This window comes from Serratia sp. PAMC26656 (genome assembly GCF_016469055.2).
GTDB classification, from domain to species: domain Bacteria; phylum Pseudomonadota; class Gammaproteobacteria; order Enterobacterales; family Enterobacteriaceae; genus Serratia; species Serratia plymuthica.
Window position 1 is genome coordinate 4,618,874 of sequence record NZ_CP150486.1, and the last position, 115,343, is coordinate 4,734,216.

Annotated in this window: 101 protein-coding genes and 1 other RNA gene (2 of these 102 running past the window's edge); 38 read left to right on the forward strand and 64 right to left on the reverse strand. The window is 57.6% G+C overall.

The window, feature by feature from the left end; genetic code table 11:
* The 3 genes in view from JEM67_RS22810 to JEM67_RS22820 are tightly spaced (at most 29 nt apart) and all read right to left on the reverse strand, a layout consistent with a single transcriptional unit that may run on beyond the window.
* On the reverse strand, positions 1 to 95 hold the start of the coding sequence (locus JEM67_RS22810; protein WP_013814389.1) for an SDR family oxidoreductase. Its footprint begins 652 nt before the window's first position; the window shows 95 of its 747 coding nt (coding positions 1-95); it begins with the start codon at positions 93 to 95; its stop codon lies beyond the left edge, outside the window.
* A gap of 25 nt (positions 96 to 120) precedes the next feature.
* Complete coding sequence (locus JEM67_RS22815) at positions 121 to 933, reverse strand: MipA/OmpV family protein (RefSeq protein WP_199637879.1); 813 nt, start codon at positions 931 to 933, stop codon at positions 121 to 123.
* Between the two features lie 29 nt (positions 934 to 962).
* Complete coding sequence (locus JEM67_RS22820) at positions 963 to 1,196, reverse strand: hypothetical protein (protein WP_199637881.1); 234 nt, start codon at positions 1,194 to 1,196, stop codon at positions 963 to 965.
* 189 nt (positions 1,197 to 1,385) lie between these two features.
* On the opposite strand from JEM67_RS22820, the gene JEM67_RS22825 reads away from it, so the two are divergent.
* Both JEM67_RS22825 and JEM67_RS22830 read left to right on the forward strand, forming a co-directional pair.
* Positions 1,386 to 2,054, forward strand: a complete 669-nt coding sequence (locus JEM67_RS22825; protein WP_199637883.1) for a response regulator — start codon at positions 1,386 to 1,388, stop codon at positions 2,052 to 2,054.
* Positions 2,051 to 3,460, forward strand: coding sequence for an ATP-binding protein (locus JEM67_RS22830; RefSeq protein WP_199637885.1), 1,410 nt, complete (start codon positions 2,051 to 2,053; stop codon positions 3,458 to 3,460). Before JEM67_RS22825 ends, JEM67_RS22830 begins: the two co-directional genes overlap by 4 nt.
* 112 nt (positions 3,461 to 3,572) lie before the next feature.
* On the opposite strand, the gene JEM67_RS22835 is transcribed toward JEM67_RS22830, so the two are convergent.
* The 8 genes from JEM67_RS22835 to JEM67_RS22870 form a co-directional block, all read right to left on the reverse strand.
* The gene (locus JEM67_RS22835; protein ID WP_199637887.1) at positions 3,573 to 4,538 is read right to left on the reverse strand and encodes a quinone oxidoreductase family protein; all 966 of its coding nucleotides are present in this window, start codon (positions 4,536 to 4,538) and stop codon (positions 3,573 to 3,575) included.
* Positions 4,539 to 4,660: 122 nt separating this feature from the next.
* Complete coding sequence (gene gcvP, locus JEM67_RS22840; protein ID WP_199637890.1) at positions 4,661 to 7,540, reverse strand: aminomethyl-transferring glycine dehydrogenase; 2,880 nt, start codon at positions 7,538 to 7,540, stop codon at positions 4,661 to 4,663.
* A gap of 212 nt (positions 7,541 to 7,752) precedes the next feature.
* Positions 7,753 to 8,139, reverse strand: coding sequence for a glycine cleavage system protein GcvH (gcvH, locus tag JEM67_RS22845; RefSeq protein ID WP_013814396.1), 387 nt, complete (start codon positions 8,137 to 8,139; stop codon positions 7,753 to 7,755).
* Positions 8,140 to 8,178: 39 nt separating this feature from the next.
* Positions 8,179 to 9,276 carry a glycine cleavage system aminomethyltransferase GcvT gene (gcvT, locus tag JEM67_RS22850; RefSeq protein WP_199637894.1) on the reverse strand — a complete coding sequence of 366 codons (1,098 nt, stop codon included), beginning with the start codon at positions 9,274 to 9,276 and terminating at the stop codon, positions 8,179 to 8,181.
* Between the two features lie 552 nt (positions 9,277 to 9,828).
* On the reverse strand, positions 9,829 to 11,031 hold the full coding sequence (ubiI, locus tag JEM67_RS22855) for an FAD-dependent 2-octaprenylphenol hydroxylase (protein ID WP_199637896.1): 1,203 nt from the start codon (positions 11,029 to 11,031) through the stop codon (positions 9,829 to 9,831).
* 87 nt (positions 11,032 to 11,118) lie between these two features.
* Positions 11,119 to 12,297: a 2-octaprenyl-6-methoxyphenyl hydroxylase gene (ubiH, locus tag JEM67_RS22860; RefSeq protein WP_013814399.1), complete on the reverse strand. Its 1,179-nt coding sequence runs from the start codon at positions 12,295 to 12,297 to the stop codon at positions 11,119 to 11,121.
* A gap of 4 nt (positions 12,298 to 12,301) precedes the next feature.
* Positions 12,302 to 13,615 carry a Xaa-Pro aminopeptidase gene (gene pepP / locus JEM67_RS22865; protein ID WP_013814400.1) on the reverse strand — a complete coding sequence of 438 codons (1,314 nt, stop codon included), beginning with the start codon at positions 13,613 to 13,615 and terminating at the stop codon, positions 12,302 to 12,304.
* 60 nt (positions 13,616 to 13,675) lie between these two features.
* Complete coding sequence (locus JEM67_RS22870) at positions 13,676 to 14,254, reverse strand: YecA family protein (RefSeq protein ID WP_041416347.1); 579 nt, start codon at positions 14,252 to 14,254, stop codon at positions 13,676 to 13,678.
* Positions 14,255 to 14,574: 320 nt separating this feature from the next.
* Between JEM67_RS22870 and zapA the strand changes: the two genes are divergently transcribed.
* The 3 genes from zapA to JEM67_RS22885 all read left to right on the forward strand — a co-directional run bounded on the left by zapA (position 14,575) and on the right by JEM67_RS22885 (position 15,765).
* On the forward strand, positions 14,575 to 14,904 hold the full coding sequence (gene zapA / locus JEM67_RS22875) for a cell division protein ZapA (protein WP_004931621.1): 330 nt from the start codon (positions 14,575 to 14,577) through the stop codon (positions 14,902 to 14,904).
* Positions 14,905 to 14,945: 41 nt separating this feature from the next.
* A non-coding RNA gene (ssrS, locus tag JEM67_RS22880) (6S RNA) lies at positions 14,946 to 15,128 on the forward strand.
* A 28-nt stretch (positions 15,129 to 15,156) separates the two neighbouring features.
* Complete coding sequence (locus tag JEM67_RS22885) at positions 15,157 to 15,765, forward strand: 5-formyltetrahydrofolate cyclo-ligase (RefSeq protein WP_199637899.1); 609 nt, start codon at positions 15,157 to 15,159, stop codon at positions 15,763 to 15,765.
* Between the two features lie 44 nt (positions 15,766 to 15,809).
* Here JEM67_RS22885 and serA read toward each other — a convergent pair whose 3' ends face one another.
* Positions 15,810 to 17,048, reverse strand: coding sequence for a phosphoglycerate dehydrogenase (serA, locus tag JEM67_RS22890; protein ID WP_199637902.1), 1,239 nt, complete (start codon positions 17,046 to 17,048; stop codon positions 15,810 to 15,812).
* A gap of 325 nt (positions 17,049 to 17,373) precedes the next feature.
* A complete protein-coding gene (gene rpiA / locus JEM67_RS22895; RefSeq protein ID WP_006327765.1) occupies positions 17,374 to 18,030 on the reverse strand; it encodes a ribose-5-phosphate isomerase RpiA in 657 nt (218 codons plus the stop codon).
* 204 nt (positions 18,031 to 18,234) lie between these two features.
* Here rpiA and JEM67_RS22900 point away from each other — a divergent pair, with 204 nt between their 5' ends.
* Positions 18,235 to 19,128, forward strand: a complete 894-nt coding sequence (locus JEM67_RS22900; RefSeq protein WP_006327766.1) for a LysR family transcriptional regulator ArgP — start codon at positions 18,235 to 18,237, stop codon at positions 19,126 to 19,128.
* Between the two features lie 50 nt (positions 19,129 to 19,178).
* Here the strand turns inward: JEM67_RS22900 and JEM67_RS22905 are convergent, their stop codons facing one another.
* From JEM67_RS22905 to JEM67_RS22915, 3 genes are all read right to left on the reverse strand, one after another.
* Positions 19,179 to 19,910, reverse strand: coding sequence for an oxidative stress defense protein (locus JEM67_RS22905; protein ID WP_006319489.1), 732 nt, complete (start codon positions 19,908 to 19,910; stop codon positions 19,179 to 19,181).
* Positions 19,911 to 20,020: 110 nt separating this feature from the next.
* Positions 20,021 to 20,638: an arginine exporter ArgO gene (gene argO / locus JEM67_RS22910; RefSeq protein ID WP_199637905.1), complete on the reverse strand. Its 618-nt coding sequence runs from the start codon at positions 20,636 to 20,638 to the stop codon at positions 20,021 to 20,023.
* A 123-nt stretch (positions 20,639 to 20,761) separates the two neighbouring features.
* Positions 20,762 to 21,580: an IclR family transcriptional regulator gene (locus JEM67_RS22915; RefSeq protein WP_013814405.1), complete on the reverse strand. Its 819-nt coding sequence runs from the start codon at positions 21,578 to 21,580 to the stop codon at positions 20,762 to 20,764.
* A 375-nt stretch (positions 21,581 to 21,955) separates the two neighbouring features.
* Between JEM67_RS22915 and JEM67_RS22920 the strand changes: the two genes are divergently transcribed.
* The 12 genes from JEM67_RS22920 (at position 21,956) to JEM67_RS22975 (ending at position 34,318) form a co-directional block, all read left to right on the forward strand.
* Complete coding sequence (locus JEM67_RS22920) at positions 21,956 to 23,509, forward strand: sugar ABC transporter ATP-binding protein (RefSeq protein ID WP_199637907.1); 1,554 nt, start codon at positions 21,956 to 21,958, stop codon at positions 23,507 to 23,509.
* Positions 23,502 to 24,584: an ABC transporter permease gene (locus JEM67_RS22925; RefSeq protein WP_199637910.1), complete on the forward strand. Its 1,083-nt coding sequence runs from the start codon at positions 23,502 to 23,504 to the stop codon at positions 24,582 to 24,584. The genes JEM67_RS22920 and JEM67_RS22925 overlap by 8 nt, the downstream gene beginning before the upstream one ends.
* A 15-nt stretch (positions 24,585 to 24,599) precedes the next feature.
* The gene (locus JEM67_RS22930) at positions 24,600 to 25,700 is read left to right on the forward strand and encodes an ABC transporter substrate-binding protein (protein ID WP_199637912.1); all 1,101 of its coding nucleotides are present in this window, start codon (positions 24,600 to 24,602) and stop codon (positions 25,698 to 25,700) included.
* Positions 25,701 to 25,712: 12 nt separating this feature from the next.
* On the forward strand, positions 25,713 to 26,573 hold the full coding sequence (locus JEM67_RS22935) for an SMP-30/gluconolactonase/LRE family protein (RefSeq protein ID WP_199637915.1): 861 nt from the start codon (positions 25,713 to 25,715) through the stop codon (positions 26,571 to 26,573).
* A gap of 256 nt (positions 26,574 to 26,829) precedes the next feature.
* Positions 26,830 to 27,828 (forward strand): 3-dehydro-L-gulonate 2-dehydrogenase, encoded by a 999-nt coding sequence (gene yiaK, locus JEM67_RS22940; protein WP_199637917.1) that lies wholly within the window; start codon positions 26,830 to 26,832, stop codon positions 27,826 to 27,828.
* A 13-nt stretch (positions 27,829 to 27,841) separates the two neighbouring features.
* Positions 27,842 to 28,315, forward strand: a complete 474-nt coding sequence (locus JEM67_RS22945; protein WP_199637919.1) for a YhcH/YjgK/YiaL family protein — start codon at positions 27,842 to 27,844, stop codon at positions 28,313 to 28,315.
* Positions 28,316 to 28,412: 97 nt separating this feature from the next.
* Positions 28,413 to 29,708: an MFS transporter gene (locus JEM67_RS22950; protein WP_199637921.1), complete on the forward strand. Its 1,296-nt coding sequence runs from the start codon at positions 28,413 to 28,415 to the stop codon at positions 29,706 to 29,708.
* Positions 29,708 to 31,198 carry an FGGY-family carbohydrate kinase gene (locus tag JEM67_RS22955; RefSeq protein WP_233527806.1) on the forward strand — a complete coding sequence of 497 codons (1,491 nt, stop codon included), beginning with the start codon at positions 29,708 to 29,710 and terminating at the stop codon, positions 31,196 to 31,198. The genes JEM67_RS22950 and JEM67_RS22955 overlap by 1 nt, the downstream gene beginning before the upstream one ends.
* Positions 31,195 to 31,851: a 3-keto-L-gulonate-6-phosphate decarboxylase UlaD gene (gene ulaD / locus JEM67_RS22960; protein ID WP_063203094.1), complete on the forward strand. Its 657-nt coding sequence runs from the start codon at positions 31,195 to 31,197 to the stop codon at positions 31,849 to 31,851. Before JEM67_RS22955 ends, ulaD begins: the two co-directional genes overlap by 4 nt.
* Before the next feature lies 1 nt (position 31,852).
* Positions 31,853 to 32,713 (forward strand): L-ribulose-5-phosphate 3-epimerase, encoded by an 861-nt coding sequence (locus tag JEM67_RS22965; protein ID WP_199637923.1) that lies wholly within the window; start codon positions 31,853 to 31,855, stop codon positions 32,711 to 32,713.
* Complete coding sequence (araD, locus tag JEM67_RS22970; protein ID WP_199637925.1) at positions 32,707 to 33,408, forward strand: L-ribulose-5-phosphate 4-epimerase; 702 nt, start codon at positions 32,707 to 32,709, stop codon at positions 33,406 to 33,408. The genes JEM67_RS22965 and araD overlap by 7 nt, the downstream gene beginning before the upstream one ends.
* A 211-nt stretch (positions 33,409 to 33,619) precedes the next feature.
* Entirely contained in the window at positions 33,620 to 34,318 is a 699-nt protein-coding gene (locus JEM67_RS22975; protein WP_199637927.1) for an RluA family pseudouridine synthase, read from the forward strand.
* A gap of 240 nt (positions 34,319 to 34,558) precedes the next feature.
* On the opposite strand, the gene JEM67_RS22980 is transcribed toward JEM67_RS22975, so the two are convergent.
* Positions 34,559 to 35,098 (reverse strand): DUF2058 domain-containing protein, encoded by a 540-nt coding sequence (locus tag JEM67_RS22980; protein WP_199637929.1) that lies wholly within the window; start codon positions 35,096 to 35,098, stop codon positions 34,559 to 34,561.
* Between the two features lie 270 nt (positions 35,099 to 35,368).
* Positions 35,369 to 36,235 (reverse strand): small-conductance mechanosensitive channel MscS, encoded by an 867-nt coding sequence (gene mscS / locus JEM67_RS22985; protein ID WP_013814418.1) that lies wholly within the window; start codon positions 36,233 to 36,235, stop codon positions 35,369 to 35,371.
* 216 nt (positions 36,236 to 36,451) lie between these two features.
* Here mscS and JEM67_RS22990 point away from each other — a divergent pair, with 216 nt between their 5' ends.
* Positions 36,452 to 37,120, forward strand: coding sequence for a DUF1345 domain-containing protein (locus tag JEM67_RS22990; RefSeq protein WP_013814419.1), 669 nt, complete (start codon positions 36,452 to 36,454; stop codon positions 37,118 to 37,120).
* Positions 37,121 to 37,172: 52 nt separating this feature from the next.
* Here the strand turns inward: JEM67_RS22990 and fbaA are convergent, their stop codons facing one another.
* From fbaA to tkt, 7 genes are all read right to left on the reverse strand, one after another.
* Positions 37,173 to 38,252, reverse strand: a complete 1,080-nt coding sequence (gene fbaA, locus JEM67_RS22995; protein WP_013814420.1) for a class II fructose-bisphosphate aldolase — start codon at positions 38,250 to 38,252, stop codon at positions 37,173 to 37,175.
* A gap of 116 nt (positions 38,253 to 38,368) precedes the next feature.
* Entirely contained in the window at positions 38,369 to 39,529 is a 1,161-nt protein-coding gene (gene pgk, locus JEM67_RS23000) for a phosphoglycerate kinase (RefSeq protein ID WP_013814421.1), read from the reverse strand.
* Between the two features lie 72 nt (positions 39,530 to 39,601).
* Complete coding sequence (gene epd, locus JEM67_RS23005) at positions 39,602 to 40,618, reverse strand: erythrose-4-phosphate dehydrogenase (RefSeq protein ID WP_199637938.1); 1,017 nt, start codon at positions 40,616 to 40,618, stop codon at positions 39,602 to 39,604.
* A 399-nt stretch (positions 40,619 to 41,017) separates the two neighbouring features.
* Positions 41,018 to 42,088, reverse strand: a complete 1,071-nt coding sequence (locus JEM67_RS23010; RefSeq protein ID WP_013814423.1) for an ABC transporter ATP-binding protein — start codon at positions 42,086 to 42,088, stop codon at positions 41,018 to 41,020.
* Entirely contained in the window at positions 42,081 to 43,850 is a 1,770-nt protein-coding gene (locus JEM67_RS23015) for an ABC transporter permease (RefSeq protein WP_199637940.1), read from the reverse strand. Before JEM67_RS23015 ends, JEM67_RS23010 begins: the two co-directional genes overlap by 8 nt.
* Positions 43,851 to 43,928: 78 nt before the next feature.
* Positions 43,929 to 45,017 (reverse strand): ABC transporter substrate-binding protein, encoded by a 1,089-nt coding sequence (locus tag JEM67_RS23020; RefSeq protein WP_013814425.1) that lies wholly within the window; start codon positions 45,015 to 45,017, stop codon positions 43,929 to 43,931.
* A 194-nt stretch (positions 45,018 to 45,211) separates the two neighbouring features.
* On the reverse strand, positions 45,212 to 47,206 hold the full coding sequence (tkt, locus tag JEM67_RS23025) for a transketolase (RefSeq protein WP_426406336.1): 1,995 nt from the start codon (positions 47,204 to 47,206) through the stop codon (positions 45,212 to 45,214).
* Between the two features lie 238 nt (positions 47,207 to 47,444).
* On the opposite strand from tkt, the gene JEM67_RS23030 reads away from it, so the two are divergent.
* Positions 47,445 to 48,197 carry a M48 family metallopeptidase gene (locus JEM67_RS23030; protein WP_004947785.1) on the forward strand — a complete coding sequence of 251 codons (753 nt, stop codon included), beginning with the start codon at positions 47,445 to 47,447 and terminating at the stop codon, positions 48,195 to 48,197.
* A gap of 38 nt (positions 48,198 to 48,235) precedes the next feature.
* Here JEM67_RS23030 and JEM67_RS23035 read toward each other — a convergent pair whose 3' ends face one another.
* The 18 genes from JEM67_RS23035 to JEM67_RS23120 all read right to left on the reverse strand — a co-directional run bounded on the left by JEM67_RS23035 (position 48,236) and on the right by JEM67_RS23120 (position 66,584).
* Positions 48,236 to 49,876, reverse strand: a complete 1,641-nt coding sequence (locus tag JEM67_RS23035) for a thiamine pyrophosphate-binding protein (protein ID WP_199638450.1) — start codon at positions 49,874 to 49,876, stop codon at positions 48,236 to 48,238.
* A gap of 51 nt (positions 49,877 to 49,927) precedes the next feature.
* Positions 49,928 to 51,397: an aldehyde dehydrogenase gene (locus JEM67_RS23040; protein ID WP_199638365.1), complete on the reverse strand. Its 1,470-nt coding sequence runs from the start codon at positions 51,395 to 51,397 to the stop codon at positions 49,928 to 49,930.
* A 16-nt stretch (positions 51,398 to 51,413) separates the two neighbouring features.
* The gene (locus tag JEM67_RS23045; RefSeq protein ID WP_199638366.1) at positions 51,414 to 52,208 is read right to left on the reverse strand and encodes an aspartate dehydrogenase; all 795 of its coding nucleotides are present in this window, start codon (positions 52,206 to 52,208) and stop codon (positions 51,414 to 51,416) included.
* Between the two features lie 17 nt (positions 52,209 to 52,225).
* On the reverse strand, positions 52,226 to 53,020 hold the full coding sequence (locus tag JEM67_RS23050) for an SDR family oxidoreductase (protein ID WP_063200546.1): 795 nt from the start codon (positions 53,018 to 53,020) through the stop codon (positions 52,226 to 52,228).
* Entirely contained in the window at positions 53,017 to 53,835 is an 819-nt protein-coding gene (locus JEM67_RS23055) for an alpha/beta fold hydrolase (protein ID WP_199638368.1), read from the reverse strand. The genes JEM67_RS23050 and JEM67_RS23055 overlap by 4 nt, the downstream gene beginning before the upstream one ends.
* A complete protein-coding gene (locus JEM67_RS23060; RefSeq protein WP_013814434.1) occupies positions 53,835 to 54,359 on the reverse strand; it encodes a cupin domain-containing protein in 525 nt (174 codons plus the stop codon). Before JEM67_RS23060 ends, JEM67_RS23055 begins: the two co-directional genes overlap by 1 nt.
* A gap of 29 nt (positions 54,360 to 54,388) precedes the next feature.
* On the reverse strand, positions 54,389 to 55,651 hold the full coding sequence (locus JEM67_RS23065; RefSeq protein ID WP_199638369.1) for an MFS transporter: 1,263 nt from the start codon (positions 55,649 to 55,651) through the stop codon (positions 54,389 to 54,391).
* A 23-nt stretch (positions 55,652 to 55,674) separates the two neighbouring features.
* The gene (locus JEM67_RS23070; RefSeq protein WP_199638371.1) at positions 55,675 to 56,886 is read right to left on the reverse strand and encodes an NAD(P)/FAD-dependent oxidoreductase; all 1,212 of its coding nucleotides are present in this window, start codon (positions 56,884 to 56,886) and stop codon (positions 55,675 to 55,677) included.
* Positions 56,883 to 57,824, reverse strand: coding sequence for a VOC family protein (locus tag JEM67_RS23075; protein WP_166729332.1), 942 nt, complete (start codon positions 57,822 to 57,824; stop codon positions 56,883 to 56,885). Before JEM67_RS23075 ends, JEM67_RS23070 begins: the two co-directional genes overlap by 4 nt.
* Before the next feature lie 110 nt (positions 57,825 to 57,934).
* Positions 57,935 to 58,729, reverse strand: coding sequence for an IclR family transcriptional regulator (locus JEM67_RS23080; protein WP_013814438.1), 795 nt, complete (start codon positions 58,727 to 58,729; stop codon positions 57,935 to 57,937).
* A gap of 25 nt (positions 58,730 to 58,754) precedes the next feature.
* A complete protein-coding gene (locus JEM67_RS23085) occupies positions 58,755 to 59,510 on the reverse strand; it encodes an SDR family oxidoreductase (protein WP_199638372.1) in 756 nt (251 codons plus the stop codon).
* Entirely contained in the window at positions 59,507 to 60,550 is a 1,044-nt protein-coding gene (locus JEM67_RS23090) for an aromatic ring-hydroxylating oxygenase subunit alpha (RefSeq protein ID WP_020439721.1), read from the reverse strand. Before JEM67_RS23090 ends, JEM67_RS23085 begins: the two co-directional genes overlap by 4 nt.
* An 18-nt stretch (positions 60,551 to 60,568) precedes the next feature.
* Entirely contained in the window at positions 60,569 to 60,877 is a 309-nt protein-coding gene (locus tag JEM67_RS23095) for a recombinase-like helix-turn-helix domain-containing protein (protein WP_013814441.1), read from the reverse strand.
* 2 nt (positions 60,878 to 60,879) lie between these two features.
* A complete protein-coding gene (locus JEM67_RS23100; protein ID WP_004947822.1) occupies positions 60,880 to 61,197 on the reverse strand; it encodes a non-heme iron oxygenase ferredoxin subunit in 318 nt (105 codons plus the stop codon).
* A 361-nt stretch (positions 61,198 to 61,558) separates the two neighbouring features.
* Positions 61,559 to 62,422, reverse strand: coding sequence for a 23S rRNA pseudouridine(2604) synthase RluF (gene rluF, locus JEM67_RS23105; RefSeq protein WP_020439722.1), 864 nt, complete (start codon positions 62,420 to 62,422; stop codon positions 61,559 to 61,561).
* A 171-nt stretch (positions 62,423 to 62,593) separates the two neighbouring features.
* Positions 62,594 to 63,514: an agmatinase gene (speB, locus tag JEM67_RS23110; RefSeq protein ID WP_020439723.1), complete on the reverse strand. Its 921-nt coding sequence runs from the start codon at positions 63,512 to 63,514 to the stop codon at positions 62,594 to 62,596.
* Between the two features lie 957 nt (positions 63,515 to 64,471).
* A complete protein-coding gene (gene speA / locus JEM67_RS23115) occupies positions 64,472 to 66,448 on the reverse strand; it encodes a biosynthetic arginine decarboxylase (protein WP_004947831.1) in 1,977 nt (658 codons plus the stop codon).
* Positions 66,441 to 66,584, reverse strand: a complete 144-nt coding sequence (locus tag JEM67_RS23120; protein ID WP_006327842.1) for a virulence promoting factor — start codon at positions 66,582 to 66,584, stop codon at positions 66,441 to 66,443. Before JEM67_RS23120 ends, speA begins: the two co-directional genes overlap by 8 nt.
* An 826-nt stretch (positions 66,585 to 67,410) precedes the next feature.
* Here JEM67_RS23120 and metK point away from each other — a divergent pair.
* Entirely contained in the window at positions 67,411 to 68,565 is a 1,155-nt protein-coding gene (metK, locus tag JEM67_RS23125) for a methionine adenosyltransferase (protein ID WP_004947833.1), read from the forward strand.
* Positions 68,566 to 68,690: 125 nt separating this feature from the next.
* Here metK and JEM67_RS23130 read toward each other — a convergent pair whose 3' ends face one another.
* From JEM67_RS23130 to hrpB, 7 genes are all read right to left on the reverse strand, one after another.
* Complete coding sequence (locus JEM67_RS23130) at positions 68,691 to 68,843, reverse strand: Hok/Gef family protein (RefSeq protein ID WP_013814445.1); 153 nt, start codon at positions 68,841 to 68,843, stop codon at positions 68,691 to 68,693.
* Between the two features lie 310 nt (positions 68,844 to 69,153).
* Complete coding sequence (fhuB, locus tag JEM67_RS23135) at positions 69,154 to 71,142, reverse strand: Fe(3+)-hydroxamate ABC transporter permease FhuB (RefSeq protein WP_199638374.1); 1,989 nt, start codon at positions 71,140 to 71,142, stop codon at positions 69,154 to 69,156.
* The gene (gene fhuD, locus JEM67_RS23140) at positions 71,139 to 72,047 is read right to left on the reverse strand and encodes a Fe(3+)-hydroxamate ABC transporter substrate-binding protein FhuD (RefSeq protein WP_199638375.1); all 909 of its coding nucleotides are present in this window, start codon (positions 72,045 to 72,047) and stop codon (positions 71,139 to 71,141) included. The genes fhuB and fhuD overlap by 4 nt, the downstream gene beginning before the upstream one ends.
* Positions 72,047 to 72,844, reverse strand: coding sequence for a Fe3+-hydroxamate ABC transporter ATP-binding protein FhuC (gene fhuC, locus JEM67_RS23145; RefSeq protein WP_004947844.1), 798 nt, complete (start codon positions 72,842 to 72,844; stop codon positions 72,047 to 72,049). Before fhuC ends, fhuD begins: the two co-directional genes overlap by 1 nt.
* A 47-nt stretch (positions 72,845 to 72,891) precedes the next feature.
* The gene (gene fhuA, locus JEM67_RS23150; RefSeq protein ID WP_199638377.1) at positions 72,892 to 75,087 is read right to left on the reverse strand and encodes a ferrichrome porin FhuA; all 2,196 of its coding nucleotides are present in this window, start codon (positions 75,085 to 75,087) and stop codon (positions 72,892 to 72,894) included.
* Positions 75,088 to 75,333: 246 nt separating this feature from the next.
* Complete coding sequence (mrcB, locus tag JEM67_RS23155; protein ID WP_199638379.1) at positions 75,334 to 77,835, reverse strand: bifunctional glycosyl transferase/transpeptidase; 2,502 nt, start codon at positions 77,833 to 77,835, stop codon at positions 75,334 to 75,336.
* A 221-nt stretch (positions 77,836 to 78,056) separates the two neighbouring features.
* The gene (gene hrpB, locus JEM67_RS23160; RefSeq protein ID WP_233527840.1) at positions 78,057 to 80,519 is read right to left on the reverse strand and encodes an ATP-dependent helicase HrpB; all 2,463 of its coding nucleotides are present in this window, start codon (positions 80,517 to 80,519) and stop codon (positions 78,057 to 78,059) included.
* 56 nt (positions 80,520 to 80,575) lie between these two features.
* Here hrpB and thpR point away from each other — a divergent pair, with 56 nt between their 5' ends.
* The 6 genes from thpR to folK all read left to right on the forward strand — a co-directional run bounded on the left by thpR (position 80,576) and on the right by folK (position 85,670).
* Positions 80,576 to 81,118, forward strand: a complete 543-nt coding sequence (gene thpR, locus JEM67_RS23165) for an RNA 2',3'-cyclic phosphodiesterase (RefSeq protein ID WP_199638383.1) — start codon at positions 80,576 to 80,578, stop codon at positions 81,116 to 81,118.
* Complete coding sequence (gene sfsA / locus JEM67_RS23170) at positions 81,115 to 81,822, forward strand: DNA/RNA nuclease SfsA (protein WP_199638452.1); 708 nt, start codon at positions 81,115 to 81,117, stop codon at positions 81,820 to 81,822. Before thpR ends, sfsA begins: the two co-directional genes overlap by 4 nt.
* Positions 81,823 to 82,004: 182 nt before the next feature.
* Entirely contained in the window at positions 82,005 to 82,460 is a 456-nt protein-coding gene (gene dksA, locus JEM67_RS23175) for an RNA polymerase-binding protein DksA (RefSeq protein WP_004947862.1), read from the forward strand.
* Positions 82,461 to 82,655: 195 nt separating this feature from the next.
* Entirely contained in the window at positions 82,656 to 83,555 is a 900-nt protein-coding gene (gene gluQRS / locus JEM67_RS23180) for a tRNA glutamyl-Q(34) synthetase GluQRS (RefSeq protein WP_199638385.1), read from the forward strand.
* Between the two features lie 61 nt (positions 83,556 to 83,616).
* On the forward strand, positions 83,617 to 85,170 hold the full coding sequence (gene pcnB / locus JEM67_RS23185; protein ID WP_071880467.1) for a polynucleotide adenylyltransferase PcnB: 1,554 nt from the start codon (positions 83,617 to 83,619) through the stop codon (positions 85,168 to 85,170).
* On the forward strand, positions 85,170 to 85,670 hold the full coding sequence (folK, locus tag JEM67_RS23190) for a 2-amino-4-hydroxy-6-hydroxymethyldihydropteridine diphosphokinase (RefSeq protein WP_004947882.1): 501 nt from the start codon (positions 85,170 to 85,172) through the stop codon (positions 85,668 to 85,670). The genes pcnB and folK overlap by 1 nt, the downstream gene beginning before the upstream one ends.
* Positions 85,671 to 85,694: 24 nt before the next feature.
* On the opposite strand, the gene qseC is transcribed toward folK, so the two are convergent.
* Complete coding sequence (qseC, locus tag JEM67_RS23195; RefSeq protein ID WP_199638387.1) at positions 85,695 to 87,053, reverse strand: quorum sensing histidine kinase QseC; 1,359 nt, start codon at positions 87,051 to 87,053, stop codon at positions 85,695 to 85,697.
* Positions 87,050 to 87,712, reverse strand: coding sequence for a quorum sensing response regulator transcription factor QseB (qseB, locus tag JEM67_RS23200; protein ID WP_013814456.1), 663 nt, complete (start codon positions 87,710 to 87,712; stop codon positions 87,050 to 87,052). Before qseB ends, qseC begins: the two co-directional genes overlap by 4 nt.
* Before the next feature lie 159 nt (positions 87,713 to 87,871).
* Here qseB and panB point away from each other — a divergent pair, with 159 nt between their 5' ends.
* The 3 genes from panB (at position 87,872) to panD (ending at position 90,184) form a co-directional block, all read left to right on the forward strand.
* Complete coding sequence (panB, locus tag JEM67_RS23205; protein WP_126485141.1) at positions 87,872 to 88,666, forward strand: 3-methyl-2-oxobutanoate hydroxymethyltransferase; 795 nt, start codon at positions 87,872 to 87,874, stop codon at positions 88,664 to 88,666.
* Positions 88,667 to 88,688: 22 nt separating this feature from the next.
* Complete coding sequence (gene panC, locus JEM67_RS23210) at positions 88,689 to 89,543, forward strand: pantoate--beta-alanine ligase (protein ID WP_013814457.1); 855 nt, start codon at positions 88,689 to 88,691, stop codon at positions 89,541 to 89,543.
* Positions 89,544 to 89,803: 260 nt separating this feature from the next.
* The gene (gene panD / locus JEM67_RS23215) at positions 89,804 to 90,184 is read left to right on the forward strand and encodes an aspartate 1-decarboxylase (protein ID WP_004947897.1); all 381 of its coding nucleotides are present in this window, start codon (positions 89,804 to 89,806) and stop codon (positions 90,182 to 90,184) included.
* A 36-nt stretch (positions 90,185 to 90,220) separates the two neighbouring features.
* On the opposite strand, the gene JEM67_RS23220 is transcribed toward panD, so the two are convergent.
* The 3 genes from JEM67_RS23220 to JEM67_RS23230 all read right to left on the reverse strand — a co-directional run bounded on the left by JEM67_RS23220 (position 90,221) and on the right by JEM67_RS23230 (position 93,367).
* Positions 90,221 to 91,501, reverse strand: coding sequence for a polysaccharide deacetylase family protein (locus tag JEM67_RS23220; protein ID WP_199638389.1), 1,281 nt, complete (start codon positions 91,499 to 91,501; stop codon positions 90,221 to 90,223).
* A 175-nt stretch (positions 91,502 to 91,676) separates the two neighbouring features.
* Positions 91,677 to 92,447: an ABC transporter permease gene (locus JEM67_RS23225; protein ID WP_006321086.1), complete on the reverse strand. Its 771-nt coding sequence runs from the start codon at positions 92,445 to 92,447 to the stop codon at positions 91,677 to 91,679.
* On the reverse strand, positions 92,444 to 93,367 hold the full coding sequence (locus JEM67_RS23230) for an ABC transporter ATP-binding protein (RefSeq protein WP_004947905.1): 924 nt from the start codon (positions 93,365 to 93,367) through the stop codon (positions 92,444 to 92,446). Before JEM67_RS23230 ends, JEM67_RS23225 begins: the two co-directional genes overlap by 4 nt.
* A gap of 189 nt (positions 93,368 to 93,556) precedes the next feature.
* Here JEM67_RS23230 and can point away from each other — a divergent pair, with 189 nt between their 5' ends.
* Positions 93,557 to 94,219 carry a carbonate dehydratase gene (can, locus tag JEM67_RS23235; protein WP_199638391.1) on the forward strand — a complete coding sequence of 221 codons (663 nt, stop codon included), beginning with the start codon at positions 93,557 to 93,559 and terminating at the stop codon, positions 94,217 to 94,219.
* Between the two features lie 50 nt (positions 94,220 to 94,269).
* On the opposite strand, the gene hpt is transcribed toward can, so the two are convergent.
* Positions 94,270 to 94,806 carry a hypoxanthine phosphoribosyltransferase gene (hpt, locus tag JEM67_RS23240; protein ID WP_004947911.1) on the reverse strand — a complete coding sequence of 179 codons (537 nt, stop codon included), beginning with the start codon at positions 94,804 to 94,806 and terminating at the stop codon, positions 94,270 to 94,272.
* A gap of 87 nt (positions 94,807 to 94,893) precedes the next feature.
* The gene (gene cueO, locus JEM67_RS23245; protein ID WP_199638393.1) at positions 94,894 to 96,510 is read right to left on the reverse strand and encodes a multicopper oxidase CueO; all 1,617 of its coding nucleotides are present in this window, start codon (positions 96,508 to 96,510) and stop codon (positions 94,894 to 94,896) included.
* 268 nt (positions 96,511 to 96,778) lie between these two features.
* On the opposite strand from cueO, the gene JEM67_RS23250 reads away from it, so the two are divergent.
* The 3 genes from JEM67_RS23250 (at position 96,779) to speD (ending at position 98,922) form a co-directional block, all read left to right on the forward strand.
* Complete coding sequence (locus tag JEM67_RS23250) at positions 96,779 to 97,126, forward strand: YacC family pilotin-like protein (RefSeq protein WP_006327880.1); 348 nt, start codon at positions 96,779 to 96,781, stop codon at positions 97,124 to 97,126.
* A gap of 111 nt (positions 97,127 to 97,237) precedes the next feature.
* Positions 97,238 to 98,101, forward strand: a complete 864-nt coding sequence (gene speE, locus JEM67_RS23255; protein ID WP_199638395.1) for a polyamine aminopropyltransferase — start codon at positions 97,238 to 97,240, stop codon at positions 98,099 to 98,101.
* A gap of 26 nt (positions 98,102 to 98,127) precedes the next feature.
* Positions 98,128 to 98,922, forward strand: coding sequence for an adenosylmethionine decarboxylase (speD, locus tag JEM67_RS23260; RefSeq protein WP_004947924.1), 795 nt, complete (start codon positions 98,128 to 98,130; stop codon positions 98,920 to 98,922).
* Between the two features lie 41 nt (positions 98,923 to 98,963).
* Here speD and yacL read toward each other — a convergent pair whose 3' ends face one another.
* Together yacL and acnB are read right to left on the reverse strand one after the other, a co-directional pair.
* On the reverse strand, positions 98,964 to 99,326 hold the full coding sequence (gene yacL, locus JEM67_RS23265; protein ID WP_013814463.1) for a protein YacL: 363 nt from the start codon (positions 99,324 to 99,326) through the stop codon (positions 98,964 to 98,966).
* 138 nt (positions 99,327 to 99,464) lie between these two features.
* Positions 99,465 to 102,062 carry a bifunctional aconitate hydratase 2/2-methylisocitrate dehydratase gene (acnB, locus tag JEM67_RS23270; protein ID WP_199638397.1) on the reverse strand — a complete coding sequence of 866 codons (2,598 nt, stop codon included), beginning with the start codon at positions 102,060 to 102,062 and terminating at the stop codon, positions 99,465 to 99,467.
* Positions 102,063 to 102,872: 810 nt separating this feature from the next.
* Between acnB and JEM67_RS23275 the strand changes: the two genes are divergently transcribed.
* Entirely contained in the window at positions 102,873 to 102,995 is a 123-nt protein-coding gene (locus tag JEM67_RS23275; protein WP_255520023.1) for a hypothetical protein, read from the forward strand.
* Positions 102,996 to 103,093: 98 nt separating this feature from the next.
* Here JEM67_RS23275 and lpdA read toward each other — a convergent pair whose 3' ends face one another.
* The 4 genes from lpdA to pdhR all read right to left on the reverse strand — a co-directional run bounded on the left by lpdA (position 103,094) and on the right by pdhR (position 110,240).
* Positions 103,094 to 104,518, reverse strand: a complete 1,425-nt coding sequence (gene lpdA / locus JEM67_RS23280; protein WP_004947933.1) for a dihydrolipoyl dehydrogenase — start codon at positions 104,516 to 104,518, stop codon at positions 103,094 to 103,096.
* Positions 104,519 to 104,752: 234 nt separating this feature from the next.
* Positions 104,753 to 106,633, reverse strand: a complete 1,881-nt coding sequence (gene aceF, locus JEM67_RS23285; protein ID WP_199638399.1) for a pyruvate dehydrogenase complex dihydrolipoyllysine-residue acetyltransferase — start codon at positions 106,631 to 106,633, stop codon at positions 104,753 to 104,755.
* 13 nt (positions 106,634 to 106,646) lie between these two features.
* A complete protein-coding gene (gene aceE, locus JEM67_RS23290; RefSeq protein ID WP_013814466.1) occupies positions 106,647 to 109,310 on the reverse strand; it encodes a pyruvate dehydrogenase (acetyl-transferring), homodimeric type in 2,664 nt (887 codons plus the stop codon).
* Between the two features lie 165 nt (positions 109,311 to 109,475).
* Positions 109,476 to 110,240, reverse strand: coding sequence for a pyruvate dehydrogenase complex transcriptional repressor PdhR (gene pdhR, locus JEM67_RS23295; protein WP_004947949.1), 765 nt, complete (start codon positions 110,238 to 110,240; stop codon positions 109,476 to 109,478).
* A 633-nt stretch (positions 110,241 to 110,873) separates the two neighbouring features.
* Here pdhR and JEM67_RS23300 point away from each other — a divergent pair.
* The 3 genes from JEM67_RS23300 to JEM67_RS23310 all read left to right on the forward strand — a co-directional run bounded on the left by JEM67_RS23300 (position 110,874) and on the right by JEM67_RS23310 (position 114,811).
* A complete protein-coding gene (locus tag JEM67_RS23300) occupies positions 110,874 to 112,250 on the forward strand; it encodes an amino acid permease (RefSeq protein WP_199638401.1) in 1,377 nt (458 codons plus the stop codon).
* 196 nt (positions 112,251 to 112,446) lie between these two features.
* Positions 112,447 to 113,847, forward strand: coding sequence for a glycoside-pentoside-hexuronide (GPH):cation symporter (locus tag JEM67_RS23305; RefSeq protein ID WP_199638403.1), 1,401 nt, complete (start codon positions 112,447 to 112,449; stop codon positions 113,845 to 113,847).
* Positions 113,848 to 113,857: 10 nt separating this feature from the next.
* Positions 113,858 to 114,811, forward strand: a complete 954-nt coding sequence (locus tag JEM67_RS23310; protein WP_199638405.1) for a glycoside hydrolase family 43 protein — start codon at positions 113,858 to 113,860, stop codon at positions 114,809 to 114,811.
* 36 nt (positions 114,812 to 114,847) lie between these two features.
* Here the strand turns inward: JEM67_RS23310 and JEM67_RS23315 are convergent, their stop codons facing one another.
* Positions 114,848 to 115,343 carry the end of a cytochrome c gene (locus tag JEM67_RS23315; protein WP_199638407.1) on the reverse strand. 746 nt of this gene lie beyond the right edge of the window, so the window shows 496 of its 1,242 coding nt (coding positions 747-1,242); its start codon lies off the right edge, out of view; it ends in the stop codon at positions 114,848 to 114,850.

Here is a 115,343-nt window from a genome sequence, read left to right on the forward strand (position 1 = left end):
TTAACACCCACCGCGTAACCCTGGCGGGCCAGCAGCAGCGCCGTGGCGCGCCCAATGCCCCGGCTGGCGCCGGTGACCAGTGCAACTTTCGACATGCTATTCCTTGTTATGGTTGGGAAATCAGAAACTGTAACTGGCGCCCAGGAAGGCAACCCCAGCCACTTTTTTCTCGACGATCGGGCTTTTAGCCGCGTCACCCAACAGAGTATAGATACCCGCACCGGCCTGGAAGGCGATTTCCGGCGTCCATTGGTAATTCAGCGCGCCATTGAGCGTCACCTGCTTAAAACCGCTCCCCGGCCGATAGGCGGCGAAAGAGGTTTGCTGCGCCTGCCGCTGCGTCACGCCAAAATAGCCGCGCTGATAACCGCTGTTGGCCCAGGTGGTGCTCAGATCACTCGACAGGGTCAGCGCCTCGCTCAGCGAATAAACTGCCGCCACACCCAGATCGACATAGGCGGTATGCCCCAGATCCTCATCGCCGTAACGACGTGCTTTGGTGGCCTGCATACCTTTTACAAAGGCATGGAAAGGGTCAAATTTATAGCTAAGCTCTATGCCCGCCTCAAGAGCACCGTCGAGGTCACCCATGCCTTTTAGCCGCTTGTTGCGGCCGCTCAGCGTTTTCACTTCCTCATCTCGTCCGGCGTCATAACCGGCCAATAAGGCGATGCCAAACGGCCCTGACAAGGGTAACTGCCAGCGTGCGCCGTCGATCAGGCCCAGACTGAAATCACCCCAGGCCGATTTATCGTAACCGGCCTGAATATCGTACAACGGCACGGCGCTATAGCTGGAAGCCCCCTGATAAACCGGCTCTACCGCCATACCGCCACTGAGTTTCAATGAAGCTTCTCCGCCATCCTGCGCAAAACCCTGCAAGGGAAATAGCATCAATAACGTCACCGCAGAATAACCCAGAGTATTTTTCACCGTATCTACCTTATTATTTAATGGGAGTGTTATAGCGCTATCAGGCGCCGTAATTGTTTTTTCATACGTGGTTTAAAACCGTCAAAAATATCCGATATCTCCGTATGCGGGCTGAGCTGTACGGCGGGAGTGTGGGGGACTGAGTTATTTTCTTCCCGGGCACCTACGTGAAAAATCAGCAGCTCCAGAGCGATAAATAAAATCACGCACGGACGGACAATCCCGCCAGAGAGGGCTAAATTTAAAGCGTTGCCAGCATGCATTTTTTTACCCTAAGGTGACTGTTGTGCTGGAGCAGCCTACCCGAAACCCTGAGTCGTTGCCTTAACGCGAAATTAACGCCAGATTAAGGTTTGCTTAAGAAGGCATAAGCGAAAAGCCGCACGGCGTTGTCTTCCGCTGAGGGTTGTAGTTATATAGCCGCCAGCGCCGTGACATAAACCGGATATCCAGTGAACATTTTGCTTGTGGAAGACGATCTGCAATTGGGCAAAGCCCTGTGCCGCGCATTGGAACTGGCAGGGTTCGATCTGTGCTGGGTGCGGCTGGTCCATGATGCACAACTTCAATTATCGCAGGGCAGCTTCGATTTAATGCTGCTGGATCTGACCCTGCCCGATGGCGACGGCTTGATGAAACTGGTCGAATGGCGCGCCGCCGGACAAAATATTCCGATCATTATTCTGACCGCTCGCGACCGCATCGAGAGTCTGGTCAATAGCCTGGACTCCGGTGCCGACGATTTTCTGGCAAAACCTTTCGCGCTGCCGGAACTGATTTCACGCGTGAAGGCAGTGAACCGACGCATGGCCGGGTTCGCCTCCCAAACCTGGAGCCTCGGTAATCTGTATCTGGACCCGATGAACCATCAGGTCACCTTGGAAGACGAACTGTTGCTGCTATCAAAAAAAGAGTACCGACTGCTGCATGAGTTGATGCGCTGCGCCGGAACCGTGGTGCGCAAAGCCACATTGGAACAGCGGCTGTTCGGCAATGGCGACAGCGTGGAAAGTAATTCTCTGGAGGTGCACATGCATAACCTGCGACGCAAGATCGGCAAGGAAAGAATTATTACCGTGCGCGGCATCGGCTATTTATTAAAAAAAGAGACGCAGGGATGATTAGTTTCAAGTCTTTTTTTATACGCACCATAGTCTTTCAGGTTATGGCAATACTCGTACTATGGGGAATATTGCTTGGCTGGGTAAAATATCTGTATTACCCCGATGCAGAGAAGTATTTGGATAATCAGCAACGTCTTGTTGCACGCGGTATCGCCAACATTCTCGATAAAACCGACATTACCGAACACAATTATGTCGAGATTATCAAAGATATCGAAATAATGTATATCGATTCGATCAAAAACGGCATACAGGACGAAATAGACTATCGTCCGTTGTTTTTGGTTTACGACCATAATAATCAGATTATCTATGCCTCGCCGCCGCAGGAAAAACCCTTGTCCCTACCTCCTTCCGTGTTGTCCGGCACCATCAGCTATGCCAACGTAAAGTGGCATATCGCCGGCAGTTGGAGCGATAAACAGCGTTTTAGAGTGATCGTCGGCGAATCCTTTGACAACCGCACCACTATTTTCGGCAACCCGGCGGAAAGCACCGCGATCCCGCTGCTGGTGGTCCTGGCGGCCATTATTGTTACTCTGCTGATCACCGCCTATTTCAGCCTGCGGCCGCTGCGGCAAATCGCCAGGATGATCTCCGATCGCAAACCCGGCAATTTATCGCCGATCAACGTCCGTGAACAATATCAGGAAATCCGGCCGGTAGTGTTGGAAATCAATAAGTTGATGACGCGTATCGACGCCGCCAATCAGCGTGAAAAACGCTTTATGGCCGATGCCGCCCACGAGCTGCGCACCCCGATCGCCGCCGTGCTGGCGCAGTTGCACCTGTTGACACAGGTGGCGGATAAAACCGAGCGGCAGGAAATTATTGAGGACATGCAACAGGGGCTGGATCGCGCAGCATCGCTGTCACGCCAGCTGATTGATCTGGCCAAACTGGAGTCGGAGAACTTTCCGCTGAAGATTGAAGCGGTAGATATCCACGCTGAAATCAGCAAATGCCTTGCGCAGCACGTGCCCTATGCACTGGAAAAAAATGTCGAACTTTCGCTGGATGGCAGTGAAAATGTAGTGGTTGAGACCGACCGCCACTCGCTGATTGCCATATTCACCAACCTGCTGGATAACGCCATCAAATACGCGCCGGCCGGTGGTCATATCGAAGCCAACATCCGCTCACTGTCGCCGATGGGTTGCTATATTAGCCTGCGCGACAACGGGCCGGGTGTGAATGAAGAACATTGCAAACGCCTGTTTGAACGCTTTTACCGCGTGCCGGGCACCCAGCAGATCGGCAGCGGCCTGGGGCTGGCGATAGCCAAGAACCTGGCCGATAAAATCGGCGCGCAATTGCGGATCACCGAAGGGCTTGACGATCGCGGTATCGGGTTTGTTATCGATCTGCCTGAAAATTACCCCGCGCCACAGGGAAAGGAATAAGGAATCTGGCCCATTTTGGGGCGGGTGCAGTACTGTGGCTCGGGTTGGTCATCGGCGGGGCGGCGCTGGCCAGTTTTTTCCGGGCGACCAAGTTGGCCGCCAGGTTCTCTGCTTAACGAGAAATGCGGATCACCGAGCGAACATCGCTTTTCTTGTTCAGGTCCCAGACCGCGGCAATCTCGGTCAAACCATGTTCCTGCGTCTCGACGGCGATCTTGCCTGCCGCCGCCAGGGCCAGGATCTCGTTGGCGTATCTCTGCATTTCCGCCACCGGTGGGAAGTTACCGGTGCCACTGCCCATAATCTGCAGCTGATTACTGCGCAGCACCGCCGCCGGTAGCCGGATATCCGGCCCGGCCATTGAGCCGACGTTAACCAGCCGGATGCCGCGCCCACCGGCGTAGGAAGAGAGGTCATGGTTGTTCAAGGTAGCGAGCAGCGCTTCGGTGGTCGCTCCCCAGATATAATCGACAATCACGTTATAACCTGCCGGGCCTGCTGCGTCGGCAAAGGCCTGTACCAGCTCAGCGCCTTCCAACCCGAGATCTACCGTGCCATCAACACCCAGCGCATCCAACACGTTCTGCCGACGGCCGGCGGCCACGATGCGCCCCGCTCCCGCCTGACGCGCGGCGGCCACCGCCAGCTTGCCCGACGTGCCCGTGGCGCCAATAATCAGCACAGTTTCACCCGGCTGTACCTCGGCGCGCCAATGAAGCGGCAGCCAGGCGGCGAAAGCCGGGTTAATCAGCGCCGCTGCAGTGGCGTCATCCACACCTTCCGGCACCGGCACGGTCCATGACGCGACGGTTCGTTCCGCCAGCGCGCCATGCGGCTGACGGAACGAGGCAAAATAAACCCGCTGACCGTCAGGCGTATAACCCACGCCATCGGTACCCGGAACGATCGGCAAGCTCTTCGGGCTGGAGTAATGGGTTCCCGCCACCATTGCGCGGTCAAGCTGCTTGATGCCCGCCAACGTCACCTCAATCAACACCTCCCCCGCCTGAGCCTGCGGCTCTTCGACTGACCCGAAAACCGGTGGCTGCCCTAACGCTTTTACGATTGCCGCTTTCATAACGATTCCTTATGCCATTGAGTTTGCCCATTAAGCAGTGAAGCGCAATCACTGCGGCCCGGCAATAAAAAAGGGACACCGCATGATGCGGTGTCCCTTGCTAACAAACTTTGCCGAATGTGTTATTCGTATTCGCTCATTGGCACGCAGGAACAGAACAGATTACGGTCGCCATACACGTCATCCAGACGCTTCACGCTCGGCCAGTATTTATTCTCACGCACACCGGCGATAGGGAACACCGCCAGTTCGCGGCTGTAGGCATGCTGCCAATCGCTGACCAGCTCCGCCTGAATGTGCGGCGCGTTCACCAGCGGGTTGTCTTCCAGCGGCCATTCGCCTTTCGCTACCCGGTCAATCTCTCTGCGGATGGCCAGCATCGCGTCGATAAAGCGATCCAGTTCCACCTTGCTTTCCGATTCGGTGGGTTCGACCATCAGCGTGCCCGCGACCGGGAACGACATGGTCGGCGCATGGAAACCGTAGTCAATCAGGCGCTTGGCGATGTCCATTTCGCTGATGCCGGTCTCTTCTTTCAGCGGGCGAATGTCGAGAATACATTCATGCGCCACGCGATGGTCGCGGCCGGTATACAGCACCGGATAGGCATCTTTCAGGCGGGTTGCGATGTAGTTGGCGTTGAGGATCGCCACCTGGCTCGCCAGTTTTAACCCTTCCGCGCCCATCATGCGGATGTACATCCAGCTGATTGGCAAAATAGAAGCGCTGCCGAACGGTGCGGCGGACACCGCGCCCTGCTGAGTGGTTACGCCGTCGATCTGCACCACGCTGTGACCCGGCACGAACGGAGCCAGATGCGCTTTGACGCCGATCGGGCCCATGCCCGGGCCGCCGCCGCCGTGCGGGATGCAGAAGGTTTTATGCAGGTTGAGGTGCGAGACGTCTGCGCCGATGTAACCCGGCGTGGTGATGCCGACCTGAGCATTCATGTTGGCACCGTCGAGATACACCTGGCCGCCGAACTGATGAACGATCTGACACACTTCACGGATGGTTTCTTCGTACACGCCGTGGGTCGACGGGTAGGTCACCATGATGCAGGACAGTTCTTCGCCCGCCTGTTCCGCCTTGATGCGCAGATCGTGCAGATCGATGTTGCCGTTCTTGTCACAGGCCACTACCACGACGCTCATGCCCGCCATCTGGGCGGAAGCCGGGTTGGTGCCGTGCGCCGAGCTTGGGATCAGGCAAATATGGCGGCCCGCTTCATTACGGCTTTCGTGGTAACGGCGGATCGCCAGCAGGCCGGCATACTCGCCCTGCGCGCCAGAGTTCGGCTGCATGCAAACCGCGTCGTAACCGGTCAGTTGCACCAGCCACTGCGACAGCTGGCCAATCATCTGCTGATAGCCTGCCGCCTGCTCTGGCGGGCAGAATGGGTGCAGTTCGGAGAACTCAGGCCAGGTGATCGGGATCATTTCCGCCGCAGCATTCAGTTTCATGGTGCAGGAACCGAGCGGGATCATCGCCTGGTTGAGCGCCAGATCTTTGCGCTCCAGACGGTGCATGTAACGCATCATCTCGGTTTCGCTGTGGTAGCGGTTGAATACCGGATGGGAGAGGATCGGATCCTTGCGCAGCATTGCCGGCGGGATCGACTGGCTGTTTTTGCTCACCGCCGCGTCCAGCGCGTCGATGTCCAGACAGTGGTTGTCTCCGGCCAGTAAAGCGAACAGTGTCTGCACGTCTTCACGCGAAGTGGCTTCGTCCAGCGTGATGCCGACCGCACCGTGGATGTCGGTGCGCAGGTTGATGCCAAAGCTCAGCGCGCGTTCCAGCACGGCGGCCTTGTCTTTGACTTCCACCGTCAGGGTATCGAACCAGGTTTTATGACGCAGCGCCAGACCGGCCTGCTGCAGCCCGGCGGCCAGAATGTCGGTCAGGCGATGGATACGCCCGGCAATGCGCTGCAGGCCCTGCGGGCCGTGGTACACCGCGTACAGGCTGGCGATGTTGGCCAGCAGCACCTGCGAGGTACAAATGTTCGAGTTGGCCTTTTCGCGGCGGATATGTTGCTCACGGGTTTGCATCGCCATACGCAGCGCGGTGTTGCCGGCGGCGTCGCGGGAAACGCCGATAATGCGGCCCGGCATTGAGCGTTTGAATTCATCGCGGCAGGCGAAGAAGGCAGCGTGCGGGCCGCCGTAGCCCATCGGCACGCCAAAGCGCTGCGCGGAACCGAAGACCACGTCTGCACCCTGTTTGCCCGGTGCGGTCAACAGCACCAGCGCCATGATGTCGGCCGCCACGCTGGTAACGATTTTGCGGGTTTTCAGCTCAGCCAGCAACGCGCCGTAGTCGTGCAACTCGCCGGTGGTGCCCACCTGTTGCAGCAGCACGCCGAACACGCCCTGCAGATCCAGCACCTTCTCGGCTTTATCGACGATCACTTCAAAGCCGAAGGTTTCGGCGCGGGTGCGTACCACGTCCAGCGTTTGCGGGTGCACATCGTCGGCCACGAAGAAGCGGTTAGCGTCTTTCAGCTTGCTGGCGCGCTTGGCCAGCGCCATCGCTTCGGCGGCAGCGGTGGCTTCGTCAAGCAACGAAGCGGACGCCAGATCCAGACCGGTCAGATCAAGGGTCACCGTCTGGAAGTTCAACAGTGCCTCAAGACGGCCCTGCGACACTTCCGGTTGATATGGCGTATACGCGGTGTACCAGCCCGGATTTTCCAGCATGTTGCGCAGGATCACCGGCGGCGTCAACACCGCACTGTAGCCCATACCGATATAGGATTTGTAGCGCTGATTCTGCGAGGCAATCGCCTTCAGTTCGGCCAGCGCCTGATGTTCAGTCGCCGCATCGCCCACCGGCGGCGGCCCTGGCAGTTGAATGTCTGCCGGCACAATCTGTTGGATCAGCGCGCTGAGCGTGCGTGCGCCCACCGCTTCCAGCAACTGCTGCTGTTGTTGCGCAGAAGAGCCGATGTGGCGTTCGATGAACGCTTCGCTGTGTTCAAGTTGGCTGAGTGTCTGAGTCATTGCTACAAATTCCTGAATGCTGACGGGGTACGGGATATAGCCTGAACTAAAACGCCCTGCTATCAAATCATAGGTAGAGGCGTTACATACTCAATGGATTTCAAGCTGCCGCCAGGCGACCGGCTTGCTTATCCCCAGGCGCTTACTTAAGTCACTGGGGTAAGCAAGTGCAGATAACAACGCTGCAGCTTGAAAGACCAAGAGTATGTCGATTACTCGTCGATAGAAGCCTGGTAGGCACCGGCATCCAACAGCTTACCGAGCTCGGCGGCATCGGAAGCCTTGATGCGGAACAGCCAACCATCGCCATAAGGCTCGCTGTTAACCAGCTCCGGAGAGCTTTCCAGCGCGTCGTTGACGGCGATGATTTCACCGCTGATTGGCGCATAAATATCGGAAGCGGCCTTAACCGACTCCGCCACGGCGCAGTCGTCACCGGCGGTCACTGCCGCGCCAACGTCTGGCAGATCGACAAACACCATGTCGCCCAGCAGTTCCTGCGCGTGTTCGGTGATGCCTACCACGTATTCGCCATTGCCTTCGTCACGCACCCATTCGTGGGATGCCGCGTATTTCAATTCTGTTGGCACATTGCTCATCGCCAGCTACTCCTTCGAAGAAATAAGAGAATAAAAAAATCAATTAATCAGTGACTTACCGGCTCTAACAAAGCCAGGTTTGGTGACCTTGACCGGCATTTCGCGGTTGCGGATTTGCACGATAGCCTGCTCGCCGATACCGGCGGGCACGCGCGCCAGGGCAATGCTGAAGCCCAGGGTTGGCGAGAAGGAGCCGCTGGTGATCACCCCTTCGTGCGCCTGACCTGCCGCGTCGGTGAAACGCACCGGCAGCTCATTACGTAATACGCCTTTTTCCGTCATGATCAAGCCGACCAGTTGTTCTGTGCCCTGTTCCCGCTGCTGTTCCAGCGCGTCGCGGCCGATGAACTGGCGATCTTCCGGCTGCCAGGCGATGGTCCAGGCCATGTTGGCAGCCAGCGGCGAAACGCCTTCGTCCATCTCTTGGCCGTACAGATTCATGCCCGCTTCCAGGCGCAGCGTGTCGCGCGCGCCGAGGCCGGCCGGTTTAACGCCCGCCGCCAGCAGCTTTTGCCAGAAATCCGCCGACTGCTCTTTCGGCAGGGCGATTTCATAGCCCGCTTCGCCGGTATAGCCGGTGGTGGCAATGAACAGATCCCCGGCTTGTACGCCGAAGAAGGGCTTCATGCCTTCAACCGCGTTTTTTTGCTCCGGGGTAAACAGGGTAGCGGCGCGTTCTTTGGCCTGTGGGCCCTGCACCGCAATCAGCGCCAAATCGTCACGCACCCTCAGCTCAATGCTGTAAGGCGCTGCGTGTTCTTCGATCCAGGCCAGGTCTTTGTCGCGCGTGGCGGAGTTCACCACTAGGCGGAAATAGTCTTCAGTAAAGAAGTAAACGATAAGATCGTCGATCACGCCGCCGGACGCATTCAGCATGCCGGTGTACAGCGCTTTGCCAGGTTGAGTGAGTTTGGCGACGTCATTCGCCAGCAGATAGCGCAGGAACTCGCGGGTGCGGGCACCGCGCAGATCCACAATGGTCATATGGGAGACGTCGAACATACCGGCATCCTGACGCACGGCGTGGTGCTCATCGATCTGGGAGCCGTAATGCAGCGGCATCATCCAGCCATGAAAATCTACCATGCGCGCACCGCACGCCACGTGCTGGTCGTACAGTGGGGTTTGCTTTGCCATCTTTTCCCTCATTTCACTCAGTAGCTGAAGTTAGGGTGCTGCCACGCAATACGTCAGATCATGGCTCGCGGGCCGGGTTACGTGGCGCACTGACTGCCCAACAGAAACGCTGCGCCGAAACGTACGGAAACTGTGGCTAACCGTCGTGACGCAAACGATACCTTTGTTCTGACGTTATCACCGAACGACCACATTAACCATAAGTTAAAATAGGCTTGGCGGTGTCCGTCGCCAGTAAAACGCCGGGCTAGTGTGCAGAGTTTTTAACTGGAAAAATGCGCTTTAAGGCACAAAAACAACAATTGAAGCACCAAAAATCCGAAGTTATATAACAAACCAACGGCCAGTCACGGGATTTCGACTTTTGATAACCGGTTATTGAATTAGAAAAAGTAATGCTAAAACCGGGATGAAATTAGATTATTTCAAATGAAGGGTTATATAAGGAAAAGCTATGGGTATAAGGAGCCGTACCCGACGCGCCTGGAGCGCCAGACACAGAATTGAAGAGGGATTGCAGAGGCCGGAGCGCCAGCCTCTTTCATAAGCCGGTTAAGCCAGCCACTCCGGCAAATCGCTCAGGCCCATTGCCTGGCGCACCAGTTTCGGCTTCACGCCCGGCAGGCTGTCGGCCAGACGCAAACCGACATCGCGCAGCAGTTTCTTCGCCGGGTGATTGCCGTCGAAGAGCTCACGGAACCCTTGCATACTCGCCAACATCACGGCCGCGCCATGTTTGCGGCGGCGCTCATAGCGACGCAGGTACAAATGTTGGCCAATGTCCTTGCCCTGACGTTGCAGGCGCCGCAGTTCGGCGATCAGCTCGGCGGCGTCCATAAAGCCCAGGTTCACCCCTTGGCCGGCCAACGGATGCACGGTATGCGCCGCATCCCCCACTAACGCCAGACGGTGCGCGGCAAAGCTGCGCGCGTAACGCCCGGTCAATGGGAAGGTCTGGCGCTCACTTTCAAGCCGACAGACGCCGAGGCGCAGATCGAACGTCATCGCCAACTCACGGTTAAATTGTTCCGGATCCAGTTGCTTCAGACGATCCGCTTCTTCCGGCGCTACCGACCACACGATAGAGCACAGATGCGGATCGCTGAACGGCAGAAATGCCAGAATGCCATCGCCATAAAACACCTGCCGCGCCGTCGCCAGGTGCGGCTCTTCGGTACGAATGGTGGCCACCAGCGCATGATGGCGGTAATCCCAGAAGGTCAGCGGAATATCGGCGTGCTGACGCAACCAGGAATGCGCGCCGTCGGCCCCCACCACCAGCCGGGCAGTCAGCATGCGGCCATCTTCAAGCGTGATAAAGGCATCGTTCTCGCCCCAAGCCACCTGTTTTAGCGCCGCCGGGGTGATCAGCGTGACATCGCTAAGGCTTTCCGCACGCTTCCACAGCGCCTGCTGGATTACCGAGTTTTCAATGATGTGGCCGAGGTGACTGAAGCCGCATTCATCGCCGCGAAAGGCGATCTTGCCGAAGCTGTCGCGATCCCACACTTCCATCGCGTTGTAGGCGCTGGCACGCAGGGCGAGGATTTCGTCCCACACGCCAATATGCTGCAGCAGACGCTCGCTGGCGGCGTTGATGGCGGATACGCGCAGCGCCGGCTGTTCCTGCGGCGGCGTCATTTCCGGTTGCCGGTGCTCCAGCACCGCAACGCGCAGGCCGCTGCCTTGCAGGCCACAGGCCAGTGCCAACCCCACCATACCGCCGCCGGCGATAACCACGTCAAATGATTGCATGCTGCTTAATTTCCTTAAATGACTCGCTGCGCAGCGATTGCGCGGCGTTCCGGGCGCAGTACGCTGCGCCCCTGCTTATACACCAGCCTAGCGTTCCACCCAGCCCAGCGTGCGTTTGGCAAAAGCATCACGCACCGCCGGCAGCTGTTCCATCGCCATCAGGCCCAGATTGCGGCCGACCACTAAAGGACCATAACGATTGGCGAACAGCCGGATCAGACCGTCGGTCACGCCGACCGTCGCCTGCTGATCTTTCTGCCGCCGCTGCTGATAGCGGCTCAGCAGCGCATAGCCGCCAGGATCTTCGCCCGTCTGCTCCGCCTCTGCCAGCGTTTCCGCCAACGACATCACATCGCGCAGACCCAGATTGAACCCCTGACCGGCAATCGGATGCAGCGTCTGCGCGGCATTGCCCACCAGCGCCAGCCGATGGCTGACATGCCGGCTGGCGGTCAGCAGACTGAGCGGATAGCTGTGGCGTTTGCCGGTTTTGACGATCCGGCCCAGCCGCCAGCCAAACGCCTGTTGCAGCTCACTGATAAAGCGGGCGTCATCCCAACCATCGACCTCGGCGCGATCTTCACGCGCATGGCACCACACCAGCGAACTGCGGCCCTGAGACATCGGCAACAGCGCCAATGGCCCATAGCGGGTGAAACGTTCGAAGGCTCGCCCTTGCGGGTCCTCTGAAGTGGTGACGTTGGCGATGGTGGCAAACTGCGGATATTCACTTTGTTGCCACTGTACATTGCAGGCCTGTGCCAGCGCTGAACGCGATCCGTCCGCCGCCACCAACAGTTGCCCGTTGATGCGCCGTCCGTTATCCAACAGCACTTCGGCGCGGTCCGCAGTACGCAGCACGTCGACCACCCGTGCCGGGCAGTGCAGCGTGACGCCGGGCGCTTTGGCCAGCAACGCGAACAGCCGTTGGCCGGCGTCGTGCAATTCAATTACCTGACCAAGCGCATCGACCTGATAATCTTGCGCGTACAGGTTAACAAACCCGGCGTGGCCGCGATCGCTGACGTGCACATGGGTAATGGCCGTCGCGCAGTCGCGCAGCGCCGGCCAGACGCCGATACGCGTCAGTTGCTGGCAGGTACCCTGCGCCAAGGCGATGGCGCGGGCGTCAAACCCCGGATGGCTGCGGTCGTCCGGCCGCGTAGCTTCGACCAGATCAACCGCCATCCTTCCCTGGGTCATCGACGAGATGGCCAGCGCCAACGTCGCCCCCGCCATGCCGCCGCCAACGATAATTACGCTCATCCGCTTACCTTGCCGCCGCCATCAGCGCTTCAATAGCATCAGCATCTTTCACTACGCCGGCGGTCAGGTTTTCATTGCCGCCGACGGTGATCACAATGTCGTCTTCAATGCGAATGCCGATGCCGCGGTATTGTTCCGGCACGTCTGCGTCCGGTGCAATGTACAAGCCCGGCTCGACGGTCAGCACCATGCCCGGTTTCAGCTCGCGATCGCGGGCCGGCGTGACATAATTGCCGACGTCGTGCACGTCCAGCCCCAGCCAGTGGCCCAGCCCGTGCATATAGAACTGACGGTGCGCTTGTTCAGTAATCAGTTGATCCACTTCGCCTTTCAGGACGCCCAGTTCCACCAGCCCGGTAATCATGATACGCACGACCTCGTCGTTCGCCTCACGGATGCTGGCACCCGGTTTTAACAGTTCCAGAGCCCGCATCAGCGACGCCAGCACGATGTCGTACAGGGCACGCTGCGGCTGGCTGAACTTGCCGTTGACCGGGAAGGTACGGGTGATGTCGCCGGCATAGCCTTTATACTCGCAACCGGCGTCAATCAGCACCAGATCGCCATCGCGCAACTCACTCTCGTTTTCGGTGTAGTGCAAGATGCAGGCATTCTCGCCGCCGCCGACGATGGTATTGTAAGACGGGTAACGGGCGCCAAGGCGGGTAAACTCATGCAGGATCTCCGCCTCAAGCTGATACTCGAACATCCCAGGGCGACATTTTTCCATCGCGCGGGTATGAGCCAGCGCGCTGATCTCACCGGCGCGACGCATTACTGCCAGTTCTTCAGCGGATTTGAACAGGCGCATTTCGTGCAACCACGGACGCCAGTCGGTGATGGTCGCCGGCGCTTGCAGGTTCTGACGGAAGCCTTTGCGCAGCTTGTCCAGCGCCGAAAACAGGATCTGATCGGCATAGGCGTATTCGCCCTGCGCGTGATAAACCACGTCCAGACCATTGAGCAGCAAGTGCAATTGATCGTTGATTTCATCGAACGACAGCGCGCGATCCACCCCGAGCTTAGCCGGTGCGGCATCCTGGCCGAGGCGACGGCCAAACCAGATTTCCGCCGTCAGATCGCGCACCCGGTTGAACAACACGCTGTGGTTATGCGTTTCGTCGCTCTTCACCAGAATCAACACCGCTTCCGGCTCGTTGAAACCGGTCAAATACCAGAAATCGCTGTTCTGACGGTAGGGATATTCAGTATCTGCACTGCGCGTCGCTTCCGGCGCAGAGAAAATAATTGCCGCGCTGGCCGGAGCCATTTTCGCCAACAACGCCTGACGGCGGTTGTTGAATTCCTGCTGAGTCATCACCTTCTCCTGAAATCAATCGGCCTGTGCTCACGGCCTCTATGGGCGTGGTATCGGGGGTTAGTGCAAGGTCGGTTTGACATTCTCCGGCGCCGTCGGCTTGCGGCGGGTAAATTCGGTATGGCACAAAATAGCCGCCACCCGCACATACTCCACCACTTCTTCCAGAGAGTGTTCCAGCTCTTCCTGATCTTCGTCTTCGTCGTAACCCAGTTGAGCGATATTGCGCAGATCGTCGATCGCCTCACCCACTTCGTCTTTCACCTGGGCCAGTTTCGGTTGCATCATCCCCAACCCGAGCAGGAAATGGTTCACCCAGCCGCCCAGCGCATCGGCGCGATCGAACACGCTGACCGTTTCGCCTTCCGGCATCATCAGTTGGAACATGAAGTCGTCGTCGTCCAGCGTTTCACGCGTAATTTCATAAAGTTGCTGGATCGGCAGGCTCAATGCCTGCGGAAAGGCCACGCCTTCGTTAGTCAGATCATAGACCAGCGTTTGCCAGCCGGCGTCGCGGCTGCCACCGCACAACAGGCCGCTGATCAAACCGTGCATTTCTGCTGCGGTCAACGCCACCGCTTGCTGGTTGAGAGCAGCGGTCAAAGATTGGTAACTTGGAAATGTATTCTGTATAGACATGCGCATTCGTCATCGTTGGCAGGATAAGTTCGTGTTATGCTACCACCAAGGTCCATCGCTGTACCAGATAAGCGCGACACCTCAGTGGCTAGTTATAATCGTGATGCGCCAGAACTCACACAGTGCCGGCAGGGATCAAAATGACGCTAAATACGCATTTTGAAACCCTTTTTTGACTGGCAATGTCTGTCGCGGTAGATTACAACCAGGTACTGAAAAAGGGGTTGTATCTTGGTACCGAGGTATATATAGTGGCGCCCGCTTTGGTGGCTCGGTAAGGGCAAACTGGGGCTGGCGCGAAATTTAGGCAGGAAGGTGGCATGTCTGCACAACCGGTAGATATTCAAATTTTTGGCCGCTCGTTAAGAGTCAATTGTCCGCCAGAACAACAAGATGCGTTGAACATGGCGGCGGACGATCTTAACCAACGGTTGCAAGATCTTAAAGTTCGCACTAGAGTCTCAAATACTGAGCAACTGGTTTTTATCGCGGCATTGAACGTATGTCACGAACTTGCTCAAGAACGGTTGAAAACCCGTGATTATGCGTCCAATATGGAACAACGCATTCGTATGCTGCAACAGACCATTGAACAGGCTTTGCTTGAACAGGGTCGCATCTCTGAACGTCAGGATGCACAATTCGAATAACTTAAATTGCTGAAATCCAAGATTTCGGCAATGAGTAAAAAATTTCTCTGAGATGTTCGCCAGCGGGCCAGTCCCCTGAGCCGATATTTAGTACCAACAGAATGTGATGATCCGCGATCGGTGTGCATGCTCGGCCCGCCGAGAAGCCTTAAGATTGCGACAGCACGTTCACCTTGAACCATGGGTTCAAGGGTTACAGCCTGCGACGGCATCTCGGAGATTCCCCCTTCCTCAGCGGTATGTGTGCTGATTATGTCTTTTCAATCCCAATATGCCCAACAGCGGCAGAATATCCGAAACCGAATCCGTCAACGCCGACGCGCCTTAACGCCTGAACAACAACATGATTTTGCTTTGCAGATGGCCGATCGTATCGCTGCGCATCCGCGTATTCTGGCGGCGCAGAGCGTTGCTGTCTTCTTGTCGTTTGACGGCGAACTGGATACCGCTCCGCTGATCGAACGGTTATGGCGGCAAGGCTTGCAGGTTTATCTGCCGGTTCTGCACCCGTTCAGCGCCGGCAATCTGCTGTTCCTGCGCTATGCCCCGGATACGCTCTTGGTGAACAACCGCTTCAATATCCTTGAGCCACAGCTCGACGTACGCCACGTATTACCTGTCGGTGAACTCGATGTGGTGCTGACGCCACTGGTCGCCTTTGACAGCGCAGGCCAGCGTTTGGGGATGGGCGGCGGGTTCTATGATCGCACTCTGCAAAACTGGCAGCTTACAGGCCTCTACCCGATAGGGTTGGCGCATGACTGTCAGCAGGTGGAAAAGGTCCCGGTGGAGCATTGGGATATCCCGCTACCGGAAATCATCACCCCGTCGCAGAATTGGGTGTGGCGGGAGCAGGAATAGCAAAAGGCCGGATAAATCCGGCCTTTTCGTTAACGCGCGAACACTCAGAACAACAGGCGGGCGCGAATGGTACCGGCAATCGCCTTCATGCGCTGCAATGCGGCGTCAGCACGTTCGGTTTCCGCTTCGATATCGATAACCACGTAGCCGATTTCCGGACCGGTTTGCAGGTACTGCGCGGCGATGTTAACCCCTTCTTCAGCGAAGATCTGGTTAATCTGCGTCAGCACGCCAGGACGGTTCTCGTGAATGTGCAGCAGGCGGCTGGCGTTCGGGCCATGCGCCGGCAGCGACACTTCCGGGAAGTTAACCGCCGACAGGGTCGAACCGTTGTCGGAGTATTTCGCCAGCTTGCCCGCCACTTCGTCGCCGATGTTCTCCTGCGCTTCCTGAGTGGAGCCGCCGATATGCGGAGTCAGAATCACGTTGTCGAACTCGCACAGCGGCGAGTTGAACGGCTCGCTGTTGGTCGCAGGCTCTTCCGGGAAGACGTCGATCGCCGCACCGGCCAAATGTTTGCTGGCCAGTACCTTGCACAGCGCAGGGATATCCACCACGGTGCCGCGCGAGGCGTTGATCAGAATCGAGCCCGGCTTCATCAGCGCTAGCTCTTCTGCACCCATCATGTTCTTGGTCGACAGGGTTTCCGGCACGTGCAGCGTCACCACGTCGCTCATATTGAGCAAATCGGACAGGTGCCTTACCTGCTGGGCATTACCCAACGGCAGCTTGTTTTCGATGTCGTAGAAAAACACCTTCATGCCCAAGCCTTCGGCCAGGATACCCAACTGAGTGCCGATATGGCCGTAGCCGATAATCCCCAGCTTCTTGCCACGTGCTTCGAACGAACCGACGGCCAGTTTCTGCCACTCGCCACGGTGTGCCTTGGCGTTGGCGGAAGGAATGCCGCGCAGCATCAGCAACAGCTCGCCCAGCACCATTTCGGCCACGGATCGGGTATTGGAGAAAGGTGCGTTAAACACCGGAACGCCGCGTTTGGTCGCCGCTTTCAGATCAACCTGGTTAGTGCCGATACAGAAACAACCCACCGCCACCAGTTTTTCGGCGGCAGCGAAAACTTCTTCGGACAGATGCGTACGCGATCGGATGCCGACGAAGTGAGCATCGCGGATGGATGCCTTAAGCGCTTCGGTGTCTAACGCACCTTTGTGATATTCAATGTTGGTATACCCGGCCGCACGCAGATTATCTACCGTGCTTTGATGAACCCCTTCCACCAACAGGAATTTAATCCTGTCTTTCTCCAATGATACTTTTGCCATTTACCCGACCCTATATTCAGACTTCAGAAGCGGCTGTTGTGGAACAGCACGCATCCAACATAACAAAAATAACGCGGGCGGCAATACAAACGATTGCCTGCCCGTCAGTACAAGGCTCAGCGTTGTTGCTGGTTTTTGGCAGAAAATGCCAAAGGGAAAGAAATAGACAGAAGCTTTGTGGAGCCAAGGCTCACAATGTGACATATGTCACCAAATTTGGCGCTTTTAATAAAAGATATTTTAGCCAGTGAATTATGCGGTCAGGCAGGATCCAAGACCGCATACAAGATAAAGGCGCACTATACGCGCCTCCATAGCATGGGGGTTATTCAACCACCTTCACGCCGTCAGGCGTACCGACCAGCGCCACGTCCGCGCCACGGTTGGCGAACAGGCCGACGGTCACCACCCCGGCGATGCCGTTGATTTTGTTTTCCAGCGCAATGGCATCCATGATGCTCAGGTTATGCACATCGAGGATCACGTTGCCGTTGTCGGTCAGCACGTTCTGACGGTACTCCGGCAGGCCGCCCAGCTTCACCAGCTCACGCGCCACATAAGATCGCGCCATCGGGATCACTTCCACCGGTAACGGGAACTTGCCCAGCACGTCTACCTGTTTGCTGGAGTCGACGATACAGATAAACTTGCGCGCGATGGCGGCAATGATTTTTTCACGCGTCAGCGCCGCGCCGCCGCCTTTGATCATCTGCATCTGGCGGTTGATTTCATCTGCGCCGTCGACGTAAATATCCAACGAATCCACTTCGTTGCTGTCGAACACGTGGATACCCAGGCTTTTCAGCTTGGCGGTAGAGGCGTCGGAGCTGGACACCGCCCCTTCGATCTGGTGCTTGATGGAGCCGAGTGCGTCAATAAAGTGGGCGGCGGTAGAGCCGGTGCCTACCCCAACGATGGTGCCCGGGGTAACGTAATCCAGCGCTGCCCAGCCAACCGCTTTTTTCAGTTCATCCTGCGTCATGATATGTCCATTGCCTCTGTACGAAAACGTGTGCGTATTATAGGGTAAATCGCTATTTTTCACTCCGGCAGGATCACACTTCTTCACCCTAAGCCGCATTTTTAGGCGCGCCGCAGCAGGATAGCCCCGTGATTTTTCCACCTGTAAAACGCCAGAAATGTGGCATAGTGCCAGTATCAATCTACTTTAAGGGATATCTTTCCGATGAAACGCCCAGACTATCGAACGCTGCAAGCGCTGGACGCGGTGATCCGTGAGCGCGGCTTTGAGCGCGCCGCGCAGAAACTTTGCATCACCCAATCGGCGGTATCCCAGCGCATTAAACAGTTGGAAAATCTGTTCGGCCAGCCGCTGCTGGTGCGCACCGTACCGCCGCGCCCGACCGAGCAGGGTCAGAAATTGCTGGCGCTGTTGCACCAGGTGGAACTGCTGGAAGAGGAGTGGCTGGGTAACGACACCGGCGCCGATACGCCGCTGCTATTGTCGCTGGCGGTCAACGCCGACAGTCTGGCGACCTGGCTGCTGCCCGCGTTGAAACCGGTGCTGACCGATTCCCCTATCCGCCTGAACCTGCAGGTGGAAGACGAAACGCGCACCCAGGAAAGGCTTCGCCGCGGTGAAGTGGTGGGCGCGGTGAGTATCCAGCCGCAACCGCTGCCAAGCTGTCTGGTGGACCAACTGGGCGCACTGGATTATCTGTTCGTCGCCTCGAAAGGCTTTGCCGAGCGCTACTTCCCGAACGGCGTCACGCGCTCCGCGTTGCTGAAAGCGCCTGCGGTGGCGTTCGATCACCTCGACGATATGCATCAGGCTTTCTTGCAACAGAACTTTGATCTGTCACCGGGCAGCGTGCCCTGCCACATCGTGAACTCGTCGGAAGCCTTCGTGCAACTGGCGCGCCAGGGCACCACCTGCTGTATGATCCCGCACCTGCAAATTGAGAAAGAGCTGGATTCGGGTGAGCTTATCGATCTGACGCCGGGCCTGTTCCAGCGCCGCATGCTGTTCTGGCACCGCTTCGCGCCGGAGAGCCGCATGATGCGTAAAGTGACCGACGCCCTGCTGGAGCATGGCCGCCAGGTTTTGCGCCAGGATTAAATGGAAAAGGTTCGCCGTGGCGAACCTTTTTTACTGCAACAAGCCTGCCGTTACTGAGCGGCGTTGCGCTGCAACTCGAACACCACATCGACCTGATCGTCAAAGTGAATGCTTTGCTGTTCGTAGGTTTGCGCCGCATCGGTTTCCGCCGCTGCACCCGCCGATTTATACATGCGCGCTACCGGCATCGGTTGGTAGTTGGCCACGTGGTAACGAATACTGAAGACCGGCCCCAGCTTGGCGTTAAACCCTTTCGCCAATGAAGCGGCCTGCTGGGTGGCGTTCTCAATTGCCTTCTGACGCGCCTGCTCACGGTAAACATCCGGCTTCGCCACGCCCAGTTCAACGGCACGGATCTCGTTCAGGCCGGATTTCAACGCGCCGTCCAGCAGCTCGTTCAGTTTATCCAGTTGGCGTAAGGTCACCTGCACCTGACGTACCGCACGGTAGCCTTTCAATACCGACTCGCCGGTTTTCAGGTAATCGTATTCCGGCTGGGTGCGCAGATTGGCGGCGCTGATGTCTTTCTTCTCGATATTGTTTTTCTGCAGGAAATCGAAATATTGCGCCACGCGCTCGTCGACCTGCTTTTTCGCCTGCCCGGCGTCTTTGGAAGAAACGCTGACTTCGATAGCCAACGTCGCGATATCTGGGGTAGCGTCTACGCTCGAGGTACCCGAGGTGACTACGTGCGGCCCTTCCGGCAACTCCGCAGCCTGCAGCGCCAGAGGCAGCGTCCCTAATCCAACCATTGCGGCCATAGCCAATGCTTTAAGCTTCACAGTGTCTCCTTGATGACAGGCTGTAACTGATTACCGGCCTGACAGCCGGTTCCTTGGCATAAAACGTAGCATATCGCGCGGGTTTTTAAATTCGGATTAGTGACAAATTCTTATAAATTTGCACACTGCCAGGCCAATTGCCCTGCGATGGCCCACATCACCAGCCCCACCAGCGTATTGATAATGCGCTGCGCCAGTTGGGTTTTCAGCCACGGCGCCAGCCAGGAAGCCAACAACGCCAGCGCGAAGAACCAGACGATGGAGGCGCTCACCGCACCCAGCGCAAACCAGGAGCGCACATCCGGCGTCAGTTGGCCACCCAGGCTACCCAACACCACAAAGGTATCCAGATAAACATGCGGATTCAGCCAGGTCACGGCCAGCATGGTGACCACCAGACGCCAGCGGCTCTGTTTCAACTCCTCTGCCGTCACCAAGGCCAACTGTCGGCTGAACGCCGTGCGAAATGCGCCCCAGCCGTACCACAGCAAGAAGGCTACGCCCCCCCAGGTGACGACCGCCAGCAACAACGGCGAACGGCTCAGCAAGGCGCTACCGCCGAAAATACCGGCGCAGATCAACACGATATCGCTCAATGCGCACAGCGACGCGATCATCAAATGGTACTGACGGCGAATGCCCTGATTCATCACAAAGACGTTTTGCGGGCCAAGCGGCAAGATCATCGCGGCGCTCAAGGCGAAGCCCTGCAGAAAGACAGCTAGCATGGTGTTCCTCACAGAGAAAAAAGCGCCGTTCGGGGGCGCGTGTCGGTCAACACGCGCATCATACGAGGAAGGAATTATTAGGTGAAATTGATATTTCTAATCAGCCATCATAAATACTAATGATCAAGCCGGGATCACAAACCCCAATTCCTGGGAAATGCGCTGTGCCGTCGCCAACACCGGCTTGATCAGGGCCTTCACGCCAATCTGTTGCAGTTTGGCGGTCGGCAGCGACACCGACACCGCATAGGGAACCCGCTGCTGAATATCAAATACCGGCGCCGCCACGCAGGACACGCCCAGCTCATTCTCTTCACGATCCATCGCCATGCCCTGCTTGCGAATATCGGCCAACTCCTCATACATCTTCGGCAACTCGGTAATGGTATTGCGCGTTAACGTCTGAATCTCTTGCTGATGGGTTTGCCAATAGTGTTCGGGATAGTCGTTGTTGCCGTAGGCCATGAAAATCTTGCCCATCGCCGAGCAGTACAGCGGCATATGCTGACCGATATAGGCACGGGTACGCATCATGCCGGTGGTCGGCTCCAGTTTGTAGATCAGAATGACGTGGTCATCTTCCCGGCTGGAGAAATTCACCGTCTCCCCCACTTCCAGATTCAGCTGTTCCAGATGCGGCGCAGCAACGTGGATGATATTCAGCGAAGAAAGCGCCTTCTGGCCGATGGAAATAAATTTGGTGGTCAGGCGATAGCTGCCAGGCGACGGCGCCTGAGTCACATAGCCGCTGGTATGCAATCCCTGCAACAGACGATGGACAGTGCTTTTGTTCATTCCCGCCAGCTCGGACAGGTGCGCCAGCGGGCAGCCATTAGGGAAATTGCTCAGGATCTCGATCAGTTGCAAACCACGGAACAGGCTTTGGCTGCCCAGGGGTTTATCTTTCTTGTCATCTTTCTCGTCGACAGCTTTCAGGCTCATAGCGCAATTTCTCCAGTGTCGAGCCGCCGGTCAACGCCACGGCGTGGCAAGCGGACCCTTTGTCGGGAATGTTACCCCAAGGCCCGCATCAGGTGAAGACGGAACGCCGTTTCATTGTCAGCAGCAGGTCGAAAATGCGCAACAATCGGGTAACCCCTGAAGTGAGTTGTCCGTCACAATTCCGCAAAGAGACAAATAACACATTGTTTTAAAACAATAATTAAAATGCCTCTGGCTTTGCTTTAGATCAACGATCGGCATATTATTTTTGAAATTGAATTTCGCATAGTGAAATTTAAAGGCGATATAACAACCAGAAGTTCACCCATTTTGCATTGCGCCGATCGCGCATGCCGGACACCAGGGGCGCATCACATGACACCAGACAATGCGGAACAACCCATTCTCACCCTCAGCCATATCGTCAAACGTTTTGGCGGCAACGTGGCGGTCAATGACGTCAGTCTGCAAGTAATGCCGGGCGAGGTACTGGCCCTGCTGGGCGAGAACGGCGCAGGCAAATCGACGCTGATCAAGGTGCTGGCGGGGGTTTACCCGCGTGACGGCGGCGACATTCAGTTTCAGGGCGCCAGCATAACCTCAGCGGCGGCGATAAAAAGTGACAGCCGCCAGCCTATTGCCTTTATTCATCAGGATCTCGGGCTGATCGAATGGATGACGGTAGCGGAGAACATGGCGCTGGTGATGGGCTTCCCGCGCCGTTTTGGCTTGATCAACTGGCGCGCCATCCGCCACCGCGCCGTTCAGGCGTTGCAGGATGTCGGCATTGCGCTGGATCCCGATGCCAGGGTTTTCGAACTGTCGCGCACCGAAAAATCACTGCTGGCGATCGCCCGGGCGGTGGCGGTCAATGCCGAATTGCTGGTGCTGGATGAACCCACCGCCTCGCTGCCCGCCAACGACGTGCGCCATCTGTTCGCGGTCATCAACCGGCTGCGCGCCAAAAAAGTCGGCATGATTTACGTCACTCACCGGCTGGATGAAGTGATCGAGATTGCCGACCGGGTGTGCGTAATGCGCGACGGACGCTACGTGGCCGGGGGCAATACCGCCGACTACACACTGCGCGATCTGGTGCAGATGATCGTTGGAGAAGCCATGGCCGACGATCAGCGCGAGCCGCTGCCGGAACACCGGCCGCCGGTATTGCAGCTCAATAACGTCGTGGTGGGCGATATCGGCCCGGTCAGTTTCAGCCTGCAACCTGGCGAAATGCTGGCGCTGGCCGGTCTGCGCGGTGCCGGACAAGAGGAGATCGGCCGGCTGCTGTTCGGTCTGCGCCAGGCCGACGGCGGCGAGATCCGTTTTCGTGACCAGCCCTATACGGCCGGCAACCCGCAACAGGCAATGGCCTGCGGCGTCTCATTGGTGGCAGGCGATCGTACCGGCGAAAGCCTGGTGATGTCGATGAGCGTGCGTGAAAACCTGTTTATCAATCCGGCGGCCTCCGGCCACAAGCTGCTTTCGCGCTACAGCCGCCGCGCGGAGATAGGCGCCAGTTGGTGGAAGGTCCAGCTGTTCGATGTACGGCCCAAGGACGTCAATATCGATATCAGCGCCCTGTCCGGCGGCAACCAGCAGAAGGTGGTGATGGCGCGTTGGATGCACCTGGGCGCACCGCTGCTGATCCTGGAAGATCCCACCGCCGGCGTGGACGTCGGCGCACGGGCGGAAATTTATCATCTCTTAAATAAATCCCTGGCAGAAGGCGTGGCGGTATTGGTTGTCTCCAACGATTTTGAGGAGATCGCCCATATCTGCAACCGCGCTCTGGTGTTTAACCGGGGAAAAGTGGTCGGCGAGCTGAAAAATCAGCAGGTGTCATTCGCCAATTTATTGGAACTGGCCTCCGCCAGCGCCGGGGAAACCCTCGCAACAACGTTAGAATCTGAGGTGGGTAATGTCTAAAACATCTGTTAAATCAACGGCACTTGAGCAAAGGGTCAGCCTGTCGCAAGACGGCGTCGGGCCGTGGCTGATGCAGGCTCTCACCCGCTACGGCCTGCTGCTGCTGTGCGTTGCGCTGGTTGTCCTGTTTTCACTGATCGCGCCGTCATTCGCCTCGATGTTGACGGTGCAGGCGATTCTCTCCAGCAAATCCAAGATCGCCCTGCTGGCGCTGGCGGCGACCATTCCGATGATCGTCGGCAAAATTGACCTTAACGTCGGCTTCGGCATCGTGCTATGGCATATCCTGGCCATCACCCTGCAGGTGGAATACGGCTTCTCGTGGCAGATGGCGGTGCTGACGGTATTGGTCATCTCCGCGCTGTACGGCCTGCTGAACGGCATTCTGGTGGCGCTGGCGGATATCGACAGCTTCGTTGCCACCCTGGGTTCCGGCACCGTGCTGTATGCGATAGCGCTGTGGCACTCCGGCGGGCGCCAGATCGTCGGCGATCTGCCGGACGCCTTTATCGCCCTGCACCACACCGAGATCGGCGGGATCCCGATCGTCGCGTTCTATGTGTTGATCGTCGCCGTGGTGCTGTGGCTGATCACCGAACACACACCGCTGGGCCGCTGCATGTACGCAGTGGGCGGCAATCCGGCGGCGGCGCGGTTAAACGGTATCTCGGTCAATCGCTTTACTGTCGGCGCCTTTATTGCCTCCAGCGTGTTGACCGGCTTCAGCGGCGTACTGATCGCCGCCGAACAGGGCGTCGGCCAGGCCAGCGTCGGCATGGACTACCTGCTGCCGGCGCTGGTCGGCGCCTTCCTGGGCAGCACCACCATTCGCCCCGGCCGGGTTAACGTCTGGGGCACCGTAGTCGGCATCGCCATTCTGGCAATCGGCATCGCCGGTATTCAGCAGTTCGGCGGCGAGTTCTGGGTCGAGCCACTGTTCAACGGCGCGACGCTGCTGCTGTCGATCACCCTGGCGGGCTATGCCCAGCGCCGCCGGCTACTCAATCAAAAAGCGGTACAACGCAGCCCGGCCGTTACGGCGGATAACAATAACCAAAAAGCGATCAATCCTTAACCAGGAGCTCACCCAATGAAACGTTTTTGGATCTTACCGACTACCCTGCTGCTGGCCAGCGCCGCCTCACCCGCCTGGGCCGACGCCTATCTCGATCAGGCCACGGCGGCGGTCGCCAAGGCCACCGCCAGCGTCACCCAGTGGGACGGGCCGACCAGCGGCCCGCAGTTGCAGGCCAACAAGAAAATCATCTTTATCGCTTCAGACATGAAAAACGGCGGCGTGCAGGGGGTGCAAGAAGGGCTGAGCGAAGCGGCGAAAGCCGCCGGCTGGAAGCTGGAAACGTTGGACGGTGGCGGCTCGGTGAAAGACCAGTTGGCTTCGCTCAATCAGGCGATCGCCCAGAAACCGGACGGCATCGTGATCGGTGGCTGGAACCCGAACGTAGCCAAGATCCCGCTGAAGAAGGCCATCCAGCAAGGCATAGTGCTGACCGCGTGGCACGCGGTGCCGGAGCCGGGACCGATCGACAAATACAACGTGTTCTATAACGTCACCTCAGATTCCAACGAAGTGGCGCGCATCGCCGCCCAATACGCGGTGGTGCAATCCGGCGGCAAGGCCAGCGTGCTGATTTTTACCGATTCTCTCTATCAAATCGCGCTGGACAAGGCCAACGTGATGAAAGAAGAAATCGGCAAATGCAGTGGCTGCAAAGTGGTGGAATTTATCGACACCCCGCTGTCGGATACCTCCAACCGCATGCCGTCCATGACCTTCAGCCTGTTGCAGAAATACGGCGATAAATTCCAGTACGCACTGGCGATCAACGATTTGTACTTTGATTTCATGGCGCCGGCGCTGAAAACCGCAGGCAAAGGCGGCAAGAACGCGCCTTATAACATCTCCGCCGGCGACGGATCCATTTCCGCCTACCAGCGCATCCGTTCCGGCGACAGCCAGTCTGCCACGGTGCCCGAACCGCTGAAACTGCACGGCTGGCAACTGCTGGATGAGTTCAACCGCGCCTTCGCCAAGCAGCCACCTTCAGGCTATGTCACACCGGCGCACCTGGTGACGCGCGACAACATCGCCGCCGACGGTGGCAGCAACAACCTGTATGACCCGCAAAATGATTATCAGGGCCACTACAAAACCATTTGGGGCGTGAAGTAAGCGGAGGTCGGTATGAACGGACTGATGGCAGACCATCAGCTTGAGCGCCTGTGTTCACCGGCCATTTGGGCTGAAGGACCAGTGTGGCTGCCGCAACAGGATGCGGTGGTGTTCAGCGATGTGAAAGGCAACCGCATGTTCCGTTGGTCACGGCAGGGGGAACTGAGCCTGTGGCGCTCCCCTTCGCACTACGCCAACGGCAATGCCCGCGATGCCGAAGGGCGGGTGGTCAGCTGCGAGCACGGACGCCGCGGCATCTCCCGCACTGAAAGCAGCGGTGAAGTGCGAATGCTGATCGAACGCGTTGACGGCAAGCGTTTCAATTCACCCAACGACGTGGCGGTGCGCTCTGACGGCACGATTTGGTTTACCGACCCGCCCTACGGCATTACCGGCGACGAAGAAGGCTACAAGTCGGAAAGCCAGGTGATCGGCTGCTATCTCTACTGCTTTGACCCGCGCGACGGTTCGTTGAACATTGCCGCCTGCGATCTGCAGCGCCCGAACGGTCTGGCCTTTTCACCGGATGAGTCGCTGCTGTACGTGGCGGATATGTCGGTCGTCGATTTCCCGATCCTCGGCCGCAGCGAATTGCGGGTGTATCAGGTCGATGGGCGTGAGTTGAGCCGTGGCCGGCGTTTCGCCACCGTCACCCCCGGCTTCCCGGATGGCTTCTGCGTAGACAGGGCCGGCAACCTGTTTTGCAGTTGCGCCGATGGCGTGCTGATCTTCGACAGCCAGGGGAAACAGCGGGGTAAAATCGACGTGCCGGAACGCGTCTCCAATTGTACCTTCGGCGGGCCGGACGGCAACGAGCTGTACATTACCGCCACCACCTCGTTATACCGCAGGATGTTGAATACCCAGGGATAACTGACAGGAAAAGTGAACGCAGAGCGGGCCTGTTCCGCTCTGCTTCGTCACGCCTGAAGCACGTCAATGGCCCAAAATGTGCCGCCGATCACAAAACCACCAGATTAATTTAACCTACTGTTTTATCTAAATAACTTTCTCTTTGCTTACTTTGACTTCACTCAGCCGCAGGTATAGCATTTATTTGAAATGTAATTTCGCATATTGAAATTTAACGAACGCAAAACACACAAATACGCCGTAACGGAGAGCCCGCATGAGAGTGAGTTACACCGATCTGAAACAGCAATTCAAACGCGTACTGCTGTCGCGGGGCGTGGCAGACGCCACCGCTGACGACTGCGCCGGCATGTTCGCCGACACCTCGGCCAGCGGCGTTTACTCCCACGGCGTTAACCGGTTTCCGCGCTTTATTCATCAGCTCGACGCAGGCGATATCGTGCCGGACGCCGAACCCAGCAAGCTGCTGTCGCTGGGCGCAATCGAACAGTGGGACGCCCATCAGGGCATTGGCAACCTCACCGCCCGCAGCATGATGGATCGCGCCATGCAACTGGCCGATAGCCACGGTATCGGACTGGTGGCGCTGCGCAACGCCAATCACTGGATGCGCGGCGGCGGTTACGGCTGGCAGGCGGCGGAGAAAGGCTATATCGGCATCTGCTGGACCAACTCGGCAGCCGTGATGCCGCCGTGGGGATCCAAAGAGTGCCGCATCGGCACCAATCCGCTGATCGTCGCGGTGCCGGGCAACCCAATCACCATGGTGGATATGTCGATGTCGATGTTTTCCTACGGCGCGCTGGAGCTGAACCGGCTGGCCGGCAAAACGCTGCCGGTAGACGGCGGCTTCGACAACGACGGCCAGTTGACGCGAGATCCGGCCACCATTGAAGAGAACCGCCGCATTTTACCGATGGGTTACTGGAAAGGATCGGCGCTGTCGATTGTGCTGGATATGATCGCCACCCTGTTGTCCGGCGGATCCTCGGTGGCGGAGGTCACCGAAGACAACCGCGATGAGTACGGAGTATCCCAGGTGTTTATCGCCATTGAGATCGAGCGCCTGATCGACGGCAATACCCGTGACGAAAAGCTGCAACGGATCATGGATTACATCACCAGCGCCGAGCGCGATAACCCGGAAGTTGCCATTCGCCTGCCGGGCCATAAATTCCCACGCATCCAGGCGGAAAACATGCGCGACGGCATTCCGGTCGATGAACGCGTCTGGGCGCGCATTCAGGCGCTGTAACAGGAGAACCGCCATGATATTCGGTCATATCGCCAATACGGCCCCCGAACAGTACCCTGCGCCGGTCGCCAGCGCCGTCGCCTACTTGCAGAATACCGATTTCAGCGCCCTGCCCGCCGGGCGTTATGAAGATCCCACCACGGGTTTCGTGGTGCAGGTGCTGGATCTGCACACTCAACCGCCGGACGAACTGCGGCCCGAAGTACACCGTAAAAACGTAGACGTACAGTTTCTGGTCAGCGGCACCGAATTGATCGGCGTAGCGGCAGATCGCGGCGATAACCCGGTCCATCAGGAATTGCTGGCGCAGCGCGACATCATTTTTTATCAGGACGTCGCGGACGAATCCTGGCTCACAATGCGCCCCGGCAATTTCGCGGTATTTTTTCCGCAGGACGTTCATCGCCCGGCCTGTATTCATCAACGGCCCTGCGCTATTCGCAAAGTGGTAGTGAAAATACCGCTGGCGTTATTTAACGCCCAATAAGCAACGCTGACTTTATAACCACCAATAGCACGGGCCTGCGGGCCTGTGTGGGCGCCCCTACGCCTTAACACCACTAAATGACTCTACAGGTGTATATATGAATACAGCCTCTGTTTCTGTCACCCAAAGCCAGGCGATCCCCAAATTACGCTGGTTGAGAATAGTGCCGCCCATTCTTATTACCTGCATTATTTCCTATATGGACCGGGTGAACATCGCCTTCGCCATGCCCGGCGGCATGGACGATGAACTGGGTATCACCGCCTCGATGGCCGGGTTGGCCGGCGGCATCTTCTTTATCGGGTATCTGTTCCTGCAGGTGCCGGGCGGCAAGCTGGCGGTGTACGGCAACGGCAAGAAATTCATCGGCTGGTCACTGTTGGCCTGGGCGGTGATTTCCGTGCTGACCGGGCTGGTCACTAACCAGTATCAATTGCTGTTCCTGCGCTTCGCCCTCGGCGTTTCCGAAGGCGGCATGCTGCCGGTGGTGCTGACCATGATCAGCAACTGGTTCCCAGACAAGGAACGCGGCCGCGCCAACGCCATCGTCATCATGTTCGTGCCGATCGCCGGCATCCTCACCGCACCGCTGTCCGGCTGGATCATCACCGCCTGGGATTGGCGCATGCTGTTCCTGGTCGAGGGCGCGCTGTCGCTGGTCGTGATGGTGCTGTGGTATTTCACCATCAGCAACCGTCCACAAGAGGCCAAATGGATTTCGCAGGCGGAAAAAGATTATCTGATCAAAACGCTGCACGACGAACAGTTGCTGATCAAAGGCAAAACGGTGCGCAACGCCTCGCTGCGTCGGGTGCTGGGCGACAAAATCATGTGGCAGTTGATTCTGGTGAACTTCTTCTACCAGACCGGGATTTACGGCTACACCCTGTGGCTGCCGACCATTCTCAAGGGGCTCACCAACGGCAATATGGAGCAGGTCGGGATACTGGCTATCCTGCCCTATCTCGGCGCCATCTTCGGCATGCTGATCATTTCCACCCTCTCCGATCGCACCGGCAAGCGCAAAGTGTTCGTCGCACTGCCGCTGGCCTGCTTTGCCATCTGTATGGCGCTGTCGGTGCTGCTGAAGGATCACATCTGGTGGTCATACGCGGCGCTGGTGGGCTGTGGCGTCTTTATCCAGGCCGCCGCCGGGGTGTTCTGGACCATTCCGCCCAAGCTGTTTAACGCCGAAGTGGCCGGCGGCGCGCGCGGCGTGATCAATGCGTTGGGCAACCTCGGCGGCTTCTGCGGCCCCTATATGGTCGGCGTGTTGATCACCTTGTTCAGCAAAGACGTCGGCGTTTACAGCCTCGCGGTGTCGCTGGCCATCGCCTCGGTGCTGGCGTTAATGCTGCCGAACAGATGCGACCAAAAAGCGGGGGCCGAATAATGGACTATTGGCTGGGGCTGGACTGCGGCGGCACCTTTATCAAAGCCGGCCTGTATGACAGGAATGGCACAGAACTGGGCATAGCCCGCCGTACGCTGGACATTATCGCGCCGCAACCCGGCTGGGCGGAACGTGATATGCCCGCGCTGTGGCAGACCGCCGCCGAGGTGATCCGCGAATTGCTGGCCCGCAACGACATTGCCGCCGCTGATATTCAGGCCATCGGCATCTCGGCGCAGGGTAAAGGCGCGTTTTTGTTAGACGAGCAAGGCCAGCCGTTGGGCAACGCCATGCTGTCTTCCGACCAGCGCGCATTGGCGCAGGTGCAAGAGTGGCAGAAACAGGGAGTGCCGCAGGCATTGTACCCACAGACGCGGCAAACGTTGTGGACCGGCCATCCGGTCTCGCTACTGCGCTGGGTCAAACAGCACCAGCCGGAACGCTACCGCCGGATTGGCAGCGTGCTGATGGCGCACGATTACCTGCGTTACTGCCTGACCGGCGAGCTGGCCTGCGAAGAAACCAATATCTCCGAATCCAATCTGTACCAGATGAGCGGCGGGCGCTATGACCCGGCGTTGGCGCAACTGTTAGGCATCGGCGACATCATGCTCGCCCTGCCGCCGATCGTTGGCTCCGCCGAGATCGCCGGGCGGGTGAACGCCGCAGCAGCCGAGGCTACCGGATTATTGCCGGGAACGCCGGTGGTTGGCGGGTTGTTTGACGTGGTCTCCACCGCGCTGTGCGCCGGGTTGCAGGATGAGACGCGGCTTAATGCGGTGATGGGCACCTGGTCGGTCACCAGCGGCATCACCGACAGCATCACCGAAGGCTTCGACCATCCCTTTGTCTATGGCCGCCACGCCGAGGCGGGGAAATACATCGTGCACGAAGCCAGCCCCACCTCAGCCGCCAACCTGGAATGGTTCTGCCGCCAATGGGGGCTGAGCGACTACGCCCAACTCAATGACTGGGTCGCCGCGCTGCCCAAGGCCGCCGGCAGCCTGCTGTTCGCCCCCTTCCTGTATGGCTCCAACGCCGGTCTGGGACTGAGCGCCAGCTTCCACGGCCTACAGGCCTTCCACCAGCGCGAACATCTGGTGCAGGCGATCTACGAAGGCGTGGTGTTCTGTCATATGACCCACCTTAACCGCATGCGGCAACGCTTCCCGGCGGCTAAAGCGTTGCGCGTCACCGGCGGCCCCGCCAAATCGGCACCCTGGATGCAGATGTTCGCCGACGTCAGCGGCCTGCCGGTGGAACTGCCGCAGGTAGAGGAAACCGGCTGCTTGGGTGCCGCGATGGCGGCCATGGTCGGCAGCGGCGCATTCCATGATTTCACCGCCGCCCAGTTGGCGCTGGCACCGCGCATCGAACGGGTGCTGCCGGACACCGCAGCCGGTGAAGCCTACGCTCGAAAACATCAAGGTTATCAGGCGCTGATTGCGGCGTTGCAAGGGCTGCAATCCGGCCACCAGGAGGTTCCATGAGCAATAAACCGCGCCTGCAACTGGCGCTCGACCATACCCGGCTGGAGGCCGCCCTGCAAACGGCAGAACGCCTGCAATCGCACGTCGACATCATCGAAGCCGGCACCATTTTATGCATCAGCGCCGGTATCCAGGCCGTGAGCGCACTGCGTGAGCGCTGCCCGCAGCATACGCTGGTGGCTGACCTGAAAGTGGCCGATGCCGGTGGCACCCTGGCGCAGCAGGCCTTCGGCCACGGTGCCGACTGGATGACGGTGATCTGCGCCGCGCCGCTGGCCACCATGGCCGGCGCGCTGGAAGTGGCGCAGCAGCATCAGGGGGACATTCAGATTGAGCTGTTCGGCCGCTGGACGCTGGACGACGCCAGACAATGGCGCGAGCTCGGCATCCGCCAGGCGATCTACCACCGTGGCCGCGACGCTCAGGCCAGCGGGCAAACCTGGGGGCGGCAAGATCTGGATCTGATGAAAGCGCTGTCGGATCTGGGTATCGAGCTGTCGGTCACCGGCGGTATCACACCGGCCGATTTACCGCTGTTCAAAGATATCGCCGTAACCGCCTTTATCGTCGGTCGGGCGCTGGCGGAGGCTGCCGATCCGCTGGCCGCCGCCGGTCAGTTCCGTTCCGCCATTGATGACATCTGGAGAGGTTGATATGCGCCAGCACCCATTGGGAATTTATGAAAAAGCGTTGCCGAAACACCTGACCTGGCCCGAGCGGCTGGCGCTGGCCAAAGCCTGCGGTTTCGATTTTGTCGAGATGTCGGTGGATGAAAGCGACGAGCGGCTGGCACGTCTGAGTTGGAGCAAGGAGCAGCGGCTGTCGCTGGTCAGCGCCATGCTGGAAACCGGCATCAGTATCCCGTCAATGTGCCTGTCGGGCCATCGTCGCTTCCCGTTCGGCAGCCATGATGATGCGCTGCGCCAGCGCGCTTTCGAGATGATGGAACAGGCCATTCAGTTGGCGAAAGACGTCGGTATCCGCACCATTCAGCTCGCCGGGTATGACGTCTATTACGAACAGCAGGACGACAGCACTCTGGCGCGCTTTACCGAGGGCATGCAATGGGCGGTCGAGCGTGCCGCCGCCGCCCAGGTGATGCTGGCGGTAGAAATCATGGACACCGCCTTTATGAATTCCATCAGCAAATGGAAGGCCTGGGACGCTTGCCTGGCATCGCCGTGGTTCACGGTGTATCCGGACGTCGGCAACCTCAGTGCCTGGGGCAACGATGTGGCGCAGGAGCTGGCGCTGGGCATTGACCGCATTGCCGCCATCCACCTGAAAGACACCTACCCGGTCACCGAAAGTTCGCCGGGGCAATTCCGCGACGTGCCCTTTGGCGAAGGCTGCGTGGATTTTGTCGCCGTGTTCCGCACGCTGAAACAGCTTAACTACCGCGGCGCTTTCCTGATCGAAATGTGGACCGAAAAAGCCGAGGAACCGGTGGCCGAGATTGTTCAGGCACGCCGCTGGATCGAACAGAAAATGCAACAAGGGGGAATGACATGCTAACTCTGCCACAGCTTAAACAACAGGTGCTGGAAGCCAACCTCGACCTGCCCCGCCACAATCTGGTGACTTTCACCTGGGGTAATGTCAGCGCGGTGGACCGCGAGCGCGGGCTGGTGGTGATCAAGCCTTCCGGCGTGGAATACGAGCATATGGCAGCCGAGGATATGGTGGTGGTAGATCTCGCTAGCGGCCGCACCGTCGAGGGAACCAAGAAGCCGTCTTCAGATACCGCCACCCACCTGGCGCTGTACCGTGAATTCGCCGATATCGGCGGTATCGTACACACCCATTCGCGTCACGCCACCATCTGGGCGCAGGCCGGGCTGGACATCCCCGCCTGGGGCACCACCCACGCCGACTACTTCTACGGCGCCGTCCCCTGCACCCGGCTGATGACCGAGCAGGAGATTGAACATGACTATGAGCTGGAGACCGGCAAGGTGATTATCGACACCTTCCGCCGGCGCGGCATCAGCCCCAACGCCATTCCGGCGGTGCTGGTGAATGCACATGGCCCGTTCGCCTGGGGCAAGGATCCGCACAACGCGGTGCACAATGCGGTGGTGCTGGAAGAAATTGCCTATATGGGGATTTTTTCACGCCAGCTGACGCCGGGTATCGGCAGCATGCAGCAAGAGTTGCTGGATAAACACTATCTGCGCAAACACGGCAAGAACGCCTATTATGGGCAATAAGTCGGGTTAGCCCGCCCTCGCTGGCTAACCACCGTAGTAGCCAGACGTCGAGAGGCGTCTGGTGAAAACAGCCATTAAAATCGCGACATAATCCGGCGTCGTACTCTGCGTGACAGCTTGCCAGCCGCCGCTCCGTCAGACGAACAGCCAGATTCGCCAGCCGGTTTAAAATTCGTTATCATCCGCTCCCACTCTTCATCCGGGTAGCCTGATGTCCAAGATTATCGATACCTTTATTGCCCCGCCGTGCCATGACAAGATCGAGAATCTCTATCAGGACGAGAGTCTGGTACTGATCAATAAACCCGCCGGGCTGCTCAGCCTCTCGGGGAAAAACCCGCAAAATCTGGATTCGGTGCATCATCGGCTGGTACAGATATTTCCCGGCTGCACACTGGTCCACCGCCTGGATTTCGGTACTTCCGGGCTGATGGTGATTGCCCGCAATAAGGCTATCAATGCCGCTCTCTGCCAACAGTTCAGCCAACGAACAGTGACCAAAGTGTACAGCGCACTGCTCTGCGGGCATCTGGACGACGACGACGGGGTGATAGACGCCGCGATTGCCAAAGACCCGGCGCTGTTCCCGCTGATGTCGATTTGCGCAACCCACGGCAAGCCCGCTCGCTCCGGCTATCGGGTCGTTGAGCGCTTTTACCATGAGTTGGAAGGCGGGACGTTACTGCCAGTGACGCGGGTACAGCTAACCCCGGAAACCGGGCGTACTCATCAACTCCGCATCCACTGTCAGCTGTTGGGCCACCCTATTTTGGGCTGTGACCTGTATGGCGGTCGCCTGCTGCCGGGTACCGAACAGATCCCGCGGCTGATGCTGCACGCCAGTGAGCTGCATTTTGTTCATCCCATTGGCAAAGAGCGGATCAAAGCCCGTCATGCCAGCCCGTTTTGAAAGCGAAGAACGATGCCCCGGTGTGGTGCCAAAGTGCTTATGGAAAGGTTTAATCAGAAGACTTTAGCGTAGATTCGATAAAAGCGGTGAAGCCAAAAAGACATCATCCAGTCGGGTGGGCAGCAAAGGTGTTGGCAACTCGCCAGAATAACCCTGTGTTTATCCATAAACTGGCTGAAGATAAATCCTAATGAAAAGCCCTGAAGGACTTTTCATGCATAAGCCGGTGCAAAACGTTAATTACCACATCAAATCATCGGGCACTTTAAAATCGGCATACGGATCTTCTTCATCTTGCTCTTCCTGACTAAGCGCACTATTTAATACAATGCTGTTCGCATCTCGCTGCGCAATTTTATCTGCTACGCTCGCAGGGATAATCACGTATTCACTCTCCTCGCGGTTATCAATAACCAAACGAGCAATGGCGAGGCGACCGCTAATCAGCTGGGCTTGGGTAAACTTATCCACAACGACTTTTTTAATTACATTATTATCTGTGAAGTTAAAACCAATATCGCCTTTTGCAAGGTCGATTCTGTTCATTTCAATGAGCTGCTTCACCTGAGCTTTATACTCTTTAGATAAAGCCGCTTGTTTTTGTTGTTCGCTTAGCTGTTTATCACGCTCAAGTTGCGCTTTTTTATTTTCCTCCACCGCTTCTCTTGCCTCACGAGCCTGCACCCGTGATTTTTTTGCGGTTTTTTGGACTTTGGCCATTTTTTTGCTGGTCACTAGTCCAGCTTTCAGCATCTGCTCTTGCAAGGTGAGTTTTGTCATTTTCGTTTCTAAACCCGTTGAATAATTTGTGAGATTATACCTGTAATTTTCGAGGCTGTACCAGAGGCTGGCGTGACCTGCCGATGCTCAGCGCCTGGTACCGGTATGGCTGGGCTCAGCCGCCCTCTCCTGCTCTACCGGCTCAGCGTGTACCGCCGGGTACCCGCGTCTGGATTAGCGTTGCCAAACTGATAAAACGAAAAGCCGAGGCTGCCTCTCAGAGAGATAACCTCGGCCAGCAATAAAAAAGGGGCCTGGGCCCCTTCTCGCTTATTCCGCTTTAGCGGCGGCTTGCTCGGTGCGATAGAGATGCACGTCCATCTGCGGGAACGGAATGCCGATGTTGTTGGCATCCAGTGCGCGCTTGAAGTTTTCCATCAGATCGAAGTACACGTTCCAGTACTCCGCGTTGGTGGTCCAGGAACGGGTCACGAAGTTCAGCGAAGACGGTGCCATTTCGTTCAGACGCACGGTCACGCCCTTGGCATGCATAATGCGTTTGTCGGCCGCTATCACATCGCCCAGCACCTTTTTCACCACGTCGATGTCGGCGTTATAGGCCACGCCCACCACGATATCCACACGGCGATTCGGCTCGCGGGAGTAGTTGATGATGTTGCCGGCAATGATTTTGCCGTTCGGCACCACGATGGTTTTGTTGTCTGCGGTACGCAGAGTGGTGGAAAAAATTTGCACCTGATCGACAGTGCCGGCCACGCCGCCCAGATCAACATACTCGCCCACGCGCAGCGGACGGAAGATCACCAGCAGCACGCCAGCGGCAAAGTTGGACAGCGAACCCTGCAATGCCAGACCTACGGCCAAACCGGCGGCACCCAGCACGGCGATCACCGAAGTGGTCTGCACGCCAATGCGCCCCAGCACTGCAATAAAGGTAAACGCCAGCACGCCATAACGCACGATCGCAGACAGGAAATCCGCTACCGTGGCGTCAATGCCGCGCAGCTTCATCACGCGGTTTAATGCGTTGCCTATCACTCGGGCAATAATCGAACCGATAATCAGGATAACGATAGCGGCGACGATGTTCACTGCGTACTGGATCAGCAGATCCTGGTTCTTCACCAGCCAGTTACCGGCGCCGTTGATGCCATCCACTACATTCAAATCTTTCATTCGTGTCGTCCTAACTTTGTCCCTAAGGGGATAAACTCGCAAAAATATACTGACATCAATCGCCAGTTGGAAACCACCGCCTTAGGTTAACCAACATTCGTCCAGCATCCAACCGCAAGCGCTAAAAATAACCGAAACAGCATTCTGTTTAAGGCCATTTCCTCTATGCTAAACAAAGCGCTATCCCCATTAAGTTAACCAGGAACCCCATCCGTTATGTACATTCCTTCGTCGATTAAACACTACTGGCAGGTTCGGCCGAGGCTGCTGCTTTCGGTGGGGGCCGGCATTCTGTGCTACCTGCTGCTACCGGCTCAGCTTTCTGAACTGCAACGCCTGATGATCGGCTGGAACGTGCTGGCCTGGCTCTACCTGCTGTTTCTCTGGCGCTTGATGCTGGTGAGCACGCCACAGCACATCCGCCAGATCGCCCGTTTGCAGGATGAGAGCGCCAGTATGGTGTTGGCGCTGGTCAGCATCGGTTGCCTGGTAAGCATTCTGTCTATCATGTTTGAACTGGGCACGGCCAAGCAGGTCAGTGACTCGCTGAAAACGCTGCATCTGACGCTGACCGGCGCCACGTTGGTGGTGTCCTGGCTGCTGCTACCGACCGCCTTCACCATGCATTACGCCCACCAGTTTTACCGTAAGGGCGCGCAGCAGGATCCGCTGCCGCTGGTGTTTCCCGGCAATCTTGCCGAACCGACCTATCTGGACTTCGCCTACTTCTCATTCACCATCGCGGTAGCGTCGCAAACCGCCGACGTGGCGGTCGGCGCAGCGGAAGTGCGCAAAATCACCCTGCTGCAATCGGTCATCTCTTTCGTGTTCAATATGGTGATCCTGGGGCTGTCGATTAACGTCGGCGCCGGCCTGTTAAGCTAAAACGAAAAAGGCTCCCCGAAGGGAGCCTTTATGGCAAAACAGCTAACCGAGATTACAGAACGTCTACTGCGTTCAGATCTTTGAAAGCCTGTTCCAGACGAGTAATCATCGAAGTCTGGGCTGCACGCAGCCATACGCGTGGATCGTAGTATTTCTTGTTCGGCTGGTCGGCGCCTTTCGGGTTGCCCAACTGGCCCTGCAAGTAACCTTCGTTCGCCTTGTAGTACTGCAGGATACCGTCCCAGGTTGCCCATTGGGTGTCGGTATCGATGTTCATTTTGATCACGCCGTAGCCTACGGACTCTTTGATCTCTGCGTCGGTAGAACCGGAGCCGCCGTGGAACACGAAGTTCAGGCTGTTGTGCGGCAGGTTGAATTTCTTGGACACGTAGTCCTGAGAATCACGCAGGATGGTCGGGGTCAGTTTAACGTTGCCTGGCTTGTAAACGCCATGCACGTTACCGAAGGACGCCGCGATGGTGAAGCGTGGGCTGATGGCGTTCAGTTTTTCGTACGCGTAAGCCACGTCTTCCGGTTGGGTGTACAGAGCAGATGCGTCCATATGGCTGTTGTCCACGCCATCTTCTTCACCGCCGGTGCAGCCCAGTTCGATTTCCAGAGTCATACCCAGCTTCGCCATACGAGTCAGGTACTTGCCGCAAATCTCGATATTTTCTTCCAGAGACTCTTCAGACAGGTCGATCATGTGAGAAGAGAACAGTGGTTTGCCGGTAGCGGCGAAGTGCTTCTCGCCCGCGTCCAGCAGGCCGTCCAGCCATGGCAGCAGTTTCTTCGCACAGTGGTCGGTGTGCAGAATAACCGGCACGCCGTAATGCTCAGCCAACTGGTGAACATGATGTGCACCAGAAATCGCGCCCAGAATCGCTGCGCCCTGCGGAACGTCAGTCTTCACGCCTTTGCCGGCGATAAACGCGGCACCGCCGTTGGAGAACTGAACGATAACCGGAGCACGTACCTTCGCGGCTGTTTCCAGCACGGCGTTGATGGAGTCGGTACCCACGCAGTTCACTGCTGGCAGCGCAAAGTTGTTCTCTTTAGCTACTGCGAATACTTTCTGAACGTCATCACCAGTGATGACACCCGGTTTTACGAAATCAAAAATTTTAGACATGTTACTTTGTCCTGTTTCGTCGGCCGTAGATGGATGTAAATCGATTTTTTCATGCCGCGCCGCCTTGGCCGCGCGGTATAAAACAAACGGGCGGCTTTCGCCTCCCGTTGTCTGAATTACTGCTTAGCGCGCTCTTCCAGCATCACTACCGCCGGCAATGATTTACCTTCCACGAACTCCAGGAAGGCGCCGCCGCCGGTTGAGATGTAGGAAATCTTGTCAGCAATACCGAACATGTCGATTGCAGCCAGAGTGTCGCCGCCGCCTGCGATGGAGAAGGCTTCGCTGTCTGCGATAGCGTTCGCGACGATTTCGGTGCCACGACGGAAGTTAGGGAATTCGAAGACGCCAACCGGGCCATTCCACAGAATGGTTTTGGCGTTTTTCAACAGCGCTGCCATTGCATAAGCAGTTTCGTCGCCGAAGTCCATAATCTCTTCGTTATCAGCGATGTCTGAAACATTTTTCACCGTTGCTACGGCAGTTTCAGAGAACTCTGTGCCCACGCGTGAATCGGTTGGAACTGGAATGCCGTACTGATCGCGCAGATCTTTTGCCGCAGCAACGAAGTCTGGCTCGTACAGTGATTTGCCCACGTTGTTTTCGATAGCAACGAAGGTGTTTGCAATGCCGCCGCCAACAATCACGGTATCCGCGATTTTCACCAGGGACTGCAGAACGTCGAACTTGGTAGACACTTTAGAGCCGCCAACGATAGCGACCATTGGGCGAGCCGGGTTACCCAGCGCTTTGCCCAGGGCTTCCAGTTCGGCAGACAGCAGCGGGCCTGCACAGGCAACAGGAGCAAACTTGCCCACGCCGTGTGTCGAAGCCTGCGCGCGGTGCGCGGTGCCGAAAGCGTCCATCACGTATACGTCGCACAGCGCCGCGTACTTCTTGGACAGGGTTTCGTCGTCTTTCTTCTCGCCCTTGTTGAAACGGACGTTTTCCAGCACGACCAGCTCACCTTCTGCAACGTCAACGCCTTCCAGGTAGTCTTTGGCCAGACGTACCGGGTTTTTCAGGTGTTCTTTCAGATAGTTTACAACCGGCAGCAGGGAGAATTCTTCGTTGTATTCGCCTTCGACAGGACGGCCCAGGTGGGACGTTACCATCACGCGAGCACCTTGTTTCAGCGCAGCTTCAATCGTCGGCAGGGAAGCACGGATACGTGCATCGGAAGTCACTTTACCGTCTTTCACTGGAACGTTCAGATCGGAGCGGATCAGAACGCGTTTACCTGCCAGATCCAGATCGGACATGTTAATTACAGACATGGTGAACCCTCTTGGTTAAATCTCTTTAAAGTTGCCTAAGCGACGCACCGACAAATCGCCGATGCCGCCGTACTAGAAACCGCTGGCGGCCATTGCCCGTGTTGTATCCAACATCCGATTGGCAAAGCCCCATTCATTATCGCACCAAACCAAGGTCTTGATCAGGTGCTGCCCGCTGACCCGGGTCTGCGTACCGTCGACGATAGCGCTATGCGGGTCATGGTTAAAATCAATCGAGACTAATGGTAGTTCCGTGTAGTCGACTATACCACGAAAAGATCCCTGTGCGGCCTTTTGCAACAGCTGGTTGACCTCTGTCACTTTCACCGCCGAACTGACGCTGACGCTGAGATCGATGGCCGTCACGTTGATGGTCGGCACCCGCACGGAAATCGCTTCGAAACGATCGCAAAACTGCGGAAAAATGCGGGTAATCCCGGCGGCCAGCTTGGTGTCGACCGGAATAATCGACTGGCTCGCCGCGCGGGTGCGCCGCAAATCCTGATGATAGGCGTCTATCACCGGCTGATCGTTCATCGACGAGTGAATGGTGGTCACGGTGCCCGATTCGATGCTAAAGGCATCGTCCAGCAGCTTGATCACCGGAATAATGCAGTTGGTGGTGCATGACGCATTGGACACGATACGGTGTTCCGCCAGCAGCGTCTGATGATTGACGCCAAACACGATGGTGGCGTCCAGATCGTTGCCGCCCGGATGGGCGAACAGGACCTTCTTCGCCCCCGCCGCCAGATGGGCCTCGCCATCCGCCCGGCTGCCGAACACGCCGCTGCAATCCAGCACCACGTCGACGCCCAGCTCGCCCCAGGGAAGCAACTCCACCGCCGGCTGATGCAGCAAACGGATACTGTCGTCCCCGACGGTCAGCATGTCGCATTCCTGGCGTACATCCCAGGCAAAGCGGCCATGGCTGGAGTCGTATTTCAACAGGTGGGCCATCCCCTCGGCATTCGCCAGTTCGTTGATCGCCACCACGGAAATTTCCGCTCTACGTCCCGATTCATACAGTGCGCGTAAAACGCTGCGGCCAATGCGGCCAAAGCCGTTTATCGCTATGCGGATGGTCATGCTGCTCCTGAAAAAGGGCCTTCTTTCGCCGGGCGCGTTCACCGGTATCGAGAGGGCACTGGCTGGTTATCTGACTAACCTGCATAGAGTAGTGTATCGCACCGCCTGCTGTGAATCGCCGCGTAACATTATTCCTTTCTGCCGGCGGATCTTCACCGGCGTCACTCGGGCATTTCTGCGAGATACTGCCACAACTGAAACGCTTCAGCCGAGCATAAACCAAAGTTTTGCCAAAAGGAACAGGTGCAGCAAGCCGGGGGGCAACGCGAGAGGGTTTTGCGAGAATAAGATGATCTAGCGCACACTTTTGACTTAAGGCGGCGCCAAAGCCTGACGATGAAACACTCAACTTTTAGCCAGCCGACCGCCCCCTCATCGCAGGGGGCGGTCATGCCGATATTACTCTTTGGGGAAAATCCACAGGTGCTCTGCCGGCAACGATAACCTGCACAGCGCCTGCCCGCGAACCTCGCTGCCATAGGCACGCACCACAAAATCCTCGGCCACCGTGCGGAACAGATATTCCCAACGATCGCCAAGATACATGCTGGTCAGCAGAGGCAGTTCAAGTTGGTTGCCCTGCTGATCGTCCCCCAGGCGCACGCGTTCAACACGGATCACCGCCGTCCCCTCTGCGCCGGCTTTTACCCCCGCGCCTGCCATGCCCCACAACGCCCAGTCTTTACCTTCGATGCGTGCTTTACCGTCACTCACCTCAGTAACCTTGCCGTACAGGCGATTATTGCTGCCCATAAACTCGGCGGTAAACAGGGTCGAAGGTGAACCGTACATTTCCTGCGGTGTACCTTGCTGTTCGATTTTCCCGTTGTTGAGCAGCAAAATACGGTCGGAAATCGCCATCGCCTCATTCTGATCGTGGGTCACCATCAACGCCGACAGGCCAAGCTTGATAATCAACTCGCGCAGAAACACCCTCGCCTCTTCACGCAGCTTGGCATCCAGGTTAGACAAGGGTTCATCCAGCAGGATCACCGGCGGGTTGTACACCAGCGCCCGGCCAATCGCCACGCGCTGTTGCTGGCCGCCGGAAAGCTGGTGCGGATGGCGTTTGCCCAACGCTCCCAGCCCAAGCTGATCGAGCACGCCCTGCACCCGCTGGCTAATTTCCGCCGAGGCGACTTTGCGTAATTTCAGCGGGTAGGCAACGTTCTCAAACACGGTTTTATGCGGCCATAACGCGTAAGACTGGAACACCAGCCCGAGGTTGCGCTCTTCGGCCGGGATCTCACTGCGCGAAGCGCCATCGTATACCCTATTGCTGCCGATGATAATGCAGCCCTGCGTCGGCTTTTCCAGCCCGGCGACCGCACGCAGCAACGTGGTTTTGCCACTGCCCGACGGGCCCAGCAGCGAAACCACTTCACCCCGTTTCAACTGCATCGAAACGCCTTTCAGCACCGGGTTGTCGCCGTAGGTCAAATGCAGATTATCTACCGAAAGTTCAATCATGTAATTTCACTCCAAAGCGCAGGGCGATACCCAGACCCAACACCACCAACAGGATGTTGATAAAGGAGAGCGCCGCAACGATATCAATGGCGCCCGCCGCCCACAGCGAAACCAGCATCGATCCTATGGTTTCCGTGCCCGGAGAAAGCAGATACACCCCGGTGGAATACTCGCGTTCAAAAATCAGGAACATTAACAGCCACGAACCAATCAGGCCGTAACGCGACAGCGGAATGGTGACGTGTCGGGTGATCTGGCCACGGGTCGCACCGGCGCTGCGCGCCGCTTCTTCCAGTTCGGGGCCAACCTGCAACAACGTGGAGGAAATCAGCCGCAGACCGTAGGCCATCCATACCACGGTATAGGCCAGCCAAACGCTGAAGATGGTGCTGCGCAAGGAACGCAACCAGACGATCAGGTTCTCCCGCAACCACTCGGCCACCGGCAACGCCGACAGCCAGCCCTCTTTCAGCGATTTATCCAGCCACATCGGCAGGAACAGGAATACCCACAGGAAAGCCAGACCGGCCAGCAGGCCCGGCACCGCTCGCGGCACCAGCACGCTGTAGTCGAGGAAACGGGTCGCGCCGTCGGGTTTACGGTGCATGGCGATGCCGATAAACAGGTAGCAAACCACCGCCAGCGCGCCACCGAGCACCCCAATCGCCATTGAGTTGACAATCGCCCGCAGCAGGTTGGGTTGCTGCCAGATGGTGCGGAAAGTATTGAGCGACAGTTCGTCCCAGATGGAAACGCCCACGCCCCAATTGGAGATAAAGGCGCGCAATACCACACCCACCAGCGGTACGCCGATGGTGACCGTCAGCCAGAACACCACCACGGCACCGGCGACCCAGCGCCATTTACCCAGCGGCAGCGCGCGAGCCTGCGAAGCCTTGCCTTTGACGGTAACGAAACGGTTGGCGGTGCGCATCAGACGGCGCTGCAACATCACCAACGGAATGGTGATGCAGATCAGCACCACCGCCACCGCCGCCATCAAATGGTAAGACGGCGTACCCAGCTTATTGGTCAGTTGATACAGATAGGTCGCCAGCACCAGGTTGCCTTCCGGGTCGCCCAGCACCAGCATCAGGCCAAACACTTCCAGCCCAAGGAAGAACAGCAGCACGCCGGCATAAAGAATGGACGGCCGCACCATCGGCAAACTGACGGCGGTCATCACCTGCAAGGGCGAGGCCCCCGCCGTGCGCGCCGCTTCTTCCACGTCGGAGCCTACGCTGCGCAGCGCCGAAGAAATGTACAGATAGGCGTGGGGCACATGCGTCAGCCCGGCGATGACCACGATGCTGGACATCGAGTAGATATTCCACGGCACGAAGCCCAGCAGCGCCTCCGCCCACAGCGAGAAAAAACCCACCGGCCCGGCGGCCACCACGTAGCCAAACCCCAGCACCATCGGGGAGACAAAGATCGGCACCAGGATCAGCGGCTCAATGAAGCGGCGGCCGGGCAAATCGGTTCTGACCATCAAAAAGGCCAGAATGCCCCCCAGCGGAATGGCGATCACCACCAGCCCGAAAGCCAGAATAAAACCGCTTTTCAGCGCCTTGTAAAAGTCGGGGTCGGTAAAAATAAACTGAAACGCCTCAAGGCTGAACACCTTGGACGGGGAGAAAAAGGGGGCCGAGAGGAAACTTTGAATCACGATAAACGACAGCGGTACATAGATAACCAATGCGGTTATCAACACCACCAAGCCGCGTGGCAGGCTTTGCCACTTTCTACGCCATGCTTCCATAAAATATCCCAATGGTTGTAAACGACGACGACCAAAGGGCGCGCGCCGACGTGGCAGACGCGCGTCCGGATCCGGTTATTATTTTGCCGCGGCGGTACGCCACTGCTTGATATAATCCAGGCGTTTGGCCGGCTGCAGATACTCCAACAGGCTCTCATCCACCGGGATAGGTTTCAGCGCGTTACCAAGCATTTTGGTCATGCCTTCAATGTCGTTCTTGCCTTCGATGTCATTGCGGATGGAAGGAATGTCCGCCTGATTGGCAAGTATGCTTTGGCCCTTTTCCGACAGCACGTAGTTAAGCCACAGTTTCGCTGCGTTAGCGTTGGCAGCCTCTTTGCTGATAAAGGACACGCGCGACAGCACCAGCGTGTAATCCTTCGGATAAGAAATACCGAGCGAAGGGTCGGTTTTGGCGCGGGCCTCGGCATAAGAACCCAGAATGTTGAAACCGATCAGGTTCTCACCGGATGACACCCTTTCCATCATGGTACCGGTTGAGGACTGCACCGCCAGGCCGCCTTTGGCTACGTCAGCCAGGGTAGCGAAATAGTGCGGATCGGCCTTGGAGTCCTGTACCGACAACATGAAACCCAGCCCTGACTTTTCGATGTCATAGGTGGTGACTTTCTTTTTGAACTTGTCGGTCTGGCTGGCGATCAATTTTGCCAGTGCGGCGTGTGAGTCCGGTACGTCACCCTGCGGGATCAGCCGTTTGTTATAGATGAATACCACCGGCTCATAGGTGGTGCCGTAGGCCTTCTCTTTCCAGACCGCCCATTTCGGCAATTGACCCTGTTCCGGCGAGGCGTACTCCTGCGCGTAGTCGGTCGCCAGTTTCAGCGCGGTGTCCATCGACGAACTCCAGACCACGTCGCCGCTGGTGCCGCCCGCCGCCTGTTCGCTGATGTAGCGGTTGTATAATTCGGTGCTGTTCATGTCGTTGTATTCGACTTTCACGCCCGGATACAGCGCTTCGAACCCCTGAATCAGCGGACCGGCAGCTTTGGTGTCGGTAGTGGAATACACCACAACCTTGCCTTCTTTCTTCGCGCCATCGACTATTTTCTGATAGTCAGCCGGATAGCCTGCCGGGAAGTCGGCATAGGCAGGCGCCGCCCCCAGTACCGCGATCGCAACCACAGACGCACTGATTCTTGTCAACATGATCAACTCCTGGTTACATTTAAGAAACTAAAAATTAACATATAGTTAATCCTCGTTCTTAAGCAACGCCGTTGATTTTTTATCTTCGTGTTTTGTGAGGTTGGGCGATTTTTGGGCAATAAAAAGCCCGGCAACTTTGCCGGGCCTGGCGTCATCATGTTCAGGGCGCGGCCTGCGCCTCCCCCTGCCGTGACTTACTTCAGCAGCGCCTGTGCCCTGGCCACCACGTTGTCCACGGTGAAACCGAACTCTTTGAACAGCTGGTCTGCCGGGGCCGACTCGCCGAAGCTGGTCATACCCACAATGGCGCCGTTCAGGCCCACATACTTGTACCAGTAATCCGCGATACCCGCTTCCACCGCCACGCGCGCCGATACTGCCGCCGGCAGCACCGATTCACGGTAGGCCGCATCCTGCTTGTCGAACGCGTCCGTCGACGGCATCGACACCACGCGCACTTTCGTGCCCGCTGCACTCAGCTTGTCTGCCGCGTCCACCGTGATGCCCACTTCCGAACCGGTCGCAATCAAAATCACGTCCGGCGTGCCCGCGCAGTCTTTCAGCACGTAGCCGCCGCGGTACACGTTCGCCAGTTGTTCGGCGTTACGCGGCTGCTGAGTCAGGTTCTGGCGCGAGAAAATCAGCGTGGTCGGGCCGTCGTTGCGCTCGATGCCGTACTGCCAGGCAATCGCCGATTCCACCTGGTCACACGGGCGCCAGGTGCTCATGTTCGGGGTCACGCGCAGGCTGGCGATTTGCTCGACCGGCTGGTGCGTCGGGCCGTCTTCGCCCAGACCGATGGAGTCGTGGGTGTAAACGAACACGTTGCGGATTTTCATCAGCGCCGCCATGCGCACCGCGTTACGGGCGTATTCCACGAACATCAGGAAGGTCGCGGAGTACGGCAGGAAACCGCCGTGCAGCGCGATGCCGTTGGTGATGGCGGTCATGCCGAACTCGCGCACGCCGTAGTGGATGTAGTTGCCCGCCAGGTCTTCATTGAGCGGTTTAGAGCCGGACCACATCGTCAGGTTGCTTGGCGCCAGGTCGGCCGAGCCGCCGAGGAATTCCGGCAGCACCTTGCCGAAGGCTTCCAGCGCGTTTTGCGACGCTTTGCGGCTGGCGATGTTGGCCGGGTTGGCCTGCAGCTGTTCGACGAATTTCTGCGCGTCGGCTTTCCAGTTGGCCGGCAGTTCGCCGTTCACGCGGCGGGTGAATTCGGCAGCCAGTTCCGGGAAGGCCTTGGCGTAGGCGGCGAACTTGTCGTTCCAGGCAGACTCTTTGGCCTGGCCGGCTTCTTTGGCGTCCCACTGGGCATAGATGTCCTGCGGGATTTCAAAGGCGGCGTATTTCCAGCCCAGGGCTTCGCGGGTGGCGGCCACTTCGGCGGCGCCCAGCGCAGCGCCGTGCACGTCGTGGGTACCGGCCTTGTTCGGGGAACCGAAACCAATCACGGTCTTGCACATCAGCAGGGACGGCTTGTCGGTGACCTTGCGGGCTTCTTCAATGGCCGCCTTGATGGCGTCCGGGTTGTGGCCGTCGACGTGGCGCACCACGTGCCAGCCGTAGGCTTCGAAGCGCTCGGCGGTGTCGTCGGTGAACCAGCCTTCCACGTGACCGTCGATGGAGATGCCGTTGTCATCGTAGAACGCGGTCAGTTTGCCGAGCTTGAGGGTACCGGCCAGCGAACAGACTTCGTGGGAGATGCCTTCCATCATGCAGCCGTCACCCATAAAGGCGTAGGTGTGGTGGTCGACGATGTCATGGCCCGGGCGGTTGAACTGCGCGCCCAGGGTACGTTCGGCAATGGCGAACCCGACGGCGTTGGCGATGCCCTGGCCCAGCGGGCCGGTGGTGGTTTCGACGCCAGGGGTGTAGCCGTACTCGGGGTGGCCCGGGGTTTTGGAATGCAGCTGACGGAAGTTTTCCAACTCGCTCATCGGCAGGTCGTAGCCGGTGAGGTGCAGCAGGCTGTAAATCAACATGGAGCCGTGGCCATTGGACAGCACGAAGCGGTCGCGGTCAGCCCAGTGCGGGTTGGTCGGGTTGTGGTTCATGTAGTCGCGCCACAGGACTTCGGCGATGTCCGCCATGCCCATAGGTGCGCCCGGATGGCCGGAATTTGCTTTTTGGACGGCGTCCATGCTGAGTGCGCGGATGGCGTTGGCAAGCTCTTTACGAGAGGACATGTTTTACTCCAGGTCGGATTAAAAAATCGGTCAAGTTTTCTATTTTCTCAGACTCAGCATTAAAACGGCAATCCCTAATGCCAAATGAGAGCGAGTTCACAACTTATTAGCACGATCGGGCGTTTTTTCGGAATAACACTATTCTCCCGATTGCTGACGTACACTAGTCTCGTGCGACAAGATTTCCCCTAAACTACGCTCGCACTATCCCTTGTTACTCTCACAGGAAGATGGCCTTATGAAGATTCGTACCTCTTTGATTGCATTAAGCATTGCCACCTTGGTAAGCGGCTGTCAAAACCTGAATACCGATACGCTGATGCAGTCTGGGGCGCAGGCGTTTCAGGCAGCAACGCTGAGCAATGACGACGTAAAAACCCTGAGTGTTAAATCCTGCGCAGAGATGGACAGCAAGGCACAAATCGCGCCAGCCGACAGCACCTACGCCAAACGTCTGAACAAAATCGCGGCGGCGCTGGGAGATAATATCAACGGCACGCCGGCCAACTACAAGGTTTACGTTACCAAAGACGTGAACGCCTGGGCGATGGCCAACGGCTGTATCCGCGTTTACAGCGGGCTGATGGACATGATGACCGACAACGAAGTGGAAGGCGTGCTGGGCCATGAAATGGGCCACGTGGCGCTGGGCCATACCCGCAAGGCGATGCAGGTCGCTTACGGCACCGTGGCGCTGCGCACTGCGGCATCCTCAACCGGCGGCATCATAGGTTCGCTGTCGCAATCGCAACTGGCGGATGTGGGCGAAAAACTGGTTAACGCCCAGTTCTCGCAGAAACAGGAAAGCGAAGCGGACGATTATTCGTTCGATCTGTTGAAAAAACGCGGCATCGATCCTAACGGCCTGGTGACCAGCTTTGAAAAGCTGGCGAAAATGGAAGCCGGTCGTCAAAGCAGCATGTTCGACGATCACCCGGCCTCTGAAGAACGCGCTCAGCATATCCGCGATCGCATCGCGGCAGGCAAGTAAACCTCAATGCCCGGCGTCCGCCGGGCATTTTTTATCTCTTAATATAATGACTTCTGCGGCGGCCCGGCGAAGGTCAGCGGCCCAATACTGTTCATATCCACCTCCACCACCGACGGCCCCGGATAGTTAATCGCTTCCGCCAGCACGCCCTTGAACTGCGCCGCACTGTCCACCTTCCAGGCCTTCAGCCCCATCGCCTCGGCGACCAGCGTAAACGCCGGGGTATGCAGCTCGTTGTAATATTGGCGGCCGGCAAAGTATTTATCCTGAATGCCGCGCATCACGCCATACCCGCCGTCGTTCATGATAAGCAGCGTAATATTGGCCTGCTCCTGCGCCATCGTCGCCAGTTCTCCCAGCCCCAGCGCCAGCCCGCCGTCGCCCACCAGCCCAACCACCTTGCGCTGCGGGTTAGCGATCGCGGTGCCGATCGCCATCGGCAGGCCCATGCCGATCGCCCCGGCCAACGAGTGAATGTTACACAGCGGCGCCAAAGCGCGGAACAAACGGCTACCCCATACGCTGCCGGACACGGTGATATCACGCACCAACAGCCCATCCTGCGGTAGCGCAGCGGCAATGGCGTCGTTCAGTTTGGCGTATTCTCCCGACTGCTCGCGCAACGCGCTTTCCGCCTGTCGCACCGCAGAGGCGATCTCGGCATCCCAGTCGGCATTCACCTTCTCGCACGGGCTCAACCGGGTGGCCAGCGCGTTAAGCAATACGGCGCAGTCGCCGTTGATTTGCTCATCGGCCAGATAGTTGCGGTTGCCCGCCGCCGGATCGATATCAATCTGTACCAGCGGGCGCGGCAGCGGCAACGTCCAGGTGCGAGTTTCGTTGCTGCGCAGGCGCGAACCGGCCACCAGCGTCAGATCGCACTGCGTCAGGATCGCCTCAATGCTCGGCGAATTATGGAAAGCACGCAGGCTGCGCGGATGGCTGTCCGGCAGAATGCCGCGTCCGTGGGTGCTGGAGATCACCGCCACCCCGGCGTCGGCCAGCTTGCGCACCGCATCGCCACAGGCAAGCGCCCCGCCCCCCAGCCACAACAGCGGCCGTTTGGCACTTTTCACCCGCTGATACAGACGTTCTACCGCCTCATCATCCGCCGGCGGCAGCGGCGCGGGCGCTAACGGCCGGCTCAGCACCGAACGGGATACCAGGCTGCTTTGAATATCGATCGGGATCTCTACCGCCACCGGGCCGCAAGGCAGGGTCTGCGCATCCAGGATCGCCCGCTGGATCACCGCCACCGCCTGCTCCGGGGAATTAACCCGGTAAGCGCGCTTGGAACAGGCGCGCAGGAAACCGAGCTGATCGCGGGTTTCATGAATAAACCCGGCATCGGCGTCCAGCCAGGCTTTTTCCACCTGGCCGGTAATGTGCAGCAGCGGCGTGTTGGCGTTTAACGCCTCGATCATCGCACCGACCGCATTGCCGGCGCCCGCGCCGGTGCTGGTCAGCGCCACGCCCAGGCCGGAAAAGCGCCCGTGGGCATCGGCCATGGTGACCGCCCCCGCTTCGCCGCGTGCCGGTACGAAGCGGATTTTTCCGCGCTGCCCCACTGCATCGGCAATCGGCAGATTGTGGATCGAAATGATGCCGTACATCGCCGACACCTCGTATTGCTCCAGCGTCCGGGCTATCGCTTCACCAACCGTTATTTTATCGCTCATCATCTGCCTTCTCATTGTGTTCGTTGTAGGGGTACGCACCGTCGACCAAAGCTAATCGCTCCAGCGGTTCACCTGATGGTTCAGCGCCAGGTACAAGCTTTTCTGCTGCATGTAGGCTTTGATGCCGTGCAGACCCTTTTCGCGGCCCAGACCGCTCTCTTTGAAACCGCCGAAAGGCGTAGAAATAGAAAAAGTTTTGTAGGTATTGATCCACACCGTGCCGGTTTCCAATTGTTCCGCCAGCGCCATTGCCCGCGGGAAGTCGCGGCTCCAGATCCCGGCTGCCAAGCCGTACACCGAATCATTGGCCTGTTCGATCAACTGCTGTTCATCGTCGAACGGCAGCGCCACCAGCACCGGGCCAAAAATCTCTTCCTGACAAGCGCGGGCGCTGTTGCTCAACCCGTCGATAATCGTCGGCAGGTAATAGCTGCCGCCCGCCAGCAGCGGATCGGCCGGAGCTTCGCCGCCAATCACGACCCGGCCGCCCTCTTGCTGCGCCAGCGCCACATAATCCGCCACGCTCTGGCGATGCTTATCGTTAATCAGCGGACCAAGATGCACCCCCGGCGTCAGCGGGTTGCCCACCCGCAATCCCGCCGCCAGTTCACTCAAGCGCGCCAGCAGCGGCTGGTACAACGAACGCTGTACAAACAGCCGCGAACCGGCGATGCACGCCTGCCCGGCTGAGCTGAAAATGCCGTAACAAATCCCGCGCGCCGCCTGTTCCAGATCGGCGTCTTCCAACACGATGGTCGGCGACTTGCCGCCCAGTTCCAGCGAGGTGGGGATCAATTTTTCAGCGGCAATATGCGCCAGATGGCGGCCGGTACTGGTGCCGCCGGTAAAGGAGATCTTTTTCACTAACGGGTGACGCGCCAGCGCTTCACCAATCACCGAGCCTTTGCCCGGCAGTACGCTGAGCAGCCCGGCAGGCAGCCCTGCCTGTTCGAACAACTCCGCCAGTTTTAGCGCCATCAGCGGCGTGGCTTCGGCCGGCTTGAGGATCACCGCGTTGCCCGCTGCCAGCGCCGGGGCCACCTTTTGCATTTCACTGGCAATGGGCGAGTTCCACGGCGTGATGGCGGCGATAACGCCCATCGGCTGATACTGGCTCAGGGTCATCACTTCGGCGCTGCGCTGGGTGGGCAGCTCGCCCTCCAGCACTTCGCAGGCGGCGGCGAAATAACGGGCAGTGGCTGCCGCGCTGGCCACCAGACCACGGGTTTCCGCCAACGGCTTGCCGTTGTCGCGGGTTTGCAACTGCGCCAGCTGTTCCTGCTGCGCCAGAATCAGGTTGCTGACGCGATAGAGGATCGAGGCGCGCTGGTGCGGCACCAGCCCGCGCCACTCGGGGGCGCGCCAGGCACGCTCCGCCGCTTCCACCGCCTCATTCACGTCCTCAACGCTGGCGGCATTCAGCCGCGCATTGATGCTGCCGTCGGCCGGGAATACCGAGGCCATTTCATCGCCCCGGCCTTCGCACCAGCGCCCGGCCACAAAAATCTTTAACTTTTCCATGCTCTGCTCCTGCCGTTCAGGCAATAAAGCCACCGTCGATCAGACGGCGACAGGCTTGTACCGCACTCAGCGCCGCCAGGGTTGATGTCTTGGGATTGCTCGCCAGCGGGTTGCCGCTCAGCTCAATATGAAACTCACCGAAGCTGCCGCACACCTGCAGCCGGTGAGTATTGCGCCGGGTGTGCGGATCGACCTGCAATCGTACCCGCGTAGCGTCCATGCCCAGCCCGTTCAGCGCGATGGTCGCCGCCACGTTGGCATTAGCCGGAAACAGCCGCGCCGCTTCGCGTGCCGACCCTTCAAAGAACACCCGCGCCTCGCTGACCGTATCGAGGTCGATCAGTTTTTCCGCCAGGCTACCGCGCCAACTGGCGGGGCTTTTACTGGCCTGATAGGTGACGCTGTCCAGCCCGCCCTCGCGCGCCGACGCCAACCCGTCCATCCCCGCCACCGCACCGGACAGCACGATCACCCTCCCCTGATATTGCCGCCCGGCCTGTTGCAACCTGAGCTGCAGCGCCGCATCCGCCAGCGCACCGGTAGAGATCACCGCCAACGACCATCCGCGTTTCACCACCGCCTCGCCAAACTCCGCCACCGCCTGCTGGCTGGCGCACTCCAGCACCAGATCCGGCTGCCCGGTACAGTGATCCGGGTGCGTCAAAGCCTGCACTTTGCCGTCGAAAGCGCTATCGATAGCCGCATGATGGGCCGCGCGTGCCACAATCCAGCCGACGCAGACGCCCTCCGGCAAGCGGGAAAGCACTTCTTTCGCCATCGCGCCGTAGCCAATCATCATGATGTTCTTCATTTTTCAGCTCCCAGCCATTACAGGTGGCGGTTAAATCCGCCGGAGACGTCGAGCGCCGCGCCGGTGGTAAAGGACGCTAACGGCGAGGCAAGGAACAGCAACGCCCGCGCCGGTTCCTGCGGCTTACCGAGGCGTTTCATCGGAATGCCGCGCCGTTCGGCGATCGCCGCCGTCCATTGTTCCCAGCTTTGATCCTTGTCGCTGCGCTCCTCGAAACGCCGCCGCCACTGGCCGGACTCGACCATGCCCAGCAGAATCGAATTAACGCGAATGCCCTTCGCCACCAGCTCTTTCGACAGCGTCAGCGTCAGGTTTAACAGCGCGGCGCGCGCCGCCGAGGTGGCGATCATGTGTTCTTCCGGCTGCAGCGCCAGCAGCGAATTCACGCAGGTGATTGAGGCAATGTCCGAGCGCTCCAGAGCCGGTAGAAACGCCTGCACCGGGTTAATCACGCCGAACAGCTTCAGCTCAGCCTCATGCAGCCAGGCGGTGCGCGGCGTTTGGTCAAAGTGGGCGACGAATCCCTGGCCGGCGTTATTGATCAACAGATCAACGCCGCCGAAGTGTGTGGCCACCCGTTCAGCGAACTGCGCCACCTGCTGCTCATCGAGCACGTCGCAGCACAGCGCCAGCACTTGCGCCTGCGGGAATTCATTACGCAGGCTGGCTTCGGCACCGGCCAGTTTGTCCGCATTGCGGCCGCAAAACGCCACCTTCGCCCCTTCCGCCAACAGCAGACGCAGGGTTTCGAAGCCAATGCCCGACGAGCCGCCGGTGACGACCGCGACCCGATCCTCAAGCTGAAAATTCATGGTTGAATTGCTCCCGTAAAATCCTGCAGATAGCGGTTAAACAGCGCAGGCGCCTCGAGGTAGCTGGCATGCCCTGCGCCGTCAATCAGGCGCAGCGGCGCGTCATGCTGTTGCGCCAGCCTCGCAGCCGCCTCGGAGGGCGTGATGCGGTCTTTATCACCGCACCACACTTCCAGCGGGCCGCGATAACGCGTCAAATAGCGGCCGATATCCTCGTTGGCCAGCATCCAGGCGGCGCTGAGGAAACCCTCAGGATCGAGCTGCTGCATGCCATTGCGCACCCAGGCGATATCCTGTTCCGACGCCTCGTCACTCAGCAGCGCAGCCGCCCGCTGTTCGCCGTAGCCCAGCGGCCCCAGCGTTTCAATCATCTGTTTGCGCTGGCCGTAAACCTGCCGGCGTTTTTCCTCAGGCGCCGTGGCATAGCCCTGTGCGGGGTCCGCCAACACCAGCCCGCACAACCCGTCCGGATAACCTGCGGCATAGGCGCTGGCGATCAATGCTCCGAGCGAGTGGCCAACAATCAGCGGCTGCTCCAGTCCCAGCTCAGCCACCAGCGCAGCCAACGCAGCGGCATAGGCGGCAGCGTCCGGCTCGGCGGAGGCCAGCGGCAGGCTGCCGCCATAGCCGGGAGCGTCCCAGGCCAGCAGACGGTGGCCGTCGGTCAATCCAGCGTCGTTAAACTGCTTGATCCACGAAGCTGAACCGGAGCTGATACCGTGCAGCAACACCACGGGTCGGCCCTGTCCCGCTTCGCGCCAACTGAGGGAATACCCCCCGCAGCGCCGCTGCTGACGTTGTGCCAGGCCGTTCATCAGTTACGCTTCACTTTGGATAACGGGTGATCGGCCGGGTAGGTCGGCGTTTCCGGTTTGGCCGTGCCAAGCATCACGCACATCAGCGCCTCTTCCTCACCGTGGTTGAACAACCCACGGTAGACACCGGCCGGTACCGAGATCAGATCACGCTCTTTCAGCTTGGTTTCGTAGTATTCCGTGCCGTCCTGGATCATCAGCGTGATGCTGCCTTTCAGCATAAAGAACACCTCTTCCACATCATCGTGCAGGTGCAGCGGCCCTTCGCATTTTGACGGCAGCACCATGGTGGAGAAGGTGAAGTTGCCCGCAGGAATGGTGTTGGTGTCGTTAACCACCCCGGTAGCACCGGTGCCGATGTAACGCATCTGCGCACGACGGTATTTCGGGTCGTAGTCGGCCTGGAACTTCAACGCGTTCCAGTCATATTTACGGCCTTCAAAGCGGGCGATACGTGATTCCACCCAATTCTCTATCGACTGTTCCTGCGGCTTGACGCCGGCTTGTTTCTCAACCTGGGACATGTTGTTACTCCTCTATAGCCATAGATAAATCAGTATTTTTTCAGCAACGGCAGCAGGATGATGCAGCCGATGAAAGCCATCACCACCAGGAACAGCAGGCCGTTATCCATGTTGCCGCTGGCGGCGATCAGCGCCCCCATCAGCACCGGCGCCAGCGCGCCGGCAAAATTGCCCAATCCGTTAAAAATACCGCCTGCGGTGGCGCTGACCTTGCTGCTGGTCGCTTTCGCCAGCAGCGCAAAGATGTTCGGTGCGCCGGCGCCCCACATAAAGGTGCTGAAGGCCATCGCGGCAATCACGCTGTAAGTGCCCTGCAGATGCAGTACCACGGCCAGCCCCAGCCCGGCGCCGCACAGTGAGATAAAACAGGCCAGCGCGCGACGATCCAGCTTGTCCGACAGCCAGGCACCGACCACCTCGCCAAGCAGCATGGCGATAAACGGTAATGATGACAGGTAACCAGCGTGTTCCAGATGGATGCCTTTCCCCTTGATCAGGTAGCTGGGCAGCCAGCCGTTCATCCCCCACAGGTAGGTCAGGAAGGCGATGTTAAACAGGCAAATCATCCAGAAATGCGGATTGCGCAAAAGTTCCCGGCGCTGCTGTTTACGCTCTACCGCCACAGGTTGTGCATCGGTTTTGGCCGCCGGGCGCGCCACGTTCAGATGACGCATGCCAAACAGCACCAACAGCATCACCGGCAACGTCAGAAACGCCATAAAGAAGAAGGTGGTCTGCCAATCGAAGGTGTTGAGGATATACAGCGTGACCGGAAAACCGAGTGCAGCCCCCAGCGGCGTGCCAAGCAGCCATAACATGGTCGCTCGCGCCTGCAAGCGCTGTGGGAAAGCCTGGCGGATAATGGCGTACGCCATCGGCAGCAGTGGCCCTTCCGCGATGCCGAGCAGGATGCGCAGCGTCATCATGGTGTGATAAGAACGGGACAACCCCATCAACACCATCAGCACGCCCCACACCACCATCATGCCGATCAGCACCTTAACCGGATTCAGACGGTCGCCAATGCCGCTCAACAGCATGGAAGATATGCCGTAAGAGAACAAAAATGCACTCATCAGCAAGCCGAGCCGAGCCGGATCAAAACTGATGCCCAGCGCCTGCTGGAACTCGCTGTCGGAAAACAGCGCCGCAATGCTGATCTTGTCGAAAAATGCCAGCAGGACGCAGGCGAACAGCGCGATCGGCACCGACCAGCGCACCCGCTGTTGCGGATTTTCGGCAACGGCATCCCCCACCCGTCCAGCGTGGGCGTCAATGTCTTGCGTAGTCATGAAACGCTCCCGAGGTTCGGGCGTTATTTCAACGCCATCAGAGAAAATTCCGCGTCCGCCAACTGCTGCGGCTCCAGCACCCGCCCGCTGGCCAGCCAGCGTTTACCCAGCTTGATGGTGCGGGCGTCGTTAAACGCCACCATCTGCACCAACTGACGGTCGGCGTTGAGCGTAAAGAACACCTGCGACTGCGGCGTGCGGCGCAGCACGTGATGCACCCCGCCGATCGGCACGCCGAGGATCTGAATATTGGTGTCGTATTGATCCGACCACAGCCAGGCCACGTCGTTGTAAGGGGCGGCAAAGGCATCCAGCATCGCGCAAGCGGTGCTGATCGCCTGATTCTGCGCATAGGCCCAGGACTGCAGGCACAGGCCAAGCGTCGGGTGGCGCGCCACATCGCCGGCGGCGAAGATCGCCGGGTGGCTGGTGCGCCCCTGGCCGTCGATCACGATACCGGCGTCAACCTTCAGCCCGGCACTGTGCGCCAGCTCGAGGTTAAGCTCGACGCCGATGCCCACGACCACCAGATCGAAAGCCTGAGGATCGCTGCTTTCACTGCCGATCCACGCAGCGCCGTCGCGATCTTCCAGCGAGATCTCGCCGCAGCCGCAGCGTACCGTTACGCCCTGTTGCTGATGCAGCTCGAGCAACGCCTGTGAAACATCCGCACCTACGCTGCGCATGCATAACGCGGGCTGGCGCTCAAACACCGTCACCTCGGCACCGAGCCGCCGGGCGGAAGCGGCGATCTCAAGCCCAATCCAGCCGCCGCCGACGATCGCCAACTGGCGACACCCTTGCAACGCCTGGCGCAGTTTTGCCGCATCGTCCCAGGAGCGCAGCGTCATCACACGCGGGTGGCAGGTCCAACGGGCGTCCGGCAAGCGTGGCCGACCGCCGGTGGCAATCAACAGTTGATCAAACTGCAACTGCCGCCCGTCGCTAAGCGTGACGACTTGCTGCTGCCCATCAATGGCTTCGGCACGCAACGGGCGACACCAGTCGATGTTCAACCCGGCGACCACCTGCTCGCTGAACAGCCTGCTGAGCGGCGCATTGCCGTCCAGCAACGCCGCCTTGGAAAGCGGCGGGCGTTCGTAAAAATCATAGGGTTCGTCGCTGATCACCGTCAGCCGGCCCGCATAACCCCGATCGCGCAGCGTTTTCGCCGCCCAACCGCCGGCCTGCCCGCCGCCGATAATCACGATGCCCGCCTGCACTGGCTGGCTCATAGCGCCTCCGGTTTTTTCTGCTGGCGCCGCGTGTCATGGTCGATACCGCCTTCCACCGCCCACTCGGTGAACGACACCAGTGAATGCTCCAATTCGCGCGGTTGCCAGTTTTCGGTCAGATAATCGTCGTTGGTGTAGTACTCGAATGCGCCGCCGGTCGGGCTGTTGACGTACCAGAAATAGGCCGAGGAAATCGGGTGGCGGCCAGGGCCGATAAAAGTGCTCCACTTCTCTTTGTTCATGGCGATGCCGCCGCCGATCACCTCGTGGATGTCGCGCACGGTAAAGGCCACGTGATTCAGCCCGCGCGAGCGATTAGGCAGTTTCAGCAGGAACAGATTGTGATGGCCGCCGCGCGCCTGGGTCCGCAGGAACACCGCGCGATCGATATAGCGATCCGAGACCTGAAAACCCAGCACTTCACGGTAAAATTTTTCGGTGGCGGCAAGATCCTCGACGAAGAACACCACGTGGCCGATGTTGATCGGCTGCGCCTGCGCATACACCGGGCTGGGCTGATCGATGCGGCGCACGTCGCCCCATTGGTTGATCGGCGATACCGGCAACTCGACATCGCGCTGTTGGCTGACGCTAAAGCGCAGCGTCATGCCGTTCGGATCGCGGCACTCCAGCTCTTCCCCCACCTGACGGAAACCCGGCATCTGCGCCAGCAACGGCACCAGGGCCGCCAACTCGCTCGGGCTGTCGACGCCCCAGGTCATGCGGCGCAGAGTGGACCCGCCCTCGAACGCCGCCGGCAATACTTCGCTCTGCAACGGATGCAGCACCACGCGCGCACCGCTCAGGGTAGTGAATTCGCGCCGGCGTTCCCCCCAATGCTGCTGCGCCGCCTGCAGGCCGAAGTCCTGCATGAACTTTTCGCAAGTTGGCAGATCTTCGACGCCAAATTCCAATTTTTCGATTCCGATTACGCTCATTATTGTGCCTCACGTTCTCGCTGAATGCGTTTTTCAGGCATGATCGAACCCCCGGCCCCTGATAGCTGTGGGCCTTATCCCTGCCTGAGTAAAAGAGTCGGTGCCGTCAGTTAACCGACGTTTGCCTGCGGCGGTGCGCCCAGGAAGCCGGAGATTTTCTCTGCGGCATCCCGCACCTCCTTGCGCAGCCGTTCGCGATCCGCTTTCGGGATCTCATCGAACGGCACCATAATGCTGACTACGGCCTCAACCCGCTGCTCGCGGTTGAAAATCGGATAGACGATCGAAGAGATGCCGTGGCGGAAAAACGATTCGCCGATCACATAGCCGCGCGCCTTGTCCTGCTGAACCATTTGCCACAAGACTTCACGATCCGCCGGGGTGCCCGGCCCGCTGCCCGGCAATTGTTCTTGCGGGTACAGCAGCTCGAACTCTTCGCGGGTGGCGCTGGTCAGCAGCATGCGGCCGAGCGAAGTCTGATGTACCGGCAGGCGAGTGCCGACACTGACCTGATTGATTTGCGAACCGGCGGCACTGACGCGGGCGATGTAGATCACGTCACGCTCATCGCGGATCGCCAGGTGACTGCTGCATTGGCTGCGATCACGCAGCTGTTCGATCACCGGTTGGCCGGCCTGCGCCACGTCCAGCGAGGCGATATATTCAAAACCGAGCCGCAACACCTTGATGCCCAGTGCAAAGGTGTTGGTGCGCGGGTTACGCTCCAGAAAACCCAGATGCTCCAGCGTTTGCACTACGCGGTAGGCGGTCGCCTTCGGCATATCGACCAGGCGATGTAATTCTGCAAAGGTCATTTCCTTGTGCTGCTCGCCAAACGCCAGCAGCAGCTGTAACCCGCGATCCAGCCCCGGGATCAGATATTTACACGCTTGATCGTCTGCCATGTGCTGCTCCTGGCTAAAATGTAGATTAGTTAAAGACAAAGCCGCCATTGACCGGCAACAGTTGACCGGTCACGAAATTCGCCAGCGGCGACAGCAGATAAAGCACCGTACCGTTCACGTCGTCAGGATGTTGCGCCCCGGCCAGCGCCCGGCCCTGTTCGTACAGTTGGTGGCGCTCGGCGGGCACATATTCGGTAGCTTCTACCCGCGTCAGGCCCGGTGCGATAGCGTTAACGCAAATCCCCTGCGGGCCCAGTTCACGCGCCATCGAGCGGGTCATCGAGATAATCGCCCCTTTGCTGGCCACATAGGCCATTAAGCGCGGTGCGCCCCACAGCACGGTATCCGAAGCCACGTTGACGATCTTGGCATGCGGGTTTTGCGCCAGCAACGGCACCGCTGCCTGGCTCACCAACCAGGTGCCGCGCACGTTAACCTGCATGACCCGATCCCACAGATCAATATCGTATTCCATCATGGTTTTACCGCCGACACCGGTCGCCAGCGCCGCGTTGTTCACCAGCCCGTCGATCGTACCGCCTTCGGCAATGGCACTGAACGTGGCGGTGATCGAGTCCGGCGACGCCAGATCGATAACCTGCGTTTCCACCTCGGCCCCCTGCTCACGCAGGCTGGCGGCGCTGTCCGCCAATTCATCCGCCAGAATATCGCACATCACCACCCGGCCGCCCGCCTGGGCGATGGCCCCGGCAAAGCTACAGCCCAGACCGCGCGCCGCGCCGGTCACCACAATGCGTTTTCCCGCCAGCAGGCCGTTCACTGCGCGGCCTCCTGTTCGGCGAGCATCGCCAGTTGTTTTTGCGCTTCTTTCTGCATCATGCGGCGCAGGCGGGAAAGACCGACGTCATGCTGATACAAATATTCACGGCCACGCGCGTTTGGCGCCATGTTCTCCAGCACGATGCGATCTTGTTCCAGTACGTCCCAATGCAGTGCTTCCAGGCGGTTGCGGTACATAAAGCGCCAGATGTCGCGTTGCCAGTCTTTGACCTTGCGGATACGCCAGAAGAATACCCGGCAATGATCTTTATCTTCCGGCACCACCATACCGATGATCCAGAAGTGGCCGCCCGGTCCAAAGCGTTTTTTGTACGGGATCGACAGCCGCATCCAGTAGGCACCGCTGTTGCCGAACTCTACCCAGTCAAAGTTGACGCCGATCTGGCCATTCTTCTTAAAGATGAACCCGGTATCGGTCGGCTCCAGCGCCATGTCCGCCTTGCGATCCCCTTCTGCCATCGAATGCGAAGAAGAATGCAGGTAGGTACCGTGCATCGGATCCATGACGTTTTCCAATGCATACTGATAGTTGCAGTCCCAGCTGGCAGTGCACAGGAAGTTGCTGTAGGCCGCCTCATCTGCCAGTTCCTGCGGGAAGGTCAGCTCCGGCGGCGCTTCGTCGGCGGTGATGCCGAAATAAAGGAACACGGCGCCGTAGGCCTCTTTGGCCGGGTAAGAACGCAGGCATTTCTGCCCCACCAGCGGGCAGCGATCGACCGCAGGCACATCTTTGACCGTACCGTCGCCGCCGACTTCCACGCCGTGATACCAGCAGGCGATGCGATCACCCAGATTCCAGCCCATCGAAAGCCGCGCACCGCGATGCGGGCAACGATCTTCCAGCGCGTGGATCGCGCCTTCACCGTCGCGCCACACCACAATCTGCTGCTCAAGACGCGTAATGCCTACCGGATTATTGCCCACTTCCCAACTGGCCAGCACCGGGTACCACATGCCGCGCAGCCCCTGATCGAGATAGTCCTGCAAAGTCTGTGCGGAGGATGTTGTATTTGCTGTCATTGCCTTCTCCCGGGCTGCTCAGTAACCGTTAACGTGAAGGAATTCACGGAACGCCGCCTCATTCCACGGCTGGCCGTTGCGATCAAACAGGCGGCGCTGGTTCAGCGCGCTGACGATCTGCTCAAGCTCTTCCGCACCCTGCTCGAAGATGTCTTCCAACGCCGCGACCAGCGCAGTTTCGAAACCGTCCGGTACCCGGCTGCGGTTCTGCCAGATGACGTTTTGGAATTGGCCAGGTTGGTGGATCTGGCCGTTGCCGCCAACGCGTGCCGGGATCACCTGTTGGGTGTCCGGTAGCCAGGGATTGAAATCGGTGATGTGCTGCATGATTACTCCTCCGCAATAAAGGTGATTTGGATTTGATTGTCTATCACCCGGGTGGGATAGGTTTGCAGATCACGGCCGCCAGGCTCGCGCAGACACTGACCGGTACGCACGTCGAACAGCGCTTCGTGCAACGGACACTCGATCTTGCCGTCATCGACAAACCCTTGGCTGAGCAAGGCATAAGCATGTGGGCAAACGTCTTCCAGCGCGTAATAGTTGCCGTCGATCAGATACACCCCGACTTCTTTCCCTTCCACGTTGGCGGAGAAAGGAAAATCTTCTTTCACCTGAGACACTTCACACACGTTCTTCCAGCTCATTGCTTCGGTCCTCTATCTGATTGTTTCATATATGAAACTCAGTTTCTTATTTAATACACTCACTATAAGTCTGGCGAAACTTTCGTCAAGGGAGCAAAGCGGCAAATGTTAATGAAAGGTTGTTTGATCGTAACAAGTGTGGAAGGGATCACGAAAAAATGCACCGATATGAAAAACCGATATCAGGCATGCTTTTCATAGTGAGTTTATATATTAAGAAGTCGTTAATGGGGTTCTGTCGTTTTTGTTGGCGAGAGCGGGTGACCTAAAGCAAAACGCCCCCGATCATCAAGACCGGGGGCGTTTCATTATCGCTATTTAAAACCACCCGACGCGGTGGCTAACGGGGATTCTTTACCACTCAGCGGCCTTTCTTCTTGCGGCCTGGCTGGGCAAAACGCTTGCGGGCAGCCGCATTGCCAGCAGATTTCTCGGCGCTTTTCGGCGCACTGCCGGCCGGTTTTTTCACCGCAGGTTTGGCCTTCTTAGCCGGCTTGGCTTCTGAGGAGGAATCCTCAATCGATTTAAACAGTTCGACCAGTTCGTCATCCGTTAAATCGCGCCATTCACCCGGCGGCAGCCCGGCCATGCTGACATTCATAATGCGAGTGCGTTCCAGCTTGGTCACTTCATAGCCAAAATGCTCGCACATGCGGCGGATTTGGCGGTTAAGCCCCTGAACCAGCACGATGCGAAAGACAAATGGCGCTTCTTTCTTTACCTTGCACTTTTTAGTCACCGTACCCAGCATCGGCACGCCGGCCCCCAGGCCACGGATAAAATCGTCGGTCACCGGTTTGTTGACCGTAACCCGATATTCTTTCTCGTGGTCGTTGCCTGCGCGCAGGATCTTGTTGACCAGATCGCCGTGGTTGGTCAGGAAGATCAACCCCTGCGAATCTTTATCCAAACGGCCGATCGGGAAGATGCGGGTGCTGTGGTTTACGAAATCGACAATATTGTCTTTCTCGCCCTCTTCCGTGGTGCTGACAATACCCACCGGTTTGTTGAGCGCAATGAAGATCAGGTTGTCTTCGTTGCGGGGTTCAATCAGTTGGCCATTGACCTTGACCACGTCCCCTGGAAACACTCGATCGCCAAGCGCAACGCGCTTGCCATTGATAAAAACGTTGCCTTGCTCAATGTAACGATCGGCATCGCGGCGGGAGCAGATACCGCTCTCGCTGATATATTTGTTAAGACGTGTGGATGGTTTGCTCAGCATGGTTCCTCCGTAACCCCGGATTATAGACATTCAAGGCAACAGATACAGGCATTTTCATTGTGAAGTCGCGAATGGCGAAATGGGCGTTTCAGGCTTTATTTTCCGCCTATCCTCACCACCCGCTATGCCCGTCGTCTTTCGAGCGGCTGCTGGAAAGACGACGGGTATCGTTTAGGCGTGTTTCTTGGCCGCTTGCAGATACAGCATTTCCAGGCCCAGAGTCGCCGCGGCCAGCGCGGTGATTTCGGATTGGTCATAGGCTGGCGCCACTTCTACCACGTCCATGCCGACGATGTTCAGAGACTGCATGCCGCGTACCAGTTTCAGCGCGCGATCGGAGGTCAGGCCGCCGATCACCGGGGTGCCGGTGCCCGGTGCGAACGCCGGATCCAGGCAGTCGATGTCGAAGGTCAGGTACACTGGCATATCGCCGACGATCTGTTTGATCTGCGTCAACAGGTCGTCCACGCTGCGATCGTTAACCTGTGCGGCATCCAACACGGTAAAACCGTTGTCGTGATCGAACTCGGTACGAATACCGATCTGCACCGAGTGGTTCGGATCAATCAGGCCTTCGTTCGGCGCATGGAAGAACATGGTACCGTGGTCGTATTTGCTGCCGTTGGCGTAGGTGTCGGTGTGGGCGTCAAAATGCACCAGCGCCAGTTTGCCGAAATGTTTGGCGTGCGCGCGCAGCAGCGGCAGCGTGACGAAGTGGTCACCGCCGAATGAGAGCATGCGTTTGCCGGCCTTCAGCAATTTCTCCGCGTGCGCCTGCAGCTTGTCGCTCATGTCCTGAGCGTCGCCGAAGTTGAACACGATATCGCCGCAGTCAACCACGTTCAGACGATCGCGCAGATCAAAGCTCCACGGCCAGCGGTTGCCTTCCCACGCCAGATTGGTGGAAACCTGACGGATCGCCGCAGGGCCATGACGGCCACCGGCGCGGCCGGAGGTTGCCATATCGAATGGAATGCCGGTGATGACCCACTCTGCATCGCTGTCATAAGGCATGAAATTCAGCGGAAAGCGCAGGAAACCAAAGGCGTTGGACACTAAGGAATTATCGGACTGATGGCCTAACGTGCTCATTGTAAACCCTCATATTTCAACGTTTCGCCTGCGGTAAAATCACCAGGCGTTGGCAAAAAAAAATCCCTCCCGCGTCGTTAGCCCGACGAGAAAGGGATTGATACGATGTCTGTTTCGGTACTGCTGATGCGGCAGATTATCGCCGTATTTGGTTCGCGCTTCAAGCCCGCGCATCGTCTTCCTGGCAACTCGTCATTAGCAAGTATATACGCTGCATCTTGCAGACAAGTGACCGTTCCGCTCGATTGTGCTTTACGGGGGTATAACATAGGTTCCCGGCGCTTGAAGTTTGTGATGAGGATCTCTTTACCTGGGGGATAAATTATATACGTTTGTCGCTCCAACTCATTTCTTAAATAATTAAGATCGAACTATAAACAAGCACCTGAATAAATATAAATTATTTGCAATGGATTATGTAAAACGAAAAGGTAAATAGTAAGCATAAGAATTTAAAACCACATACTCATATAAAAATAGAGATTGATAAATATGATTTTAAAAATCATGCCCATGCAAAAAACACGGACAATTAAAAACAAAAGAAATTATATAATATTAGAAGTTATAACTTCCTTGCTAAGTATCCCGTTGGGTTATTTGTGCTCTCAATCTGATGCATTGAATGATATTTCCATGGAAATAATACTTGTCTATGTGCCTGTATCCATGCTGGCAGTAGATTATCTTTATCGACGTTTTGAAGGGAAATAAACGTTATTATAAAGCTAACAACAAAGGCAATGCTCTGTATCTCTGGTAGGAATGCAGACTCAGGCCATGAAGGCCGAGGATGTTCATCAAAGCCGACACTTTAGAAGTAGGAACCACGTTAATGGCCAGTATAGAAGGTCAATGTAAATGGGTGCTAAATGCACCCATTTATTATTTAACCCGGTCAGTCACTTCAGACTACCGCCAAACAGGCGGCAATCTGAAAACCGACAGGTCTATGACTTACTCGTCTTCCAGATAGGTATAACCATACAAACCGGCTTCGAACTCTTCAACGAACTGCGCCTGCAATTCATCGTCCAGATCGGTTTCTTTCACCTGATCGCGGAATTTGGCCAGCAGCGCGATCGGATCGAGCTGCACGTATTCCAGCATGTCGGCAACGGTGTCGCCTTCGTCGGACAACTCGGTTTCTACCGTACCGTCCGGGAAGACGAACACGTCAACCGAGGCGGTATCACCGAACAGGTTGTGCATGTTGCCGAGGATTTCCTGGTAGGCGCCCACCATAAAGAAGCCCAGCGCCGGCGGGTTTTCCGGATCGTACGGCGGCATTGGCATCGTGGTCGCCACGCCGTCGCCGTCGATGTAGTGATCGATCGTACCGTCGGAGTCACAGGTGATGTCCAGCAGCACCGCGCGGCCTTCCGGCGGCTTATCCAGCCCTTCCAGCGGCAGCACCGGGAACAGCTGATCGATACCCCAGGCGTCCGGCATGGACTGGAACAGCGAGAAGTTGACGTAGAACTTGTCCGCCATACGTTCCTGCAGTTCATCGATGATCGGACGGTGCGCACGGTTGCTTGGATCAAGCTGCTGCTGGATCTTGTTGCAGATGTTCAGATACAACTGCTCGGCCCAGGCGCGCTTGGTCAGATCCAGCATGCCGTGAGCGTACTGGGTGTGAACGTCGTGCAGGTCCATTTGGCTGTCGTGCAGCCATTCGCGCAACGAGCGACGGTTCTCCGGCTCGTTCATTTCCTGCCAGGTTTCCCACATGCTTTCCAGCGCACGCGGCGCATCTTCCGCCGGCGGCAAAGGATCGCTGAACTCGTTGCGTTCAACGCCGATCACGTTGGACACCAGCACCGTATGGTGCGCGGTGACCGCGCGGCCGGATTCGGTGATCACCGTCGGGTGCGGCAGGCCGTGCTCATTACAGGCGTCGCCGATGCCCCAAATCACGTTGTTGGCGTATTCGTTCAGGCCGTAGTTCACCGAACAGTCGGACTGCGAACGGGTGCCTTCATAATCCACGCCCAGACCGCCGCCCACGTCGAAGCACTGGATGTTAACGCCCAGCTTGTGCAATTCCACATAGAAACGCGCCGATTCACGCACGCCGGTGGCGATGTCGCGAATATTGGCCAGTTGCGAACCCAGATGGAAATGCAGCAATTGCAGGCTGTCGAGGCGACCCGCTTCACGCAAGGTTTCCACCAGTTTCAGGACCTGAATGGCCGCCAGACCGAACTTGGATTTCTCACCGCCGCTCGACTGCCATTTGCCGGAGCCCTGAGACGCCAGACGCGCACGCACGCCCAGACGCGGTACCACGTTCAGGCGTTCGGCCTCTTCCAGCACCATGTTGATCTCGGACATCTTCTCGATCACCAGGTACACCTTGTGTCCCAGTTTTTCGCCGATCAGTGCCAGGCGAATATATTCGCGGTCTTTATAGCCGTTACAGACGATGACCGAACGGGTCATGCCGGCATGCGCCAGCACCGCCATCAGTTCAGCTTTGGAGCCGGCTTCCAGCCCCAAGGGTTCGCCGGAGTTGACCAGGGATTCGATCACGCGACGGTGCTGGTTGACCTTGATCGGGTAAACCAGGAAATAGCCGCCTTCATAGCCGAATGACTCGCGTGCGCGTTTGAACGCCGCGTTAATCGAACGCAAGCGGTGCTGAAGGATCTGCGGGAAGCAGAACAGCGCCGGCAGACGCTGGCCGTCTTTGCGACGCTCTTTAACCAGTTCAGCCAGATCGACACGCGCCTGAGGGACGTCCGGATCCGGGCACACGCTGATGTGGCCCAGTTCATTGACGTCATAATAATTGTTGCCCCAGTAGGCGACGTTATAAGTGCGCAGCATCTTGCTGGCATCACGGTCATTCATGGCAACCTCCTGCATGGAGCGTAAAGATATAGGTTCGCCCGCGGCTGGCGGACGGTGAATCAACAGATCATCAGACATTACTCGCCTCACATCCCGTACTGACGATACAGTCAGCCACTATCGCAGCTACAACCCGCGAGAACAACCCAACAAACCGCCCTTGCGGCAGCGAATAAAACTGCCGTTCGCGGTCAGCGATCGGTTTATCACTCATATAATTGTAAGACACCCTGTTCAAACCTCGTGAATCGGGTCAAGAAACATCCCACAGGAAGGCTGCAGGCTACCCTTGTTCAGTTCTTCAGACGACCGTTAACCGGCCCGAGAATCCTGAGTAGCGCCCAAGTGTTTATCACACCTGGAAGGTGGAGTAGAGACAAGACGGGAAATAGCTGAAGAATGTGCGCCAGAACGGCACTGCTGTTGAGAACCAACAACCGGTAGACAACGGATCATTAATCCAACCACCTCCACGCACGTCGCCCGGAATGAACGACTGAGCCTCTATTAATAGTGTAAGAACGTGACCGTTCTATGAAGCGGCGACGCCAACTGTCGGCGTCTGCGGCTGACCATTAAGGCCATGAGCGGGAGCTTGCCACTTTTGCTCCGCACTGTGCACCAAATGAGCCGCGCGCGCAGTTTATACCGATAACCTGGGTAAATTGCAAAATGAAAATTCGCCGGAAAGTGTTTCAAGCGATGAAAATGGCGCCAATGGCTTTACACAAAAGAGCGAAACGACAAAAAAATACTGGCAATCCGGCTAAAGCCTGACCTAAAATAGACGTCCAGATGTTAATCCATCTATACTGATTTATGCCCTATGAATTTCAAGTTGCCGCCAGGTAAGCGAGTGCAGGTAACAGCAAGGCAACTTGAAAGACGACGGGCATAACTGAGAAACTGCTTAACGGCTTTGCCTGAGGGGCGTTGCAGGATGTATCTCGCGCCATCAGCGGAAGACCCTTCGCTTCGATGCCGGATCTCCAGCGCTGTGCAGTAATTTCTAACCCGTCTTATGCAAGGTAAAGAATACAATGGCTAAACACCTATTCACGTCCGAGTCCGTCTCCGAAGGGCATCCCGATAAAATCGCCGACCAGATCTCCGATGCCGTCCTTGACGCCATCCTGGAACAGGATCCGAAAGCGCGCGTAGCCTGCGAAACCTACGTGAAAACCGGCATGGTGCTGGTCGGTGGCGAAATCACCACCAGCGCTTGGGTAGATATCGAAGAAATCACCCGTAAAACCGTACGTGAAATCGGTTATGTTCATTCGGATATGGGTTTTGACGCCAACTCCTGTGCCGTGCTGAGCGCTATCGGCAAGCAATCCCCGGATATCAATCAGGGCGTTGACCGTACCGATCCGCTGGAACAGGGTGCTGGCGACCAGGGCCTGATGTTTGGCTATGCCACCAACGAAACCGAAGTGCTGATGCCTGCGCCGGTGACCTACGCGCACCGTCTGGTGCAGCGCCAGGCCGAAGTACGTAAAAACGGCACGCTGCCGTGGCTGCGTCCGGATGCAAAAAGCCAGGTCACTTTCCAGTATGACGACGGCAAAATCGTCGGCATCGACGCGGTGGTGTTGTCCACCCAGCATTCCGAAGATATCTCTCTGAAAGACCTGCAAGAAGCGGTGATGGAAGAGATCATCAAGCCGGTTCTGCCTACCGAATGGCTGAGCGCGAGCACCAAATACCACATCAACCCAACAGGCCGTTTCGTTATCGGTGGCCCAATGGGCGACTGCGGCCTGACCGGGCGTAAAATCATCGTGGATACCTACGGTGGCATGGCCCGTCACGGCGGCGGTGCATTCTCCGGTAAGGACCCGTCCAAAGTTGACCGTTCAGCGGCATACGCGGCGCGTTACGTGGCGAAAAACATCGTTGCTGCCGGCCTGGCCGACCGCTGCGAGATCCAGGTTTCCTACGCCATCGGCGTGGCAGAGCCAACCTCCATCATGGTGGAAACCTTCGGTACCGAGAAAGTGCCTACCGAACAGTTGACCTTGCTGGTGCGCGAGTTCTTCGATCTGCGCCCATACGGCCTGATCCAGATGATGGACCTGCTGCAACCGATCTACCGCGAAACCGCAGCCTACGGCCACTTCGGTCGTGAGCACTTCCCTTGGGAAGCGACCGACAAAGCAGAATTGCTGCGCGATGCCGCCGGCCTGAAATAAGCCTGCGCATCCTGGTAAAAACGGCAAGCCCCTGGCTTGCCGTTTTTGTTTTATCGGGTAGGTGCTCATGGATCAACGCGCAAACAGCCTATGGGCGGGAGCAAAGCCCCCGCCGTTGAGTGGCCTTACCGTTTGGATTCGTAAGCCAAAATGGCCGCAACCTCCGTGTTGCCCGATCTGATACGCAGCTCGCAAATCTTGCTGCGTGTTATCCATACCAATGATATTACCGTGGCACAAATAACGACCAGTTTTACTACACTTCGTTTGTCCGGCATCATGCCTCCTTCTCCTTGCCTCACGGCGGGTAAGAAGCTAACCTAACGTTGTCTGGCGTTAGAGTTGGCCGCGGGTTGATAAATATCGACTCGGGGCTTTTCTCTTTCTGTCCCTTGCTCAGGCTCAGGACGAAAGATCCTGAGCACCCGCACGCAGTATATTGATCTCCGCCTCAGTTCCACCGCCTTTTTCCGTTCTGAATTCCGTTTCTGCGCATTGATACGCAACGCCTTGCAACAGCCTGAAAGCAGAAAAAAAGACCCAGCAATGCTGAGCCTTTGATGGCAGAAACGGGCGTTGCGATGACGGCTACGAGGTTTGTTTACGCAGCAGGTAAACGAAATACGGCGCGCCGATAAAGGTCGCCAGCAGCCCGGCGGGAATTTGATACGGGAACATCACCATCCTGCCGCACCAGTCAGCGAACACCATCAGCAGGCCACCCAGTAGTGCGGCAATCACCATCTGCGGTAATGCGCGGCGGAAGCCCAGCATGCGCGCCATATGCGGCGCCATCAGGCCGATAAAGCTCAGCGGCCCCACGGTCAACGTCGCCATGGCGGTCAGCGTGGCGGCCAGCAGGAGAATCGCCACCCGCACCGGCGTCAGCGCAATGCCCACCGAGCGGGCGGTCGCGCTGCCCAGCGGCAGAATGGTCAGCCAACGGCGACACAGCGGCGCCAGCACTATCAGCGTGGCCGCAATGACTGCGGTACGGATCGCCTGCTCCGAAGTCACCGAATAGGTCGAGCCGGAAATCCAGGTCAATAGCCCGCCCATACGCGGATCGCCGCTGGCCAGCAACAGGAAAATGGTGGTGGTAAACGCCGTGCTGAGCGCGATGCCGGCCAACAGCATGCGTTCGGTAGAAAAACCGCCGCGACCGGCGGCGACCATAATCACCAGCAACGTCGCCGCCGCCCCCAGGCTGCCTGCAGGCAGCAGCCAGCCGAAGGCATCGCCCGGCACGATAAACAGCATCACCACCACGCCAAAGGCCGCGCCGGAGCTGATCCCCAGCACTTCCGGGCTGGACATCGGGTTGCCGGTCAGCTTCTGGATTAAGGTGCCGGCCACCGCCAGCATCATCCCCGCCGCCAACGCGGACAGCACCCGCGGCCAACGCCACGGCATCAATGATTCCAATTCTGCGCCGTGGCTCCAGTGCCAACCAGCGGCGTTCTGCCCGAACATCAACGCCACGGCGATGCCGGCCACTAACACAACGCCTGCCAACATCACCCAGACCAAAAGATGGCCGCGTTCGGCCGGCACCTTGTCGCCCAGGTTCATCGGCGGCGGCGTGGCGGCGCTACGCAAGCGCGGCAACAGCCACAGCAACAGCGGAGCGCCAAACAGCGCGGTCGCCGCCCCGGTCGGAATTTCACGCCAGATCTGCGTCAGCCAGATCATCACCTGGTCGGTCAGCCACAGCAGCAAAGCGCCCAGCAGCGGCGCCAAGATCATGCGGTGCGCCAGCCGGCGCGCCCCCAGCATTTTCGCCATCAGCGGCGCAAACAAGCCGATAAAGCCGATGACACCCACTGCATTCACCAACATCGCACTGAAGATAATCGCCACCGCCAGCGCGCAAAAACGCGCCATCGACAGCCCCAGCCCCAAATTGCGCGCCACGCCGTCGTCCAGCCCCAGCAACGTCAGCGGGCGCAGCAGCAGCACTGCCAATAGCCCGGCCACCGCCAGGCGCGGCAGGATAAATTGCGCAGTGCTCCAATCCTGTTGGTTCAACGCGCCGGTGCTCCACAGGAACAATCCCTGCAGTTGATCGTAATTAAACAACGCCAACAGACTGTTGACCGCACCGCAGTATAATCCCAACACCAGGCCGGCCAGAATCAGCGTCACCGGCGACATGCGTTTGCCCCAGGCCACGCCGAACACCAGCCCGCCAACCAGGATCGCCCCGGCCATTGCCGCCAATTGCCGGGTTATCTCACCGCCCGGCAGCATCCACAAGGTGGCGATGGTCAACCCGAGCTGCGCACCGGCCGATACGCCCAGCGTCGCCGGCTCTGCCAACGGATTGCGCAACACCTGCTGGAACAGCACGCCGACCAGCCCCAGTCCGGCACCGGCCAACAGGGAGACCGACAGCCGCGGCAACAGGCTGTAGTGGAACAGCATCTGACGCACATCGTCGTGATTCGGCGCGCTCAGCGCCTGCGCCCACAGCCCCCAAGGCAACTGTTGCAACAGGTTGTAGATCGTCAAGCCGCCCGACGCCGCCAGCAATAGCAGGATCAGCGTCAGCGGTAATACCCGGATGCGTGCGCTCATGAATAGCTCTCCTGCGTCTGCTCCAGCAGATGGCAAAAACGCATCGCCGACAGCGTCGCACCGTAGAACCAGACCGCCGGCACCTGCCGCAATTGGTTCTGACGCACAAAGGGCAAAGCCTGCCACAACGGCGTCGAGCTGACTTTTTCCATCATCGCCTGATTACCGTGGTCGAGATAAATCGCCCGCGCATTTTTCACCGTAATCAGGCGTTCAATGCCAACGACCGCCGTGCCCCAGAAGTTGGTTTCCTCTTCCCAGGCATTGTGGATGCCAAGCTGCTCCATCACCTCCTGGAACAGGCTTTTCTGGCCGATAATCAGCACATGCCGCGTATCCAGCAAGGAGAACAACAACAGCGGCTGCTTGGTGTAAGAATGCAGGCGTTGACGTGCATCCTGAATAAACCGGTCGAATTGCATCAGATGCTGTTCAGCGCGCGCCTCAAGCCCCAGCCGCTGTGCCAGTTGCTGCAACGAATTCCGGCCCACCGTCAGTGGTTTTCCGCTGCCGTCGTTGAAGCCAAAACTCATCGTCGGCGCTATTGGAGCCAGTTTTTCCGGCGTTGGCCCATACCCCTTTGACAGCAGCATCAGCGAAGGCTGCAGTTGTTGCAGTAACTCCAGATTCGGTTCGGTGCGTTGGCCCACGTCGACCACCGACGCCGGCATTTTCGGCTCTTCCACCCACAGGTTGTAGTTATGGATATCCGCCACCGCCAGCGGCGTAACGCCCAGCGCCAGCAGAAGCTCAATCGGTAGCCATTCCAGCGCCACGATGCGCGTGAGATCGGGCCGTGTCACCGCCGCGCGCCCCGGTAGAGAGAACAACAGCGGCGACAGCGCCATGGCGGTCAGCAGACGGCGGCGTACGGGATCGTATTGAAAATCAGAGGAAGCAGGCATCAGTAGACAAAACTCACCGGCGCACCGCCGCTCGGATGCGCCAGCGTGCCCATTGGAATACCATAAATTTGCTCCAGCACCGGCCCTTGCATCAGTTCCAGCGGGGCACCTTGCGCAATCATCTCGCCACCGCGCAACGCCACCAGATGATCGCAGTAGCGCGCCGCCATGTTGATGTCATGCAGCACCGCAATCACCGTCAGGCCACGTTCATGGCTCAGGCGTTGAATCAGCGCCAACACCTCAACCTGGTGCGCAATGTCCAGCGCAGAGGTCGGTTCGTCCAACAGCAGGCAGCGGCTGTCCTGCGCCACCATCATCGCCAGCCAGGCGCGTTGCCGCTCGCCGCCGGACAGGCTGTCCACCAAGCGATTGGCGAAGGGTTTCAGGCCAACCAACGCTATTGCTTCTTCCACCTGTTCGCGGTCGTTCACGCCAAAGCGGCCCAGCGCGCCGTGCCACGGATAGCGGCCGATCGCCACCAGCTCGCGTACCGTCATGCCTTCTGCGGCGGGCAGTTGCTGGGGCAGATAGGCGACCTGACGCGCGAAGGCTTTGCTGTCCCATTGCGCCAGCGGGCGTCGGTTAAGCTGCGCGCTGCCGGCGGTCGGGTTCTGATGGCGACCAAGAATTTTCAGCAATGTGGATTTGCCGGAACCATTGTGGCCGATCAGCCCACAGACTTTGCCCTGGGGAAAGGTCAGCGACAGCGGTTGCAACAGCACGCGGCCGGGAACGGCAAAGCTGACGTTGTCTAACGCGAAAGTGGCGTCGTGATCGAGGTGTTTATCCTGCATAGGCCCTACTCTGTTCGGAGCGACGATCCGCCGCCCCGATTATCCGGTTAGAAGCGGAAGGTTGCGGTGGCGACCACCTGACGTTCTGCGCCCCAATAGCAGGCATAGTCGCGATAGCAGCTTGAAACGTAAGTCTTATCAAACAGGTTGTTGATATTGACGCCTACTGACGAGCCCGGCAGGCCAAAACGCGCCAGATCGTATTTGATGGTCGCATCCACCAACGTGTAATCCGGCACTTTAAAGGTGCTGTTATCACTGTTAAAGGATGAACTGGACCCCACATAACGCACGCCGGAACCCAGAGTCAGACCGCTGACAGCCGTTTCGTGGAAGGTGTAATCCGCCCACAGCGAAGCCATGTGTTTAGGGATCTCGGTGGTTGGCTTGCCCTGATAGGTGTTGTCCTTGGTGTATTTCGCGTCGGTGTAGGTGTAGGAAGCGATCAGGTTGACGTTGGCGTTCAACGCCGCCTTGGCCTCCAGCTCTACGCCGCGCGAGCGGATCTCACCGCTCTGGACACTGAACTGCGCGTTATCCGGATCCGGCGTCAGGTTGTTGTTTTTGGTCAGTTGGTACAGCGCACCGGTCAGGACAATAGGACGATCCTTCGGCACGTATTTCACGCCGGCTTCATACTGCTTGCCAATCGACGGGATAAACGTCTGCCCGTTAGCGGAGGTATCCAGCGTCGGTTCAAATGACTCGCTGTAACTGAAATACGGCGTGATGCCGTTATCGAACAGATAGTTCAAACCGCCACGCCAGGTGAACTGACCGTCCGAGCGTTCGTTGGTATAGTTATCGATGCGGTTATTGGCCGAGGTTTTGGCCCAGTCATAGCGGCCGCCCAGCGTCAGCAACCACTGGTTCCATTCGCCTTGTTCTTGCACGTATAAGCCTGTCTGTTCCTGGCGGTTCAGGTAGTTATACGGGAAAGTGACGGTAGTGGCGTCGTTGCCATATTGCGGATCGGTCATGCTCAGGCTGCTCGCAGAACCGAAGCCGGAGTTGATGTCATTGCGCATGCGCGAATAGTCGACGCCAAACAGCAAGGTATGATCTACATCGCCGGTTTTCAGCCTGGCCTGCGCCTGGGTATCCACCGAGAAGCTGTTCAGGTGTTCTTTCGATTGTACATAGGCGCGGTTCAGCGTGGTCGGGGCCGTCGCGCTAACGCCGCTGCCATAGATACTCTTCATGTCGCTTTCCAACTGCATATAACGCAGGTTTTGGCGCACCGCCCAGGTATCATTGAACGCATGTTCGAAGCTATAGCCGATCATGCGCTGCTTGCGCGCAAAGTAATTGCTTGCTTCACCGTCGTTGAAACTGGTTGGCAGCTTGCTGCCGTCGGGCAGCGGGATCAGCGTCCCCTGCTTCGGCAGCCAGCCGTAGAAACCGGTATAGGGATCGTTTTGGATATTGGCCAACAGCGTAAAGTTGGTCTTGTCATCCGGCCGCCAGCTGAATGAGGGGGCAATCGCATAGCGCTTCTCTTTCGCCATGTTCTGCTGCGCATCGCTGTCTTTCGCCAGGCCGGTCAGACGGTAGGAATAGACGCCGTTATCATCCAGCGCATCGCTGAAGTCAAAGCCGGTCTGGAACAGATTGTCGGTGCCCATTTTAAATTGGATTTCGTGCAGCGGTTCGGTGGTCGGCCGCTTGCTGACCAATGCCACCACCCCACCCGGGCTGCTCTTGCCGTACAGCACCGATACCGGGCCGCGCAGCAGTTCCGCGCGTTCGAGGAAATAAGGATCGACCGAAGCTTCGCTATAGTTGTCGCCCTGCAGACGCAGGCCGTCCAGATACTGGTTGGTATTCACCGCCGGGAAACCGCGAATGACCACCGAATCATAGGTGCTGGAGCTGCCACGGCTGGCATAAACCCCTGGCGCATAAGCCAGCGCGCCTTTCACCGTATCCGGCTGGCGCATATCCATCTCTTCACGCGTGACCACGGAAACCGACTGAGGATTCTTTTCAATCGGCGTATCGGTTTTGGTACCGGTGGCGCTGTGTTTGGCCACATAGGTGCCGACCGGCCCCCAGGCGCTTTCCTGTTGCGGTTGGCTACTGCCCACCACGGTAAGGGTATCTTCTTTGGCTACCGGATTGGCTTCAGCGGAAAATGCCGGCATCGCCAGCGTACCCAGCGCGGCTGCGATAGTGATCGCTAACCCACTAACGTGAGAACGGCCCTTCATGGCCTGCGGTGAGGATGGATGCTTGGTCGGCATAGGTGGTTTCTCTGATGAATTATTTGATAACGAATGTAAACGATAATAATTATTATAAGCGACGCATTTTATGCAGAAGCCAAATTAAACTGCAAGTCGAATTCAGCCAGTAAATAGGTGGGGATCAGCCGTTTAGCCACATTAATTGAATGGAAATAAAGCGCGCAGAAATAAAAAGGCCCGCAACTGACGTTACGGGCCTGCAACAAAAAACCTTTCAACAACGGGGATTAACCGCTCGCCAACTTACTGGCCCTGGCCGAACATATCCTTGATCCAGCCGGCTACGCCGTCAGCGTCTTTTTGCTCACCTGCCGGCTGTTGTTGTTGCTGTTGCTGAGCGGCCTGGCTTGCCTGACACAGCCCTTGCGGATTATCGGTCCACACCGGGATGCTGCGCCCGCCCTCGCCACAGACAAAGTTACCGGCGGAGTCGATGCCAATCTGGTTAATGCCTTCCGGCGGCTGCAGCATCAGCGGCAGCGGCGTCTGGTTTTCCAGGTAGCGGCGATACAGAGTCAGCGCACCGTTGGCACCGGTCAGCTTGGCCGGACCATTGTTATCACGGCCAACCCAGGCGATTGCCACTTCTTTACCGTCGATGCCGGCAAACCAGCTGTCGCGCAGATCGTTGGTGGTACCGGTTTTCGCCGCCAGGTTGTAGTTGGGGAACTTCACCGACAGAGAACGGGAGGTCCCGCGCGCTACACCCTGCTGCATGGCATACAGCGTCAGGTAAGCGGCCTGAGCCGGCACCATGCGTTCCGCCTGCGGGAAGCTCTGGTACAGCACCGAACCGTCTTCCGCGATCACCGAACGCACCGCAGACAACGGCGCACGGTTACCGCCGCTGGCGATGGTTTGGTATTCCTGCGCCACTTCCATCGGCGTCAGACCAATCGCCCCCAGCAGCATCGAAGGCACCGGGTTGATTTCCGCTTTCGGAATACCCAAACGCTGCAAGGTAGCGCTGATTTGATCCAGCCCGACCGCCATGCCCAGATTCACCGTCGGCACGTTGAGTGAGAAGGCCAGGCCATCTACCAGCATCACCTGTCCACGGAATTTGCGGTCGTAGTTGTTCGGCTGCCACACGCTGCCGTTCGGCTGTTTCAGCGACAGCGGTTGGTCCGCCAGCCAGGTATTCAGACGGTATTTGTCCGGCTCGGAAAGCGCAGTCAGATAGGTTGGCGGCTTGGCCAGCGACCCGACCAGACGGCGCGCTTGCATCGCGCGGTTAAAACCGGCGAACTGCGGGTTGGCACCGCCAACCATGGCGCGCACCTCACCGCTGAAGCGATCGACAATCACCATCGCCGCTTCCAGATCGTTAAGATGGCGAGCGGCACGCAGCGCCGGAATGCCGTCTTCGACCGCTTTTTCCGCCGCATCCTGAGATACCGGATCCAGCGTGGTGAAGATTTTCACCCCGGACAGGTCGTTCACCTTGTCGCCCAGTTTGGCCTGCAGTTCCTGACGCACCATCTGCATAAACGCCGGTTGCGGCGTGATCACCCCCCCCTTCGGCTGCACGCCCAGCGGCCGCGCGCTGAGCATATTGTACAGCTCGGCGTCGATAACCCCCTGATTTTGCAACAGCTTGAGCACCAGGTTGCGGCGCTCCAGCGCCAACGTCGGGTTGCGCCACGGGTTATACAAGGATGCACCTTTCACCATCCCCACCAGCAATGCTTGCTGATCCAGACTCAGTTCGTCCACCGGGCGGCCGAAGTAATACAGGCTGGCCAACGGGAAACCGCGGATCTGGTCGCTGCCGCTCTGGCCGAGATACACCTCGTTCAGATACAGCTCAAGAATACGGTCCTTGCTGTAACGGTAATCCACCAACAGCGCCATGTAGGCTTCGTTGACTTTACGCCATAACGAGCGTTCGTTGGTCAGGAACAGGTTCTTCACCAATTGCTGCGTCAGGGTACTGCCGCCCTGCACCGCACGCCCGGCGGTCAGGTTCGCCAGCATCGCACGGCCGATGGAGTAAGGGCTGATACCGTCATGCTCGTAGAAATGACGGTCTTCGGTTGCAATCAGCGTATCCACCAGCAGGTCCGGGAAACCAGCGCGCGGCACGAACAGACGCTGTTCACCGTTCGGTGACTGCAACATGGTAATCAGGCGCGGATCGAGACGGAAGAACCCGAAGTTACGCTGGTTCTCCATGTTTTCGATTTTCGCCAGACGGTTGTTCTGGAAATCCAGACGAGCATGGATTTGCCCCTCTTTACCATCCGGGAAGTCAAACGGGCGGCGCAGCATCTCGATGCTGTTGGCCTGCACGGTGAACTCGCCCGGCCGGGTCATGCGGCTAACCTGGCGGTATTGCATACCTTCCAGCAGATCGACCATTTCCTTCTTGCTGTACGGCATGCCCGGTTCCAGGTTGACCATGCGGCCATAGACTGCGGCCGGCAACTGCCAGACCTTGCCGTCAATGCGGCTGCGGATCTGGGAATCCAGGTACACGCCGTAGATCGCCAACAGAACCGCGACCACCAGAATCAGTTTGATAAGCAGGCCAAGCCAACGGCGTTTTTTACGCGGCGGAGTCGCTTTTACCTTACGCGGCACGCTTTCCTCCTCGTCTTCATATTCATCATCGTCATCTTGCTGCTCGTCTTCCTCGTAATCATCATAATCGTCGTCTCGGCGACGGCGCGGCGGTTTGCCCGACGCGGTGCGTTTTGGTTGTTTCCCTTTGCGCCCGATGGGCTCGCGGTCATCCCCAGCCATTGCTGTCATTCTCCAGACTTGGCGGCACTGCCGGCCATTATTAGTCGCTTAATCTGTCCCGACGCCAGGCCGCTGAACAGAAGAAACATCTGAATTCTCCCCCTAAATAATTGGCGTTGCATCAAGGTGGCAAGAGAGCTTATCCCGATGAGCTTACTCTAGTAAGTGATTCGGGTAAGTGAGTACAGCCAACACAGATGCGGCGTCAAGTATGACGGGGGTTACTGATATTTTTTCGTGCGCCGCGTGGGGGCGGTATTCGCCGGGTCATCCGGCCACACGTGTTTCGGGTAGCGCCCTTTCATCTCTTTCTGCACTTCCCGGTAGGCACCTTGCCAAAACGCCGCCAGATCGCCGGTGATTTGCAGCGGCCGGTGTGCCGGTGAGAGTAACTCAAGCACCACCGGGATGCGACCCTCGGCCAGCATTGGGCTGCGCTGTTCACCGAACACTTCCTGTAAACGCACCGCCAGCGCCGGCGGTTTGCCGGCATCATAGCGAATCGGCAAACGGCTGCCGGTCGGCACAGTGTAATGAGTGGGCAGCGCATTATCCAGCCGCTGCTTTTGCTGCCAGTCCAGCAGGCGCGCAAGGGCTTCGGCGATATTGACCTGTTTCAGCCCGCGCATGTCGCGTACGCCATTCAGGGAGGGCAGCAGCCATTGCTCCAGCCTCTCCAGCAGCGACTCATCATCGACCGGTGGCCAGGCAGCCTCCGGCAGCCAATTTTGCGCGCACTGCAAACGCAGGCGCAGCTGTTCGGCGGCGGTGTCCCAGTTGAGCACCGCCACACCCTGAGCGCGTACCCAGTTGAGCAGCGCCAGTTGCAGTTCTTCATCGGCCGGTTTGGCCAACGGCTGCGCCCGCAGCGTCAGGCGGCCAATCTGTTGGCGTTTCCAGGCACGCAGCGTGCCCTTTTCTTCATCCCACTCCACCGCAGTTTGCTGGGAAACGATCGCCGGCAGTTGCGCCGCCAGTGCATCAATCTCCACCGGCAGCGCCAGCAGAATGCGCGCATCGGGGCTGTTGTGGCCCTGCAGCAGGCTTGGCGCGATCAGCCACGGCGCTCGCGACAGCGCCTCATCCTGATTCATCGCCGCTCCCATACCGTTGGCCAGCAGGTAACGGCCATCCTGACCGCGCCGCTGGGCGATGCGGTCGGTAAACGCCAACGCCAGCAAACACGGCGCCAAATCTGCATCAATCTGCCCGCTTCGCGGCTGCAAACGCCGCGCTAACTGGGCAGCACGGCGCTGCCAGTTTGGCTGCGGACGGCTCAGCCAATAGCCGATATCCATCTGCCCATTGCGTGGCGGTTCCTCCAGCAGCGCAGCCAGCGCCGCAGCGGTCGCCAATCCATCCGCCCCCTGCTCTGCACCGTGGGTCAGCATCGCCGCCAATCGGGGTTCACAGCCTAGCGTAGCCATCTGCCGGCCCCGCGCGGTTAATTTGCCGCCGTCGTCGGTAGCGCCAAGGTGTTGCAGCAGGTTTCTTGCCGCCACCAGCGCCGTCTCCGGAGGCCGATCGAGCCAGGTCAGTTGCCCAACGTCATGGCAGCCCCACTGCAACAGCTCCAGCCAGAAGCCGGCAAGATCGCTTTGCAGGATTTCCGGTTCGGCATGCTCCGCTGCCCGCTCTGCCTGTTCTTTGGCAAACAGGTGCCAGCAAATACCGGGTTCCAGACGCCCGGCACGGCCGGCACGCTGGATCATCGACGCCTGGCTGATGCGCTGCGTCACCAGCCGCGTCAGGCCGTTACGCACGTCATAACGCGCCACGCGCTCCAGCCCGCTGTCCACCACCAACCGAATGCCTTCGATGGTCAGGCTGGTTTCGGCGATGTTGGTCGCCAGCACCACCTTGCGGCGCCCGGCCGGCGACGGTTGAATCGCTTTTTGCTGCTGCGCCAGCGGCAATGCGCCATACAGCGGGCACAGGTCGGTATCGGCCGCCACCTCACCGTTCAGCCGCTCCAGCACCCGGTTGATTTCCGCCACGCCGGGCAGGAACAACAGCAGCGATCCGCCCTGTTCGGACAGCAGACGTTTCACCGCCGCCGCCACACCCTCCTCCAGCCGTTGATGGTTGGCCAATGGCTGATATTGGCGTTCAACCGGGAAGCTGCGCCCCTCGGACACCACCACCGGCGCCTGCGGCAGCAGCTGCGTCATACGGGCGTTATCCAGCGTCGCCGACATAATCAGCAGTTTGAGATCCTCACGCAGCCCCTGTTGCACGTCCAGCAACAGGGCCAACGCCAGATCGGCCTGCAGGCTGCGTTCATGGAATTCATCGAGGATCACCAGCGAGACGCCCTGCAGCTCGGCGTCCTGCTGCAACATGCGAGTGAGAATGCCTTCGGTCACCACCTCCAACCGGGTATGCGGCCCGCTTTTGCTTTCGGCGCGCATGCGGTAACCCACGGTTTGGCCCGGCTCTTCCCCCAACTGTTGCGCCAACCGATACGCCACGTTTTTCGCCGCCAGACGGCGCGGCTCCAGCATGATGATGCGGCCCGGCAGGCCGGCTTTGGCCAGAATCTGCAGCGGTAACCAAGTCGATTTACCGGCACCGGTTGGCGCGTGCAGCAACACCTGCGGGGCGGATTGCAGCGCAGTGAGCAATTCATCAAGAACCGCACTGACGGGCAGTGAAGACACAGAACTCTCCGTAGTGGTTAACATTGGGCGGCGCACATTGTAGCATTAGACTCTGCATTTCATTCATTTGCCGGGTATCTATGTCCAGTTCGCGCCGCCTGTTTTTCGCCCTGACCTTACCGGATGCGCTACAGCAACAGGTGATCCGCTGGCGCGCCGAAGCTTTCACGCCCGAAGCCGGTCGGCCGGTCGCCGCGGCTAACCTGCATCTGACGCTGGCGTTTCTCGGTGATGTCAGCGCGCAAAAGGAAACCGCGCTGAAAAAACTGGCCGGTCGCATTATCCAACCCGGCTTCAGCATGGTACTGGACGATCTTGGCCACTGGCCGCGCCCTGGCGTGGTATGGCTTGGCACCCGCCGCGCACCGCGAGGGGTGTTGCAACTGGCGGAGCTGTTGCGATCGCAGGCGGCCCGCAGCGGCTGCTACCAAAGCCCGATGCCGTTTCATCCGCACATCACCCTGCTGCGCTCTGCAACGCAACCGGTAGCCGTGCCGCCCGCAACGCCGGGCTGGACCTTCAGCGCCGACACCTTCGCCCTGTACCAGTCAGTATTTGAGAACGGTCGCACGCGTTATCACCCGCTGGAACAATGGTCTTTAACCCATCAGGATACCCCATGATTTTCACCCCACCACTACGTTCCGCCACGCTGATTAAACGTTACAAACGTTTTCTGGCCGACGTGATTACCCCGGAAGGCGAAACGTTCACCCTGCACTGCGCCAACACGGGCGCCATGACCGGCTGCGCCACCCCAGGCGATACCCTTTGGTATTCCACTTCGGATAACGCCAAGCGCAAATATGCCCACAGCTGGGAGTTGACGCACACCCAACAGGGGGATTGGATCTGCGTCAACACCCTGCGCGCCAACGGATTGGTGCGCGAAGCCATTGAACAGAATTTAATCAATGAATTATCCGGTTACAGTAAAATCAGCGGCGAAGTAAGATATGGCAGTGAAAACAGCCGTATCGATTTGTTATTACAGGCAGAAAATAGGGTTAACTGCTATATTGAAGTTAAGTCAGTCACATTACTGCAACAAGAACGTGGTTACTTCCCTGATGCGGTAACGCTCAGAGGACAAAAGCATCTGCGTGAGTTGCTCGGCGTGGTTGAAAGCGGGCAGCGGGCGGTTTTGTTTTTTGCTGTGTTACATAGCGGTATTGAACAGGTCGCACCGGCACATCATATAGATGAGCGTTATGCGGCACTGTTGGCACAGGTTCGGCAGTTGGGAGTAGAAGTCGTTTGTTATGGGGCTAAATTATCACCTGACGGTATATCTCTCTGCGATAAGTTACCGTTTTTTATCGATTAGCGACACCGGGCACCAATAATTCAACAACCGGTCATCGCGTCGCCAAATACGCCTTCCTTCACAGCATTGTCAAGCAGGCGACAGGAATAATTGCCAACCTACCTTCCATCTGTTATTTATAGCGGCCTGTTTTTCCCCCGCATTGGGGATTCGATAGTGCGTGTGTATGTAGGAGAAGCAACATGCAAGAAGGGCAAACCCGTAAAACCTCGTCCTTGAGCATTCTCGCCATCGCTGGGGTGGAGCCGTACCAAGAGAAGCCGGGCGAAGAGTACATGAACGTCGCCCAGTTGAAGCATTTCAAGCTTATTCTTGAAGCGTGGCGCAACCAGCTCAGGGACGAAGTGGACCGTACTGTATCGCATATGCAAGACGAAGCGGCCAACTTCCCGGATCCGGTAGACCGTGCCGCGCAGGAAGAAGAGTTCAGCCTTGAACTGCGTAACCGTGACCGTGAACGCAAACTGATCAAAAAGATCGAGAAAACGCTGAAGAAAGTGGAAGACGAAGATTTCGGCTACTGCGACTCCTGCGGCGTAGAAATTGGTATTCGTCGCCTTGAAGCGCGTCCGACTGCCGATTTGTGCATCGACTGCAAGACCCTGGCAGAAATCCGCGAAAAGCAGATGGCCGGCTAATACCGCTACTCTAAATGATTGGAGCTGCATCAAGGCGGCAAGATTGCGCATCCCGATGAGTTTACTTCGGTAAGTGATTCGGGTAAGCAAGCGCAGCCAACACAGAGGCAGTTTCAAGCATAACGAGTATGTTACCGCTGTGGCGCACGCTCCAACGTGCGCCACACAGAGAAAAGGGAAAGTTTCCCCTCTGATATGCAAGAAAGTCATTATGTGGGGCGCTTTGCCCCATCGCCTTCCGGGGATCTGCATTTCGGCTCGCTGATTGCCGCTCTGGGAAGCTACCTCCAGGCTCGTGCCCAACGCGGGCAGTGGCTGGTTCGCATTGAAGATATTGACCCCCCGCGCGAAGTCGCCGGTGCGGCCGCCCGTATCTTATCCGCACTGGAACACTATGGTCTCCTCTGGGACGGCCAGGTCATCTATCAATCCCAACGTCACGAAGCCTACCGCGCAACCCTGGATCAGCTGCAACAACAGGGGCTTAGCTATTTCTGCAATTGCACCCGCAGCCGTATCCAGCAAATTGGCGGTTTGTATGACGGCCACTGCCGTGATTTGCATCTTGGCCCGCAGGGCGCCGCTATCCGTTTACGTCAATCCGCACCGGTTTACGCCTTTCACGATCGCCTGCAAGGCGAGTTGCAGGCCGATCCGGCTCTGGCCCGGGAAGATTTCATCATTCGCCGACGCGATGGGTTGTTTGCCTATAATTTAGCGGTAGTGATTGACGACCATTTCCAGGGCGTGACCGAAATCGTGCGCGGCGCCGATCTGATTGAGCCGACAGTGCGCCAGATTGCGCTGTATCATCAGTTGCAAGCGCCGGTCCCCGCTTATGTGCATTTGCCACTGGCGCTGGGTGCAAACGGCATCAAGCTATCGAAGCAAAATCATGCGCCAGCGCTGCCCGAAGGCGATCCTCGCCCGGTGCTGATCGCCGCGCTGAAATTTCTGCGTCAACCGCTGCCGGAAAGCTGGCAAGATCTTGACCTGCCGTTATTATTGAGCTGGGCTATAGCACACTGGAAACTGGAAAATGTGCCCCGCCAGGTGGATGAAAACACATCGGCATTCTCAAAGGAGCCATGGTGAGCTATGATTAGCCGCTATTTTTTGTTAGCTCCATTTTTATCAGTCACTATCGAGGTGTACCATTTTTACCCGAGTAGCCAATTTCTGCCGTAAGGTACTAATCCGCGATGACAAGCTGCCCCGCGAGGATGCGCCGGTGAGCGATAAAAAGGTAATCCGCGAAGAAAGCGTGGTGGCTGAACAGCCTGCCGCGCCGCAACAACAAAGGCACGCCGAAAGCGGCAGAGAAACCCCTGCCCGCCGACCGGCGCCGCGTAAGCGCCCACCTTTTCCCGCAGCGGAGGGGACCGGCCCCATGACCGTGATCCCACGCGAGCAGCATTCAATCTCACGCAAAGACATCAGTGAGAACGCGCTGAAAGTGTTGTACCGCCTGAACAAATCCGGCTACGAAGCCTATCTGGTCGGTGGCGGCGTGCGCGATTTGTTGCTCGGCAAAAAACCGAAAGATTTCGACATCACCACCAACGCCACGCCAGATCAGGTGCGCAAGCTGTTCCGCAACTGCCGCCTGGTCGGCCGCCGTTTCCGTCTGGCGCACGTGATGTTCGGACCGGAAATCATCGAGGTTGCCACTTTCCGCGGCCACCACGAGCAGCAAACCCCGGAATCAGACAAGAACTCTTCCCAGCAGGCCCAAAATGGCATGCTGTTGCGCGACAACATCTTCGGTTCGATCGAAGAAGATGCTCAGCGCCGCGACTTCACCATCAACAGCCTGTATTACGGCGTGGCGGACTTCACCCTGCGTGATTACGTTGACGGTATGCGTGACTTGCAACAGGGCGTGATTCGCCTGATCGGCGATCCGGAAACCCGCTACCGCGAAGATCCGGTGCGCATGCTGCGCGCGGTGCGCTTTGCCGCCAAGCTGGACATGAGCATCAGCGACGAAACCGCCGAGCCGATCCCACGCCTGGCGTCGTTGCTGCATGAGATCCCGCCGGCACGTCTGTTTGAGGAATCGCTCAAGCTGCTGCAGGCAGGTTACGGTTACCCAACCTATTTGAAACTGTGCGAATACCAGCTGTTCCAGCCGCTGTTCCCGCAGATAGCACGCCACTTCACGCCTAGCCATGACACGCCGATGGAGCGCATTCTGGCACAGGTGCTGAAAAACACCGATTATCGGCTGCAGAACGACATGCGCGTCAATCCGGCGTTCCTGTTTGCTGCTATGCTTTGGTATCCGCTGCTGGAACATGCGCAGAAACTGGCGCAGGAGAGCGGGCTGGCGTATTACGACGCCTTCGCGTTGGCGATGAATGACGTGCTGGACGAACAGTGTCGCTCACTGGCGATTCCGAAACGCATCACCACGTTGGTTCGCGATATCTGGCAGTTGCAGTTGCGCCTGTCTCGCCGCCAGGGCAAACGTGCGCACAAGCTGATGGAACACCCAAAATTCCGCGCCGCTTACGATCTGCTGGCGCTGCGCGCCGAAGTGGAAGAAAACCAGGAAATGCTGCGTCTGACCGAATGGTGGGGCGAGTTCCAGGAAGCCACGCCGGCGCGTCAGAAAACCATGTTGAGCACTTTGGGTGACGACCCCGCGCCACGCCGCGCTCGTCAACGTCGCCCTCGCCGCCGGACGCCGCGTAAAGAAGGAGCATAATGATCCGCGTTTATATCGCGCTGGGGAGTAACCTGGCGCAACCGCTGCAACAGGTAAAAGCCGCACTGGAGGCGCTGGAGCATCTCCCGCGCACCCGATTGATCCTTTGTTCGTCGTTTTACCGCACCAAGCCGCTGGGGCCGCAGAACCAGCCGGATTTTCTCAATGCGGTGGTGGCGCTCGATACCTTGCTGCCCGCCGAACAACTGCTCGATCATACCCAAGCGATAGAACGCAATCAGGGCCGCGTGCGCAAAGATGAGCGCTGGGGCCCACGCACCCTCGATCTGGACATCATGCTGTATGGCGAGCAGGTTATTCATACCGATCGCCTGACAGTGCCGCATTACGGCCTGAAAGAACGCGAGTTCATGCTCTACCCGCTGGCGGAAATCGCCCCCGAGTTGGTGTTCCCGGACGGTGAATCGCTGGCCAGTTGCCTGAAGCGCGTGCCGGAGAACGGCATGGAGCTGTGGCATCAGCCCAAGCAAAAAGCCTGAATCGGGCGCAGCATGCAGCGCCCCCTACAGCATCACCTGAGCGACAAACCCGCCTTCCGCCCGGTTGGCAAAGCTGATGCGCAGCCCGTGCAAACCGGCGATGCGCTGCACGATAGATAACCCCAACCCGCTGCCGGTTTGCTCCTGGCCCGGCGGACGATAAAAACGCTCACCCAGCCGTACCAGATGCTCCGCCGTTATCCCCGGCCCATTGTCTTCGACCGCCAGCAAGCGCTCTGTAAGCCTCACAGTGACGGTGCCGCCCGCAGGCGTGTAACGTACCGCATTGTCCACCAAATTACGCACCAGCAGCGACAGCAGCAGCGCTTGCCCCTGTAACGGTGCCGGCATGCCCTGCTGTTCGTAACGCAACGTGACGCCGGCGGCGTGAGCATGGCGATCCTGCTCCGCCAGCGTCATCGGCACTAACCGGCTCCAGTCGACCGGCGCCAAATCGGCCAGATCCGACAGTGAATCCAACCGCGACAACGTCAGCAACTGATCGACCAAGCGGGTGGCACGATCGATGCTCACCGTCAGATTTCCCAGCGCATGCTCGCGCATCGGCTCGTCGTCACCGGCCAATTGCACCACTTCCGTCTGCACCCGCAGTGCCGCCAACGGGCTACGCAGCTCATGGGCGGCATCGGAGGTAAAACGCCGCTCACGCACCAGTAGCGCGTTGATGCGCGCAAACAGCGTGTTCAGTGCATCCACCAACGGCCTGACTTCGGTCGGTACCTGACGCGCATCCAGCGGCGTAGCGTCGTCAGGCGCGCGCTTGCGCAGCCCGGCGGCCACCACGCGCAGTGGCCGCAGTTCACGCCCCACCATCAGCGCGATCAACAGCATCAGAATCGGCAACGTCACCAGCCACGGCACCAGTTGCCCGGTTACCATACCCAGCGCCATATCCCGCCGGTAATCCCACTCCTGGCCGACCACGATGCGATAGCGGCCGTCCGGGCTGGTCAGCCACAGCAGCCGCCAGCTGTCGTCATCGCCCCGGCGTTCGCCATCGGTAAAGCCTTCGCGTTCGCCGTCAAAACGGAAATCCGCGCCGTTTTCACCGTCATTGAGCAACATCTTGCCGTTACGGTCGAAGATGGCGAACGCCAACGCGTCGTCATCCTGCTTGCCCCGCTTGCCGTGATGCACCAGCTTCTTGGTTTTCGGCAGGCTACGCACGCTTTCGTCGGCCAGCAGATCGCCCAGATTGGCGGTCGCCAAGCGCTTGGCAAACAGCATCTGTTGGGTATCAAACACTTCATTGATGTTGTTGCGCGTCATCATCCACGCCACCAGGCTGGCGGAACACCAGGTCACCAGCGCCAGCAGGCTGAAAATAAGGATCAGCCGCAGCCGCAAGCTGAGATGTTTCACGAGACCTCCCCCAACGTGTAGCCCACGCCGTGAATGGTGCGGATAAAACCGTTACCCAACTTGCGCCGCAGGTGATGGATATGCACTTCCACTGCATTACTGCTGACTTCGTCATCCCAGTTGTACAGTTTTTCCTGGATCAGCGGCCGCGCCAACACTCGCCCCTTGTTATGCAGGAACAGCTCCAGCAGCGCCAGTTCACGCGGCGTCAAGGTTACCGGCTCGCCGTTGCAGCTCAGGCTGCGAGTGGCCGAGTCAAACACCAGGTTGCCATGCACCAGCTGCGGCATCAGTTGGCCATGACGGCGGCGGATCAACGCCTGCAGGCGCGCCGCGACTTCCGTCAGGGCGAAAGGTTTGCACAGGTAATCATCGGCACCGCTCTGCAGGCCACTGACCCTTTGCTCCAGTGCATCACGCGCGGTAAGGATCAGCACCGGCACATCATGACCGGCCTGGCGCCATTGGCGCAACAAATCCAGCCCATCAAGGCCCGGCAAGCTGAGATCGAGGATCACCGCATCGTAAGGTGCGCTTTCCAACGCGTTTTTGCCGACCACCCCGTCGGTAAACCAGTCCAGATTAAAGCCGAGTTTGGTCAACCCGGCCTTGATGCCGTCACCGATTAACTTGTCGTCTTCTATCAGTAGAATTCGCATGCTCGTCCCTTTTTCACTATTACATCACAAGGTTCTTAAGAACCCCTTAAGCTTCATGATCTGCGCTACCCACCCCGTTAGGGTTACAGTAGAATGACAGCACTTTTTTGCAGCCAGGGCCCTGCGCATACCGCGCGGCTCTATTCAGGAGACGTAGTGATGAAACCCACCACCGTGACCCACTTGCGCCAGTGGAAACAGGAGCAACGCAAGTTTGCTTCACTGACCGCCTACGATGCCAGCTTTGCCCAACTGTTTGAAGAGCAAGGCGTTAAAGTACTGCTGGTGGGTGATTCGCTGGGCATGACGCTGCAGGGCCACGACTCCACGCTGCCGGTCACCGTCGCCGACATCGCTTACCACACACGGGCCGTACGCCGTGGTGCCCCGGCCTGCCTGCTGCTGTCTGACATGCCTTTCATGAGTTACGCCACCCCGGAGCGGGCCTTCGCCAACGCTGCCGAGCTGATGCAGGCCGGCGCCAATATGGTGAAACTGGAAGGCGGCAGTTGGCTGTGCGAAACGGTGAAAATGCTCACCGAGCGCGCCGTGCCGGTGTGCGGCCACCTCGGCCTGACACCGCAGTCGGTGAACGTATTCGGTGGCTACAAGGTGCAAGGCCGTGACGAACTCGCCGCCAAACAACTGCTGGAAGATGCGCAAAATCTGGAGCTGGCCGGCATGCAGCTGCTGGTGCTGGAGTGCGTACCGACCGAACTGGCACGCAAGATCACCGAAGCGCTGTCCATTCCGGTGATCGGCATTGGCGCCGGCAACGTGACCGATGGCCAGATTCTGGTGATGCACGACGCCTTTGGCATTACCGGCGGTCATACGCCGAAATTCGCTAAAAATTTCCTGGCGCAAAGCGGCGATATCCGCCTGGCGGTGCAACAGTATATGCAGGAAGTGGAGCAAGGCGCTTACCCCGCTGAAGAACACTCTTTTAATTAAGCGATCGTTCCAGGAGCTATCAATGATTATTATCGAAACCCTGCCTTTGCTGCGTCAGCAGATCCGCCGCTGGCGCCAGGACGGCAAACGCATCGCGTTGGTACCTACCATGGGCAATCTGCACGAAGGCCATATGACGCTGGTTGATGAAGCCCGAGCGCGTGCCGATATCGTGGTGGTCAGCATTTTCGTGAATCCGATGCAGTTCGAACGCCCTGACGATCTGGCGCGCTACCCGCGCACCCTGCAGGAGGACAGCGAAAAGCTGACCCGCCGCAACGTCGACCTGGTGTTCGCACCGGCGCCGGCCGATGTCTACCCGCAGGGGCTGGAACAGCAAACCTATGTCGACGTGCCGGGCATTTCCACCATGCTGGAAGGCGCCAGCCGCCCTGGTCATTTCCGCGGCGTCGCCACCATCGTCAGCAAACTGTTCAATCTGGTTCAGCCGGATCTGGCCTGTTTTGGCGAGAAGGACTACCAGCAACTGGCGTTAATCCGCAAGATGGTGGCGGACATGGGGTACGACATCGATATCGTCGGCGTGCCGACCGTGCGCGCTAAAGACGGCCTGGCGCTCAGCTCGCGCAACGGCTACCTGACAGCCGAAGAACGCAAAATCGCGCCTCAGCTCAGCAAGATCATGAACGCATTGGCAGAACAACTCAGCAACGGCGAGCGCCACGTCGACGATCTGCTGGAGCAAACCGCCGCGCACTTGCGCGCCGCCGGTTTCACCCCGGACGAACTGTTTATCCGTGACGCCGACAGCCTGCAACCGCTGGGTGTTGAAAGCCAACGCGCAGTGGTACTGATGGCCGCCTGGCTGGGCAAGGCACGCCTGATCGATAACCAGCAGGTTGACCTGACACTATAAGTTATTTTTTGTGCAATCGTCACCGTTGTAGCCCACCCGAAAGTAGACAAGGATGGCGTTATCGGTGACGATAAACACCGGATGGATGTTCAACCCCAATCGCTTCTATATACCCTAAATAATTGGCGTTGCAGCAAGGTGGCAAGCCCGTAAGTCCCCAGGAGCATAGACAACTCTATGACTGGGGTGATCGGATACAGCCAACACAGGTGCAGCGTCAAGTATGACGGGGATAGGCGGATATTCAGTTAGGTAAAGTTATGATACGTACTATGCTGCAAGGCAAGCTGCATCGGGTGAAAGTGACTCAGGCCGACTTGCACTATGAAGGTTCCTGCGCCATCGATCAGGATTTCCTGGAGGCCGCAGGCATTCTGGAATATGAAGCTATCGATATTTATAACGTTGATAACGGTCAGCGTTTCTCGACCTACGCCATCGCCGCTGAACGCGGTTCGCACATCATTTCGGTCAACGGCGCGGCGGCACGTTGCGCCTGCGTGGGCGACAAACTGATCATCTGCTCTTACGTGCAGATGAGCGATGCCGATGCCCGCCAGCACCACCCGAAAGTCGCCTATTTCGAAGGTGACAACAACCTGCAACGCAAAGCGAAAGCCGTGCCGGTTCAGGTAGCCTGAGAATAAAAACGGGCGCATTTCAGCGCCCGTTTCCTGCTATTGCACCACCACCGTTCCCGGCTTGTTGGCTATTCTGTCCGCCATGGTCTGAATGGAGTCGGTACGCAGAATATACAGCCGCTTCAGCGTATACGGATTATCCCCCGGCTTTACCTTACCCTGCACCGTGGTCACCGCCATATGGAAACCGGCGTCTTTCGCCGCCTGTATCGCCCGCTGGTTGTAGCCGCCGAACGGATAGGATACGTACAACACATGCGGATTAAACTGCGACAGCGCGCGGCGCGAGCGCTCAAAATCGAATTCGATATTGTGCAGTGAACGGCTCAGCAGAATAGGCTGGCGGTTGCCGTCGGTACGGTGCAGGAAATGCGTATGTGACTGCACGTCGAACACGTCCTGGATCTGCTTGAGTTCTGAAATGCTCATAAACTGCAGCGAGTCCGGGTTCCACTTTTGCGGATGGCGTTTGATGCGCGAAGAAATAATAAACGCCGTTGCGCGGAAACCGTAGTCCTTCAACACCGGGTAAGCATAGCGATACACCGACTTCAACCCGTCATCAAAAGTCAGCACCACCGCCTTACCCGGCAGGTTGATCTGGTTCTTCAGATAGGCTTCCAGCTGGTACAGGGAAATGGTGTCATAACCCGCCTGCTTCAGGTAGGTCATCTGGTTGCTGAACGCCACGTCCGACGTGGTGGTCGAGGTATGGCGGAAACGCTTGTTCTCTTCGTTTTTCAGCAGATGGTGGTAGGTCAGCACCGGAACGCCGGTGTCGATTTCGCAGTCCAGTTCGCTGATATAGCCCAGACGATCGCCAATATTGATCTCATACCAGGTATTGTTCAGCCGATCCTTCAGTTTGCCGATGATCGGATAACGCAGGTTCTCTTCCAGCACGCCAAACACTTCGCTGGCGTTATCCGCCTCGGTATAGACGTTGATCGCCTTCTGCGTGATCAGGTTCTGATTGGTCAGCGGCTTATTCAGCTCACCGAGATCGTCTTGCACCTTGCGTGACTTTTTGAGGTTGCGCACGTCGTCTTTATCGATAAACCCCGTGCCGTGACCAAACTTGAATTCGTAATATTCCGCATCCGCCGGGAACACCTGAATCAGCTGCCCCTGCTTCACTTCTCCGACCGGGATAACATGCTCGCCAATCAGCGAATAAACCTCGCTGTCGCGTTGCGCTTCCATATATTCAGATTTAACAGCGCTGTTTTCCGACAACAAATTTGCCAGCGTCGCCGGAGAAGCGAGTGACATCAGGATGCCGAGTAGCCCAGCCGCTATCTTGTGTTGAGGCCGCATGGTTATGTTCTGCTTACGAGTGCGTGATAAAAAGGGAGAAAATGTGGAGCGCCAGCATAGCACGATTTGAACATCGGGGAGAAAGGGGTTATGTGAGCAATTCTATTGATTTATGTGATGCCGGCTTCAGATCGATAACAGCGCCCCCGAACGCGGGTCCGGGGGCGTCAGTACATCAGGTGCGCAGGCCACGACCGCGCTCTATCAGGTACCAGGACAGCAGATAGAACACCAGGATAAACGCCACCAGCACCGCCATGGTCAGCACCAGCGGCACATCACTGATGCCGAGGAAGCCGTAGCGGAAACCGCTGATCATATAGACGATCGGGTTCAGCTTGGACACCGCCTGCCAGAACGGCGGCAACAGCGTAAGCGAATAGAAAACCCCGCCCAGATAGGTCAGCGGCGTCAGCACGAAGGTCGGGATCAGGCTGATGTCGTCAAAGGTGGTGGCGAACACCGCGTTGATCAGGCCCGCCAGCGAGAACAGGATTGCCGTCAGCAACAGCGTGACCACAATCACCCACCAGGCGTGCACCTGCAGCGGCACAAAGAACAGTGAGATCACCGTCACCAGCACGCCGACGCAAATGCCGCGCGCCACGCCGCCGCCGACGTAACCGGCAATCACCACATGAGTCGGCACCGGCGCCACCAGCAGCTCTTCGATATTGCGCTGGAACTTGGCGCTGAAGAACGACGATGCGACGTTGGCGTACGAGTTGGTGATTACCGCCATCATAATCAGGCCGGGCACGATAAACTGCATGTAATCAAAGCCGTGCATATCGCCAATGCGCGAGCCAATCAGGTTGCCGAAGATGATGAAATACAGCGTCATGGTGATCACCGGCGGCACCAGGGTCTGGATCCAGATACGGGCAAAACGGTTGATCTCTTTGGCCCAGATACTCTGTAAAGCCACCCAATACAAACGCGTCATGCTTTTTCTCCATTACCGTTAACCAGGGTGACAAACAGCTCTTCCAACCGGTTAGCCTTATTACGCATGCTCAATACCTGCACCCCTTGCGCGCTGAGTTGAGCGAACAAGCCATTCAGGCCCTGCTCGCGCATCACTTCCACTTCCAGCGTTGACGTATCCGTCAGGCGGTTGCGATAGCCATCCAGCTTCGGCAAAGGGCTTTTGGCCGCCAAGTCGAGGATAAAGGTTTCGGACTTCAGCTTGGCCAGCAATCCTTTCATTGACGTGTTTTCCACCAGCTCCCCGTTCTGGATAATGCCGATATTGCGGCACAGCATTTCTGCCTCTTCCAGATAGTGGGTCGTGAGGATAATGGTGGTGCCCTGGGCGTTCAGCTCTTTCAGGAAGCCCCACATGGAGCGGCGCAGTTCGATATCCACCCCAGCCGTCGGCTCATCGAGGATCAGCAGCTTTGGCTGGTGCATCAAGGCGCGGGCGATCATCAGACGGCGTTTCATGCCGCCGGACAACATGCGGGCGCGTTCATCGCGCTTGCCCCACAGATCCAACTGGGTCAGGTATTTTTCCGCACGCGCCAACGCTTCGCGCCGGGTCACGCCGTAGTAACCCGCCTGATTGACCACAATCTGCATGACGGTTTCAAACGGGTTAAAGTTGAATTCTTGCGGCACCAGCCCGAGTTGACGCTTGGCGTTAACGATATCTTTATCGATGTCATAGCCGAACACCCGTACGCTGCCGGCCGTTTTGTTCACCAGCGAACTGATAATGCCGATGGTGGTAGATTTACCGGCACCGTTTGGCCCCAGCAGGGCATAAAAATCCCCCGCTTCGACGTTAAGATCGATCCCGCGCAACGCCTTGACGCCACCCGCGTAGGTCTTGGTCAACTGCGCTAATTCCAGTGCATAATTCATAAGTTAGAAAGTACCTTGTGACGATGAGTATGCTGCTGCGTATTGTAATAGAGATGATCTTATCATCAGCAGCGATTTCACTGAGGCGAATCCGTGCGGAAAAAAGCGTAACTGTTCTGATTTCCAAATTGTGACGCTTGTCCTATATTAGCCCAACGCAATCTGTTTGTTACAGGTCTATAACCCTCCATGAAAGAAATCGAAACGCTTATCGCCAATAATCAAGCCTGGTCGGCCAATATCAACCAGGAAGATCCAGACTTTTTTGAACGTTTATCCCAGGCGCAAAAGCCCCGCTTTTTATGGATAGGTTGCTCAGACAGCCGTGTTCCGGCAGAACGTTTGACCGGCCTGGAGCCAGGCGAACTGTTTGTCCACCGTAATGTGGCAAACCTGGTGGTTCACACCGATCTTAACTGTCTGTCGGTCGTGCAGTATGCGGTGGATGTGCTGGAAGTTGAACATATCATCATCTGCGGCCATCTGGGCTGCGGCGGCGTAGAGGCCGCGGTGGAAAACCCGGAGCTGGGGCTGATCAACAACTGGCTGCTGCATATCCGCGACCTGTGGTACAAGCACAGCTCACTGCTGGGTGAACTGGAACCGGAAAAGCGCCTCGACGTATTGTGCGAGATCAACGTCATCGAGCAGGTCTACAACCTGGGCCACTCCACCATCATGCAATCGGCCTGGAAACGCGGCCAGAAAGTGACGATCCACGGTTGGGTCTACGGGATTCAGGACGGGCGCCTGCGCGATCTGGAAGTGGCTGCCACCAGCCGCGAGAGCCTGGAAATGGGGTATCGCAAGGCGATGTCCAAACTGCAGCAGGACAAGGGCGTAAAAGCCTAGAGCGTTATCTTGCTCTCTGTGTGGGCGCGGACAAGCCGCGCCCCTGCCGATTACTCGTCCAGCAGCACCACTTTGCCGACGTACGGCAAGTGACGGTAACGCTGAGCGTAGTCAATGCCGTAGCCCACCACGAACTCGTCCGGGATCGAGAATCCGACGAACTCCACCGGCACCTCCACCTCACGGCGCTCAGGTTTGTCCAGCAAGGTGCAGATCGCCAGAGATTTCGGCCCACGCAGCGCCAAAATTTCGCGCACCTTATTCAGCGTATTGCCGGAATCAATGATGTCTTCGACGATCAGCACGTCTTTGCCGCGGATGTCTTCATCGAGATCTTTGAGGATTTTCACGTCGCGGGTGGTGGACATGCCGCTGCCGTAGCTCGAGGCGGTCATAAAGTCGACTTCGTGCGGCACTTCAATCGTGCGACACAGATCGGCCATGAACATGAAGGAACCGCGCAGCAGCCCGACCAACACCATATCACTGCCGCTATCGCGGTAATGTTCGGTGATTTGACGGCCAAGTTCGGCAATACGGGTCTTAACTTCCTGCTCGGAAATCATTACGTCTACAGTGTGTTTCATAGGTTTCAGGTCAGTTGCCGGAAGAAGGGCGCAGAGTTTAGCATAGCCTGAAGCCGGTGGCGACGCGAGTGCGCCGCCACTTCTGCTCTAGTCGCTTACGGTAAAGCCCATCATCATGCCGGTATCCTCATGCTCCAGCAGGTGACAATGTGCCATATAGGCATGTTCGCTGTTAGCGGGATGATCAAAACGCACCAGCACTTCGCTGCGCCAACCTTCGACGCGCACCGTGTCTTTCCAGCCGCTGCGGTGAGCAGCCGGCGGCTTGCCGTTCTCCGACAGGATGCGGAACTGGGTGCCGTGGATATGGAACGGGTGCAGCATCATGTCGCCTTCGCCGGACAGGGTCCATTTCTCGTACTTACCGCGTTTGGCTTCAAACGCCGGTTGGGTCATATCGAAGGCCTTGCCGTTGATCTTATTGCCGTGGCTGAAGTCGAAAGGCTTGGCGCCATGATCCATACCCTTCATATTACCGTGATCCATACCTTTCATGCTGCCATGATCCATACCGGCCATTCCGCCATCGCTATTGCTATTACTCATGCTGCCGTGATCCATGCTCATCCCGGCCATCGCCTGATGACCGTAACGATCCATCAACGCCTGCATGCCCAGCTTATCCAACTGCGGGTCCATCATCAGTTGCAGCCAGCGCTCCTGAAGCCCGGCCAGCGGTGGCAGCGCCGGCAATTTCACCAGGCTGTCCGGCATCGTTTTGATTCCCTGCGCCAGCGAAGGCTGAATGCGCAATACCGGCAGCGGCTGGTCGAAGGGTGCCAGCGTCATGCCCATCTGTTTGACCGGCAGCGTGACGATGTCGAACGGCTTGCCGTCCGAGGCATCTATCAGCACTTCAAAGCGTTCGCCCATCAGCATCGGCAATTCAGTCAGCTTCACCGGTTCGGCCAGGAAACCACCGTCACTGGCGATAACATATAGCGGCCGATTATCGCTGGCCGCCAGGTTCAGCGACCGTGCATTACAGCCGTTGAGAAAACGCAACCGCAACCAGCCGCGCGGCGCAACGTGCTGCGGATATTGAGCGCCGTTGGTGAACATACGGTCGCCGAACCAGCCAACTGCGGCGCTCATCACGTCCAGTTGGTATTCAATCTGCGCGTCTTTGCCCAACCGTTTGTCCTGCAGGATCACCGGAATATCATCCAGTCCCCAGGTCTTCGGCAACGGCAGTTTACTGCTCTCGTCGTCTTCCAGCAGCACCAGCCCCGCCAGCCCCATCATCACCTGATGGCCGGTTTTGCCGTGGGTATGCGGATGGAACCAACAGGTGGCCGCGGGCTGTTCGACAGTGAAACTCACTCTGCGCGTGGTACCCGGCTGAATCAGCGCCTGCGGGCCACCATCGACATCGCCGGGGATTTCCAGACCGTGCCAGTGGACGGTGCTGGCTTCCGGCAAACCGTTTTTGATATCGACCGTCACCGGTTTGCCGCGCTGCAGCCGCACCGCTGGCCCCAGCAGCGCTCCGTTGACGCCCCAGGTTTGGGTCGCTTTGCCCGGCAACCAATTCATTTCACCGGTTTGCAGCGCCAGCGCGATTTTTCCCTGCGCGTCCGGCATCAACAGCGGCGGGATCGGCAACGCCGGCAACCCGGCAGCCCACGCGCTTCGGCTCCACAGCGGTAAGGCGCTTGCCGCGCCCAGCGCAGCGGTCAATTTGATAAAATCACGGCGTAACATCGCTGACTCCCTTTTCTCTGTGACAGGTACCCTATAGCTTTCAAGTTCCAGCTCATTCATCCCCTGTCATTCGGGGCGCTAGCGCAGGTAATAACGCTGCAGCTTGAAAGACAACAGGTATAACTTTCATGCCGGACAGCCTAAACCCTCCCCTTAGCGGAAGGTCAAGCCTTTGCTGCCGGTTATGTTATCCGCAAGTAATAAAATTTGGTGCCTTTACAGGCAAGTGTGATAACGTTTGCTGACAATAAACAGGTCTATTTTCATGATGAAAAAAACAACGTTACTGGTGCTGCTGCTCACCATGCTGGGGTTCTCCAACGCCAGTCTGGCGCTCAATGAGTCTGAGGCGGAAGATCTGGCCGATCTGACGGCGGTATTTATTTATCTGAAAAACGATTGCGGCTACAACGACTTGCCCAACGCGCAAATCAAACGTGCCATCGTTTACTTCGCCCAGCAAAACCGCTGGGATTTGAGCAACTATAATAGCTACAACATGAAGGCGCTGGGTGAAGACAGCTATCGCGATCTCAGTGGCATCGCCATCCCTACCCCCAACAAATGCAAATCTCTGGCACGCGATTCGCTGAGCCTGCTGGCGTACGCCAACTAATCCCTCCCGCCTTCCGCTACCTCTGTTTGAAATTCAGCCGTGCATCACCAGACAGAGTTAGCTATGATGTTGCGCCAATTTTTCATGGCCGTTATTACGGAGTTCCCGCACATGACCCAGAAAGAAATTTGGTATGAAACGCTGCATGCCAACTTCGGCCAGTACTTCTCAGTAGAGAATGTGCTGTACCGCGAGAAGACCGAGCATCAGGATTTGGTGATTTTTGAAAATCCGGTGCTGGGGCGCGTGATGGCGCTCGACGGCGTGGTGCAAACCACCGAGCGCGATGAGTTCATTTATCACGAAATGATGACCCACGTTCCGCTGCTGGCACATGGCCAGGCGAAGAAGGTGTTGATCATCGGCGGCGGCGACGGCGGCATGCTGCGCGAAGTCAGCCGTCATCAGGGCATAGAGCAGATCACCATGGTCGAGATCGACGCCGGGGTGGTGGAGTTCTGCCGCCAGTACCTGCCGAATCACAATGCCGGCTCCTACGACGACCCGCGTTTCAAGCTGGTGATCGACGACGGCGTCAACTTCGTTAATCAGACCGATGAAAAATTCGATGTGATTATCTCGGACTGCACCGATCCGATCGGCCCCGGCGAGAGCCTGTTCACTTCGGCGTTCTATGAAGGCTGCGCACGCTGCCTGAACGAGGGCGGCATTTTTGTCGCGCAGAACGGCGTCTGCTTCCTGCAACAGGACGAAGCGATCAACAGCCATGCCAAACTAAGCCAATATTTCAACGACGTCAGCTTCTATCAGGCGGCGATCCCGACCTATTACGGCGGCATCATGACCTTCGCCTGGGCGAGCCAAAACCCGGCTCTGCGTCAGCTCGATTTATCCGCCCTGCAACATCGCTTTAATCAAAGCGGCCTAAACTGCCGTTATTACAACCCGGCGATCCACGCAGGCAGCTTTGCTCTGCCACAGTACTTGCTTAACGCACTGAACGTTACACGTTAAGCGAGAAGATAAGGAGGTGAACCCAATTGCAAAAGCTAAAACTGCACGGCTTCAATAACCTGACGAAGAGCCTGAGTTTTTGTATTTACGATATTTGTTACGCCAAAACCGCGGATGACCGCGATGGCTATATCGCCTACATTGACGAGCAATACAACGCCAATCGCCTGACAGAGATCCTGAGTGAAACCTGCTCGATCATTGGCGCAAATATTCTGAACGTCGCACGTCAGGACTACGAGCCTCAGGGCGCCAGCGTAACCATCTTGGTCAGCGAAGAACCGGTCGATCCGAAAGATGTCGATACGTCGGAACAGCCCGGCCCCCTCTCAAAGACGGTGGTCGCACACCTGGACAAGAGCCACATCTGCGTTCATACCTATCCGGAAAGCCATCCAGAAGGCGGATTATGCACCTTCCGCGCCGATATTGAAGTGTCGACCTGTGGCGTGATTTCACCGCTGAAAGCGCTGAATTACCTGATCCACCAGTTGGAATCCGACATCGTCACCATGGATTACCGCGTGCGCGGCTTTACCCGCGACGTAAATGGCGTGAAGCATTACATCGATCATGAGATCAACTCGATCCAGAACTTTATGTCTGACGATATGAAGGCGCTGTACCACATGATGGACGTCAACGTTTACCAGGAGAACATCTTCCATACCAAGATGCTGCTGAAGGATTTCGATCTGAAGCATTACCTGTTTAACGCCAAGCCGGAAGCCCTGAGCGAGGCCGAGCGTAAAGAGATTACCGATCTGCTGTGGAAGGAGATGCAGGAAATCTATTACGGCCGCAATATTCCGCACTTGTAATGGGTTAAGGGTGCGGCCATACACATGCCGCGCCCTTACATTTAATATTTGAGCATGAAAGAACGGTAGGCCTTCAACACCGCCAGGAAGTCTTCGACGCCGCAAAATGAGAGGCTTTCTTCATCATAATAATTCATCCCCTCTTCCATCTCGTCGCCTTCAAACGCCAATAGATTGGCGCGGATCATCACCTCTTCACCGTCCATCAGCAATGTATATTCGTGGCCTTCCAACTGCCATTGACGCTCACTGCCTTTGACTTCCGCCGCCCCGGCTTCGATCCGATCCAGCAGGTTGAAATCGCCTTTGACTTCCTCATTGATCCAGTGGCCAATCGCTTCATGCCCCATCGAAAATCTGACCATCACCTGACCGGTCACGTCACGCAGAAATTCGTAATCCATAGCACGCCCTCCTGAGCCTTTTTCTTAGTGTAAACATTAATTCATGACTAACTCAGCGAGCGCTCGCAAAGTTGGCAACTGAGCAAAATAAAACGGGAGGCCAAGGCCTCCCGTTGAACAGTTGCGCAATATAGCGGCTTAAACGGCGGTTTGGAAGATCACGCCGTCGGCTTTTTCAGTGTACTGGCCCAGTTGATCGAAGTTCAGGTAACGGTAAGTATCCGCCGCTGTTTTATCGACCTGTTCCATGTACGTTTGATACTCGTCCGGCGTTGGCAAACGGCCCAGCAGCGAAGCAACCGCCGCCAGTTCAGCAGAGGCCAGATAAACGTTGGCACCAGTACCCAAACGGTTCGGGAAGTTACGGGTAGAGGTGGAAACCACCGTCGCGCCGTCAGCTACGCGCGCCTGGTTACCCATGCACAGTGAACAACCCGGGATCTCGATACGCGCACCGCTCTTGCCGAACACGCTGTAATAGCCCTCTTCGGTCAGTTGAGCCGCATCCATCTTGGTCGGTGGCGCAACCCACAGGCGGGTTGGCAGTTGGCCCTTGTGCTGGTCCAGCAACTTACCGGCAGCGCGGAAATGGCCGATGTTGGTCATGCAGGAACCGATGAACACTTCATCGATCTTGCTGTTGGCCACGTCGGACAGCAGGCGCGCATCGTCAGGATCGTTCGGTGCACACAGGATTGGCTGAGTGATCTCTGCCAGATCGATGTCGATCACCGCAGCGTATTCCGCATCCGCATCGCCTTCCAGCAGTTGCGGATCCGCCAGCCATTTCTGCATACCCTGAATGCGGCGCTCCAGCGTACGGCGATCGCCGTAACCTTCGGAGATCATCCACTTCAGCAGCACGATGTTAGAGTTCAGGTACTCTTCGATCGGTGCCTTATCCAACTTGATGGTACAACCGGCGGCGGAACGTTCGGCAGAGGCGTCGGTCAGTTCAAACGCCTGCTCGACTTTCAGCTCCGGCAAACCTTCGATTTCCAGAATACGTCCGGAGAAGATGTTCTTCTTGCCCTTCTTCTCAACGGTCAGCAAGCCCTGCTGGATCGCGTAGTAAGGGATGGCATGCACCAGATCACGCAGTGTGATGCCCGGCTGCATTTTGCCTTTGAAGCGCACCAGCACCGACTCAGGCATATCCAACGGCATAACGCCGGTCGCTGCGGCAAACGCCACCAGACCGGAGCCGGCCGGGAAGGAAATGCCGATCGGGAAACGGGTGTGGGAGTCACCGCCGGTACCGACGGTATCCGGCAACAGCATGCGGTTCAGCCACGAGTGAATAACGCCGTCGCCCGGACGCAGCGATACGCCGCCACGGTTCATGATAAAGTCCGGCAGCGTGTGGTGAGTGGTCACATCAACCGGTTTCGGGTACGCGGCGGTGTGACAAAACGACTGCATGACCAGATCGGCGGAGAAACCCAGGCACGCAAGGTCTTTCAGTTCGTCACGGGTCATCGGACCGGTGGTGTCCTGAGAACCTACGGAGGCCATCTTCGGCTCGCAGTATTCGCCCGGACGCACGCCGGCAACGCCACAGGCGCGGCCCACCATTTTCTGCGCCAGCGAGAAGCCCTTGTTGCTGGCGGCAACTTCTTTGGCGATGCGGAACACGTCGCTGTGCGGCAGGCCCAGCGCTTCACGCGCCTTGGTGGTCAAACCACGGCCGATAATCAGCGGGATACGGCCGCCGGCGCGCACTTCATCCAGCAATACGTCGGTTTTCAGTTCGAAGTTGGCGATCAGTTCGCCGGTTTCGTGGTTGCGCACTTCGCCTTTGTACGGGTAAACGTCGATCACGTCGCCCATGTTCAGGTCAGAAACGTCCACTTCAATCGGCAAGGCGCCGGCATCTTCCATGGTATTGAAGAAGATGGGTGCGATTTTACTGCCCAGCACCACACCGCCGCCGCGCTTGTTCGGCACATACGGGATGTCATCGCCCATAAACCACAGCACAGAGTTGGTGGCGGACTTACGGGAAGAACCGGTACCGACCACGTCACCGACGTAGGCCAACGGGAAACCTTTCTTGTTCAGCAGCTCAATTTGCTTGATCGGGCCAACGCTGCCCGGTTGATCCGGCACTATGCCTTCACGTTCGTTTTTCAGCATCGCCAGGGCGTGCAATGGGATGTCCGGACGTGACCAGGCATCCGGCGCCGGCGACAGATCGTCGGTGTTGGTTTCGCCGGTGACTTTGAATACGGTAACGGTGATTTTTTCCGCCAGTTTCGGGCGTGACAGATACCACTCGGCATCGGCCCAGGACTGCATAATCTGTTTGGCGTGCGGGTTACCCGCCTTGGCTTTCTCTTCCACATCGTAGAAGTTGTCGAACATCAGCAGCGTGTGGGAAAGTGCCTTGGCGGCGATAGCAGCCAGTTTTTCGTTATCCAGCGCGTCGATCAGCGGATGAATGTTGTAACCGCCTTGCATGGTGCCCAACAGTTCTACGGCTTTCTCGGGGGTAATCAGGGGAGAGGTCGCGTCACCTTTGGCGATAGCCGCCAGGAAACCTGCTTTGACGTAGGCGGCTTCGTCGACGCCTGGTGGAACACGATTAATCAGCAGGTCTAACAGGAATTCTTCTTCGCCTTGTGGCGGATTCTTTAATGATTCAACCAGCGCTGCCATTTGGGTGGCGTCTAACGGCTTAGGGACGATGCCCTCTGCAGCACGCTCGGCTACGTGCTTACGGTATTCTTCTAGCACGACATTCTCCTCGCTCTCATTGTCATTTATTGTGCCTGGCGTTTATACCCGTCGTCTTTCAAGCCGCAGTGTTGTTACCTGCGCTCGTTCACCCCAGTTACTTACCTGAGTAAGCGCCTCGGGATGAACGAGCTGGGCGCCTAACTGCAACTTGAAAGCCATAGGGTAACTCTTCAAACCGGGTTTAGCGCACGGTGTTGGTGCCATTGATCCTGACGGGGCACTGCTGTCGATGTCCTGGCCTGTAAGGTACAGTGCCCGGTTCCGCTCAGCCAGCATATCAGGATTTGAAACGGTTGTTAATTCGTTCACATAAAAGCAACATTAAATCTTTGCTGAATCGTTGAGTACAGAGTAATCGGCTGTAACGCAGGCTCGCGGGCCCGGCTGCGGGAAACGGAAATCCAGCCCCAAGAGCACAACACGATACCCTTTCACTTGCAATGGTTATTGAGTGCGAATATCAAAAATTGGGAACGGCAGGCACAAAAAAACCGCCGTTAAGGCGGTTCTGTTATTCCGTTCGGTGTTAGCAGGCACCTCACGGATTTCTTACATCGTTAAAGAACGATACAAGCGCTACCGAGCCAAAACATTGTGCGCAACATCGTTCAAAAAATCAACTAAACAATATTATCAATCTCGTTTCTTGGGTATTCTTTCTATGGGTCTGTTCTGCCCGTTTAGCAGCGGGTCATCGGACTTGAGAACATCGCTGCAACTACTGCGATACAGGTGCTACCGGGCGCTTGTTCCGCCGGGATTTCTCCGGTGCAGTCGCGGTGGTCGTGGTTCCAGAAGGATCGCGCAATGAAAGGGAGTTCTTTGTTTATCCTGCTCATTGTACTGGGATCGGCGTTTGACTTGAGCAAAGGCGGTTGGTCGGTTAACGGCAACAGCCTCACGTTGAACGTGATATTCCAGAACAAGTAAGCTACTGGCCGCTCATTGAGCGGCCTTTTACCTGACTGCCACCCATAAAAAACGGCCCCTTTTCAGGAGCCGCTGTTTCAACCTTATCAGCCGGAGAATTACTTCTTCTTGGCTTTCGGGTTTGGCAGATCGGTGATGCTGCCTTCGAAGATCTCTGCCGCCAAGCCTACGGATTCGTGCAGGGTTGGGTGAGCATGGATGGTCAGCGCGATGTCTTCCGCATCACAACCCATCTCGATAGCCAGACCGATTTCACCCAGCAGCTCGCCGCCGTTAGTGCCGACAATCGCGCCACCGATGATACGGTGAGTTTCTTTGTCGAAGATCAGTTTAGTCATGCCGTCTGCACAATCGGAAGCGATAGCACGGCCGGAAGCTGCCCACGGGAAGGTGGACGTTTCGTAGCTGATGCCTTTCTCTTTCGCTTCTTTCTCGGTCAGACCCACCCATGCAACTTCCGGCTCGGTGTAAGCGATTGATGGGATCACTTTCGGGTCGAAGTAATGCTTCATGCCGGCGATAACTTCAGCGGCAACGTGGCCTTCATGCACGCCTTTGTGCGCCAGCATCGGTTGACCGACGATGTCGCCGATAGCGAAGATGTGCGGCACGTTGGTACGCAGCTGTTTGTCGACGCGGATAAAGCCACGTTCGTCAACTTCCACACCGGCTTTGCCCGCTTCCAGCAGTTTGCCGTTCGGCACACGGCCGATAGCCACCAGCACCGCGTCGTAACGCTGTGGTTCTGCAGGCGCTTTTTTGCCTTCCATAGTGACGTAGATGCCGTCTTCTTTGGCTTCTACCGCAGTCACTTTGGTTTCCAGCATCAGGTTGAACTGCTTGCTGATGCGTTTGGTGAAGACTTTCACCACGTCTTTGTCGGCAGCCGGGATCACTTGGTCAAACATCTCGACCACGTCGATCTGTGAACCCAACGCATGGTATACGGTACCCATTTCCAGGCCGATAATACCGCCGCCCATCACCAGCAGACGCTCTGGGACGGTTTTCAGTTCCAGCGCATCGGTAGAGTCCCACACGCGCGGGTCTTCATGAGGAATGAATGGCAGTTGGATCGGACGGGAGCCTGCGGCGATGATGGCGTTGTCGAAGTTGATGGTAGTAGGACCATTTTCGCCTTCAACGACCAGGGTGTTAGCACCGGTGAACTTGCCCAGACCGTTAACGACTTTAACTTTACGGCCTTTAGCCATGCCAGCCAGACCGCCGGTCAGCTGATTGATGACTTTTTCTTTCCAGACACGCACTTTGTCGATGTCAGTTTTCGGCTCGCCGAAAACGATGCCGTGCTCGGCCAGCGCTTTGGCTTCTTCGATCACTTTGGCAACGTGCAGCAGTGCTTTGGAAGGGATACATCCCACGTTCAGGCAAACACCGCCCAGCGTGGAATAACGTTCAACCAGAACGGTTTCAAGACCTAAGTCAGCGCAACGAAAGGCAGCAGAGTAACCTGCCGGGCCCGCCCCAAGTACCACGACCTGAGTTTTAATTTCAGTACTCATCATGACCTCTTAATTGATTGTCCGGCGGGTCAGACGTCATTTTTATTGCTAATCGATCTCATAACGCCCTTCATCCACCGGGACGCTTACACCGCGAGCAGTTTACAGAATTGTTAATAATCTGCAAAGCGTGTTCGAAGTGACCCGTGTCTCAACAATTTTGTCGAGTCATGCAAAAACCGACAAAACTGCTACTGAAGTGGTAAGGGCGCAGCATGCTGCGCCCTTTTTTCATTACATCACCAGACGGCGGATGTCAGACAGCATATTGTTGATGATGGTGATGAAACGCGCACCATCTGCACCGTCGATAACGCGGTGGTCGAAGGAGAGCGACATCGGCATCATCAGACGCGGCATGAACTCTTTACCGTTCCAGACCGGCTCCATCGCAGACTTGGAGACACCCAGGATAGCCACTTCCGGCGCGTTGACGATAGGCGCGAAGTGAGTTGTCCCGATACCGCCCAGGCTGGAGATGGTGAAGCAACCGCCCTGCATTTCGCCTGCGGTCAACTTGCCGTCACGCGCTTTTTTGGAGATAGCCATCAGCTCGCGGGACAGCTCAGTGATGCTTTTCTTGTTCACATCCTTGAATACCGGAACCACCAGACCATTTGGCGTATCAACCGCAACACCGACGTTGATGTATTTTTTCAGCGTCAGCTTCTGGCCATCTTCGGACAGAGAGCTGTTGAAGCGCGGCATCTGCTCCAGAGCGGCGGCGACGGCTTTCATGATGAACACCACAGGGGTGAACTTCACATCCAGCTTACGTTTGGCCGCTTCATCGTTCTGTTGCTTGCGGAACGCTTCCAGATCGGTGATATCGGTTTTGTCGAAGTGAGTCACGTGCGGGATCATCACCCAGTTGCGGCTCAGGTTGGCACCCGAAATCTTCTGGATGCGGCCCAGTTCAACTTCTTCGATCTCACCGAACTTGCTGAAGTCCACTTTCGGCCATGGCAGCATGCCTGGCAGACCGCCACCGGCAGCAGCGGTTGGAGCCGCTTCCGCACGTTTGACCGCGTCTTTCACGTAAGTCTGGACGTCTTCGCGCAGGATACGGCCTTTACGACCGGTGCCTTTCACTTTCGCCAGGTTTACGCCGAATTCACGCGCCAGACGACGGATGACCGGGGTAGCGTGCACATAAGCGTCGTTCTCTGCGAACTCGCCTTTGCTTTCCGCTTTGGCAGCCGGAGCGGCCGCAGCGGCGTCCTGCTTGGCCGAAGCCGGTGCAGCTTCCGCTTTCTGGGCCGGAGCGGCGGCTGGTGCCGCGCCTTCAACTTCGAACACCATGATCAGAGAGCCGGTTTTCACTTTGTCGCCGGCGCTGATTTTGATTTCTTTCACGGTACCTGCGAACGGCGCCGGCACTTCCATAGAAGCCTTGTCACCTTCAACGGTGATCAGTGACTGCTCAGCGGCAACTTTGTCGCCCACTTTCACCATCACTTCGGTCACTTCCACTTCATCGCCGCCGATATCCGGCACGGCAACGTCTTTGGCAGCAGCGGCAGCCGGGGCCGCAGGGGCTTCAACCGCAGCCGGAGCGGCAGCAGAAGCTGCGCCGGCCACTTCGAAGACCATGATCAGGGAACCGGTTTTCACTTTGTCGCCGGCGCCGATTTTGATCTCTTTCACGGTGCCCGCAAAGGGTGCTGGGACTTCCATTGAAGCCTTGTCGCCTTCAACGGTGATCAGGGACTGCTCGGCTTCCACCTTGTCGCCCACTTTCACCAGGATCTCGGTCACTTCAACTTCGTCGGCGCCGATGTCCGGTACCGCAACGTCTTTGGCAGCGGCAGCAGCCGGTGCAGCAGCAGGTGCTGCGGCCGGTTTTTCTTCCGCTTTGGCGGCTGGTGCGGCAGCTGCCGCGCCTTCTGCTTCAAAGATCATCAGCAGTTTGCCGGTTTCGGTTTTATCACCGACGGACACCTTGATCTCTTTCACCACGCCCGCTTGCGGAGACGGGACTTCCATGGAAGCTTTATCACCTTCAACGGTGATCAGCGATTGTTCAACTTCAACTTTATCGCCCACTTTCACCAGAATTTCGGTGATTTCCACTTCGTCTGCACCGATGTCCGGTACCTTGATTTCGATAGACATTCTTCTGTACCTCTTATGCCAGACGCGGGTTGACTTTTTCTGGGTTGATGTCGAATTTCTTAATCGCATCAGCTACCACAGAAGCTTCGATTTCACCGCGTTTAGCCAGTTCACCCAGAGCAGCAACCACAACGTAAGAAGCATCGACTTCAAAGTGGTGACGCAGGTTTTCGCGGCTGTCTGAACGACCGAAGCCGTCAGTACCCAGAACGCGATAATCGCTGGCTGGAACGTAAGTACGAACCTGTTCTGCGAACAGCTTCATGTAGTCGGTAGACGCAACCGCAGGCGCATCGTTCATCACCTGAGCGATGTAAGGCACGCGTGGGGTTTCGGTTGGGTGCAGCATGTTCCAACGCTCGCAGTCCTGGCCATCGCGCGCCAGTTCGGTGAAGGAAGTCACGCTGTAGATGTCAGAACCCACGCCGTAGTCTTTCGCCAGGATCTGCGAAGCTTCACGCACGTGACGCAGAATGGAACCTGAACCCAGCAACTGCACTTTACCTTTGCTGCCTTCCAGAGTTTCCAGCTTGTAGATACCTTTACGGATACCTTCTTCCGCGCCCTGCGGCATGGCCGGCATGTGGTAGTTTTCGTTCAGCGTGGTGATGTAGTAGTAGACGTTTTCCTGCGCGTCGCCGTACATGCGGACCAGACCGTCATGCATGATTACAGCCACTTCGTATGCGTAAGCTGGATCGTAAGAGATACAGTTAGGGATAGTCAGAGACTGAATGTGGCTGTGGCCGTCTTCGTGCTGCAGACCTTCACCGTTCAGGGTGGTACGGCCGGAAGTCCCGCCGATCAGGAAGCCGCGCGCCTGTTGGTCGCCCGCTGCCCAGCACAGGTCACCGATACGCTGGAAACCGAACATCGAATAGTAGATGTAGAACGGAATCATTGGCAGATCGTTGGTGCTGTAGGAAGTCGCTGCGGCCAACCATGAAGAGGCTGCGCCCAGTTCGTTGATGCCTTCCTGCAGGATCTGGCCTTTCTCGTCTTCTTTGTAGTAAGCAACCTGCTCACGGTCCTGCGGAGTGTACTGCTGACCGTTCGGGCTGTAGATACCGATCTGACGGAACAGACCTTCCATACCGAAGGTACGGGCTTCGTCGGCAATGATTGGAACCAGGCGATCTTTAATCGACTTGTTCTTCAGCATCACGTTCAGGGCACGTACGAAAGCGATAGTGGTGGAGATTTCTTTGTTCTGCTCTTCCAGCAGTGAGCTGAAGTCTTCCAGAGCCGGCATTTCCAGCTTCTGGGTGAAGGCCGGCAGACGAGTCGGCACATAACCTTTCAGCGCCTGACGGCGTTCGTGCAGGTATTTGTACTCTTCAGACTCTTTCTCGAAGGTGATGTACGGCAGTTTTTCGATGTCAGCATCGGCAACCGGCACGTTGAAACGATCGCGGAAGTGGTGAACCCCTTCCATGTTCATTTTCTTCACCTGGTGAGCAATGTTTTTACCTTCCGCGGTTTCACCCATGCCGTAACCTTTGATGGTATGGGCCAGGATCACGGTTGGTTTGCCTTGGGTGTCCTGCGCTTTTTTCAGTGCAGCAAAGACTTTCTTCGGATCGTGACCACCACGGTTCAGCGCCCAGATTTCGTCGTCGGTCATGTCTTTGACCAGAGCAGCGGTTTCCGGGAAGCGGCCGAAGAAGTGCTCGCGTACGTAAGCGCCGTCTTTGGATTTGAAGGTCTGGTAGTCGCCGTCCAGGGTTTCGTTCATCAGTTGGATCAGTTTGCCGCTAGTGTCTTTACGCAGCAGTTCATCCCAACGTCCGCCCCAAATCACTTTCAGAACCTGCCAGCCTGCACCGGCGAAGATGCCTTCCAGCTCGTTGATGATCTTGCCGTTACCGGTGACCGGGCCGTCCAGACGCTGCAGGTTACAGTTGATGACGAAGACCAGGTTGTCCAGTTTTTCACGGGTAGCGATGGTGATCGCGCCCTTGGATTCAGGTTCGTCCATCTCGCCGTCGCCCAGGAAGGCGTAAACGGTTTGAGCAGAGGTGTTCTTCAGGCCACGGTGTTCCAGATATTTCAGGAACTTCGCTTGATAGATGGCGCTGATTGGGCCCAGGCCCATGGAAACGGTCGGGAACTGCCAGAATTCCGGCATCAGTTTCGGATGCGGGTAAGAAGACAGGCCTTTGCCGTGAACTTCCTGACGGAAGTTGTTCATTTGGTCTTCGGTCAGGCGGCCTTCAAGGAAGGCTCGTGCGTAAACGCCTGGAGAGATGTGGCCCTGGAAGTAAACCAGATCGCCGCCGTCTTGCTCGTTGCGCGCACGGAAGAAGTGGTTGAAGCAGACTTCATAGAAGGTCGCGGAAGACTGGAAGGAAGCCATGTGGCCGCCCAGGTCCAGATCTTTCTTGGATGCACGCAGAACGGTCATTACCGCGTTCCAGCGGATGGCTGAACGGATACGACGTTCCAGATCCAGGTTGCCTGGGTAAGCAGGTTCGTCTTCCACCGCGATGGTGTTGACGTAGTTGTTGGCGGCAGCACCGGCTGCAACGCTAACACCGCCTTTACGGGCTTCACCCAATACCTGATCAATCAGAAACTGAGCTCGCTCAACACCCTCTTCACGGATGACCGATTCGATCGCCTGCAGCCAGTCGCGGGTTTCGATCGGATCCACGTCATTGTTTAAACGTTCTGACATGGTGGTATTCCTTATCTGTCTAATGGTTTGTTTGGAGCCTGTCTTCCTGTGTTCTGAAGCAAAACACACGAAGACAGGCCCATCAGTTTAGTTGCCGCTTAAATGCTTAAGTAAGCATTCCGAACATAAACCCCGCAGGCTGGTGTACCCTGAAGAGAATCGTTCTTAATCCTTGCGTTGCTGGAGACGCCGCAGCGATCTCTCGCGCCGGGTATGTTCCCGACTGAGATCCAGCAATATTTCCTCGATAAACGCCAAATGGCGGTGCGAAGCTTCGCGGGCCCTTTCCGGCTCGCGTGCCACAATCGCCTCAAAAATCCCGGCGCGGTGGCTGCTCACTTTTGCCAACATCTCACGGCGCGAGTAGAGCAATTCAAAGTTCTGACGCACGTTCTGTTCCAGCATCGGCCCCATACAGCGTAACAGGTGCAGTAACACAACGTTGTGGGCAGCTTCGGTCACGGCGATTTGGTATTGCATGACCGCGTCGGCTTCGGCGTCGAGATCGCCGCTGTCCTGGGCCTGCTGAATCACAATATGGCAATCGCGGATGCGCGCCAGATCTTCGTCGGTACCGCGCAGCGCCGCATAATAGGCAGCGATGCCTTCGAGGGCATGACGAGTTTCCAACAGATCGAATTGTGATTCAGGATGGTCGGCCAGCAGTTCAGCCAGCGGATCGCTGAAGCTCTGCCACAGATTAGTTTGTACAAAGGTGCCGCCGCCCTGACGGCGCAGGAGCAGCCCTTTAGCTTCCAGGCGCTGAATGGCCTCTCTCAGAGAAGGACGGGAAACATCAAATTGTTTCGCCAGTTCGCGCTCCGGTGGCAACTTTTCGCCTGGACGCAACGTTCCCTCGAGGATCAGGTGTTCGAGCTGCTGCTCGATAACGTCTGACAACTTGGGTTGGCGGATTTTGCTGTAGGCCATGGGTGAATTCTTCTCTGCGAATGGCGCGGAGTCAATTGGTAATACCAATTTCAAAAACGTGACGGTAAAGTAACAAAGTATTCACCTCCTGTCCATATGGGCCTCGTTCGAAATCATGATTCCCCGCACATTTTAACACCTCGATATCAGGTCTGCTGCACACCGATAACTGAGGGTTGGTAATACCATTTACGAGGTAGGTTTCTGATTTAACGTTTGCGAAACCTCCCGTCAGGAAGACTGAAGCATCAAAGGCAGAATTTTATTGCATGTTTATTAAGCTTTAACGAATAGCTATTTGCATCCTATGCCCGGAATAAAGCTGATTACTCTTTCACCGCCACCAAGGGATCATAGCTACGTTATTTCTGCGCATTATGTGATTTGCTGCTTGTTTCGTGCATTGAATCCCCTCTGTCGTCACACAACCCGCATTTTGTTTCCTAAACTGCTGAAATCTTAATCACTCACAGAATAAAGCAGGTGCAAACTGACGCACATAACATTATTCTTTTCCAAACGGTAGCGGCTCCGTGGAATTAATAGCTATAACTCCGTAAATAAAACAAAACACACATCGTAACCACTGCTTTACAGCATGTGAGTATTCTGCAACGACAGAGGGTTTCATTGATGGATGGTCAACAGCATGGCGACCAGCTGAAACGCGGCCTGAAAAACCGCCATATTCAGCTTATCGCCCTAGGTGGCGCAATTGGTACCGGGCTGTTTCTCGGTATCGCTCAAACAATAAAAATGGCCGGCCCGTCGGTCATTCTCGGCTATGCCATTGGCGGCTTCATCGCGTTTCTGATTATGCGCCAGCTGGGTGAAATGGTGGTGGAAGAGCCGGTTGCCGGTTCCTTCAGCCACTTCGCCTATAAATACTGGGGCAACTTCGCCGGCTTCGCTTCCGGCTGGAACTACTGGGTGCTGTACGTGTTGGTGGCGATGGCGGAACTGACCGCGGTCGGCATCTATGTTCAGTACTGGTGGCCGGAAATCCCGACCTGGGTGTCCGCCGCGGTGTTCTTCCTGGCGATTAACGCCATCAACCTGGCCAACGTGAAAGTGTATGGCGAGATGGAGTTCTGGTTCGCCATTATCAAAGTGGTGGCGATTATCGGCATGATCGTGTTCGGCGCCTATCTGCTGTTCAGCGGCATGGGCGGCCCGGAAGCCACCGTAACCAATCTGTGGGCACAGGGCGGGTTCTTCCCGAACGGCATCATGGGGCTGGTGATGGCAATGGCGGTGATCATGTTCTCGTTCGGCGGTCTGGAACTGGTGGGCATCACCGCCGCCGAAGCCGATAACCCGCAGAAAAGCATCCCTAAAGCCACCAACCAGGTGATCTACCGCATTCTGATTTTCTATATCGGTTCACTGACTATTCTGCTATCGCTGTACCCGTGGGGCAAAGTGGTTGAAGGCGGCAGCCCGTTCGTGCTGATCTTCCACGCGCTGAACAGCGATGTGGTGGCAACGGTACTGAACATCGTGGTGTTGACTGCAGCGCTGTCGGTCTATAACAGCTGCGTATACTGCAACAGCCGCATGTTGTACGGTCTGGCGCAACAGGGCAACGGCCCGAAAAACCTGCTGAAAGTCGACGGTCGCGGCGTGCCGGTGATCGCCATCGGCGTGTCCGCCATTGCCACCGCCTTCTGTGTGCTGATCAACTACCTGATCCCGGGGCGCGCCTTCGAGCTGCTGATGGCGCTGGTGGTATCGGCGCTGGTGATCAACTGGGCGATGATCAGCCTGGCGCACCTGAAATTCCGCGCGGCCAAGAACCGTGAAGGCGTAGAGCCGAAGTTCAAGGCATTCTGGTATCCGTTCAGCAACTACCTGTGCCTGGCGTTTATGGCCGGTATTCTGGTGATCATGTACCTGACGCCAGGTATCCAAATCTCGGTGCTGCTGATCCCGGTATGGGTAGCGGTTCTGGCCATCGGCTACGCCATCAAACAGCGCAGCCAACGCGCGGCGAGCACCGCCAGCCGCTGATAAACCGCGTTAAAATCAACATGGCCCGCAAATGCGGGCCATTTTATTGCCCTTCCATTTTGCCAACTGGCTCACAGTTTCTTCGCCACGCCCGGTTTGTCCATCTCTACAACCAATAGTTTCTGATAACTCGCCGCCTGCCGGGACAATAATCGCTGCCACTCAGTCAGATCCTGCCGCCACGGAGAAAATGTCCATGAAGAGCAATGCCCTATCGATAAAAGAAAAGATTGGTTATGGCATGGGAGATGCCGGCTGCAACATGATCGGTGGCGCGATTATGTTGTTTCTCAATTATTTCTATACCGACATCTTTGGATTGACTCCGGCGCTGGTCGGCATTCTGCTGCTCTCGGTTCGGGTGCTGGATGCGGTTACCGATCCTATTATGGGCGCCATCGCCGATCGTACCCAAAGCCGCTGGGGGCGCTTTCGTCCCTGGTTGCTGTGGGTATCTCTGCCCTATGTATTATTCAGCGTGTTGATGTTCACCACGCCGGAATGGAGTTACAACAGCAAGGTCATCTATGCCTTCGCGACTTACTTCTTGATGTCGCTGACCTACACCGCCATTAACATTCCCTACTGTTCATTGGGCGGCGTAATCACCTCAGATCCGCAAGAGCGAGTATCCTGCCAGTCATACCGTTTTATTCTGGTCGGCATTGCGACGCTCATCCTCTCGCTAACCCTGCTGCCGATGGCCGAATGGTTTGGCGGCGCCGACAAGGCGCGCGGCTATCAGATGGCGATGGGCGTACTGGCGCTGATCGCCCTGTTCATGTTTCTGTTCTGCTTTGCCACGGTAAAAGAGCGCATACGTCCGGCCGTACCGACCCACGACGCGCTCAAGTCCGATCTGAAAGACGTGTGGAAAAATGATCAATGGGTACGCATTCTGCTGCTGACCTTTTGCAACGTTTGCCCCGGTTTTATCCGCATGGCGGCCACCATGTATTACGTGACCTACGTCATGCAGCAGTCAACCTCATTCGCCAGCCTGTTTATCGCGCTGGGCGTAGTCGGCATGATGATCGGCAGCGCATTGGCGAAGCCGCTGACCGACCGCTTCTGCAAACTGAAAGTGTTCTTTTGGACCAATATCGTGCTGGCGGCGTTTTCCTGCGGTTTTTACTTCCTCAACCCTCAGTTGACCTCATTAATCGTGGTCGCCTACTTCCTGCTGAATATCTTGCATCAGATCCCTTCACCGCTGCACTGGTCGTTAATGGCCGACGTGGACGACTATGGCGAGTGGAAAACCGGCAAGCGCATCACCGGCATCAGCTTTTCCGGCAATCTGTTCTTCCTGAAAGTCGGGCTGGCGGTAGCCGGCGCCATGGTCGGCTTCCTGATGTCGTATTCCGGTTATCAGGCCGATGCGGCCAGCCAAAGCGCCAGTGCACTGAATAGCATCGTATTGTTGTTCACCGTGATCCCAGGCATTGGCTATCTGATCACGGCAGGCGTAGTGCGCCTGCTGAAGGTCGATCGTCAACTGATGCAGCAGATTCAGATCGATCTGGAAAAGCGCCGGGTCAATTACCAGGAGCTGGCCGACTATCGTGAGCAGCAGTTAGAAACCAAACACCCGTAAGGAGCCCGCGATGCGAGACTACCCTAATCCCTTTATTGAACAGCGGGCCGATCCGTTTGTTTTGCGCCACACCGATGGCTATTACTATTTCACCGCCTCGGTGCCGGAATATGACCGCCTTGAGCTTCGCCGGGCGCGCAGCCTCGACGAACTGCCGCAGGCCACAGCAACAGTGGTGTGGCGAAAGCCGCAGCAAGGGCCAATGAGCGCGCTGATCTGGGCGCCGGAACTGCACTTTATCAGCGGCAAGTGGTATTTGTATTTTGCCGCCGCCCACAGCCCCGACATTGCAGATGGCCTGTTCCAACATCGCATGTTTGCGCTGGAATGCAGCGCAGCCAACCCGTTAACCGGGGAATGGACAGAAAAAGGCAGGATATACAGCCACATCGACAGCTTCTCCCTCGACGCCACCCATTTTGAGCATCGCGGCAAACACTATTATTTATGGGCGCAAAAGGATCCGGCCATCAGCGGCAACTCCAATCTGTACCTGGCGGAGATGGAAAATCCGTGGACACTAAAGGGCAAACCGGTGCTGCTCAGCAAGCCGGAGTTGTCCTGGGAAATCGTGGGTTTCGAGGTGAATGAAGGACCTGCAGTGATTACTCATGGCCAACGGATATTTATCAGCTATTCCGCCAGCGCCACCGATGAAAATTACTGCATCGGGCTGCTCTGGGCCGATATCGACAGTGACATCACCGACCCAGCCCAATGGCACAAGGCCAGCCAACCGATATTCCGCACCAGCGCCAAAAACCGCCAATTCGGCCCCGGCCACAACAGCTTTACCCTCGACGAGCAGGGCCGGGATCTGTTGGTTTACCATGCGCGCAATTACACGGAAATCGAGGGCGATCCGCTCTATGACCCCAATCGTCATACGCGGATTAAGCCGATAGCGTGGAATGAAGAAGGCATGCCGGTATTGGGTGAACCACCGGCGGATAATCGCGAGTAGAGTAAAAGAGGCTCAGTACGCTGAGCCTCTGCTTGATCAAGGCTTATTACGCAGTTTCTTCACCTGCTCGGCAGTGATATCGCCCGGCAACCCGCCCCAGGTGACCCGCAGATAATTCACCAGTTCAGCCACCTGCGCATCATCCAGCCGCGCACCAAAAGCCGGCATGCTCTGCATGCTTTCACCGTTGGGGAACTGCTGCGCCGGCAAACCGTCCAGCACTGAAACAATCAGGTTTTTAGCGTCCGGCTGACGCAGCGTCGCGTTATCGCGCATCGCGACCGCCACATGCGGTTTCCCCTCGCCTTCACGTGCATGGCAACCGGAACATTGATCCAGATAGCTGATGCGCCCGGCATCGCTGCCCTGCCCCACTGTTACCGGCACCGCGGCCGGCGGCTGCTCACCCATCAGATAGGTAGCCAACGCCTGATGGTCTTCCGGCGTCAAATGACGCGTGCTGAGATCCACCACCATATGCATTTCGCTGAAGGCGCTGCCCTGCGGCGCGATGCCGGTTGCCAGGAAGCGG

Bases quoted from the DNA above. Each gene is read 5' to 3' on its own strand.
- JEM67_RS22820 (WP_199637881.1), bottom strand. From the start codon at position 1,196: ATGCATGCTGGCAACGCTTTAAATTTAGCCCTCTCTGGCGGGATTGTC.
- JEM67_RS22830 (WP_199637885.1), top strand. From the start codon at position 2,051: ATGATTAGTTTCAAGTCTTTTTTTATACGCACCATAGTCTTTCAGGTT.
- JEM67_RS22835 (WP_199637887.1), bottom strand. From the start codon at position 4,538: ATGAAAGCGGCAATCGTAAAAGCGTTAGGGCAGCCACCGGTTTTCGGG.
- gcvP (WP_199637890.1), bottom strand. From the start codon at position 7,540: ATGACTCAGACACTCAGCCAACTTGAACACAGCGAAGCGTTCATCGAA.
- gcvH (WP_013814396.1), bottom strand. From the start codon at position 8,139: ATGAGCAATGTGCCAACAGAATTGAAATACGCGGCATCCCACGAATGG.
- gcvT (WP_199637894.1), bottom strand. From the start codon at position 9,276: ATGGCAAAGCAAACCCCACTGTACGACCAGCACGTGGCGTGCGGTGCG.
- ubiI (WP_199637896.1), bottom strand. From the start codon at position 11,031: ATGCAATCATTTGACGTGGTTATCGCCGGCGGCGGTATGGTGGGGTTG.
- ubiH (WP_013814399.1), bottom strand. From the start codon at position 12,297: ATGAGCGTAATTATCGTTGGCGGCGGCATGGCGGGGGCGACGTTGGCG.
- pepP (WP_013814400.1), bottom strand. From the start codon at position 13,615: ATGACTCAGCAGGAATTCAACAACCGCCGTCAGGCGTTGTTGGCGAAA.
- JEM67_RS22870 (WP_041416347.1), bottom strand. From the start codon at position 14,254: ATGTCTATACAGAATACATTTCCAAGTTACCAATCTTTGACCGCTGCT.
- zapA (WP_004931621.1), top strand. From the start codon at position 14,575: ATGTCTGCACAACCGGTAGATATTCAAATTTTTGGCCGCTCGTTAAGA.
- JEM67_RS22885 (WP_199637899.1), top strand. From the start codon at position 15,157: ATGTCTTTTCAATCCCAATATGCCCAACAGCGGCAGAATATCCGAAAC.
- serA (WP_199637902.1), bottom strand. From the start codon at position 17,048: ATGGCAAAAGTATCATTGGAGAAAGACAGGATTAAATTCCTGTTGGTG.
- rpiA (WP_006327765.1), bottom strand. From the start codon at position 18,030: ATGACGCAGGATGAACTGAAAAAAGCGGTTGGCTGGGCAGCGCTGGAT.
- JEM67_RS22900 (WP_006327766.1), top strand. From the start codon at position 18,235: ATGAAACGCCCAGACTATCGAACGCTGCAAGCGCTGGACGCGGTGATC.
- argO (WP_199637905.1), bottom strand. From the start codon at position 20,638: ATGCTAGCTGTCTTTCTGCAGGGCTTCGCCTTGAGCGCCGCGATGATC.
- JEM67_RS22915 (WP_013814405.1), bottom strand. From the start codon at position 21,580: ATGAGCCTGAAAGCTGTCGACGAGAAAGATGACAAGAAAGATAAACCC.
- JEM67_RS22920 (WP_199637907.1), top strand. From the start codon at position 21,956: ATGACACCAGACAATGCGGAACAACCCATTCTCACCCTCAGCCATATC.
- JEM67_RS22925 (WP_199637910.1), top strand. From the start codon at position 23,502: ATGTCTAAAACATCTGTTAAATCAACGGCACTTGAGCAAAGGGTCAGC.
- JEM67_RS22930 (WP_199637912.1), top strand. From the start codon at position 24,600: ATGAAACGTTTTTGGATCTTACCGACTACCCTGCTGCTGGCCAGCGCC.
- JEM67_RS22935 (WP_199637915.1), top strand. From the start codon at position 25,713: ATGAACGGACTGATGGCAGACCATCAGCTTGAGCGCCTGTGTTCACCG.
- yiaK (WP_199637917.1), top strand. From the start codon at position 26,830: ATGAGAGTGAGTTACACCGATCTGAAACAGCAATTCAAACGCGTACTG.
- JEM67_RS22945 (WP_199637919.1), top strand. From the start codon at position 27,842: ATGATATTCGGTCATATCGCCAATACGGCCCCCGAACAGTACCCTGCG.
- JEM67_RS22950 (WP_199637921.1), top strand. From the start codon at position 28,413: ATGAATACAGCCTCTGTTTCTGTCACCCAAAGCCAGGCGATCCCCAAA.
- JEM67_RS22955 (WP_233527806.1), top strand. From the start codon at position 29,708: ATGGACTATTGGCTGGGGCTGGACTGCGGCGGCACCTTTATCAAAGCC.
- ulaD (WP_063203094.1), top strand. From the start codon at position 31,195: ATGAGCAATAAACCGCGCCTGCAACTGGCGCTCGACCATACCCGGCTG.
- JEM67_RS22965 (WP_199637923.1), top strand. From the start codon at position 31,853: ATGCGCCAGCACCCATTGGGAATTTATGAAAAAGCGTTGCCGAAACAC.
- araD (WP_199637925.1), top strand. From the start codon at position 32,707: ATGCTAACTCTGCCACAGCTTAAACAACAGGTGCTGGAAGCCAACCTC.
- JEM67_RS22975 (WP_199637927.1), top strand. From the start codon at position 33,620: ATGTCCAAGATTATCGATACCTTTATTGCCCCGCCGTGCCATGACAAG.
- JEM67_RS22980 (WP_199637929.1), bottom strand. From the start codon at position 35,098: ATGACAAAACTCACCTTGCAAGAGCAGATGCTGAAAGCTGGACTAGTG.
- mscS (WP_013814418.1), bottom strand. From the start codon at position 36,235: ATGAAAGATTTGAATGTAGTGGATGGCATCAACGGCGCCGGTAACTGG.
- JEM67_RS22990 (WP_013814419.1), top strand. From the start codon at position 36,452: ATGTACATTCCTTCGTCGATTAAACACTACTGGCAGGTTCGGCCGAGG.
- fbaA (WP_013814420.1), bottom strand. From the start codon at position 38,252: ATGTCTAAAATTTTTGATTTCGTAAAACCGGGTGTCATCACTGGTGAT.
- pgk (WP_013814421.1), bottom strand. From the start codon at position 39,529: ATGTCTGTAATTAACATGTCCGATCTGGATCTGGCAGGTAAACGCGTT.
- epd (WP_199637938.1), bottom strand. From the start codon at position 40,618: ATGACCATCCGCATAGCGATAAACGGCTTTGGCCGCATTGGCCGCAGC.
- JEM67_RS23010 (WP_013814423.1), bottom strand. From the start codon at position 42,088: ATGATTGAACTTTCGGTAGATAATCTGCATTTGACCTACGGCGACAAC.
- JEM67_RS23015 (WP_199637940.1), bottom strand. From the start codon at position 43,850: ATGGAAGCATGGCGTAGAAAGTGGCAAAGCCTGCCACGCGGCTTGGTG.
- JEM67_RS23020 (WP_013814425.1), bottom strand. From the start codon at position 45,017: ATGTTGACAAGAATCAGTGCGTCTGTGGTTGCGATCGCGGTACTGGGG.
- tkt (WP_426406336.1), bottom strand. From the start codon at position 47,206: ATGTCCTCTCGTAAAGAGCTTGCCAACGCCATCCGCGCACTCAGCATG.
- JEM67_RS23030 (WP_004947785.1), top strand. From the start codon at position 47,445: ATGAAGATTCGTACCTCTTTGATTGCATTAAGCATTGCCACCTTGGTA.
- JEM67_RS23035 (WP_199638450.1), bottom strand. From the start codon at position 49,876: ATGAGCGATAAAATAACGGTTGGTGAAGCGATAGCCCGGACGCTGGAG.
- JEM67_RS23040 (WP_199638365.1), bottom strand. From the start codon at position 51,397: ATGGAAAAGTTAAAGATTTTTGTGGCCGGGCGCTGGTGCGAAGGCCGG.
- JEM67_RS23045 (WP_199638366.1), bottom strand. From the start codon at position 52,208: ATGAAGAACATCATGATGATTGGCTACGGCGCGATGGCGAAAGAAGTG.
- JEM67_RS23050 (WP_063200546.1), bottom strand. From the start codon at position 53,020: ATGAATTTTCAGCTTGAGGATCGGGTCGCGGTCGTCACCGGCGGCTCG.
- JEM67_RS23055 (WP_199638368.1), bottom strand. From the start codon at position 53,835: ATGAACGGCCTGGCACAACGTCAGCAGCGGCGCTGCGGGGGGTATTCC.
- JEM67_RS23060 (WP_013814434.1), bottom strand. From the start codon at position 54,359: ATGTCCCAGGTTGAGAAACAAGCCGGCGTCAAGCCGCAGGAACAGTCG.
- JEM67_RS23065 (WP_199638369.1), bottom strand. From the start codon at position 55,651: ATGACTACGCAAGACATTGACGCCCACGCTGGACGGGTGGGGGATGCC.
- JEM67_RS23070 (WP_199638371.1), bottom strand. From the start codon at position 56,886: ATGAGCCAGCCAGTGCAGGCGGGCATCGTGATTATCGGCGGCGGGCAG.
- JEM67_RS23075 (WP_166729332.1), bottom strand. From the start codon at position 57,824: ATGAGCGTAATCGGAATCGAAAAATTGGAATTTGGCGTCGAAGATCTG.
- JEM67_RS23080 (WP_013814438.1), bottom strand. From the start codon at position 58,729: ATGGCAGACGATCAAGCGTGTAAATATCTGATCCCGGGGCTGGATCGC.
- JEM67_RS23090 (WP_020439721.1), bottom strand. From the start codon at position 60,550: ATGACAGCAAATACAACATCCTCCGCACAGACTTTGCAGGACTATCTC.
- JEM67_RS23095 (WP_013814441.1), bottom strand. From the start codon at position 60,877: ATGCAGCACATCACCGATTTCAATCCCTGGCTACCGGACACCCAACAG.
- JEM67_RS23100 (WP_004947822.1), bottom strand. From the start codon at position 61,197: ATGAGCTGGAAGAACGTGTGTGAAGTGTCTCAGGTGAAAGAAGATTTT.
- rluF (WP_020439722.1), bottom strand. From the start codon at position 62,422: ATGCTGAGCAAACCATCCACACGTCTTAACAAATATATCAGCGAGAGC.
- speB (WP_020439723.1), bottom strand. From the start codon at position 63,514: ATGAGCACGTTAGGCCATCAGTCCGATAATTCCTTAGTGTCCAACGCC.
- speA (WP_004947831.1), bottom strand. From the start codon at position 66,448: ATGTCTGATGATCTGTTGATTCACCGTCCGCCAGCCGCGGGCGAACCT.
- JEM67_RS23120 (WP_006327842.1), bottom strand. From the start codon at position 66,584: ATGAGTGATAAACCGATCGCTGACCGCGAACGGCAGTTTTATTCGCTG.
- metK (WP_004947833.1), top strand. From the start codon at position 67,411: ATGGCTAAACACCTATTCACGTCCGAGTCCGTCTCCGAAGGGCATCCC.
- JEM67_RS23130 (WP_013814445.1), bottom strand. From the start codon at position 68,843: ATGCCGGACAAACGAAGTGTAGTAAAACTGGTCGTTATTTGTGCCACG.
- fhuB (WP_199638374.1), bottom strand. From the start codon at position 71,142: ATGAGCGCACGCATCCGGGTATTACCGCTGACGCTGATCCTGCTATTG.
- fhuD (WP_199638375.1), bottom strand. From the start codon at position 72,047: ATGCCTGCTTCCTCTGATTTTCAATACGATCCCGTACGCCGCCGTCTG.
- fhuC (WP_004947844.1), bottom strand. From the start codon at position 72,844: ATGCAGGATAAACACCTCGATCACGACGCCACTTTCGCGTTAGACAAC.
- fhuA (WP_199638377.1), bottom strand. From the start codon at position 75,087: ATGCCGACCAAGCATCCATCCTCACCGCAGGCCATGAAGGGCCGTTCT.
- mrcB (WP_199638379.1), bottom strand. From the start codon at position 77,835: ATGGCTGGGGATGACCGCGAGCCCATCGGGCGCAAAGGGAAACAACCA.
- hrpB (WP_233527840.1), bottom strand. From the start codon at position 80,519: ATGTTAACCACTACGGAGAGTTCTGTGTCTTCACTGCCCGTCAGTGCG.
- thpR (WP_199638383.1), top strand. From the start codon at position 80,576: ATGTCCAGTTCGCGCCGCCTGTTTTTCGCCCTGACCTTACCGGATGCG.
- sfsA (WP_199638452.1), top strand. From the start codon at position 81,115: ATGATTTTCACCCCACCACTACGTTCCGCCACGCTGATTAAACGTTAC.
- dksA (WP_004947862.1), top strand. From the start codon at position 82,005: ATGCAAGAAGGGCAAACCCGTAAAACCTCGTCCTTGAGCATTCTCGCC.
- gluQRS (WP_199638385.1), top strand. From the start codon at position 82,656: ATGCAAGAAAGTCATTATGTGGGGCGCTTTGCCCCATCGCCTTCCGGG.
- folK (WP_004947882.1), top strand. From the start codon at position 85,170: ATGATCCGCGTTTATATCGCGCTGGGGAGTAACCTGGCGCAACCGCTG.
- qseB (WP_013814456.1), bottom strand. From the start codon at position 87,712: ATGCGAATTCTACTGATAGAAGACGACAAGTTAATCGGTGACGGCATC.
- panB (WP_126485141.1), top strand. From the start codon at position 87,872: ATGAAACCCACCACCGTGACCCACTTGCGCCAGTGGAAACAGGAGCAA.
- panC (WP_013814457.1), top strand. From the start codon at position 88,689: ATGATTATTATCGAAACCCTGCCTTTGCTGCGTCAGCAGATCCGCCGC.
- panD (WP_004947897.1), top strand. From the start codon at position 89,804: ATGATACGTACTATGCTGCAAGGCAAGCTGCATCGGGTGAAAGTGACT.
- JEM67_RS23220 (WP_199638389.1), bottom strand. From the start codon at position 91,501: ATGCGGCCTCAACACAAGATAGCGGCTGGGCTACTCGGCATCCTGATG.
- JEM67_RS23225 (WP_006321086.1), bottom strand. From the start codon at position 92,447: ATGACGCGTTTGTATTGGGTGGCTTTACAGAGTATCTGGGCCAAAGAG.
- JEM67_RS23230 (WP_004947905.1), bottom strand. From the start codon at position 93,367: ATGAATTATGCACTGGAATTAGCGCAGTTGACCAAGACCTACGCGGGT.
- can (WP_199638391.1), top strand. From the start codon at position 93,557: ATGAAAGAAATCGAAACGCTTATCGCCAATAATCAAGCCTGGTCGGCC.
- hpt (WP_004947911.1), bottom strand. From the start codon at position 94,806: ATGAAACACACTGTAGACGTAATGATTTCCGAGCAGGAAGTTAAGACC.
- cueO (WP_199638393.1), bottom strand. From the start codon at position 96,510: ATGTTACGCCGTGATTTTATCAAATTGACCGCTGCGCTGGGCGCGGCA.
- JEM67_RS23250 (WP_006327880.1), top strand. From the start codon at position 96,779: ATGAAAAAAACAACGTTACTGGTGCTGCTGCTCACCATGCTGGGGTTC.
- speE (WP_199638395.1), top strand. From the start codon at position 97,238: ATGACCCAGAAAGAAATTTGGTATGAAACGCTGCATGCCAACTTCGGC.
- yacL (WP_013814463.1), bottom strand. From the start codon at position 99,326: ATGGATTACGAATTTCTGCGTGACGTGACCGGTCAGGTGATGGTCAGA.
- JEM67_RS23275 (WP_255520023.1), top strand. From the start codon at position 102,873: ATGAAAGGGAGTTCTTTGTTTATCCTGCTCATTGTACTGGGATCGGCG.
- lpdA (WP_004947933.1), bottom strand. From the start codon at position 104,518: ATGAGTACTGAAATTAAAACTCAGGTCGTGGTACTTGGGGCGGGCCCG.
- aceF (WP_199638399.1), bottom strand. From the start codon at position 106,633: ATGTCTATCGAAATCAAGGTACCGGACATCGGTGCAGACGAAGTGGAA.
- aceE (WP_013814466.1), bottom strand. From the start codon at position 109,310: ATGTCAGAACGTTTAAACAATGACGTGGATCCGATCGAAACCCGCGAC.
- pdhR (WP_004947949.1), bottom strand. From the start codon at position 110,240: ATGGCCTACAGCAAAATCCGCCAACCCAAGTTGTCAGACGTTATCGAG.
- JEM67_RS23300 (WP_199638401.1), top strand. From the start codon at position 110,874: ATGGATGGTCAACAGCATGGCGACCAGCTGAAACGCGGCCTGAAAAAC.
- JEM67_RS23305 (WP_199638403.1), top strand. From the start codon at position 112,447: ATGAAGAGCAATGCCCTATCGATAAAAGAAAAGATTGGTTATGGCATG.
- JEM67_RS23310 (WP_199638405.1), top strand. From the start codon at position 113,858: ATGCGAGACTACCCTAATCCCTTTATTGAACAGCGGGCCGATCCGTTT.